Here is a 114284-nt window from a genome sequence, read left to right as displayed (position 1 = left end):
CGGCCGACGCCACCCGTTCGGCATCTGCCGTCAGTTCGATTTCGGCATTGATGCCGCTTTCACGGGCGGCACGCTCAAAGGCCTTGGTGGCCGAGCGAAGATTGCCGGAGCCGTAGTCAATTATCGCAACACGCATTTTCAGCTTTCTCCGCGATGACCCACGAAGCCGATCGTGGAGCCAGTAGAGGAATAAGTGGGACGCGGTGACGCCTTGTCCCATCGATTGGCCGTGACCGGATCCAATGCAGGGGCAGGCTTTTCCGCGATAGTGGTTTCAGACGTCGAGCGTCCGAAGAAATAACGGATTTCCGCCTCGTCGAGATCGCTGGCGTCGATTGCCGCCCGTTCGATATAGCCCTGACGCTTCAGTTTCGCGATTTTCCAGTTCGGGCCTTCAAAGGCCACGAACAGCGAAACGATCAGTGTCAGCAGGGGAACCGCATCGGCAATGCCGAAGTAACTCCCGGCAAAGCCGAGCAGAGCCGTGACACCCAGAACGGCGAAAGCCTCGAACCAGAGGCGCTGCGTCGCTAGCCAGACAAAGGGCAGAACCAGCGCCATGACATGGAATCCGTCGCGTACGAACACGGAATGTTCAACGCTCGACCCGCCGCGCTTCTTTTTGGAAGACGCTTCGGTTGGTTCCAGAACGACGAACTGGGCCATGAATTATCCCTTCAGCGACCCCTTGGTGGAGGGGATTGCATCCTTCTGGCGCGGATCGGTTTCCAGCGCCGTGCGCAGAACCCGAGCCACCGCCTTGAAGATCGACTCGGCGATATGGTGATTATTGGCGCCATAATGGTTGTTGATATGCAGCGTAATGCCTGCATTCATCGCAAAGGCCTGAAAGAACTCACGCACCAGCTCGGTATCGAAAGTGCCGATCTTAGCCGTCGTGAAATTCACGTTCCACACCAGAAAAGCACGGCCGGACACGTCAACCGCAGCACCGGTCAGCGTATCGTCCATGGCGAGATCGAGCGAGGCATAGCGCACGATGCCGCGGCGTTCACCCAAGGCCTTGGCGACAGCCTGACCGAGCGCAATGCCAGTATCTTCAACCGTGTGGTGATCGTCGATATGCAGGTCGCCCTTGGCCATGACGCGCATATCGATGAGCGAATGTCGCGAAAGCTGCTCGAGCATATGATCGAAGAAGCCGACACCGGTTGTGATGTCGAACTTGCCGACGCCATCCAGATCGACAGAAACGGCAATGCTCGTCTCTTTCGTGGAGCGTTCGATACTTGCCTTGCGGGTGCTTTCAGCAGTCATAAGCGATCCTCATTGGGGTACTGGAGGCGTTCTAGAACAGCTTGCCCGCTTTGCCAATTGCTTTTGGCAATCCGGCAAGCAGCAAATCGGCATTTGCAATTCAGTATTTGCAATTCAGGGGGCTGTTCTTAAATATCCACATTGAAACGCGATTCATCCGGCAAGATGACCGGCTGGAGCGGTTCACCCTCAGATGAAGGGGCTTGTGGGATCGCCGTCCGGGATTACATGAGCCGCCAAAGGAGCATCCATGATCGAACACAATCCCACAACGATTTACGGCACGACCATCGTGACCGTCCGCAAGAACGGCAAGGTCGTTATCGCCGGCGACGGGCAGGTCTCGCTCGGCAATACTGTCATGAAGGGAAATGCGCGCAAGGTTCGCCGCATCGGCAAGGGCAATGTCATTGCCGGTTTCGCCGGCGCAACCGCCGACGCCTTCACCCTTCTGGAGCGCCTCGAAGCCAAGCTGGAGCAATATCCCGACCAGCTCATGCGCGCCTCTGTCGAACTCGCCAAGGACTGGCGTACGGACCGCTATCTGCGCAAGCTTGAAGCCATGATGCTTGTCGCCGACAGCAAGGTGACGCTGGCGCTTACCGGCACCGGCGACGTGCTTGAACCGGAACATGGCGTTATGGCCATCGGTTCGGGCGGCAATTATGCGCTGGCTGCGGCCCGTGCGCTGATCGATACCGACAAATCGGCAGAAGAGATCGCCCGCAAGGCGATGGAGATCGCGGCCGATATCTGCATCTACACCAACCACAATATCCTCGTGGAAAGCCTGGACGCAGAATGAGTTCGCTCGCGCAGGTCACCAAACCGAGTGGACAACGCTGGGGCCTGGGCGTCCTGATCGTGATTGCCATCATCGCGGTGCAAGCCACCTGGCTGCACCTCGACGGGCGGATCGCCATGTGCGAATGCGGCACCATAAAACTATGGTCGGGTTCTCTGAAATCGGAGAACTCGCAGCATATAGCCGACTGGTACACGCTGTCGCATATCATCCATGGCTTTCTGTTCTACTGGCTGTTCACGGTCATCGCGCCCAAAGCCCCGCTCGGCTTGAGACTTGCGGCTGCAGTCGGCATCGAAGCGGTCTGGGAGCTGGTCGAAAACTCGAATTTCATCATCGAGCGCTATCGCGCCAATACGTCCTCGGTGGACTATTTCGGCGACAGCATCGTGAATTCGGTTTCCGATACGCTCGCCGCCGCGCTCGGCTTCCTGATCGCAGCAAAGCTGCCAACAAAAATCACCGTCACCATCGCGCTTTTCTTTGAAATTCTGGCGCTGATCGTCATTCGCGACAATCTTACGCTCAACGTGATCATGCTGCTGCATCCGTTCGAGTTCATCAAGCAGTGGCAAAGTGGGTTGTAAAATGAGTAACTTCTCTCCCCGTGAAATCGTTTCGGAACTTGACCGTTTCATCATCGGCCAGAACGACGCCAAGCGCGCCGTGGCCATCGCCTTGCGCAATCGCTGGCGTCGCCAGCAGCTCGAAGGGCAGATGCGCGAAGAGGTCATGCCGAAGAACATCCTGATGATCGGACCGACCGGCGTCGGCAAGACGGAAATCTCGCGCCGCCTCGCCAAGCTTGCAGGCGCGCCTTTCGTCAAGGTCGAAGCCACCAAGTTCACCGAAGTGGGCTATGTCGGTCGCGACGTTGAACAGATCATCCGTGACCTCGTTGAAGTCGCCATTGCGCTCGTGCGTGAAAAGCGTCGAGACGACGTGAAGGCCAAGGCGCATCTCAATGCCGAGGAACGCGTTCTCGAAGCCTTGGTCGGTAAAACGGCAAGCCCTGCCACCCGCGACAGTTTCCGCAAGAAACTGCGCAACGGTGAGCTGGACGACAAGGAAATCGAGGTCGAGGTCGCCGATACCGGATCGAACTCGAATTTCGAGATCCCGGGCATGCCGGGCGCCAATATCGGCGTGCTTAACCTGTCGGACATGCTGGGCAAGGCCATGGGCGGGCGCACCAAGACGCGCAAGACCACGGTGAAGGATTCCTATGCAATCCTCGTCAACGATGAATCCGACAAGCTGCTCGATCAGGACCAGATCGTGCAGGAAGCGCTGCGTGTTACCGAAGACGAAGGCATCGTTTTCATCGACGAGATCGACAAGATCGCCTCCCGCGAAGGCGGCGGTGGGGCTGGCGTTTCACGCGAAGGCGTGCAGCGCGATCTGCTGCCGCTCGTCGAAGGCACCACGGTTGCGACCAAATATGGACCGGTGAAGACGGATCATATCCTTTTCATCACCTCCGGTGCGTTCCATGTGTCGAAGCCGTCCGATCTTCTGCCGGAATTGCAGGGCCGTTTGCCGATCCGCGTGGAGCTTTCCGCTCTGACGCGCGAAGACTTCCGCCGTATCCTCACGGAAACGGAGGCAAGCCTGATCAAGCAGTATATTTCGCTGATGCAGACGGAAGAGGTGACGCTGTCCTTCACCGATGACGCCATCGATGCTCTTGCCGATATTGCAGTCGATCTGAATGCGACCGTCGAAAACATCGGCGCTCGTCGCTTGCAGACGGTTATGGAAAAGGTTCTGGACGAGATTTCGTTCACCGCTCCGGATAAAACCGGCGCGACCTTCACCGTCGACGCGAACTATGTGAAGGAAAAGGTGGGCGCTCTGTCCAAGAACACCGACCTGTCGCGCTTCATTCTGTAACCGCGCCGAGAGGCTTTTATGAAAAAGGCAGAGGGTGAAACCTCTGCCTTTTTCATTCGGAATGCACGGCGAGCTTATTTTGCCGACCGCAAGGCTGCACTCAACTCATTCGCATTGGTGGTGAGCGCTTCGATGCCAGCCCCCACCTGATACCAGAGCTTGGGGTTGAGAAAGACGACATGCTTCTGTTGCCAGGCGCGGGTCTTCGTCACCTCCGGCATTGCCCCCAAACGCTCCGCGAGAGTACTCGGCTCGCTACCAACCGCAGCACTACGGTCGAGAATAAACAACCAGTCTGGATCGGCAGCGAGCGCATCTTGCAGCAGCTTTTCCTGTGCTACACGGCGCGCCTCAGCTTCAGGTGAGCCGGGTTTCGGACGCGGCCCGCCTTCCGACGCATCGGATTGCGGCATTACGGATTTGATCCCGACAAAATCATAAACCACGCCAAAGCGCGAGCCGGGCGGTTGCGCCGAAACATTTCGACCTGCCGAAAACAGCACAAGCCCGGTGCCCGCAGCTTTGCCCTCAGTCCTCAAATCTGTGAGGGCCGCTTTCAGAGCTTCGATGCGCTTTGCCGCCATATCTTCCGTGCCAAAGACCTTTGCCAGCTTCTCCGTATTGTCGATGGCGATCTGCGCAATATCGGTTCCGCTCTCGGTGATATCGATGGACGGCGCGATTGTGGCAACAGCATCGAATTTTGTACGGGAACGTCCCCCGACGATAATCAGGTCCGGCTTCAATGCTTGCAGCTCAACCTCGTCAGGTTCAAACAGGGTGCCAACCGCTGCGTAAGACGATCCTGCATATTCACCAAGGTAAGCAGGAAAATTTGCGGGCTTATCCTTGGTTTTCGGAACACCGGCTACAGCCTTCACGCCAAGCGAATGCAGAATATCCAATGCCGCGAGATCGAAGACGGCAACTTTCTGCGGCGTGGTCGAAAATTTGGTTTCTCCGTGCGCATGATGAATGACGGTCTCCTGTGCGGCGACATAAGTCGGCGTCATCACAAGACTCAACAACGGCAGCACGAGCAGATTTCGGATGAATTTCTTTTGATACATGAGGTTTCAATTCCTCCGGCACATTCCGAAACCTTTCACAGGTTGCGGAATGTGCGTTGGTTCTGGTCAGAATTTCGAGGTCAGCGAAACGAAATAGCTTCTGCCGTTTTCAGAATAACTGGACTCGGCTTCGGGCTGCTCGTCAAAGATGTTGTTCACGCCAGCACGCAGCGTGAAATTCTCGCTCGGATCATATTTGAACGACGCATTGACCATATTGTAGGCTGATACGTTCTGAGCGGTTACGGAGGTTGCGTCCATTACGTAGTCCACCTGCTTGCCGTAGAAATCCATTGAACCGATGACGCTGAAATTCTCGCGTACGCGCCAGGCAAGTTCCGTATGGATGGAATATTCCGGATCGGCGGCAAGCGGTTCGCCGGTCTCCAGATTGACGGATTCGATCAGGTAGGTGAAGGAGTTGCTCCAGGTCACATCAGGATGCAGCTGAACCTTGAGATTGCCTTCAAAACCTTGCGTGCGCGCGCGGTCGACATTGATCTGCTGAACATATTTCGTACCATTGTCCAGAATCAGCGAGGCCTCACGCGCCGAGGTGATCTTGTCTTTGATATCATTATAGAAATAGGACAGTCCCGCTTCCCAGATATCCTGCGTATAGGCCGCGCCGATTTCGAAACTGTTGCTGGTTTCCGGCTGCAAATCCGGATTGCCAACCATTTCGCAGGGGCCGCCCACCGCGCCGCAACCGTTACCGCGCGAGGTCTGGACCCAGTTCGGGTTCAACTGGCGCAGATTTGGCGCCTTGAAGGCCTGCGCCCAGCCCGCCTTGAACGATAGACTGTCGTTCAAATCATAATTCAGGTAGAGGCGCGGGCTGGCATGGGTGCCGAATTCCTCATGCTGGTCGATACGCAGCCCGGCAGTCAGCTTCAGATCGTCCCGGAGCCTGATCTGGTCTTCCATGAAGACGGCAGCCGACCACATGCTCGTTTGGGTGGAGCCGGTCGTTCCGGTGACGGAATTGGCGATACCGAGATTTTCCGGATCGTTCATGTCCTCATAACGGAACTCGCTACCCACCGTCAGATTCTGCTCGAACCAGAAATCCAGCGGCATGGAAACCTTGCCGTCGAGCGTATAGGTGTCGACGGTGATCGACGTACCGTCATCGGGCAAACCATTGGCGTCTGCGGATGTGTGAAAATTCTCCGCATGTTCGATCATTCCAGTGATCGTGGATGTGCCGAACTCCCATTCGCCGACATGGCGCAGCGATCCGGTCGTTCTGGTAATCTCGGTGTTGCTGGTATCGATTTCGCCATCCGCCAGATAAGGGTGATATTTTTCGCGTCCGGTGCCGCCTTCAAGCTCGAAAAGCTGACCCTTGACCGGCGTCCAGGAGAGTTTTGCATTGATATCGTAATCATCGATGCCGGTCGGCACTGTGATATCGCCGAGCTTTGCCGAATTGCCGGGGTCCTTGCTGCCTATGCTGCCATACATGGTCATGGTCAGTTCATCCGGCACAATCGGGCCGCTGACATAGGCGCTGACCTTCTTGGAAACGCCAGTCGCATCGCTTTCAGGCTGGATCCACTCGGTCGTCAGCGAGCCGGACCACTTATCACTCGACTTCTTGGTGATAATGTTGACCACACCGCCAAGCGCATCGGAACCGTAAAGCGTGGACATCGGGCCGCGCACCACTTCGATACGCTCGATGGCGTCGACAGGAATCCAGCTGAGGTCGCCATTATAGTCGCGCAGCGTGGTCAGACCCGCATTGATCCGCTTTCCGTCCACCATAAGGAGGGTATAAGCACTGCCCAAACCGCGAATGCTGATGCCGCGTGTGCCGCTGCTGTCGAATCCAACATTGACCCCCGGCACGGTACGCAGAGCTTCGGTAATGTCCGGCGCACCGCGCTGCTGAAGCTGATCCTGATCGACTACCGAGATGCTCGCCGGCGCTTCTTTCAAAGTCGTAGCAATCGACGACGCCGTCAGGACGATCTGGTCAAGAACAATCGTATCGGCTGCTGCCTCTTGTTCTTGATCAGATGCGGTTTGTGCCACCGAAGATGCACCGCTCACAATAAGCGCAGTTGAAAAGCAAGTACTGGCAAGAAGTGATCTTGAAGTCGATATCCAGCTTTTCTCTTGCCGATGCTTTCGCATAACGCGCTGCGATGAATAGATGACCATCATCATTTCCACATAAAGTTGACATTAAAAGTCTTCTTTAAATGGCAACAATAAGACGTCAATAATGATCTTTTATAACAATTCTAATTTGCGTATTCTGAAACTGCCTACAATATTTATTATCATTTTACTGTCTAAATAATTGAATTGCTATTCTCTTATATTTCTTTATTAATACCGAAATTCCATTTTTTATATGAAAAACTAGGAATACAGCTATTTCTATGATTTTATTCCCGCTTGTTTATTCTTAGTTGGCGGAAATGCGCTTTTCCACCACCTGCAAGGACATCTTTGCCGCGTCGATCACAAAAATAGGACGACACATCCTGCTTTGTGGCAAAAAGCCGTTCGCAACAAGTGACCGGAAAGCCACGGCCCCCGTTGCTTTCATGCTTCGACAAAGAAACCCCTCGACTTGCGCGAGGGGGTTTTCTATTTTCCCCACAATTTCACGATCCATTTACCATATCAGGGCCACTTCCGCACAATGATGAGCAACAGTACACTGAACCGCATTGCTGGCTTTTGTTTCCGCGCCATTTCCAATGCAAAGCCGGTTTCCACTGTTGCTGGCGTCACCCTGGCCCTCATGCTCGCAAGCCAAAGCGCCTATGCCGTGACGGTCGTGCCGCCCGGCAACCGCAATGCGGAACAGCCGCCTATTCCGGGCGCGTCCGCCAAGCGGACACGGGAACTGAGCACCACCTATGAAAAGAAATACCAGAAGATCTATAATCTTCTGAAGAAGGACGCCTCGCTGCGTTCGAAGATTCGTTCGACCGCCGCCGCCTATGGCATTGATCCCATTCATATTGTTGGCGCGATTGTGGGTGAGCACACCTATAATGTCGACGTCTATGACCGGCTTCAGACCTATTACGTGAAAGCCATGTCCTATGTGAATCAGGGTGTGAGCTTCGGCTATAATGGCGAAAGCATCGGGCAGTTTATCAAGCGTCCCGAATTCGCCGACTGCCTGAAGTTCAAGGACAGCTATTCGCTGTGGTCATGCCGTGAAACGGTCTGGAACAAGACGTTCCGCGGCAAGTCGGTTGGCGGCAATTCCTATCCAAACAACCGCTTCAGCGCTGTTTTCTTCCAGCCTTTCTATGGCGGACAGACTTTTGGTCTCGGCCAGATCAATCCGCTGACCGCATTGCAGATGACCGACATGGTGAACCGTGTTTCCGGTTTGCCGAAGCTTGACGCGGAGGACGGCAGCGCGGTCTACAAGACCATTATGGACCCGGATCTGACGCTGCCATACATCGCAGCGACGTTGAAACAGTCGATCAATTCCTATCGCCAGATTGCCGGTTTCGACATTTCCAAAAATCCGGGCCTCACCGCCACGCTTTATAATACCGGCGGCGCCGATGCCCGCGCCCGTGCGCTGGCAAATGAGAATGCAGGGCGTTCCGACCCGCAACTGCCGCAGGAAAATTACTATGGCTGGCTGGTCAACACCAAGCTGGACGAGCTGAAGGCTTTGTTCTAGCCCTTCGGGATGATGCCCCGGCGGCGCTTACGCGCCGTCTCGATATCATCGCTCAGGCGCTTGATGGTTTCCTTGTCGATGATGCGGATATTGCGCGCCAGAAGATTGGCGAGCTCCGTTGCCTGCGGTGACAGGCCGGACGTGTCGATCACCACGCGCGGATGCGAAACGGCCGCAAGGCTTTGCAACTCTTCCGCCTCATCCCAGATAATATTGAAATAAGTGATGATCCGCTGAAGCAGATCCCAGGTCGGCTGTCCGCGCCGGCCATGTTCCAGCGCCGACAGATAAGCGGGCGAAACGCGCAGCGCCGCCGCCATTTCCTTCTGCGTCACGCCGCGCTCTTCACGCAGTTCCCGCAAGCGCTTTCCAAACGGGGTCATCGCTGCTGCCTGCCTCCGCCAAGGCCCCCGCCGAGCAAATTCTGCTGGGTCTGGCGGCGCAGCCGGACATAAAGCGCGCCGTGACCGCCATGATGGCGTGCGGCATCTTCAAAAGCGCTGACCAGAAGCCGGAACAGCGGCGTGGAAAACCAGTGCGGCACCGCCTGGCGCAAGATGCCTTCGCTGCCGAAAGAGCGCCCCTTACCGGTGATCACCATCACATGCCGCAAACCGCGTGCATGGGCGCTGACCAGAAAACTATAGAGTAGGCCATGCGCTTCATTCTGCGTGAGACCGTGAAGATCGATCCGCGCTTCAATATCAACCCTGCCTTTGGCAATCTTGCGATGAGTCGGCTTATCCAGCGACTTGATCTGCATTTCACTGAGCGACGATAGGCCCTTTTTCGGCTTAGCGCCTTCATCACTGGAAGCCTGCGGCACTTTCAAAGCGGGACGCTTTTCTTCTTCCGCCATCAGTGTCTTGAAGTCAGGCAGCTCTTCCGCGACAGGCTTCTGTCGCGTCAAGGGCTTTGCGGTCTTGGCGACCGTTTCCCAGAGAATGCGGTCTTCCGGTTGCAGATAATCCTTGCCGGTTTTATCTGTGTCGCGCGCCATGGTCACGCCCCCACCAGATTGCGCGGCACGAGCGCGTAGAAATCCGCTGCACTCTTGATACCGCCCGCAATCTCGCCAGCCGCATCGCCAGATCCGGCAAACAGATCGCCGCGCGCCGGGCCGACAATGGCTGTGCCGGTATCCTGTGCGATCATCAGCCGCGCGAAAGGTGCGCCGTCGAAAACAGTGACCGTCGGTGCATCGACGTAAAACGGCGTGCCGAAAGTGTGCAGCAGCCGGTCAACGGCAAGCGACCGGCCCGCGGTGAGCGGAACCTTGGCAGCGGCAATCGGACCCGCATCAACATTATCCACCGGGGCTTCCCGGAAGAAGATATAGGACCGGTTCTGCCAGATCAGCGCATCCGCCTTGTCGGGATGATCCTTCAGCCAGCGCCGGATCGTCTGCATGGAAATATCCGCCGCCGGAATTTCTCCATTCGCGACGAGAATACGTCCAATGCCCGTGAAGGGATGGCCCGCCTTGGCAGCATAGGTAATGCGCATCATGCCGCCATCGGTGAGTTTCAGTCTGGCTGCACCCTGAACATGAGCAAAAAACGCATCCACACGATCAGCGACGAAGGCAATCTCCAGCCCGCGCCCGGAAAGGCTGCCCCGTTCGATCTGGCGGCGGTCGTCATATTCGACAAGCCCGGCTTCCGTCTGACGGGCAAACGCATAGGACAGATCAAAACCGGCGGGGCGGTTCTCATCGGTCACTTTGACGAGATCGTCCGGCTTTCTGAGAAACGGCACGGTAAATCTGTCATCCGCTATACGGGATGCCACGATCTCCGGCTCGTAAAACCCGGTGACAAAGCCCTGTTCCTGTTCGGGATCGATGCGGCATGGCACGAAATGCTGTTCGAAAAAGGCGCGAGCAGTGATCGTATCGGGATTATCGAGAAGCCGCGCTGCCGTAAAAACAGGTTCCAGCGCCTCGAAGCTGATACCAAGGCTGCCGCTGTTATAGGTCTGATGCGCCGCATAATCGGCGGAACGGCGAAAAGCGGCAAATGCGGGAGCCTGATCGTCCCGGTCCCAGCCGGGGCAATCGGAAAAACCCACCGGGCGGAAAATCCTCGCCAAGTTGCTCACAGCCGCATCCGTCTAGAGCATTTCCAGCAAAAGTGTGAAACGGTTTTGCAAAGGAAATGCGGTGAAAACAAATTGATAGAGCCGTTCCGACGTTTCCGCTTTTAAAAAGGTACGGCTCTATCAAGTACAAACAAAAAGGCCGCTGAAATCAGCGGCCCGATTCTTAAGCCTTCTCTTAATCTTCCGCTTCGGTCGCGACAAGCTTCCAGTTGGGATCACGCGAGCGCGTATCGCGGGCGAAAGTCCACAAATCCTTGATCTCGACCACATTTTCGAGGTCGCCGTCGATCAGCTTGCCTTCCTTGTCGAGCGTCGCCGAAATCATCTGGCTGACAATGTTCAGCGTCACATGCGCTTCCGACCCCTTCATTTCGGCAGCCGCGATTTCCGCCTTCTCGATACCCACGAAGGAAGAGCGCACGCTCTCGCCGCGCAGCTCGCGTTCCTCAATGGCCGAAACGAAGCCTTCATAGACTTCCTTCGACAAAAGATTCTTCAAAACTTTGCGATCGCCATCGGCAAAGGACATCACAATCATTTCATAGGCGATCTTCACGCCGTCCACGAAACGGGCCGGTTCGAAGGTAGGATCAGCGGCATAGATCGCCCGCAGACCGTCGTTGATCGGCGTTCCAGTCGCAGCAATCTTGTCGATTGCCGTGAAGTCTTTTTCACCGGCGCGCTGCGGCAAAGCCACGACGTTGTCGCCATCCGAACCGGCAGGCGCGGCATTGTCGGCGCTTTTGGCCGATGTATAGGGATCGAAGGGCGGCTTTTCATTTCCAGTACGGCGACCAAGAACATTCCTCAGCTGGAGAAAAATGATCACCGCTGCGATGAAGAAGAAGATCGTGCCGAAGTCGAAAAATTCCATGCCGCCTGCCATTGATTGAAGGAGAGGGCGTCAAATCCCTTCCAATCGTGAATTTCTGTTTCATACATATAGATCGGCGGGCGCAATCATTCAAATCCCGATCACGCGTACCTATTTGATATTTCATGATAGACAGTTTCAATTTCGTTCCGAACCTGAAAAAGCTACATTTGTCGTTATGTTCGGAACATCAACCACAGATTAAAAAGGTCGTGACTCACGTGTCGTCTTCTTTCGCCCCTCTCATCATGCTGGCAATGCCGTTCATCGAGATCGCCGGTTTTGTGATCGTCGGCAGCCATATCGGCGTCTTCGCGACACTGGGTCTGGTGATCCTGAGCGCCATGCTTGGCTTTTTCCTTTTACGTGTGCAGGGCATTGGCCTTCTCCAGCGCATCCGCACGGAAACGGCCGCGGGCCGCGTTCCGGATCGTGAAATGGTGCATGGCGCCATGCTGGTTCTGGCTGCGATCATGCTGATCGTGCCCGGCTTTGTGACCAGCACCGTTGGCATTCTGCTCTTCATCCCGTTCATTCGCGATATCGTCTGGGAAAAATTCGTACGCGGCCGCATGGTTGTCGCCACATCGGCGCGGTATTCGGATGGCTATGGCCAGTATCAGCAACCCAATCCAAACCGGGGCGAGGATCGCGTTATCGATCTCAACCCGGAAGACTATACAACAAAGCCGAATGACAATTCGCCGTGGAAAGGCGAGCGCAAAGACGGCTAACAGCAGCAATAGCTAACGTTGAAAGCCTTTCTTGCCTCATGCTCGCTCGCATGCTAGCCAAGCATTCCAGCCTTTTGGGGCAACGAGTTTAATTACCGAAAAGAAGGCATACCGATAATGAGCGATAAGGCTGCGGGCGAAGTAAAGAATGGCAACGGCGCGACCGCCGAGCCGTCCCTCAACATTCTGGCGCAATATGTGAAGGATCTGTCCTTTGAAAGCCCGGGTGCGCCGCTCTCGCTGCGCCCGCGCGATAAGGCCCCTTCGATCAACATCAATGTGAATGTGAACGCCAATCCGCTTTCCGAAACGGATTTTGACGTTGTGCTGACGCTGGAAGCCAAGGCTGTGGACGGCAAGGACGTTCTGTTCAACACGGAACTGGTCTATGGCGGCGTTTTCCGCATTTCGGGCATCCCGCAGGAGCACATGCTGCCGCTGCTGTTCATCGAATGCCCGCGCCTGCTGTTCCCGTTCGCACGCCAGATCATTGCTGACGCAACGCGCAATGGCGGCTACCCGCCGCTGATGATCGACCCGATCGATTTCGCACAGATGTTCCAGCAGCGCATGGCCGAAGAACAGGCCAAGGCTGCCGTCAAGAGCTAAGCTTTATAGCTTTCCAATACGAAAAGCCCGGCTGCAAAGCCGGGCTTTTTCATTTCGTACTGATGGTCAGCTTCTCAGGCCGAGTATTTTTTCCAGATCGCCTTGTCGCCCATGCCATCGACGAGCGCCGTATGGGCTGCGCGTTCCGTTTCGCTGACCCGAGGTGCAAGCGGGGCAGGGCGCGCCGCCAGTACAATGGCTGCACCCCCATCGGATGTGTTATTGCCGTTCGGCCCACCATCCATGCTTAGACCAAGCGCCGTCTGCTTGCCGCCGATCAGCTCGATATAGACTTCCGCCAGAATTTCAGAGTCGAGCAACGCGCCGTGTAGCGTCCGGTGTGAATTTTCGATGCCGTAGCGCTTGCACAGCGCATCCAGCGAGTTCGGTCCCATCGGATGTTTACGGCGCGCCAGCGCCAGCGTATCCACGATGCGCTCCACAGCGATTTCCGGCTTTCCAAGCCGTTCAAGCTCGGCATTCATGAAGCCAAGGTCGAACATGGCGTTGTGCGCCACCAGTTTTGCGCCGTCGAAAAATTCGAGAAACTCATCCAGAATTTCTGCAAAAGTCGGTTTGTCCAGCAATTGCTCGTTGCTGATGCCGTGCACGGCCAGCGCTTCGGGATGCACCTGGCGTCCCTGCGGATTGATGAATTTATGGAACGTGCGGCCTGTGGGAAACTTGTTGATCAGTTCCACGCCGCCAATTTCGATCACGCGATCCTCCAGTCTTTCCAGACCGGTGGTTTCGGTATCGAAAACGATCTCGCGCATTGAAGAACCTCTCAGAAAATTTTCTAAAACCATATAGCACGACCAATACGGCTATTCGGTCGCGACAGCTGGCTTTCCACTCAATTTCTGGATAACTGTCGTTATCTGCTGACGCAAATTGTCAAAACTGCCGCTGGTATCGAGCACGAAATCGGCGCGAGCGCGCTTTTCCGCATCCGGTGTCTGCCGGGCGAGAATGGCGTCGAGCTTTTCTTCTGTCATGCCGGGTCGCGCCAAAACGCGGGCGCGCTGAATATCGGCGGGAGCCGATACCACAACGATCCTGTCCACGCGCTTTTCACCACCCGTTTCGAACAGCAGCGGAATATCGACCAGAGCGATGGCTGAGCCTTGCGCTTCCGCCTCGCGGAGAAACGCTTCTTCTTCCTCGCGCACCAGCGGATGCACGATGCTCTCGAGCTTCTTCAGGGCATCCGGCTTGCCGATGACCTCAGCCGAGAGCTTTTCACGGTCCACAATGCCATTTGCCACCGTGCCCGGAAAAGCCGCCTCGATCAGTGGCGCGGCTCGGCCTGAATAGAGCTGATGGACAGCATCGTCAGCGCTGTAAACAGGGACACCCGCCTCGGCGAACATGTTGGACGCCGTGGTTTTTCCCATGCCGATGGAGCCTGTCAGTCCGAGAACGATCATAGAGCGCCAGCCTTTGCCATATCCGCCAGAATATGCTCGCGAAGCGCTGCCGTCACCTCTGGCTTTTGGCCAAACCAGCGTTCAAAACCCGGAACCGCCTGATGCAGCAACATACCAAGCCCGTCCACGGTCCTGAGACCAGCTTCTTCTGCACCTTTCAGAAAAGGCGTTTTCAGCGGAACATAGACAATATCTGTCGCGATGGCGCCTTTTGAAGCGACACGCAGATCGAGCGGAAAACCGCCATCGTCGTCATGTCCGCTCATTCCGAGCGACGTGGTGTTGATGATCAACCCGGCGTCGGCAACGCGCTCCTGCGCGCCGTCCCAGCCGGAAGCTGAAACGGCAGCGCCAAAATGTGTCGCCAGTTCTTCCGCCCGGCTGACCGTGCGGTTGATAACCGAAACTTTTGAAAAGCCGCGCGATAAAAGCGCGTGGATGACGGCTCGGCTGGCGCCGCCTGCACCCAGCACAAGCGCCGTATCCGCATTGTCCCAGCCCGGTGCATAATCATCAAGATTAGCTGCGAAACCGTAGGCATCCGTATTGCCGCCGCGAAGCTTGCCGTCCTCAAACCACAGCGTGTTGACCGCGCCGATGGCCGTTGCAGCCGCATCCAGACTGTCGGCTGCCGCGTGGGCTGCTTCCTTATGCGGGATCGTCACATTGCCGCCCGCAAAGCCATTGTCGGCCAAAGATGCGGCAAAAGCGGCAAAATCTTCCGGTTTCACCGCAATCGGCTCGTAAGAGCCGTCAATTCCAAGCGCCTTCAGCCAGAATCCATGGATCAGCGGCGAACGCGAATGTTTGATCGGAAAGCCGGTGACGAAAGCCTTCGGCCCCGTCACGGATGTCGTGTCAGCCATCGATGAGGTTTTCCTTGCGCAGTTCGGCAAGCAGCGGCAGCAGCGGCAGACCGACAATCGTGAAATAATCGCCTTCGATTTTCTCGAAAAGCTGGATGCCCGGACCTTCCACCTGATAAGCGCCGACGCTGGAAAGCGCGCTATCGCCAACCCGGCCGAGATAGCGCCCGACAAATGCCGGATCGAGCTTGCGCATGGTCATGCGCGCAACCGAAACATGACGCCACAGGGTCTCGCCGTCTTTCACCAGAACCACCGCGCTATTGAGCTGGTGCGTCTTGCCTGAAAACTGCAAAAGCTGACGCCCCGCTGCTTCCATATTGGCGGGCTTGTGGAAAATCTCGTCACCAAGCGACAAGGTCTGGTCGCAGCCGATCACCACAGCGCCCGGATTTTTTTCCGCAACATCGAGCGCCTTGGCTTCAGCCAGAACCTGCGCCACTTCTTCCGGCGTTGCGCCCGTTTCATAAAGCGGCGCTTCGACGGCGCGCTCATCGATATCAGCGCTTTCGCCCGAAAAATCGATCCCGGCATTTTTCAACAGCGCCGAGCGGAAAGGGCTCTTGGAAGCAAGAATGAGCCTGGTCGTCATGATTGAAATCCTTCGTTCTTTCCAGTTCGCAAAAGCGCCAATATAGCGGCAGCCGTTTCCTCGATGGACCGCCGCGATACATCGATAATCGGCCAGCCATGCCTGTTGCAGATGTTGCGCGCAAAGGCCAGTTCTTCGGAAATTGACACCCGGTCCGTGTAAAGTCCCGTATCAAGCGACGGCACACTGCCGAGCGGCCGGTTCTGGCGAATTTGAGAGATCCGCTCCGCCGTCGCGACCAGCCCGACAATCAGCGGTCGCTTGGCTGTAAACAGAACTTCTGGAACCGGAATGCCCAATACGATTGGAACATTGGTCGCCTTCACGCCGCGATTGGCGAGATAAATGCTGGTTGGCGTCTTGGACGTACGCGAAATGCCGACCAGAATGACGTCGGCCTCCTCGATATCGAGCGGCAATTGTCCGTCATCATGCTCCATCGTGAAATTCAGCGCGTCGATCCGGCGAAAATAATCGGCATTGAGCACATGCTGCGCGCTGGCGCGGCGATGCGCCGGCGCACCAAGATAGGACTGGAACGTGTTCAGCACCGGTTCCAGCACAGAAACGCTGGGAACGCCCATTTCCGCACAGGCCTCATCGATGATTGCGGCCAGTTTCTGATCGACAATCGTATAGAGAACGATACCCGGTTCGGCATCGATCCCTTCCAGAACCTTGCGCAGCTGCTTCTCGGTACGGATCAGTGGATAAATATGCTCGATGGCCCGCGCATTGGCATATTGCGCCGCAGCCGCGCGTCCGGCTGCGAGGAGAGTCTCTCCGGTCGCATCAGAAATCAGATGGAGATGAAAGTAGGAAAGCGTTCTGGTCACAGTTTTGTTGCCCTCCTGTTGACGGCTGTGCGTAAGGCCGAGGCTTCGTCCACAAGCCATGGCAGGCCGTGGAAAAATTGGCAAGTCATCCACAGCGGGCGAACATGTGCGGAGCCGCCATCAACATGTGTGGACAAGACTCGCAATTTCGGGAAACCTCTCAATTATTCCCAGCTTTTCCACAAAAGCTCATGAACTGCGTCAATTGGTAACCCTTTATATTAAAAGAGGGAATTGAGTTTTTTACGTTTTCGGTCAGACTGGCGGCGAAAAATTGCACAGGATGAGTTGGCAATTTTGGAACTGTGGGGAAAACCGGGACAGACCTTAATCCCCGATTCCAACAGACTCTAAGAATCAAAAGATTCCTGAATCATCCTTTCTTTATGAGAACCGGACTGGATAACTTCAGACCAAAACCGGATCAGGCAACCAACAGGGCGGATAAAAATCAGATGAAGCGCAAAGTCTTGAGAGTGATCGACGGTGAAACGGTCTTTCCACCTCCCATCTGGATGATGCGTCAGGCCGGTCGCTACCTTCCGGAATATCGCGAGACACGGAAGAAGGCAGGGAGCTTTCTCGATCTGTGTTATTCGCCCGATCTGGCTGTCGAAGTGACGCTTCAGCCAATACGCCGTTATGGCTTTGATGCAGCCATTCTCTTTTCCGACATTCTGGTCATCCCTCACGCCCTTGGGCGCGACCTTCGCTTTGAAGAAGGCAAGGGACCTTTGATGACCCCAATCGACGCTGACGAGATTTTCTGGCTTGAGACGGAAGGTGTCGCCAAACGGCTGGAGCCGGTCTACGAGACGGTTCGGCTGCTGCGCGAGCAGTTGCCCGACGAAACGACGCTGCTCGGCTTCTGTGGCGCTCCCTGGACTGTTGCGACCTATATGATCGCCGGTCATGGTACCCCGGATCAGGCGCCTGCCCGTCTTTTCGCCTATCGCTTCCCTGAAGCCTTCGAAAAGCTTTTGAATGATCTGGCGGATGTATCGGCCGAATATCTCATCGAACAGCTGGATGCAGGCGCAGACGCCGTACAGATTTTCGATTCATGGTCTGGCGTTCTGGATGAAGACTGCTTTGAGCGGTTCTGCATCCAGCCGGTGGCGCGGATCGTTCAAAAAGTTCGCGCCGTCTATCCCGAAGCGCGCATCATCGGTTTCCCGAAAGGGGCAGGGATGCTTTATGCGGGATACCGCGAAAAGACCGGCGTTGATGTGCTCGGCCTCGATTGGTCGGTTCCGCTCAATTTTGCCGCCGCCTTGCAGGAAGACGGCGCTATTCAGGGCAATCTCGACCCGCTGCGCGTTGTTGCGGGCGGTTCAGCACTCGATGAAGGCGTGGATGCGATCCTCGAACGTCTGGGGAAAGGCCCACTGATCTTCAATCTCGGACATGGAATTACGCCTCAAGCGCCGGTCGAAAATGTCCAGCGCATGATTGATCGCATTCGTGGAGAAAAATCGTGAGCCAGCCGACATCGAAGAGCAGCACCAAGGCTGCCTATATCCGCATGATCGCAGCGCTTGTGATTGTGGTGCTCGGCGTCTGGGCATTGTTTCACGTGAATCCAACCGATGCCTATCTCTGGGTAAAAGCGGTTCACGTGATCGCCGTCATCGCCTGGATGGCTGGCATGCTCTACCTGCCACGGCTTTTCGTCTATCATTGTGCGACAAAGCCGGGCTCTGAAGCTTCCGAGACTTTCAAGGTGATGGAAAAGCGGTTGCTGCACTTCATCATCAATCCGGCAATGGCTGTAACCTGGATTGCCGGTCTGTGGATGGCCTGGGAAATCTTCCGCTTTCAGGGCGGCTGGCTGCACGCCAAGCTGCTGCTGGTCGTGCTGATGTCCGGTATGCATGGATATCTTTCGAAGGCGACACGCCTTTTCGCGGAAGACAAGAACATGAAACCGGCAAGGCATTGGCGAATCGTTAACGAAGTGCCAACAGTCCTGATGGTCCTGATCGTTATTCTGGTGATCGTAAAACCATTTTAATTGCTGAAATAACCTAAAAGAAACCCGATAGGTCGGGTTTCTGCCATTTTCCCGTTGCAGAATTTCTGCGCAGTCACTACATGTGACTTGCTCTTCATATCGCAAATCGGTATGAAGGAAGCCTCTTCCCTTCCTGATCGCAGGCCTTCGATGCCGGTCCAGCCCGCAGCTGACCAACTTTCCGAACAACTGCATTTTCTCCTTATATTTCAAAAGAGTTCCTCATCCATGCAGGAAATGAAACTACAAGAACTAAAAAATAAAACACCGGTTGAGCTGCTTGCTTTTGCCGAAACCCTTGAAGTCGAAAATGCGAGCGCGATGCGCAAGCAAGAACTGATGTTCGCGATTCTCAAGAAGCTGGCTTCGCAGGATGTTGAGATCATCGGTGAAGGCGTTGTCGAAGTGCTGCAGGACGGATTTGGCTTCCTGCGCTCTGCCGATGCCAATTATCTGCCAGGCCCCGACGATATTTATATTTCTCCTTCGCAGCTGCGCCGCTTCTCGCTGAAGACCGGTGATACAGTTGAAGGTCCGATCCGCGGCCCCAAAGAAGGCGAGCGCTATTTTGCGCTTCTCAAGGTCAACACGATCAATTTTGAAGACCCGGAAAAGATTCGTCACAAGGTTCACTTCGACAATCTGACGCCGCTCTATCCGAATGAGCGCTTCAAGATGGAGCTGGAAGTTCCGACCTCCAAGGATCTGTCGCCGCGCGTCATCGATCTGGTTGCGCCGCTCGGCAAGGGCCAGCGCGGTCTGATCGTCGCCCCGCCGCGTACCGGTAAGACCGTGCTGCTGCAGAACATCGCGCACTCGATCACCGCCAATCACCCGGAATGCTATCTGATCGTTCTTCTGATCGACGAGCGTCCGGAAGAAGTGACCGATATGCAGCGTTCCGTGAAGGGCGAAGTTATTTCGTCAACCTTCGACGAACCGGCAGCTCGCCACGTGCAGGTCGCTGAAATGGTCATCGAAAAGGCCAAGCGTCTGGTTGAACATGGACGCGATGTCGTGATCCTGCTCGACTCGATCACCCGTCTTGGCCGCGCCTACAACACGGTTGTTCCGTCGTCCGGTAAGGTTTTGACCGGTGGTGTGGATGCCAATGCACTCCAGCGTCCGAAACGTTTCTTCGGTGCTGCGCGTAACATCGAAGAAGGTGGTTCGCTCACCATCATCGCGACCGCGCTGATCGATACCGGCAGCCGTATGGACGAAGTGATCTTTGAAGAATTCAAGGGCACAGGTAACTCGGAAATCGTTCTCGACCGCAAGGTTGCAGACAAGCGCATCTTCCCGGCCATGGACATTCTCAAGTCCGGCACCCGTAAGGAAGATCTGCTCGTTCCGCGCGCCGATCTCCAGAAGATTTTCGTTCTGCGCCGCATCCTCGCGCCGATGGGCACGACCGATGCGATCGAGTTCCTTATCGACAAGCTCAAGCAGACCAAGAGCAATGGTGAGTTCTTCGATTCGATGAACACCTAAGCTCCTTGCAGCTTTTTGTTTTCGCGCATTATCCTACGCAAAACCGCTTCGCACTTTTGCTGGAAATGCTCTAATCAAAAGCCACGCCGGAACACCGGCGTGGCTTTTTTGTCTGTCACGTTCCGCTTGTCAGAAGAATGCGCAATGCATCGCCGCTTTCCACGGGCGGGAGGCAGACTTGTCCTTTGCAGAACCATGCGGAAGGCTTTTCAGCCCGGGTCGTACCACCTGTCGGCAGTTCGATCACTCCATTCGGCGTAAAACTAACAATCTTGTCGAGACGTCGCGGATCTGGGTTTCGATTCGCTATCGAAACAAGCTCATCCTGATGATGAGACTGCGCGGCGATAACAAGCGATAGTGGTTCAGCTGCCATGCAGGCGGCATTCAATATGCCGATCTGGCCATATTGCTGCGCCAATGCACGCCCAAGAGCTTCCTCGATCAATGTCTCATTGCTTCGATAAAGCGTCATGTCACCGGTTGCGAGGAAAAGCCGTGTTAGCGCTTCAATGATCTGGCTGGTCGCGCTGGGGATAGCCTCGTCATAATCGCCATAGGCGTGAAGAATGACATCGTCGGCATCCAGCGCGGATAGACGGTAATTACCGGAAGCATCCCGGTGGTGGTCATCCAGCGCTTGTTTCAGCTTCTCCGCATCATCCACATAGGTCCGGTCGGAACTTGCTTCATAGAGTGCCAGTGCAGCATTGATCATACCGGCATAGTCCGTCGAAAGGGCAGGGTAGACCAGCCGATCCTCCATACGGCAATGTGCCATCTGTCCGGCGCGAAATGGCTGCATGATCGCCTGATAGGCTTCTACGGCCAGTGTCACCCATTCCGGTTTGGAGAAGCTTCGTCCGGCTTCGGCGAGCGCACGGATAGCCAATGCATTCCAATCTGTCAGCGCTTTGTCGTCGCGTCCCGGGCGAATGCGCGTTTCGCGCTGTGCAAAGAGTTTCGTTTTGGCATCCCGTATAGATGGCGTTACGGGCCCATCAGAATCGACATTGTGCAAGCGATTCAGAATATTATGACTTTCCCAGTTTCCTCCCGGGGAAACGCCATAGAACGCCTTGAAGGCTTGGCTATCTTCTCCCAAAACACTGTCTATCTCCGCCTCGCTCCAGACGTAGAATTTCCCTTCTTCGCCTTCGCTATCGGCATCCAGACTGGATGTGAAACTTCCATCCGGCAGACGCATTTCGCGAACCAACCAACCAATGCTTTCTTCGATTCGTATGCAGAACAAATCATCCTTCGTTTCTGCAAAGGCATAATTGGCGTGTCGGATCAGCTGGGCATTGTCATAGAGCATCTTTTCAAAATGCGGCGCGAGCCAGTCAGCATCCGTGCTGTAGCGGCAAAGACCGCCCCCGAGGTGATCATAGATGCCGCCTTGCAACATGGTCTTCAATGAACGGATAAACTTGTCCCTGTTATCGCTGTCGTGATTATAAAGCCAGGATAGCCACAGAGCGTCCATGAATGGAGCATTGGGAAACTTAGGGGCGCCTTCGATACCGCCGCGCACGGGATCGATCAGACCGCTGATCCGTTGTGTCACATCATCGAAGCGCGCGATCTCATTCGGGCTGGCGGCATTCTGCGCGGCGAGCCGACCTTCCAGATGATCGAACACAGCCTCTGCATTATGGTTAATTTTTTCTTTATCTCCTTGCCAGAGATTATTCACGGCCTTCAATACATCGACAAAACCCGGCATGTTGTGACGTGCGTGGGGCGGAAAGTACGTGCCGCCCCAGAAGGGCTTTCCGTCAGGTCGCAGGAACATGGTCAAGGGCCATCCGCCTTGCTGCCCCATCGCGCCAAGCGCGGCCATATAGATCTGGTCTATGTCTGGTCGTTCCTCGCGATCGACCTTCACATTCACGAACAGGTCGTTCATCACTGCAGCGACATCAGCATCTTCGAACGATTCATGCGCCATGACATGGCACCAGTGACAGGCGGCATAGCCTATCGAAAGCAGGATAGGGCGGTTTAACTCACGTGCTGAGTCGAGTGCTTCTTTTCCCCAAGGCTGCCAATGAACAGGGTTATCCGCATGTTGGCGCAGATAGGCACTGGGTTCCGCAGACAGCCTGTTTCTGCTGATATCCGTCATGAGGCTTCCCTTTCAGCGTTTGAATGAATATGCACTGAGCTTAATTTCAATCCTCTTGGCAAGATTGATATAGGTCAGGAAACGCAATGAACGACACCGCTGTGCATCACGATACGATTTTTGCCCTGTCCAGTGGGCGGCTTCCGTCTGGTGTTGCTGTCGTGCGCGCATCTGGCCCGAAAGTTCGATTCATCATCGAAACGATTCTTGGCTCCGGCATTGAACCTAGATATGCAGCCTATAAGACATTCCGTTCCCGAAATGGAGACGCGATTGATCGCGGATTAGCGCTCTTCTTCCCCGGACCGCATAGTTTTACAGGCGAAGACTGTGTCGAATTTCATCTGCACGGCGGAATAGCCGTCGTTGAAAAACTGCTGCAGGAACTGGGCGAAATAGTGGGCTGCCGTATTGCCGAGGCTGGTGAATTCACCCGACGTGCTTTCACCAATGGCAAAATGGATCTGACAATTGCAGAAGGTCTGGCAGATCTCATTGCTGCCGAGACTGAAGGTCAGCGGCGTCTTGCGTTGCAGGTGGCTTCGGGTGCGCAACGGCAACTCTACACCGAATGGAGACAGAAGCTTGTTCGTGCGCGCGCTTTCATTGAAGCCGAACTCGATTTTGCAGACGAAAGTGATGTGCCGGGCTCCGTCTCAGATCAGGTATGGCGATCACTACACGCACTTCAGAAGGAAATAGAACAGCATATTGCCAGCGGCAAACGTGCTGCCATGCTTCGCGACGGTTTGCATGTGGTGATTGCTGGTGCGCCGAATGCTGGCAAATCCAGCTTGCTGAATTTTCTCGCTGGACGCGAAGTGGCAATCATTTCTGATGAAGCCGGGACCACGCGAGATCTTCTCGAAGTTAAACTCGATCTGAATGGTATCCCCGTTTACGTCACCGACACAGCCGGATTGCGTGAGACTGAAAGTGCTGTCGAGAAGATCGGGATTGAAAGAGCCCGCGAAAGGGCATCGGAAGCCGATCTCATTCTTCTGTTGGAAGACATGAATGATCCGATGGATGTGACACTGGATGAAGCCGACGTCGAGATTTGGCGTATTGGCACCAAAGCTGATCTAACGAAGAAACAAGACGCGCGCTGGACTTTTTACATATCGATCAAGAATGGTTCCGGATTGGATGAGCTTCTAGCCTCACTCCAGTCTTTTGCTGAAACACGTATTGGCCAGATCAATGACGCGGTTCCCACAAGGCAGCGCCACATCAATCTGCTTCGTTCGACTCTCACTGAGATCGAAATTGCCGCGGGGCGCGATGATCTTCCGTTGGAACTGAGAGCGGAAAACATGCGCAGAGCATCGCAATATCTTGGCCGTATCACCGGTGATGTTGACGTTGAGGAAATCCTTGATGTCATTTTCTCTCAGTTTTGCATTGGCAAGTGAGTGATTCACGTGAAACATCGGCCGATCTGGTAGACGAATCGTCGTGGAATGTTTCACGTGAAACATCTGTGGAATCCGGTCAGGCCAGTTGACTCTACCCGTTCTTCATGAGTCAGAGGTGCTGTGTGCTTTTAATTGATCGCCTGTCACGCTTTTATCCTTCCGTTTCAAACGCATTCATGGCAAAAGCTGTCTCCTAATCCAAGGATGCGAGAAATGAGTTCGGCTGGGTCTACAGTCTTCGATGTTATTGTTGTCGGTGGCGGTCATGCTGGCTGCGAAGCCGCGTCGGCAGCTGCGCGCGCTGGCGCACGCACTGCATTGGTCACTCATCGCTTCGATACGATCGGCGTCATGTCTTGTAATCCGGCCATTGGTGGTCTCGGGAAGGGCCATCTTGTTCGGGAAATCGACGCACTGGACGGTTTGATGGGCCGCGTTGCCGATAAGGCAGGCATCCAGTTTCGTCTGCTCAATCGCCGTAAAGGACCGGCTGTTCGCGGTCCGCGCACTCAGGCTGATCGGAAACTGTATCGACTTGCGATGCAGGAATTGATAGGTGCGCAAGAGAACCTGGCGGTCGTCGAGGGTGGTGCGTTCGATATCAAGACCGATGATGGCAATGTCAAGGGCGTGGTCCTATCGGACGGTCGGCTGTTGAGCTGTGGCGCTATCGTGCTGACGACAGGTACATTCCTGAACGGTCTCATTCATATTGGTGAGAAGAAGATACCGGCAGGACGCATGGGTGAGAACCCGGCGCTCGGCCTGTCGGATACCTTGAAGACTCTTGGCTTCGCATTGGGACGTCTCAAAACCGGCACACCGCCGCGTCTTGATGGCCGTACTATCGATTGGGCAAGTCTTGAAACCCAGTCCGCCGATGAGAACCCTGTAGCATTTTCCCTGATGACGGATCGTATTACGACGCCGCAGATTGATTGCGGTATTACGCGTACGACACCGGAAACCCATGCTATTATCCGCGCCAACCTGCATCGGTCGGCCATGTATTCCGGCTCGATTGAAGGTATTGGCCCGCGTTACTGTCCATCTGTGGAAGACAAGATCGTCAAGTTCGGCGACCGAGATGGCCACCAGATATTCCTGGAACCGGAAGGTCTTGACGACGATACGGTTTATCCGAACGGCATCTCGACTTCTTTGCCGGAAGACGTTCAGCTCGAAATTCTCAAGACCATCCCAGGTCTAGAGAAAGCAATCATGCTGCAGCCGGGCTATGCCATTGAGTATGATTTTATTGACCCGCGCGAATTGAAGCGCAGCCTTGAGACGCGGCGGGTGAGTGGTCTGTTCCTGGCAGGCCAGATCAACGGCACCACCGGATATGAGGAAGCCGGCGCGCAGGGTCTTCTTGCTGGCTTGAATGCCGCAAGGCGGGCCGGGGGCGATGAGCCTATCATCATCCAGCGTACTGAAGCCTACATCGGCGTAATGGTGGATGATCTGACATCACGCGGCGTGAGCGAACCTTATCGCATGTTCACATCACGCGCGGAATTCCGTCTTTCTTTGCGCGCGGATAATGCCGATCAACGCCTTACACCGCTGGCGGATCGTCTTGGCATACTGGGAGCTGAGCGTAAGAATCGCTTCGCTGAACGAGAGAACGCGCTGTCTGCTGCACGGGAACTGACCCAGTCGCTGTCTATCACGCCGAATCTTGCGAGCCGTTATGATCTGCATCTCAATCATGATGGGGTTCGTCGTTCAGCTTATGACCTGCTATCTTATCCGGATATCGATCTGACGCACTTGAGCCCGATCTGGCCTGAACTGGACGCAATAGACTCTATCACTCGCGAAACGCTCGAAATAGAGGCGCAATATGCGGTCTATATGGAGCGTCAGCAGACGGATATCGCTGTAATGGAGCGCGAAGAACGCCTGTTGATCCCCACTGGACTGGACATTGATGCCATTTCAGGACTGTCCAACGAACTGAAGCATAAGCTGAAGCAGCGGAAGCCGGAGACGATTGCTGAAGCACAACGTGTTGACGGGATGACCCCCGCGGCTTTGGCGCTGCTGATAGCGCAGATCAAGAAGCACGGTTCTCGCCGTCAAGCCGCTACTGAATTGGCGGAAGGGAAGGGCGCCGCGTGAGTGCTGGTAAGAGTGCGGATCGCCGTTTCGAAAGTCTTCTTCAGATCAATCCGGCTGTTTCACGTGAAACAACGGATCGTCTGATCGCATTTGAAGAACTGTTCCAGAAGTGGTCGAAAGCGATCAATCTGGCATCTCCATCGACTTTGGCAGACCTTTGGAGCCGTCATATTCTGGATAGCGCGCAGATTTTTCCGCTGGCTCCAGACGCGAAACGCTGGCTGGATATCGGTTCCGGTGGCGGATTTCCGGGCATCGTGACGGCCTGTTATCTGGCAGATAAGCCGGGTAGTCGTATCGATCTGGTGGAAAGTGCCGGCAAAAAGGCCGCTTTTCTACGCACTTCTGCCGGACATTTGAATGTTCCTGCCCATATTCATGCGGCTCGTATCGAGTCCATGTGGGAAAAAATCGAGACTCCGGAGGTTGTTACCGCCCGAGCGCTCGCCTCATTGAATGATCTTTTCGGTTTGACGGAGCCTTGGCTCGTTGATGGCGCTAAAGCGCTTTTCCAAAAAGGTCGGGATTACCAGAGAGAAATTGATGAAAGCCGTGTCGGTTGGGATTTCGATCTGGTAAAACATCAAAGTGCTATCGATCAGACTTCGGTCATCCTCGAAATCAGCAACTTGCGACGCAAAGCAAATTGAATCCGAGAATTTCGCAGATCTGGAAAGCGGCAGGGCGACGGTAATGAACAAAATGTCCAGGATCATAACCATTGCAAATCAGAAGGGTGGCGTCGGCAAAACAACGACGGCGATCAATCTGGCTACAGCATTGGCAGCAATAGGCGAAACAGTTCTCATCGTTGATCTCGATCCGCAGGGCAATGCCAGCACGGGGTTGGGGATCGACCGTCGCAATCGTCCGTTGTCGTCCTATGATGTGTTGACGCAAGAGGCTTCGGTGCCGGAAGCTGCTATGCAGACCGATGTGCCCAATCTTTTTATCGTGCCATCGACACTTGATCTGCTGGGTATCGAGATGGAAATAGCCCAATCCGCAGACCGTACGCGCCGTTTGCGCGACTCTCTGCGTTTCGATTCGAGCGTTTCTGATCGGTTCTCCTATGTTCTGGTGGATTGTCCTCCATCTTTGAACCTGTTGACGCTGAATGCGATGGCAGCTGCAGACTCCGTGCTCGTGCCGCTGCAATGTGAATTCTTTGCACTGGAAGGCCTAAGCCAGCTGCTGCAGACCGTCGATCAGGTTCGGTCGACGATCAATGCCGAGCTTTCCATCCAGGGCATTGTGCTGACGATGTTCGACAGCCGCAACAATCTCGCCTCTCAGGTGGTGGATGATGTTCGCGCTTTCATGGGTGAAAAGGTCTACCGGACTGTCATCCCGCGCAATGTGCGGGTATCGGAAGCGCCCTCGCATGGCAAGCCAGCCATTCTCTATGATCTGAAATGTGCGGGAAGTCAGGCCTATTTGCAGCTTGCGTCGGAAGTTATCCAGCGCGAGCGGCAATTGAAAGCCGCATAATCACCAGCCTATCGATTCGACTACGTAACAATTGCAGGAATTTGCCGAACGATGAACGACGATCCTTCAAAAAAGCGCCTTGGCCGCGGATTGGCTGCCCTGATTGGTGAGATCGACCGTCCGGTCGAGGAGCGTAAAGCGCCGGTTCCAATCGAACGCAATGTGCCTATCGAATTTGTCACGCGCAATCCGCGCAATCCGCGACGCATGTTTGCGGAAGCTGAGCTCGAAGATCTGGCGCAGTCGATCAAAGAACACGGCGTCGTCCAGCCAATCGTGGTGCGTCCGGCACCGGGCCAGCCCGATCATTTTGAACTTATCGCTGGTGAACGCCGCTGGCGCGCATCACAGCGCGCGGGCGTCGATACAATCCCTGTTATCGTTCGCGATGTGGATGATCGTGTTGCCCTTGAGATAGCGATTATCGAAAACGTTCAGCGCGCAGACCTGAACGCGGTCGAAGAAGCACTGGGATATCAACAGCTTATCGATAATCACGAATATACGCAGAACGATCTGGCGCAGGTGATCGGCAAGAGCCGCAGCCATGTTGCCAACACGCTGCGCCTTCTCAAGCTGCCGCAGCCGGTACAGGATTTCATTGTTGATGGCGCGTTGTCTGCGGGTCATGCGCGCAGCCTGATCACGATGGAAAATCCGACGGGGCTGGCCGAGCGGATCGTCAAGGAAGGCCTGTCGGTGCGTCAGGTGGAAGCGCTGGCTCAGGCCGAAGCGCGTGGCGGCGCGGAACCGAAGCCGGGTAAGGCTGCTCCGGTGGAAAAGGATGCTGACACCAAGGCGCTCGAAAAGCTGCTTTCCGATGTGACAGGCATGAAGGTCGAGATCAACCATCGGGATCGCGGCGGCGAAGTGAAGATCCGCTATAGCTCCCTGGAACAGCTGGACGAAATCTGCCGTCGCCTTCAGAGCTGATGTGTTTCCTATGATGCAAAGAAAAACCCCGGTATCTTATTACCGGGGTTTTGTTTATAGGACTGTTTCACGTTTGACAGTAGTCAGCGCCGTGCATTGCGCATGGCTTCTACACCGATAGCCATCAGGCATTGGCGAATGATTGGTACGGCAAGGGCTGAGTTCTGGCGGCTTTCGAGAACGGCGCGTTGGAGACGCTCCAGGACACGTGAAAGGCTTTCGCCACCCCATCGCCCGATGGCCGTTTCTATAAGCCTTTTGCGGTTGAAGAAGATGGGGGGCCTTGCTCCGGCCACAACAACAGACGCGCTCTTGCGCTCAGTATCCATGATATAGCGCAGAGCCTGTATCTGCTGGAACTGCCGCATGGCCGTGTTCAGCACCAGAAACGGCGCTGTGCCTGATTTCACGACGCGGTCGAATGTGATTTCAAACCGCTGCAAATCACCAGCAATGACTGCATCCACCACCTCGTCGGTCGACAGGCCTGCAACGTCACCCACAGCTTCGCGAACGTCATCAATGTCGATGCGTTCCTTGCCGCGTGCATAGAGGCAGAGTTTCTCCAGCTCGCCACGGGTGGCAAGGCGGTCGCCGCCAAGACTGGCGCGAAGAAGCTGTCGTCCATCAAGGGTGATTTGCAGCTTCCACTCCGCGAGCACATCATCGATAACGCCATCAATGCCGCGCGCATCGTCCGTATAGCAAGGAAGCGCCATGCCCGCAGAAGCATTCTCGATAGCACTACGCAACCCCACGCCCTTTTTCAGGTCGCCAGCTTCGACGAGAATGAAGGTTTCATGCGGCGGTTCAGTAGCCAGAAGCTTGATTGCATCGGCCAGTTTCTTCTGTCCAGCCGCGTTCTTGATCCAGATCAGGCGGCTGCCGCCAAACATGGAAATGGTGCGCGCTTCATCGGCCAGTTTTGATGGATCGGCATCGATCTCGTCGGCTTCCATACGGATGACAGCAAAAGGATCATCGAGCGGAAGTTTAGTTGCCTCGGCATAGCGGCGCGCACGCTCGCTCACCAGACCCTTGTCTGGGCCGTAAAGAAGCACGACCGGAAACGAGCTGCTCGGTCTGCTCAGGAAACCATCGACTTCATTTGCTTTCTTCTGCGCCATATCTGGTTATTAGAGCATTTCGGCCAGAAACAAAACAGCCGCCGATCACGGGATGAACGGCGGCTGTGAAAAGCGTATATGTGGACTGCTATTCGATTAGCAATGCGTCGTCATCAAGCGTCTGGCCGCGCACTTTGCGGAACATCTCGATCAGGTCTTCGACGCCGAGCGTCTTGCGCTTGTCGCCGGTGACATCGAGCAGAATCTTGCCGCCGTGCAGCATGATGGTGCGGTCGCCATAATCGAGCGCCTGACGCATGGAATGGGTCACCATCAGCGCCGTCAGCTTGTTTTCGGTGATGAGCGTGCGGGTCAGTTCCATGACGAATTCCGCCATACCCGGATCAAGTGCTGCGGTATGTTCATCAAGAAGCAGAACCTCAGAACCGGCAAGCGTTGCCATGATGAGCGAAAGCGCCTGACGCTGACCGCCGGAGAGCAGTTCCATGCGGTCCTGCATCCGGTTTTCAAGGCCGAGATTGAGGCTCGCCACGCGCTCGCGAAACCATTCACGGCGGTTGGAATTCAGCGCATGAGTAAAGCCGCGCTTTTTGCCGCGCGAGGCGGCAAGCGCAAGGTTTTCTTCGATGGTCAGCGTGCCGCAGCTGCCAGCCAGTGGATCCTGGAAGACACGCGCAACGAGACCGGCGCGGTCGGCAGTGGATTTGCGGGTCACGTCCTTGCCGCTGATCACGACCTTGCCGCCGGTGGGGATAACATCGCCTGCAAGCACGCCGAGCAAGGTGGACTTGCCAGCGCCATTCGAGCCGATGACGGTCACGAAGGAACCACGGTCCATGGTCAGGTTGATCTTGTTCAGAACCTGCTTTTCCAGCGGTGTGCCGCGACCGAAGACGACATCGAGATTGGATACTTCGATCATGCGGATGCTCCCCCGCGGCGCAGGCGCGGCAATATCAGGGCGAATGTAACGAGAAGCGCTGTGGCGATGTTCAGGTCAGAAGCCTGAAGGCCGAATGTGTCGCCGTTGGACAATGCGAGCTGGATGGCGATGCGGTAGATGACCGAGCCGAGCACGCAGCCGATCAGGATCACCAGCAGGTTGCGGGTTCGCAGAATGGTCTCGCCAATAATGACGGCCGCGAGGCCGACGACGATGGTGCCAACGCCGGAGGTGACATCGGCAAAACCGTTTGTCTGCGCGAAAAGCGACCCGCCAAGCGCGACGAGCGCGTTGGAGAGTGCCATGCCGATATAGATCTGGCGGTCAGTCTGCACACCTTGTGCGCGTGCCATTTTGGGGTTGGCGCCGGTCGCGCGCATGGCGAGGCCCATGTCGCTTTCCAGAAAGCGCCAGACGATGATGACAGCGATGACGACAAGTACAAACAGGAAGGCCGGACGCACATAATATTCCGGAATACCGTGGCCGAAGAGGGGGCTCAGCATCGTGTCCTGATTGATGAGTGCGATATTCGGTCGGCCCATCACGCGCAGGTTCACCGAGAACAGCGCGATCATCGTCAGAATGGAAGCGAGCAGGTTGAGGATCTTGAAGCGCACATTGAGCGTTGCGGTCACAAGACCAGCTATCGCACCGGCAACCATGGCGATTGCGGCGGCGAGCCATGCATTGAGCCCAGCAAGGATAAGTACGCCGGTCACAGCTGCACCGAGCGGGAACGAACCGTCCACCGTCAGGTCGGGAAAGTCGAGAACGCGAAACGCCAGATAGACGCCGATGGCGACAAACGCGAAAACGAGGCCTAATTCGACCGCACCCCAGAAGGCGATCTGACTCACAACGACATTCCTTGTACTTTGCCGCAATCGACAAGGATGAAACCGGTTCCTCCGGCATAAGACCATCCACAAGCCTGCGGACATCAAGGCGTTGCGCCTTGGATTGTCCAAAAGGCTTTCACCAATCGCGACCGGTTTTGGTTTGAGTTTATCCGGCAGGCGAAGGCCCGAGCGGATCGTTTCCCGGCTAGATCATTTGTTCCCGTTATTATTCTTTTCGGATTACAACTCTCGCATTCCCCAGCGCAAGTGCTAACCGCGCTGAACATCCGCAAATGCCGATTTATGTGCGGCTAACGCAACATTCGTGCGATATCGCAGCAGATCATGTGTCTTTTCGAACCTGACCCCGCTTCAGGGCTTCTGCTTGTGCTCAAAGAAAAAGGGCGGGGAGTTTTCACTCCCGCCCCCGATTTTCTTCATTTCGTACAGGATCAATCGATCTTGCTGGTGGCGCGGTCGATTACAGCCTTCGGGAACTCAACGCCCATCTTCTTGGCTGCGCCGAGATTGATGACGAGGTCGGTACCCTTGGCGATTTCAACTGAAATGTCGCCCGGCTTTTCACCCTTCAGGATGCGTGCGACGACAGCGCCGGTCTGCTTGCCGACGTCGTAATAGTTGAAACCGAGTGCAGCCATCGCGCCGCGCTTGACGGAATCTGTATCAGCAGTGAAGAGCGGCAGCTTGCTTTCCTCGGCAACGCCGACTGCGCTTTCGAGAGCCGAAACGATGGTGTTGTCGGTCGGCACATACATGGCATCGGCGCGGCCGACGAGAGCCTGTGCGGCGCCCTTGACTTCAGCCGACTTGGTGGCGGCGGATTCAACAATCTCGATGCCGTCAGCAGCAGCAGCTTCCTTCAGCGCAGCCAGAAGCGAGACCGAGTTGGTTTCGCCGGAATTGTAGAGATAGCCGAGCTTCTTGATGTTCGGCATCACTTCCTTGATGAGCTTGATGTGCTCGGCGACTGGCGACATATCGGAGAGGCCAGTTACGTTAGCGCCCGGCTTTTCCATGTTCTTGACGAGCTGCGCGCCGACCGGATCGGATACGGCGGTGAATACGATCGGAATGTCGCGCGTGGCGGAAACAACAGCCTGAGCCGACGGGGTGGAAATCGGAACGATCACGTCCGGGCCATCGCCAACGAACTGGCGTGCGATCTGTGCGGCGGTTGCCGGATTGCCCTGTGCGGACTGATAGACGAATTTGAGATTTTCGCCTTCCTTGAAACCGGCTTCGGCCAGCGCATCCTTGACGCCGTCACGGGCGGCGTCAAGTGCCGGATGTTCGACAATGGCGGTCACGGCGACGGTTACGTCTTTTGCCTGGGCCGAGGTGGCGATGGCCGTTGCGGCCAGCAATGCCAGAAGTACAGAACGCATGAAAATCTCCCCTATTGGTTTCTATGCTGTTGATTGCTTAATCAAGTTGATAGCCGAAATCAATCAGTACAGGAACCGGACAAACTTGCGTGGGAGGATGTATAGCGTCCGATAAAGTGGCTGTCAGGCCTGCTCCACTCCATGGGTTTCCAAAAGCGCTTTCATGCGCTTCATGGCAAGCTCCGGTTGGTCGAGTACATTGGCCTTGTCGGTCAGCTGGAAAATGTCGGCATAATGGACAATGCCGCGCGCCGATTGCATCCCGGCAGGCATGGTGAAATGCGTCTGATGACCGTTGAGCCAGGCAAGGAAAACGACCCCGGCCTTGTAATATTGTGTCGGCGTTTCAAAGATCTTGCGCGATAGCGGTACGGTCGGCTCGATGATGGACCGAAACCGAGCGCTGTCACCCTTGGCGAGGGCGGCTAGCGCATTGGAGGCCTGTGGCGCGACTGCATCGAAAATGCCGAGCAGGGCATGGCTATGCTTGTGTCCATCGCCTTCGATCAGCGGTGCATAGTTGAAATCGTCGCCTGTGAAACAGAGCACCCCTTCCGGTAACCGGTCACGCAGGGCAAGTTCGTAGCGCTCTTCCAGCAGCGAAATCTTGATGCCTTCGACCTTGTCGCGATTGGCCTCGATAATATCGATGACGGTGTTCAGCGCGTCGTCGAACCCAGAGCTTCCCCAGTAGCCCTTGAGCTGCGGATCGAACATGTCGCCCAGCCAGTGCAGCACGACTTTGTCGCGAGCATTGGAGAGGATGTGCCCATAAACCTTAGCATAATCGTCGGTGGATCGCGCAATACGGGCAAGGGCACGGCTTGCCATCAGAATGAAGCGTCCACCATGCATTTCTATGAAACTGGCCTGTGTTTCGTAGGCCCTGATGACATCATCAAGGCTCTTCGCATCAGCCGGATCGAGATGATCCGTGCCGGCACCACAGGCCAGATCGGCGCCCGCTACGGTTTTGCTTTCGGCCAGTGAGCGACGGATCAATTCCTGCGCGCCCGCCCAGTTGAGGCCCATGCCGCGCTGCGAGGTGTCCATTGCTTCGGCGATCTTGAAGCCGAGGCTCCAGAGGTGATGACGAAACGCCATGGTCGCATCCCAGTCGAGCACCGGATTACTCCAGGGCATCGTATCGTTTTGTGGGTCGGAGACGATATGCGCCGCCGCATAGGCGATGCGATTGAACTGCGGGGGAGCCGAAGGTCTTTCGGTGGGCGTTCCGGTAAGCCTGTATGCATGCAGAGTGCCGTCCGCCTTTGGCAAGGTCAGCATAGTGTCGAATGCAACGCTCATGATTATCCTCCCACAGAACGTTGTCATTCATAATTTAGAACGTTCCAAATGGCAAGAAGTGTCATATTAGACCCGCAAACGGAGTTTCGTGCAGGAAGGAAGCATTTCTTCATCCAGTGAGTTCATAAATATCGCGGAATTGAGAAAACGCATTGCGAAAAATGGCGACAATGCTGCAATGTTCGGGCAAAATTTCTGCCGTTGACTTTTTTGGAACGTTCCAATTAAGTTGTTAGCGAAAGCCGAGGAAAGTCATGAACAAGAGCAGCGTTACGGTCATCGATATTGCACGCGAGGCAGGCGTGTCGAAATCGACCGTGTCGCTTGTGCTGCGCGATAGTCCGCTGGTTCATGCCGAAACGCGGGTGAAGGTGCAGGCGGCAATCGAAAAGCTCGGTTACGTCTATAACCGCAGTGCCGCCAATCTGCGTCAGTCCAAGTCAAAGATCATCGGGCTGGTCGTCAACGATCTGACCAACAGTTTCTTTGCCGAACTGGCGGTCGGTGTGGACCGCGTTATGCAGTCGGCGGGCTATGTGCAGTTTCTGGCCAATACGGGCGAGAGCATTGACCGGCAGCGCGAAGTGATCGCCTCCATGCGCGAACATGGCATTGCCGGGCTGATCGTTTCACCGGCGCGCGGTACGGAATCCGGCGATCTGAAGCCGCTGGCAAAAAGCGGCCTGCCGGTGGTGCAGATGGTGCGCGATGTGCCGGGTTCCGGCGTTTCGTCAATTCTGTCCGACAATCGCGGTGGCGTCGCAAAGGCCGTCGAGCATCTGGTCGGTCTTGGTCACAGCAACATCGCGTTCATGGGCGGCTATGTGGATACGGCGGTGTTTGCCGAGCGTGTCTCCGGCTATCGCGCTGGTCTGGAACAGGCCGGTCTTGTCTTTGACGATGCGCTGGTCTTCACATCGGCTCCGTCGCGGGCGGGCGGTGTGGAAGCGGTGGAGCGCATGTTGCTTCTGGGTGCAAAGCCGACGGCTACGGTGTGTTTCAACGATGCGGTGGCATTTGGCGTTTGCGACGGTTTGCGCGCTGCGCATCTGGAACCGGGACGTGATTTCGGCGTGGTCGGCTTCGACGATGTGATCGAAGCAAAGACCGCCGTGCCCGCATTAACAACAGTGTCGGTCGATCCGCAGGGGATGGGCGAACGGGCGGCACAGCTTCTTTTGAAGCAGATCAATTCGGAACGGGTGGAGGCGGAGGCGCAGCGTTTGGCGGTGCGTCTGGCGGTGCGTGCCAGTTGCGGCATGCCTTTTAAAGCGGAGGAGAAACGCGAATGGCAAAGTGGGGCCTAATAGGCGCAAGCACGATTGCGAAAGAGTGGGTGATCGGTGCCATTCGCGCGACGGGCGGCGAAGTCGTTTCCGTTTACAGCACCAATGTCGCGCGCGGTGAAACCTATGCTCGCGACAACGGAATTGCGCGGGCTGTGACGAGCCTCGACACTCTGCTGGCCGATCCGGACGTCGAAGCGGTCTATATCTCAACCACCAATGAATTGCATCGCGATCAGGCGATTGCCGCCGCCAAAGCTGGTAAGCATATGCTGTGCGAAAAGCCGCTGGCGCTCACGATTGGCGACGCTCATGCCATGTTGAAGGCCGTACGTGAAGCGGGCGTTGTGGCAGGCACCAACCATCATTTGCGTAACGCTGCCAGTCACCGCGCCATGCGCGATGCAATCGCCCAAGGCAAGATCGGCAAGGTGCTTGGCGCGCGGGTTTTCCACGCGGTTTATCTGCCGCCGCATTTGCAGGGCTGGCGTATCGAGCGGCCCGATGCTGGTGGCGGTGTCATTCTCGATATCACGGTGCACGACGCCGATACGCTGCGTTTTGTGCTGGGTGAAAATCCGGTCGAAGCCTTGGCTTTCAGCCAGCAGGGGGGCTTAAGCGACGCTGGGCTGGAAGACGGTGTGATGGGTGTGCTGCGTTTTCCATCCGGCGCGATTGCCCAGTTCCACGACGCTTTCACGACCAGATATGCGGAAACAGGCTTTGAAGTGCACGGCAGTGAAGGCTCGCTGGTGGCCCGCAATGTGATGACGCAAAAGCCGGTTGGTTCGGTGCTGCTGCGTGACAAGGACGGCGAGCATGAATTGCCGCTCGATCAGAAAAATCTCTATGAAACCGCCTTGCAGGCTTTCCATGATGCGATGGCAGGCAAGGGTCAGCCTTCCGCAACATTGGAGGACGGCATCTGGTCGCTCGCCACGGGGCTTGCCGTGCTTGAGGCCGCAAAGACCGGCAAGGCAACCGCCATTCAATCTGGAATCTGAACATGAACAAGCATATTTCGGCAGCGGAAGCGGCTGCGCTCATCCCCGACAACGCTGTCGTTTCCGTCTCCTCTTCGAGCGGTCTTGGCTGTCCCGATTTGACGCTGAAAGCCATCGGCGAGCGGTTTGACGAAACTGGCCATCCGAAAAATATCACCACGCTGCACCCGATTGCGGCAGGCGATATGAGCGGCATCAAGGGCGTCGATTACATCGCCAAGCCAGGATTGCTGAAGAAGATCATTGGCGGTTCCTATCCGTCGGGCCCGTCCAGTGCCGAGCCGCCGCTGATCTGGCAGATGATCACCAATAATGAGATCCCGGCCTATAATATCCCGTCGGGCATTCTGTTCGACATGCACCGCGAAGCAGCAGCCAAACGCCCCGGCGTGCTGACCAAGGTGGGTCTTGATACGTTTGTCGACCCAAAGCGTCAGGGCACGGCGATGAATGACAAGGCCGCGCAAGAGCCGGTTGTGAAACATGTCAGCTTCGAAGGCGAAGACTGGCTCTATTTCCCTTCCATCATCCCGCAAGTGGCGATCATTCGCGCCACGACAGCGGATGAACGCGGCAACCTCACCTATGAGCATGAGGGCGCTTATCTTGGTGGGCTGGATCAGGCGCTGGCCGCGCGCAACAATGGCGGCATCGTCATTGCGCAGGTGAAGCGCATCGCCAAGGAAGGCACGCTGAAGCCGCATGATGTGCGGGTGCCGGGCGTTCTGGTTGATTATATCGTGGTCGATCCCGACCAGAAACAGACGACGCAGACGCTGTATGATCCGGCGATTTCGGGCGAGATTTTCCGCCCGATCGATACGTTCCGTCTGGCCGAATTTAATATCCAGAAGGCGATTGCGCGCCGTGTCTCACAGGAATTGCAGGCGGGCAGCGCGGTCAATCTCGGCTTTGGTATTTCCGCCAATGTGCCGCGCATTCTGCTGGAGGAAGGCCTGCATGGCGCCGTGACATGGGTGATCGAGCAGGGCGCTGTCGGCGGGGTGCCATTGCTGGATTTTGCCTTTGGCTGCGCAGCAAATGCCGACGCCTATATGCCATCGCCCTATCAGTTCACCTATTTTCAGGGTGCAGGCTTCGATGCGTCGCTCCTGTCCTTCCTTGAGATCGGGCGTGACGGCTCGGTCAATGTGTCGAAGCTGTCATTCCGTCCGCATGTCACGGCAGGGGCAGGCGGCTTTGTAGACATTACCGCAAGGGCCAAAAAGATTGTCTTTTCGGGCATGTTCAATGCAGGGGCTAAATTGTCGGTCGCTGACGGCAAGCTGGTGATCGAGAAGGAAGGCAAGCTCAAAAAACTCGTCAATGAAGTCGAGCATGTCACCTTCTCCGGTCCGCGCAGTGTCGCGCAGGGGCAGGACATTACCTATGTCACGGAGCGCGCTGTGATGAAACTGACGCCGGAAGGTATCGTGCTCACTGAGATTGCGCCGGGTGTGGACTTGCAGGCGCATATTCTTGATCAATCCGAGTTTCCGCTGATCGTTTCCGACCAGCTCAAGATCATGGATGAAGCGCTGTTCCGCGAAGAGCCGATTGGACTTGAATTGCCGCAAAAGCCTGCGCGAAAGCTGGAGGCGTGAAATGGCTGATCGGATAGAAATTGCGACCGAGAACCACATCGCGATCATGACGATCAAGCGTCCCGAAAAGCTCAATGCATTCGATATTGAGCTTTTGCAGGAATTGTCCGCGGCCTGTGATCGGGTGGAGGCGGATAGCACCGTGCGGGTTGCAATCCTGACCGGTGAGGGCAAAGCCTTTTCTGCCGGCGGTGACATCAAGGCTTGGGGCGGCATGGAACCGCAAGAATTCGGCCATGCCTGGGTGCGCTACGGTCATCGTGTGTTCGAGCGTCTGGCGACTTTGCGTGTGCCATTGATCGCAGCGATGAATGGTCACGCTCTGGGCGGTGGTCTGGAACTGGCAGGCGCTGCTGATATCCGCATTGTTGAGCGACAGGCGAAGATCGGCCTGCCGGAAACCTCGCTTGGCATGATCCCTGGCTGGTCGGGCACGCAGCGTCTTGTGCGCCGTTTCGGTGCGCAGATCGTGCGCCGCATGGTGCTGGGCGGCGAAATGTTCACAGCGGAGGAAGCGCTTTCGCATGGGCTTGTCGATGCCGTTGTGGAGACGGGTGCAGCTTTGCAGGCAGCACAAGACTATGCAGCACGGGTAGCAAAGCGCGGACCCGCGGCACTGGAAATTTCCAAACTGATGCTTTCCGTCGCCAATGGCGAGGACAATGGAACCGCCGTCGAGGCATTGGGTTCCATCCTTGTCGCCAAGACCGGCGATCTGAAGGAAGGCGTGCGCTCGTTCAGCGAAAAGCGCGAAGCGAATTTTAAGGGAGAATGGTAATGAGTACGATCGTAAAACCGCAGCCGCTGGCAGGACTGGCCGTTCGCGAATTCTCCATGCTGATCGATGGCAAATGGGTGCAGAGCCAAAGCGGCGGCAGCATTGAGCGTGTGGCTCCCGGTCATGGCGTGACGGTGAGCCGTTATCCCGCTGGCAACAAGGCGGATGTGGAACGCGCCGTCGCAGCTGCGCGCAAGGCTTTCGATGACGGGCGCTGGTCTTCCAAAACGGCATCGCAGCGCTCGCTGGTGCTGTTGAAAGCCGCTGATCTCATTGAAGCGAGGGCGGAAGAGCTTGCCTATCTCGATGCGATTGAAGCAGGAAAGCCGATCAGTCAGGTGCGCGGTGAGATTGCCGGTTCCGTCGATATCTGGCGTTATGCGGCAGCGCTTGCGCGTGATCTGCATGGCGAGAGCTACAATACGCTGGGCGATGGCACTTTGGGCGTTGTGCTGCGCGAGGCAATTGGCGTTGTTTCCATCATTACGCCTTGGAATTTCCCGTTCCTGATCGTCGGCCAAAAGCTGCCTTTCGCCTTGGCGGCGGGATGCACGGCGGTCGTAAAGCCTTCGGAACTTACCTCTGGTTCGACACTGGTGCTTGGTGAAATTCTGGCCGAGGCAGGCGTGCCGGACGGTGTGGTCAACATCGTCACCGGAACGGGTGCTGATGTCGGCCAGCATATGAGCACGCATCCGGATGTGGACATGGTGTCGTTCACCGGTTCCACTGGCGTCGGTAAGCTGACCATGGTCAATGCGGCGCAGACGCTGAAGAAAGTGTCGCTGGAACTTGGCGGCAAGAACCCGCAAATCCTGTTCCCGGATGCGGATATGGACGCTTTCATCGACGCTGCGGTGTTCGGCGCATGGTTCAATGCGGGCGAATGCTGCAATGCCGGGTCGCGGCTGATCGTACATCGTTCGATTGTGGATGAGATTGTCGGTCGGGTCGCTGATCTGTCGAAAAAGGTGATCGTCGGCGATCCGCTCGATGTCAGTACGCAAGTGGGCGCGATCATCACGCCGCAGCATCTGAGCAAGGTTGGCGCTTATGTCGATCAGGCCAAGAAGGCGGGCGCTGCAATTGCCCATGGCGGCGATGTGCTGGATCTCGGCCTTGGTCAATATATGGGGCCGACCATTATTGCGGGCGTGAAAGCCGACATGGCCGTGGCGCGTGAGGAAGTGTTCGGGCCGGTTCTGTCGGTGCTTTCCTTCGATACGGTGGATGAGGCGATCTCCATTGCCAATGCGGTTGATTACGGCCTTTCCGCAGGCGTGTGGAGCCGCGATTTCGATACCTGCATGAACATTGGTCGCAAGGTGCGGGCTGGTACGGTCTGGATGAACACCTTCATGGACGGCACGCCGGAACTGCCCTTCGGCGGTTATCGCCAGTCAGGTCTGGGTCGCGAGTTGGGTCGTCATGCCGTGGAGGATTATACCGAGACCAAGACGCTCAACATGCATATCGGCGCGCGTACGGGCTGGTGGATGCCGCAAGGTAAGTAAGGAGTGACGGCTTTGGGAGGACAGCCGGATATCGTCATCATCGGATCGGGTATCGGCGGCGCGACAATGGCCGCCGGTCTTGCCGCGTCTGGTGCAGACATTCTCATTCTTGAGGCGGGGGAGTATTTGCCGGACAGGCCGGAAAACCGCGACCCGCGCGCCATTTTTCAACAAGGCTTCTTTCGCCCGAAGGAGTTCTGGTACGAGACCAACGGTACGCCGTTCAATCCCGGCAACTATTACAATGTCGGCGGCAATTCCAAATTCTTTGGCGCGGTGCTGATCCGCTATCGCCGCGAGGATTTTGCGGAAATGGCGCATCTGGAAGGCGTTTCGCCCGCATGGCCATTCGCATATGAGGAGCTGGAGCCTTGGTATAGCCGTGCCGAACAGCTGTTTCAGGTGCGGGGTGAACTGGGGGATGATCCGACCGAGCCGGATCATTCAAAACCCTATCCTTATCCGGCAATCCGTGACGAACCGGCCATTGCCGATATACGGGCGCGATTGAAGAAGAATGGTCTTCATGCCGCATCGCTGCCGCTGGGAGTCGATATTGACCGTTGGCTTGCCAAGGCAAAAACGCCTTGGGATGCGTTTCCGAACAGCAATGACGGCAAGATGGATGCGGAAACCTGTCCGCTTGCCAGCGCCTTGCGCTATTCCAATGTCAGGCTGGAAACCGCGGCGCGGGTAACGCGACTGGAAGCTGGTCCGGATGGAAAAACCATCGTTGCGGTGCATTATCTGAAGAACGGCGAGGCACTGGTCCTGCGCCCAAAGCTCGTCATTCTTTCGGCGGGCGCGGTGCAGTCGGCAGCGCTCTTGTTGCGCTCAGGATTGGCGAACCGTTCCGATCAGGTCGGTCGCAATTTCATGAACCATAATTCTAGCGCCGTGATCGCTTTCGATCCGCGCTATCGCAATGACAGCGTCTACCAGAAGACCTTTGGCTTCAATGATTACTATCTGTCGGACGGGGCAGGCGGGCCGCCGCTCGGTAATGTGCAATTGCTTGGCCGCGTGTCGGGCGCGATCCTGAAATCCAATATGCCACGTGTGCCGGAATGGCTGTTGAACCGGATTGCCGGGCACACAATCGACTTCTACGCGATGAGCGAAGACCTGCCGTCGCCGGAAAGCCGCGTGACGGTGGATGGCGAACGCATTGTCCTGCATTGGGTGCGCAGCAACTGGAAGGCGCATCTGATGCTGGTCGACAAGCTCAAATCCGCACTGCGGTCGGCTGGATTTCCGGTGGTTTTGTCGCGGGCCTTCGACCGGCGTACGCCCTCGCATCAATGCGGTACGGTGCGCATTGGTAACGACCCGACGACAGCGCCGCTCGATACATGGTGCCGCGCTTACGACCATCCCAGTCTTCATGTGGTGGATGCGTCGTTCCTGCCGACATCGGCTGCGGTCAATCCCGCGCTGACCATCGCCGCGCAGGCGTTGCGCGTGGCGGACCATTTGAATCGGGAGGTGCTGGCATGAACCGTCAAAGACCTGTGGCGCTGGTGACCGGCGGCCGACGCGGCATCGGCCTTGGCATAGCCCGCGCTCTCGCGGCGAAGGGCTTCGATCTGGCGATTACCGATGTTGAAAACGACGAGGCCGTCATCCACGAACTGCGCGGAATGGGTGGCAAGGTGGCTTTCTTCAAGGGCGATCTTGCTGCCGTCGAAACCCATGCGGCGACGGTTGCCGCTGTGCTGAAGGAGTTTGGCAGCATTGATTGTCTCGTCAACAATGCGGGCATGGGCTCGGTCGAGCGTGGCGATTTTCTCGGGCTGAAGCCGGAGAATTTCGACACCATCATGGGGGTCAATCTGCGCGGCACCGTGTTTTTCACACAGGCGATAGTGAAAGCCATGCTGGCGGTAACCGATGTGCGTTTTCCACGCAGCATCGTGACGATCAGTTCGGTTTCATCGGTGATGAGTTCGCCGGAAAGGCTGGATTACTGCATCAGCAAGGCGGGCCTGACCGCCTTTGTGCAGGGGCTGGCATTGCGGCTCGCCGAGGCGCGGATTGGTGTGTTCGAGGTTCGACCGGGTATCATTCGCACCGATATGACGGCAAAGGTTGCCGAGCGCTACGACACGCTGATTGACGGCGGGCTGGTGCCGATGAAGCGCTGGGGCGAAGTGGGCGATGTTGGCGCCATCGTGGCCGGGCTTGCGGGCGGCAATTTCATCTTCGCCACCGGGTCGGTGATCAATGCCGATGGCGGCTTGTCGATAGCCAAACTTTAGTTTCTCGGGAGGAGAAACGAATGAATTACGACTATATCATCGTTGGCGGCGGGCCTGCCGGCTGTGTTCTCGCCAATCGTTTGAGCGAAGATGCTTCGGTGAAAGTGTTGCTGCTGGAGGCAGGCGGCAGCGACTGGAACCCGCTGTTTCATATGCCTGCGGGCTTTGCCAAAATGACCAAGGGTGTCGCCAGCTGGGGCTGGGAGACCGTTCCGCAAAAGCATATGAAAAATCGTGTTCTGCGCTATACGCAAGCCAAGGTGATTGGCGGCGGTTCCAGCATCAACGCGCAGATTTATACGCGCGGCAATGCGGCTGATTACGATCTTTGGGCCAATGAAGATGGCTGTACCGGTTGGGATTACCGCAGCGTGCTGCCCTATTTCAAACGCGCCGAGGACAATCAGCGTTTCAACGATGACTATCATTCCTATGGCGGGCCGCTTGGCGTTTCCATGCCGTCCGCTCCACTGCCGATCTGTGATGCCTATATCCGCGCCGGGCAGGAGCTTGGGCTTCCCTATAATCCGGATTTCAACGGGCGCGAACAGGCCGGTGTCGGCTTCTATCAGCTCACCCAGCGCAACCGCCGCCGTTCTTCCGCCTCGCTTGCTTATCTCGCATCGATCAAGGACCGCCGAAACCTGACGGTCAGAATCAATGCGCCGGTACGCAATATCGTGCTGGAGAAGACGCGGGCCACCGGTGTGGCGCTGATGAGTGGAGAAGTGCTGCGTGCATCGCGCGAGGTGATCCTGTCATCGGGCGCAATCGGCTCACCGAAGCTTCTGCTGCAATCGGGGATCGGACCGGCCGATCATCTCAAGCAGGCAGGCGTGGCCGTGAAACTCGATTTGCCGGGCGTCGGCTCAAACATGCAGGACCATCTCGATCTTTTCGTTATCAGCGAATGCACTGGCGATCACACCTATGACGGCGTGGCAAAGCTGCACCGCACACTTGGTGCGGGCCTGCAATATATCCTGCTGCGTTCCGGTCCGGTGGCGTCGAGCCTGTTTGAGACCGGCGGCTTCTGGTATGCCGATCCAGAGGCCCGGTCGCCGGATATCCAGTTCCATCTGGGGCTTGGTTCGGGGATTGAAGCCGGCGTCGAGAAGCTGAAGAATGCTGGTGTGACGCTCAATTCCGCCTATCTGCATCCGCGTTCGCGTGGCACGGTGCGTCTGGCGTCCAGCGATCCGGCAGCGGCCCCGCTGATCGACCCCAATTACTGGAACGATCCACACGATCTGAAGATGTCATTGGAAGGGTTGAAGATCGCCCGCGAAATCCTGCAACAAGAAGCCTTGAAGCCCTTTGTCATGGCCGAACGGTTGCCGGGACCGAAAGTGGTCACGGACGACGATTTGTTCGACTATGCCTGCGCCAATGCCAAGACCGATCACCATCCGGTCGGCACCTGCAAGATGGGCACCGATGCTTCCGCCGTGGTCGATCTGGAACTGAGGGTTCGCGGTCTGGAGGGCTTGCGTGTCTGCGACAGCTCGATCATGCCACGCGTGCCGTCCTGCAACACCAATGCGCCGACAATCATGGTTGGCGAAAAGGGATCGGACATTATTCGCGGGCGCGATCCGCTGCCGCCAACCGTTTTCTCTTGGGAGAAAAACGAACAGAAGCCGCGTGCAAGGGTTTAATCTGCTCCGTCCGCCGGTTCAAAGCGCAGATAGCCCACGACATCTGAACCCTTGTGGTTCGGATTGTCGGAGGGGTGATTGACGCCGTCATTGACCGGGATAACCTTGAAATCGAAAGGCGAAACGCCTTCCAGACAAGCCGCATTCACGCCAAACTGGCGTGGATTGGAGCGGCGCTGGTGGTGCGTATAGATCCCGCATCTGGAGCAGAAGAAATGCTTCGCGACGCCGGTATTGAATGTGTAGAGGGTGAGCGCGTCTTCCCCTTGCAGGATTTCCAGCCCGCCGAGTTCCGCTGACACGACGACTGCTCCACGCATCCGGCAATAGGAGCAGTCGCAGCGGCGCGCGCTATGCAGGCCGTCGGACAGTTTTACGCGAAAACGCACCGTTCCGCAGTGGCATGCGCCGTTGGCTTCCTTGATGTCCGGATTCATTTTTCACTCCATTCTGCTTCCGTGGACGATATTTTCTTTTCTGCCAGTTTACCACCGGCGAAAACCGATTAAGTTCGTTTCCGAAAATGCTTCAGGGAGGGAACGGCATGAGCGAATTCGCAGTCATCACAGGCGGCAGCACGGGGATCGGCAGGCATCTGGTTACGGCCTTTGCCGAGGCGGGTTATGCGGTTGCTTTCAGCTACAAGGACGAGGACGACGCGGCCCAATCGCTGGTCGAGGCGATTGAAGCGGGCGGCGGTCAGGCGCTTGGGCTTGCCTGTGATGTTGGCGTTGGGGCGGAGGTCGATGCTTTCTTCGATGAAGCATGCAGCTGGTTCGGCGATGCGCCCGATGTGCTCGTCAACAATGCCGGTATCCAGACATGGCGTTCGCTGCTGGAGCTTGGCGAAGACGAGTGGGACGATGTCATCCGCACCAATCTGAAAGGGTGCTTCCTCAATACGCAGGCAGCAGCCAAGCGGATGGTGGATGCCGACAAGAGCGGTGCGATCATCAATATCGGTTCGGGCTGCAACAAGCTGGCTTTTCCGAAACTCGTTTCCTACACGGCCTCCAAGGGCGGCATCGAACAGTTCACCAAGGTTTCGGCGGTGGAGCTTGGACCGCACGGCATTCGTGTGAATTGTGTGGCCCCCGGCGCAATCCTCAATGATCGCACGGCGCTGGAACAGCCTGACTATGCAGGCACCTGGGCCAAGGTCACGCCATTGCGGCGTGTCGGTAGCGTCGAGGATCTGGCGGGTCCGGTGCTGTTTTTTGCGTCCGAGGCCGCGCGCTTCGTGACAGGTCAGACCCTTTGGGTCGACGGCGGCGTGTTCTCGCAGGCCAACTGGCCTTATGACAGATGATTTTTAAGTGGTGATCCCGACTGGATTCGAACCAGTGGCCTACAGATTAGGAATTTTCAGCGTCCAGAAAATCACGCTATCGCCACCTTTGTCAACATACTTGTTTATGACGCAAATTCAATTAGATAAGTCTATTTCATTGGCTTGATTAGCCAAGAAGTGGACTGCGATAGGTCGGGCTTCAAATTCCTGACTTGGTCCTATGTTGGTCCCGTGCTAAGTGAAGGCAACGGAAAAGCGGGAGCTACAGATAATGGTTTGGATAAGGGACAAACTGACGGGCACGCACCTTGATGAAGCAAGGAAACTGGTTGCGAGCAAGACGGGCGACGGGACCATTTTTGCGGACGACAAGACCGATGGGCTTGTGCTACGGGTGCGGAAAACGGCGGCAACGTTCTCGCTAAAGTATGCAGGTAAAACCCGCGTTCTCGGAACGTTGTCTGAAAGCGCCAAGGGTAAAATCAACCCCGGCGAAATCCAGACCATACAAGCCGCTCGCGATCTGGCTGAGCAAGTGCGGGCGCTCCTAAAAGATGGGACAGACCCGACGCTTTTTCTGTCCGGTAAAGCGGCGGGAAAATCGGACGATTCAGCGAAAAATGCGGCTGAGAGACAGGTGCTTATTGACGCTGGTTTTTGGACTTGGGAAAGATTGATTTCCGAATATACGGACGGCTATCTGTCACAGCCGCGACTGGTCAAAAAACGCATGCGCCCGCCTTCATTGCGAAGTGCGGATACTGCCCGCAAAAGTCTGATAATTGCAGAAGCGAACGGCCTGAAAGGGCGTTTGATTTCTGAACTGTCGCTGGGCGATCTGGAAGAGGTACGGGACGCATGCGCCAAGGCTGGCAGAAAGACCGCTTCGCGGGCTTTTGTTGCGAACGCAAAGGCAGCGCTGTCCTTTGCCCGTAAGATGCATGCGCGCAAATCGGGGCTAGAGGGAAGCCCGAAATGGTGGCTGGAACTTGCGCCTTTGCATTCTACGCAAGTTGCCCCACGTATGCGCCGTCCGAAAATCGAAGATTTGGCGCGGACTCTCTACGCAGTGGAGAAACATCGTGTCATTGAAGGCCGCAAGATCGAGCGGGCAACCTCCGAAATCACCATTTGCGCGGTCTGGTGGCTTGCTCTCGTCGCGCAACGATCTAATGCGGCGCTATCACTGGAAACGGCTCAAATCTTGCCGTGGCCTGCTGACCAAGGCCCCGCCAATGGCTGGAAAGTGGTGCTTTGGTCAGAAGAGGTGATGAAGTCACGGCAATTCCATTCTCTCCCGATCCCGCCACGGGTAGCACTCTTGCTGGAACGGGCGGCTATGGTGGCCCGCAAAGGCTCAAAATACGCGTTTCCTGCTACGGCGCTTCGCAAGGGTGTAGATGATGCGCACCTCGACAAGAACACCTTTAAAAACTTGATGGAGAGGCTACGCGGCAAGCGCAAGAATCCGAAGGGCGGCAAAGCTAGCGAAGAGACGGGCGTTGATCTGCTGGCGGGGATTGAACATTTCTCGCCACACGACATTCGTCGCTTGTTCGGTACAACATGTAGCGACTTGAAAGTGCGAGGCGATGCAATTTCCGCAGTTCTCGATCATGCGGGAATAGAGGATGAAATTGGGCAAAAGGTTATACGAAGCGCGGAAGTCACACGCCTTGCTTATGACCATTCGCAACGGCTGCCGCTCAAGCGTGATGCTATGGAAGTCTGGGCAGACGTAGTTTTTGAGGCATGTGACAAGGTTTGGCGCAATGAAAATCCGATGCGGATGGACATAAGAAGAGAACAAACGCGCAAAGCTGATTTAGCAAAAATGGAGAATGTAGACCCGCGCCGAGGCATTGCGTTTTCTCCATGGCTGCCATGGTATCAAGTGATGGAAATGCGGATGGAGAAACAGCGAAAACCGCTGATATTGCCCGCAAGTGCGCAACGCGCCGATGAAATGAGCGGAGACGTTCAATAAAATTGATCGGTAACCGGATTAATAATTTGGTGTACTTGACCAATGTGCCGCCGACGGCGACCATTATATCCAAGGCGTGTGAATAGGCTCGCGTCAGGCAGTTTCGGTTACGGATAAATATGGTTTCAGCGACAACAGCGTCACACTATCGAAAGCGCACCGCTAATTGAGCGGGCGGCTGGCATATTCGCCAGCCCAGTCGCCATCCGAGCCAACCCTAAGCTGTCAACAAAATTTGCCGCCACGAAGCTCAGGCGGCATTATTCTTTCCGGCTCTGATCGCTATCACGCGTTTGGGCCCGCCCAGCAATTAAAGGTACTGCATCCTGAAAACAGTCGTTCCAGTGGACAGAGATACGGTGTGATTTCTTTCGCTCAGCGTGATTTCCAACATGAAAAATTCTGGCGTGAGTGGAAGGCCGATCTTTCTGAAGCAGCTCAACAAGCGGAGGAAATGATCGGCCGGGCCGAAACATCGGACTTCTATGTGAGCCAACAGTCATTTCTGAACTGGCGTTCGATTTCGCAATTGCGTGCCCTTGGTTGCCTCTATGTAGATGTTGATTATCGCACCCGCGTGCGCTGGAAAAATCAAACCCCACGCGATGTTCTGATTGCGATCCATGCGGTTCTGGAAGAAGCAGGCACTCCTACGCCGTCCTATGTGCTCGACACTGGGCGCGGTTTAAATTTAGTATGGCTACATGATCTTCTGCCGCGTGCGGCCCTATCTCGCTGGACTGCCGTCCAAAAGCAGTTTGCCGATATTCTGAAACCATTCGGTGCCGATCTTAAGGCGCTTGACGCCGCACGTGTGTTTCGCGTTGTCGGTTCTGTCAATAGTCGCGCGGATTGGGATCGGCGGATTGTTGGGATGATCTGGTGCCAGGGTGACCCCGCTTCTCCATATAGACACGACTTCAATAGTCTTGCCGACGAAGTGCTACCACTAAAGCGGAGCGAATTGGTTGCCTTACGCGCGGAACGCGCAAAGCGTCGGGCAGGTGGTCAAAACATGACGCCGCCAAAGCTAGCATTAACATCTGCCAATTGGGGCGAAGCCTGCTTAACGGATCTTCAGCGTCTCCGAGCACACCGGTTTTCGGAAGGCGCACTGCCGGAAGGGCAACGCGACATATGGTTGTTCTGCGCAGCCGCTGCCATCTCGTGGATGTGTCCGCCGCAGGTCATGCAGCGCGAAATTGAGGTGCTGGCACTGGAAGCAGCTGGCTGGACGGATAAGGAAACCGCTAGTCGAATGTCCAGTGTTATCAAAAGGGCGATTGTAGCGGCGGCGGGCGGCACGATCTCGTTTAGCGGTCGTGACATTGATCCGCGTTACAGAATGAAATCGAGCACCATCATAGATTGGCTGGAAATTGAACCAGGTGAAATGCGCGATGCCAATTTGCGGATGCTTGTGGATCAGGATCGGCGGCGCGAATTGAATACTGAACGCACACGTCAATCTCGCCACAAGCGTGGTGCCTCATCACGGCTACAGGCACAGGCTGACCGCTTGGCGCTCGGTCATAAGGCAATCTATCTGGCAGTTTCGAGGGGCATGAACCGCGAGGAACTTGCGGACCATTTGGGTGCCAGTACGGGACAAATATCAAAAGCCATGGCGGAAGCGCGCAAGGCTTCGGGAGCGGTCTAATAATGGAGCAATCTCGCCCGTCACACTTCGTCGCGGTATATGGTGGTGTAACCCGTCCATCGGAGGATTGGGTGCCTGCAACCCGTGTGATTGTTTTGAAATCTCTCATCAGTAGCCGTTTGTTGTGGCGCGGCGATTGGGACCAACACAACCAGGTCGAACGGGCGTTGGTCTGCTCCCGGCAGAGTCTCCATGACATGGCCCTCGGAGAGCCGATGTCTATGAGCAGCCGAAGGCCTAAAGCGAATAGACGTAGTCGGTCACTACATCTTTGTTCTTGTTTCATTCACGCCGATGAGTGACCATTATGATCTAAGCAATTTTAAACAGGAACTTTGACCATGAATGTGCTTGAAATCCCAACTAAAGAATTTCCCCTCAATCATGCCCGTTACACGTACATGATGGATGAACTGCGTTCGGCTGCGCGCGGCTTTGAACAATTGTATTGGCTTGGTTGGCCGAACGGGAAAGAACTGGATTCCCGTCTCATGAAAATCCATGCTGATCTTCATCAGGTCTGGCATCTGATTCAGGAAACCGAACGCCAGCTTGCCGCTAGCGTTGCATTAAAGCAGTAAACGCAATGGGGTTTCAATTTGCTCACATTGAAACCTATTCTCGATCTGGTGGCCGTAGCGGAAAGCTAAATATAACGGAAATTATCTCCGAAGCACGACGGTCACCGGACGCCTGTCTTCACGTCGAAAATCCCAAAAGTCCCGTCCCTGTATATGGCTGCGATTTCGATGAACTGATGAGCCGTCACGATACGTTGATTGAACAGGCACATGAGACGCTGGCGAATGGCAAGACGCGGGCCGTGCGCAAAGACACTTGCTCACTGTTCACTTGCGTGTTGTCGCATCCGGCAACACCGGATGAATGTCGCAACGATCAAGACGTCAAGGCAAGCGTGGAAGCGTGGGCGAGGGATTCGGTGAAATGGCTTCGCCGTGATCTCGAAGCCCGGGGCGGTACATTAGAATCAGTCATCATGCATATAGATGAGGCGCATGTTCACCTTCATGCCTATGGTTTGCATCCTTCGGGCCACGCTGATCGCCTGCACCCCGGCAAAGTAGCTAAAAAACAAGCCGTGGAATTTGCCATTGAGAGCGGTCAAGAAAAGAAAGCTGCTAATGCCGTCGGAGACAAAGTTTATGTCGAAGCAATGCGCGACTGGCAGAATTCATATTCTACCGACGTTGGTTTGTCGCACGGTCTGACTCGCCTTGGTCCGGCGCGACGTCGTCTTTCTCGCGCAGAATGGATGGCAGAAAAGGCTGCTGCGAAAAGCGTACAGCAAGCAAAAACAATGGTGGCTACAGCGATGCATGCCGCGCAAGTAGCCGACGATAATCGTAAGCAGTTCGAAAAGGTAGCTCAAAAAACCGTTGCCAACGCCGAGCAGCAGGCAAAAACCATTGTGCAGGATGCTCTGATTGAATCCGATAGACTTGTTGCAAGTGCCGACGCCGACGTGCGGAAAGTCCGTTCTATTGCCAGTAAGCTAAGGAGTTTTTGGGACGCGCTACGCATATCAGCACTTCGCAAGGTCCTTTGGAAAGAAGTGCAGCCACTTATTAATCGCGAGCGCGAACTCGTAGCACATATCCAGGGAAGTTTGCAGAAGGAAATTCGCCGCCGCATGGCTGCGGAAACAAAGCTTTCCAACGCTAACCAGTCAATGCAGGCCGCGATCAGTGAACGTGATCAATTACGACGTCAACGTGATCGGCTACTCAATCCTGATGGGGAGCGCTTTGAGCCAAATGGCCCGAAAATTCGATGACCTGAATATCACGCGGCATTAATCTTGGCGTTCTTTGCCCTGTTTCTGTGCGTTAGGATGTTGACGGACTGCAAAAATCGCCCAAAAATCTGCCGCCGGTGACTTTCAGGCGCATAATTCTCCCGATTGCTGAAACTTGGGAGATAGCTATGGAAAGCAGAAAACGACGTCAAAAGAATTGTGCTGAAATTGCTCTGGCTCGGGCGCGCCAAGCGCGACACCTGAAAATGCATCCTATTTGGGTCGGTTGGGTGTTTCTCATGGCGCTGCTTTCAATCCGTTCGCCCATCACATTGCCAGCCGTACCACGCCGTGAGATTGCTGGTGATGATTGGCCGATATCAGATTATGAGCGTGGGTTTTCCACGTCTCCGAAACCTCGTCATGGGCGCTATAGCAAGCAGCCGACGTTGAAACGGCTTATGAGGGACCTTAGACGACCCGCTGCTCGCGAAGATGCAATGCAATTCTTGCTGTCGCGTATTGATGCGGTCGCGTTGCGCGGTTGGGTCATTGAACAAATCCGAGAAGACCACATTAATCGCCTTGCAGTTCATGTCCGTCCTGGTTTACAGGACGCTGACGTGCTCAAGTCTTGGCAAGCCGAACTGGAAGCGGAAAATGCCGAGGCCGATGAAGCTATGAGCGAAGCAGCCACACAAGCTGAACTGATGCGAAAATTAACGGGGCTTGTCACATCAATCCCGCCCGCCAAATCACGGACTAAGGTTTAGTCCCGTTCGGCTTAAAGGCATTATCGTATCTTCGCCTGCATCTGCTGCCGAACATCCTTTCCGTCGATCTGTTTCTCCGCCATGAGAAACAGCCCTTTGCCGTCACTGGCCTTTTCCCACAGCGCGCCAATGGCTCGCTTCTCGTCGGTATTAGCGGCATCGGTAAGATGGGCACCCTTATATTCCACCATCAGAATACGACCATCATTCAATTCGGCCACGAAGTCGGGATAGAATTTTCCCGATGCGACCGGTAGCCAGAAAGCATTCGGGTGGCGCGCCACGTTGCGAAGCCAGTGCTTCACGTCGGGCAGACTATCGAGCATCTTGGCGCAAGCCAGCTCTTCACCGTCTTCAGCACCATCAAAGGCTGCCACCTGATCCCATCCAGTGAAGTGCTTGGAAAAACGATAAGAACCGCGATAGGTCCGCACGTCTGCAAACATACCTTCCTTGAAAACAAATCCGTTATCGAATGAGATTTCCGGCTTCGCTTCAGGAGCGAATAATGAGTGCTGATAAACACCTTCACGTTCCTTGGCGCGAATCTCGGCAATTCGTTCCTTGACCTTGCGGGCCAGCGGATATTTGCATTGCATAAGAGCCGACAATGCAATGTTGCGCGGCCCAACCAGATAATTCACCAGGTCGGTCAACCAGCGGACCAGTTCACCTTGGCCGATAAATTTGTCACGAACCTGCCGATCAAGGAAAAGCACCAGCGTCTGCTCGCGCCAGCCTTCATCTGGGATGTTAAGCAGCAATTGTGAACTCTGGTCGGCGTGTTTTACAAACAAGCGTTGCTGATCAATGTCGATTTCGAACGTGTCGGCTGTTTCCTGAACGGAAAAATCATTTGCCTCTAGCTTTGCTGAATGATTGGCGAGCGACCAATCATGATATTCCATAAGAATATCTGTATCAGCGAATTCAATTTCCCCTTGAACCCACACCATCAGGGCAGGAACGGTGAAGATTTCGCCGCGCTCTGCTGGCGAAGCGAGATGCTTATGCTCCGCTTCATAGCTTTCAACCTGCTCGCGGAAACCGCCTGCCTCGGCGACGGGGAGGGCGGCAATCAGCTTGTCCTTTTCCGCGACACTTAAAAAGCCTGTAATCTTGACCTGTGCCTTACCGTCTGCGCCGGACGTCACGCGGATCTTGGTAGGGGCGACTGCTTCCAGTTCTTTCACCGAATTGGCTGCGGCTTCCAACGAAATAGTGTGGCTCGGTTTTGGTCTCGCTACATGGCCGAACAGTCCTTCATTCAGGTCAAGCTGTTCAGGCAATATATTGTCTTCGGCTTCGCTTTCCTCAAAGCCCATGGAAACGAGCCGATCCCGTAATGCATAAGCTGCTTCGGAAAAGGATTTAGACGTTAGATTTGCATAAGCCCGATTGAGTGAGAGGATTGAACGCTTCTTCGCATAGGGCATCCGTAAAACGCGCCCCAGAAGCTGCTCGGCATCGGTTGCGCTATGAATATTGGCGACGGAGCAAAACACATAAGCAAAAGAGCAATCCCAGCCTTCTTTCAAGGCTTCAACGGTGATGACGAAATCAACTTCACATGCGGGGTCGAACAGATTTATCCCATCAAGATCGCGCTGATCGCCCGTGGCAACAGCGATGCGCTGCGGGTCAATCCCTTCGACATCAATGAGGTGCTGCTTAAGAACGCTGACATTGACCTCCTCATCCTTGTTCTGCGCCTGAAAAAGAACGATAGGACGGATATAGTCGCGTTCACGGCTTGCATCTTCGGCCAATTCGGCCCGTTTGGAAATTGCACCCGTTACGGCAGCCTGCCAGGTTTGGTGTTCGGACAGCACGACGGGTAGCTTTATCATTTCCTCGTCTTTCAGCTCCTGCGCTGTAACTGAATAGAGGATATTCGATTTCGGCTGCGGAGTTGCCGTGAATTCGATGATTGCCGTGGGATTGACGCGGCTCTGCATCTCGCGTGAAAGCCCGGTGACAGCTTTGTGCGCTTCGTCCACAATCATCAGCGGATTGTGCAAGTGTAGCAGATTGGCGAATGAAAATTTGATTGTTCCGGCACCCGGACGGCCTTCTTCAATCGTCTCAAGCCCCGGCATTTTTTCGGGGATGCCTGTGAAATGCGGTTCCAGCATTTCATGGTGCGCATAGACCTTGCGGCCTTCCGTGTCTTTGACCCGTAGCGTCTGAATGGTCGCGACAACAACGCAACAATTGGAACGAAGGTCATGCGGTGGGACTTGTGTAAAATCACCAATATCAAAAACGCGGACCCGACCTGCAAAAGCCTCATCCAGCGTAGCACGATAAGGATGGCGTGGATTCTTCAGTGCATCCACTGTCTGCTTGCGAATAGTGGTTGTTGGAACCAGCCATAAAACCAGCGGAAAATCGCGCTCGATCCATGCTTTTTTGGCAATATTCACAGCATGAGCCGCGAGCACCGTTTTTCCTCCGCCCGTGGGCAGGCGTAGACAGACATAGGGCGTGTCATCCAACCCGTTCAGCGCCTTGTAAGAACTTGCAAAGCCTTTGAGGCGTTTGGCCATTGCTGGTTCAGCAACGATTTCTTCATAAGCGGCACGCGGTCCTTTTATGCGAGCCTGTTCGAGAAAAGAGCGTAGCGTGCCAAGCGTTTCTTTCTGGTATGTTTTAAGTTCCATTACGCCTGCACCTTCACATCATAAGGTGTCTGTTTGAAGGTGATCTGTTCCCGCAACAACGAGGATTCGGACAAAGCCGAGCGCTCTCCATAAATTGTGAGGGGATCAGAAAAGCCGTCTGGCAAGGCGTCGCGAATGACGCTCAACGTCGTGCGTGTGAGCACATTGCCACCACTGGCGGATTTATCACCAAGGATGCCATTATAAAGTAGCGCATAAGCACGACCGTCGTGTATGCCAAGTACGGGAGATAAATTGGCGGGCTTCGACCATGGCGTGCGTGTTTCCGAAAACCACACATGCGTTGCCAATACCGGAAACTTGATGTCGGGTCTGATTTGACCCGTTTCATCGAATACGGTTTCTCCAAGACGATAGAAACGGAAGCCGCCACCACCTTGCCAGTTGACCGATTGCGATATGCCACCTTGCTCGCCGTCTACAACTTTCTTGAGGCGAGGCTGGCAATGGGTTTCTGCATGCTCGCCCATTTCAATGCCAATATAACGCCGCCCCATCTTATGTGCGACAGCAGCAGTAGTGCCAGAACCAAGGAAGCTATCTAAAACAAGATCGTCGGGATTAGTGGCGATGTGCAGAATGCGTTCGATTAGGCGTTCCGGTTTAGGCGTTCCGAAAGCATCGTCAGCGCCAAAGAGAACATAGTTTTCTTTTTTGCCTTCTTGTGAATGCCCCGCATCGGTGTGCTGCCACCAAGTCCAAGGAACCATGCCGGGCATTTCTTCTAAGAAACGTTTTACCGATGGCAAACCGTCTCCATCCGGCCCATAATACATTTGGTTATTTTCCGTAAATCGTTCAAAACCCTCTCTCGTTACACGCCAACAACGACCTCCAGGTGGAGTAACTACACGTCCAGAAGGTAGTGTGATTTCGTACATCTGATTGGGACGATACCCTGGCGCTGTGAAGTTGTCTGCTTTCCAAGGACCGCGCGGGTCCTTGTCGGGATTACGAAACTGCTTTGTTTGCGCTAACCCAAGAGGTATCAAGTTTCTTTTATTTTTAAAGTCTTTTGGATTTCTCGAATAACAGAAGATGTATTCGTGTGCATCGCTAATTGCGACTCGTGCATCAGGTGCATATCGCTTTTGCCAAATGTTCGTAGCAATAAAGGATGAACGCCCAAAAATCTCATCAAGCATCACCTTCATGTAGTGTGCTTCATCGTCGTCAATGCTAATCCAAACTGAGCCGTCTTCCGACAGCAATTCGCGCAACAATTCCAGTCTTGGCCACATCATTGCCAGCCATTTGGAATGCTCTAAATTATCGTCATAATGCTCAAATGCAGAACCCGTATTATACGGAGGGTCGATATAGATGCATTTCACCTGCCCGGCATAGAATGGGAGCAACGCTTTCAAGGCATCGAGATTGTCGCCGTGAATGAGCATATTTCCAGCATCGCGGTCGCCATACCCCAGTGCAGGCACCTCTTCCAAAAGACGATATGGAACCCTGTCCACCGCATTCACGTCATCGTCTCGTGTCAACCATCGCAATGTCGGCATTTAATGTATAGCGCCCCTAAAACTCAAATTTGAGCCATTGATAACTGATTTGGCGCGTGGGGCAAAGATTACCACAGTGCGAAATGGTAGGTTAAATTATGGATGAGGAAAGGTTATGGTCACGCTGGATCGAAGGGGTATGTCTCTACTCTCGGTAAGTTTCTGATCCCGTTTTCACGTCACTGAACTTTCTGTCAGCGAGTTCAGAGTAGCCCGCTTGCCACTGTAGCTGGCTCCGTCTCAATCTCTGAACGTAAATCGCATAAAGCTAGGTTGACCAGAATTCATTTCAAATCTAGAAACGATATGCTCGCGGATAGATTTTTCTGTCGTGTTTCGCGACGGTTGAATGGACTATTAGGTTCAATGCTACTCCACAGTGTGAACCGTTATGTGAATATCCGATACTACACTACAACCGCCAACGAGTATCCGCGAGCCGTGACATCAATTCTCACTCAATCAGCATCGGCATTACGAAATATAAAAACACTCGGACAACTAGCCGTTCTTCTTAAAGAGCAGCCTAAAGTATTGAGTTACTGGCTCTACAAAGCCCCGCCGTCCGTCAAATACATTACATACACGTTACCAAAGAGAAATGGTGGTTTCCGAAGAATAACAGCGCCCCAAGATGGGCTAAAGAGAATTCAAGGAAAACTCGCTAATCTATTGTCCCAAATCTATAACGACCTAGAGCAGAAACGAATTGATAAAGATTTTAATGGTAGAGATCTTTCCGAATGTGTACTAGCGCATGGTTTTAAAAACAAGTACAATGTTTTCACCAATGCCAAAGTTCATGTGGGTAAACGGTTTGTTTTCAATACTGATCTCGAAGAATTCTTTCCTTCGATTACATTTGGCCGTGTCCGTGGGTTCTTCATCACAGATAATAATTTTAAGCTTGAGCCGGTAATCGCCACCATCATTGCGCAGTTGGCATGTCACAAAAATGAGCTTCCACAAGGTGCTCCGTGCTCTCCAATTATATCAAATTTTATAGCGCATATGTTGGACATCAAGCTCAACAAAATGGCGAAAAAGGGGAACTGTAGCTATACCAGGTACGCGGACGACATAACGTTTTCGACTAATGAAAGGGAGTTTCCGCACGCAATAGCAAGACTTGTGGCTGGCACAAGAGATCGCTGGGTGACGGGAGACGGGTTACTGGCCCGTGTATATGCGAGTGGCTTTCGCATAAACCATGACAAGAGTCGGATGCAACTACCCTATTCTCGCCAAGAAACGACGGGCCTAACAGTAAATCAAAAGGTAAACGTATCGATCAAGTATTACAAAACTGCACGTAGCCAGTGTCAGCACTTGTTTAGCAATGGTTATTGCTTCGAGTTGGTCAAAGGACAATGGATGGATTTATCGCCCCGTACGCTGCAGGGACGCATGGATTTCATTCACTATATCCGCCGTGCCAGATTAGGGGTAAGTCTAGATCGGGTATCCAAGAAGAAACTACCACTAGCCTTTAGAGAGCGCGAGCAAAAATTTTGTGAGCAACAGAAGTCTTTCAGTAACGTTTATAGAAACTTACTGAACTACAATAGTTTCCATGGAATGAAAAATCCGACCATAGTATGTGAAGGCATTACAGACGGCCTTTATATAAATGCTGCAATCAAGACGATTGGATCTACCTTTCCCAGCCTTTATGATCCAGGGGAAGATTGCGCGCTTTTGAGTTTTTACAAGCACACAGATAAACGGAAGTTCTATCAAATTGGGGAAGGGGCGACACAACTCATACCATTTATAAGAGATTATACTGAAATAATGAGTCCCTTTACGACGACACCAAGAAATCCCGTTATAATAATTTTGGATCAAGATGAAGAAGGACTTAAGGTGTTTAATACGGCATGTGCTCGCTGGAAAAAGGATAAGAATAACACATCTGGCTTCACTCATCTCGTCTCAAATTTGTACATAATGCTAATTCCTCTGAAAGAAGGGAAGGCTGATACGTGTATTGAGGATCTGTTTGATCAAAATTGGCTTGCAAGTGAAACGTTAAATGGAAAGACTTTTTCCAAGAACAACAACTATAATCCAGCAACAAACTTTGGTAAGTTTGAGTTGGCAGGTAAGGTTATTAGGCCAAAAAGAACCGAAATCGACTGGTCTGGCTTTGTTCCTATACTGGACAATATTTCGAGCGCGATTGATCATTTTAACGTACATAAGTCTACTTAATGAAACAATTGGCTCGCTGGATGATGGCTATTGGAGCAGTTGCCCAATCCGCCTGAACCATCCTTCTACTTCTTGATGTGGGTCGCGCTCTCGGATTCTGGCTGCAGTCATTTTAGTATAGGCCTTCACAAGATAGGCTTTTGCAGTAGTGTCCTTCATAATACCGTCGAACCCCCGATGCGCGGAGTAAACATTGGCGAAGGCCTTCGGCACGGCTGGACGGCCCTCCTCGGGATGATCCACCACGTCTACGACGACACCGAACTCTTCAAAAATGGCATCTGGATGCAAATAGCATTCGATCTCGTGCTTCAACGTTAAGCCTGCCCATGACCCCAAAGCGTCCTCACGGGCATTTATCTGCTCGACCGCCTCACCATATTTTGGAACATCACTGTCGTAGATATGGATTTCAGGGCAACGAAGATCCTTCAAATAATGCTCCGCAACCCAATGTTTTAAAGTTGAACCGCCTGACACGATAAATGCGCACCTGAAATCGTTCAAAAGGCTGGGGATACTCTCGTCTTCCTCGTGCAGCGCATGACTGAGGTAACGTAAAGCTTCTACATCCGTTGGACCTTCCACACATATGAGAACCTTCACTCTACTATCGGGTGTAAGCCCAAGCACCTCCGCAACTCGCCCGAAAACATCTACTCCTTTCTCGATGGTCGGCATGTTCGGTGGACCCTCGCTAGAGATAAATCGAATACTTTCAATTGGAAGTTCCGAGGCTAATCCCGGACTATGAGTGGTCATGATTATCTGACAGTTGGGCGTATTTGCGATGTCCTTAAAGGCTTGAATTAAGATTCGTTGGTTCGCAGGGTGTTGCGATGTTTCCGGCTCTTCAATCGCATATATGATGTTGGCTTTGTTGGATTTGGTCAATTTTCGTTCGGCCTCAGCTTTGAAAAAGCTGACAAGTATTAGCCGTCGCACTCCGCTACCGCGCTTATTGAGCGGAATGGCGTCATCCGTATCCATCCCCAATGAAAACAATCCTGTCCATTTGGCTACCGTAGGTGGCGTAAATTTCGGGGCCAAGCTCTTTGCCAATCGGGAATCAATCGTCTTTAGAGCTTCATGGGTGAGGCGGGCGATTTCCTCCGATTTTTCTCTTACCTTTGCCTGAATACTCTCAATTTCGTCTTGCACCTCCGCAATTGCAGTAGCTATTGCGCCTTTCAACGGGTTCTGGACTTCTCCATCCGAATCCTTGCTCGCTCGATCACTCTGAAACAATGCAAACATGGGGAGATGCAATTCGATTTGCTCCCAAATCTGTTTGCTATCCTCTTTGGGCTTGGACACAGGGATCGCCACTTCAGCACATGCGAGTTCTCCGGCGTGATCCCAGAGTGCTTTTCTCATGCCCGGATTGCCCTTAAGCTTGACGTCAATTCCATGCTCTTTAACGAGGCCTTGAAGTTCTTTCTCTTTCAATTCGAGTAGGTTTTCGACACCCTTTGCCGTAGGGTGCTTTGCTAAAATAAATGTTTCGACAGAGGGCGCTTTCTTGCTGCAGTCATACACACGTTGAATCAACAGTGTTTTATCCTCTGAGAGAAGATATTCATCGGCCAATGTTGTAGGTGCGCCGGAGTCTAGAACTATTTGAATCGGAAGGTCAGAAAACTCCGCCGTTATTTTCACAGCGGTCTCCTTTGAAAATACATTGCAATCCGACTGCTCTATTTTTACCAATTCGTTATTAAAAAATATCTCCAATGCTTCCAGTACGGTAGATTTACCAACGTCATTTCTACCAATGATGGTAGTTATATTGCCAAAATCTATCCGTGTCGGTTCTTTGTACGCCCGAAAATTTTCTATAGTGACTGCCAATAACTTCATTTTTTGCCCCCCATGTGTACCCGCTTGAAGCTCAGCTGATTCTCAAGCCGATGGCAATGTATTGGATCTAGAGAACGGTGTTTGTTCGCGATTTTGATCGGATTTGCGCTTCGGTATTTTGGTAACTGGCTCCGGTGGATCGGGCAAACGGGAAAGCTGTCGGCGGTTGTGGAAATTTGATTTTCGGACGTCGCGAGCGAATAGTTTTGTCATAGACTTATCTATGACAAAGAAAGTGGGGAAGTGTGCGAGTAATTGATTTATTTTGTGGTGCGGGCGGGATGTCCCTCGGTCTTAAAAATGCGGGATTCGAGATAATGCAGGCGTATGATTTTTGGGTGCCTGCGGTTTCGACGTATCGGGAAAATATCGGTCACCACGTCTGGAAGCACGATCTCAAGGACATTCTCGGCGTTGGAGCTATGATCTCACAACTGAAGCCGGACATGATCGCCGGAGGGCCACCCTGTCAAGACTACAGTATCGCGGGTGAAATGCGTGAAGGAGAAAACGCAGGCATGACGAAAGCTTTTGCCATGCTCGTCGCCGTTGCTAGGCCCACATGGTTTTTGATGGAAAATGTCGAGCAAGCCCGCAAATCCAAAGCTTGGGCTGAAGCACGAGAAATACTAGTGCGGGCGGGCTACGGCCTGACGATACGCAAGCTTGATGCGTCATATTACGGTGTCGCACAGTCTCGCAAGCGCCTCTTTGTCATTGGCAGGCTTGGCGAGCGCGACGGATTTTTGAATTCGGCGCTTATGTCTGCTCGATCTGACAAGCAAACGGTGCTTGGTGACGTTTGGGGAGAGGATTGCCCGCCGATATTTTTGTATCCGAGATTTAGGCTGAACAAGGCCGTCTGGAGTTCCCATGAGGCCGCGCCAACGATAATTGCTTCCTCGCTACGGCCGATTCCTGATGGCCGCGAGGTGCCGGAAGGCACTATTGTCCCGACAATCCAGCAAATGGGCCAATTACAGGGATTTCCTGCGGATTGGTCTTGGATGGGGCGGTCGAAACACGAGCGTATGAAACTTATTGCAAATGCTGTGCCTGTATCGCTTGCGGAAGCGATTGGTAAGGCTATCCTCGACCGAGAAACTGGCGAGAGCATTCCAGCAATACAGGGCAATTTTGTTGGTTGGCTTATGCGGCGTGGCCAGTCAAATGCGGTTGCTCGGAATGCCAAGGCTCATTTTGTGAAAGCGCGGAAGTTGTTGGGGGGACGAACTTTTCGGGATGTGCGGCTAGAAATTCTGGCGCTGGAAGAACTGCCGGAATTTGATGTGCTAGACCGGAAAGTGAAGTCCAATATCCGGGCTGCCGTACGCCTCTATGCCGAATATCTAGAAATCGGTATATTACGAGTGAAGGCCGAAAAGCTAAAAATGGCGGCTTAATTCGAATTTTTCGGGCGATCTAGCGAAAATTGGAGGCTCTAGAAGTATTTGAGTTCGCGAAGTTTTCATGCCTGTTTTAAGTGTTTCAGCTTTATGCCGAAGGCACGCTTGCGCCAGTCCATTAGCGAGAAAGACGACTAAACTACAAGGCAAAAGAACGGTGCTTCTAGGTGTAGCGTCTAATTCTTTGAGGGTTTAATGCCTCGTTTCTCGCGTAAATTCAGCGGCTTTTCACCTGAATCAGATGCTCTAAGTTGGTCCTGAAGTGGTCCTGCGTGACATGATGGGAGTATCATCTAAATCCGAAGATCTAAAAAACTGTTTGTTTTCAAGCATTTCGGTGGTGATCCCGACTGGATTCGAACCAGTGGCCTACAGATTAGGAATCTGTCGCTCTATCCTACTGAGCTACGGGACCGACCGTTAAACCATCCGCTTTTGCCAGCGATGCCAGCATGTTCGGATGTTTCCGACACATACTGGGTTTCATGGCGGTAGCCAACCCCGCAAAAAGCGGGGTAGGCGGATTTTCTTGGGTGCCGGTGGAGATCAGGCGGCGAGCGCTGTTTCGGCTACGGCTACGAAATAGCTGACACCATAGGGAATGGCGTCGTCGTTGAAATCATAGGCCGGATGATGCAGGCCCGGCGTATCGCCATTGCCGATGAAGATATAGGCGCCGGGGCGGGCCTCCAGCATGTAGGAAAAATCCTCCGCCGCCATCATCGGCTCGACATTGCCATTGACCTTGCCTTCGCCTGCAACGCCGGTGGCGATGCGCTCTGCGAATTCCGTCTGCGCATCATGGTTGAAGGTCACCGGATAGTTGTTCTTGTAGCGCACGGTAATCTCTGCGCCGGTGACGGTGGCGATGCCCGCTGCCACTTCGCGAATGCGGCGTTCAGCGAAAGCGCGCGTTTCCTTTTGCAGCGTGCGGACGGTGCCCGATAGCGTGGCCTTTTCCGGGATCACATTATAAGCTTCGCCTGCGATGAACTTCGTGACCGAGATGACGAGCGAATCCAGTGGATCGGTATTGCGCGAGACGATGCCCTGCAAAGCCACCATCAACTGCGAACCGGCCAGAATTGGATCGATGGTGCGGTGCGGCTGCGCTGCATGACCGCCCCGTCCGCTGACGAAGAGATCGAATTCGTCCGTCGCAGCCATGATCGGTCCCTTGCACATGGCAAACTGGCCGACCGGCAGACCCGGCATATTATGCACGCCATAGACTTCCGAAATGCCGAAGCGATCCATGACACCGTCCTCGACCATGGCAAGGCCGCCAGCGCCGCCTTCTTCGGCGGGCTGGAAGAGCAGCGCGACCGAACCGCGGAAATTGCGGGTTTCGCTCAGATATTGCGCAGCGCCCAGCAGCATGGAGGTGTGCCCGTCATGGCCGCAGGAATGCGCCTTGCCGGGGTTGCGCGACGCCCATTCGACACCGCTTGTTTCGGTGATTGGTAGTGCGTCCATGTCGGCGCGCAGGCCGATTGCCGGGCCGTCGCCGTGGCGGCCCTTGATGATGCCGACCACGCCGGAGCGTCCGACACCGGTTTCAACATGGTCGCAGCCGAAGGCTTTCAGCTTTTCCGCGACGAATTTCGCGGTGTCGTGCACATCGTAGAGCAGTTCAGGATTCTGGTGTAGCTGACGTCGCCAGGCGGCGATTTCCGCCTGCGTTTCTACGGCACGATTAAGCACTGGCATTTCGGAGAGGCTCCCGTATTGGGTCTATATGGGCTTGGGCCAACATGGCCCAATGTGGCATGGTTGGGTGTGATTTGAAGGAAACAGGATATGACGTTTCGGTGAAATCCGGCAATCCCTGTTTGCCTTTTCCTCGCCACATGGCATAGATAAGAGCAACGCAAATCCTCCTTATATGACCGAAAGTGTCGTGTGTCGTCCTGATGGCGATTTGGAACCATGGAATTGGACCGTGCAAACGGAGACCCGCAGAAATTGCGGGCCATTATTGATTGGAACTGCGCAATGTTGTCGAAGTCGTTGAAAATCCTGTTTGCTGCCGCAGCAATGACTGGCACGGCGATGGGAGCGGCACTGGCCAATCCGTCAATCGCTGTCGATGTGGCAACCGGCAAGGTTTATGCCCAGCAGGACGCGTTCCAGCGCTGGTATCCGGCTTCGCTCACCAAGCTGATGACAACCTATGTCACGTTTCGCGCGCTTCAGTCCGGTCGTATGACACTTGAATCTCCGGTACCGATGACGGTTCGCGCCGCCAAGGAGCCACCGAGCAAGATGGGCTATAAGCCGGGCTCCGTGATGACGCTCGATACTGCGCTCAAGATCATGCTCGTCAAATCCGCCAATGACGTCGCCGTCGCCGTGGGCGAAGCTGTCGGCGGCAGCGAGGCGGGTTTCGTACAGCTCATGAACGCGGAAGCGCAGCGTCTCGGTATGGTCGGATCGCATTTCGCCAACCCGAACGGCCTTCACGATCCGAACAATTATACGACCGCGCGCGATCTGGCGGTTCTCGCCGTGCAGCTGCGTCGCGAATTCCCGCAATATGCGCATTATTTCTCGACCGAGGCCATCGATCCGGGCGCGGGCAAAAAAGTTCAGGCCAATTACAACATTCTGCTGGGCCGCTACGACGGCGCTGATGGCATGAAAACCGGTTTCGTCTGCGCTTCGGGCTTCAATCTGGCCGGTTCTGCCACCCGTAACGGTCGCACGGTTCTCGCCATCGTTCTCGGCGCGGATCGTCAGGAAGCACGCGCGGTGCAGGCTGCGCAAATGATGACCGACGCTTTCCGTGACAACACATCCGGCGGTGCAACGCTTGCAACGCTGCGGCCAACCGCAGGCGGCAATCTCAATGAGGCTGTCGATATGCGCAAGGCGATCTGCAGCCAGCAGGCCATGGCTGACCGTTGGGACGGTCGCGATGTCGAAGGCAAGCTGAAGATCAATTCGCCCTATATTCACGCCATGGATCACGATCCGGTCGCCGTGCAGGTCGGGCTTGTTTCCGAACCGGGCCCGGTCACCAAGCCGAGCCAGCTCCACATCTCGCAGGTGCCTGTGCCGATGCCGCGCCCGCAGCGTGCAGCGGGTGTGAAAACAACCGCGATCAACTGATCCATCACGATACTGGGCTGGTATAGTCAGCCCAACCCGTCGTGTCCTTAAAGTGTCGCGCCCTCAAAGTGTGAAGTGTTTGCCATGCCAAATCCTATTCCCGTCTCCGTGTTGACCGGCTTTTTGGGCTCGGGAAAGACCACGCTGCTCAACCGGCTTCTGAAGGATCCGGCCTTGAGCGACACCGCCGTGATCATCAATGAATTCGGTGAGGTGGGCATTGATCATCTGCTGGTCGAACAAGCCAGTGAGGGTGTTATCGAGCTGTCCGACGGTTGCCTTTGCTGCACGGTGCGCGGTGAACTGGTGGATACGCTGGCCGATCTGATCGACCGCCTGCAGACCGGGCGCATCAAGGCGCTGAAGCGGGTCATCATCGAAACGACCGGCCTTGCCGATCCAGCACCGGTCCTGCATTCGATCATGGGGCATCCCGTGCTAATGCAGGCTTTCCGTCTCGATGGCGTGCTGACAACCGTCGATGCCGTCAACGGTATGTCGACGCTCGACAATCATGAGGAAGCGGTCAAGCAGGCGGCGATGGCCGACAGGATCATCCTGACCAAGTCGGATTTGCCCGAAGCGCAAGCGGGCTTGGCGGCGCTGAAAGCACGTCTCAGAACGCTCAATCCGGGTGCCGAAATTCTGACGGCAGGCGATGAGCGCACCGGCTTTGCCGCTTTGTTTGAGTGCGGATTATATAATCCAGAGACCAAAACGGCGGATGTACAGCGCTGGCTCAAGGCGGAAGCCTATGAGGATGATGACCACCATCATCACGATCACGATCATGGCCATCATCACGGGCATGACCATGTGTGCGGGCCGGATTGCGATCATGATCATGGCCACAGCCATGGACACCGCCACCATCATCATGCGCATCATCACCACCATGACGATGCCATCCGCTCGTTTTCGTTGCGGCACGATGCGCCTATTCCGCTTTCGACTTTCGATATGTTCCTCGATCTCTTGCGTTCAACGCATGGCGAGAAGCTGTTGCGCGTCAAGGGCATTGTGCAGATCGCTGAAGACCCGGAACGTCCTGTCGTGATCCATGGCGTGCAGAAGATTTTCCACCCGCCAGCGCGTCTGCCGAAATGGCCACAGAACGAAAAACAGACGCTTCTGGTCATGATCGTGAAGGACCTGCCGGAAAGCTATGTGCGGGAACTCTTCGACGCATTTCTGGGTCGTCCGAGCCTTGACCGGCCAGACCGGGCGGCGCTGATGGAAAATCCATTGGCAATCCCCGGATTCTCACCAAAGCATTGAGTTTTATTTTTTCCGGATCAGGAAACGCTGCACGGTTTCACTGCGCTCATGTTCAATGAGCGCATGGCCTTCTTGCGTGCAAAAATGCGGCAGGTCGATACCGGAAAGCGGGTCGGTCGCCTCCACCCAAAGCTGCGCGCCGCTCGCCATTTTTTCAAGGCGATGACGGGTCTTCAAAACCGGAAGGGGGCATTTCAGCCCCCTCAGGTCATAAACGGGAATCTGCGCCTCGGCTGAGGTCAGTTGCCGACGATCTTCCACCATGGCTTTTTCGCTTCCGGTGCAGCCACAGGTGCTGGCTGATCGATATTCTGGGCAACCGTGCTTCCGGTGGTGACCGGCGAAACGTCGGCAGGTATTGCCGCGTTCTGGGTCGGATTCTGCTGCGGCGTAGGCACCGAAGCGGTCCGGGTTGATTGCGCCGGAATGGCTGGAGCAGCAGTAGGAGCCGCGACTGGAGCAGTTGCGGTCGGTGCTGGCGTTGCCGCAATTGCAGTAGCCGTCGGCTGGGATAGAGCCGGCGTGACAGGACGAATATCCGGTGCGCCAGCCTTTTCAGCCGAAGTCGGCGTGAGCGAAGGCGGTTCACGCGTTACCTTTTCGCCGCGTGCGCGTGCAGCGCTCCAGGCCGAGACGAGCTTGGCTTCGGTCAAGCCCTGGATCGACGGAGCAGGGGCCTTCTGCGACGCGCTGAAGGCGCTTTGGAAGGTCTTTTCATACGACGTATAGGCCGTCGACATCGCATCGGTGTTGGCCGATGGCGGGCAGGCATCCGCTGCCGAAAGAGGCTGGCCGTCCGGCGACGCGACGTTGAAAACGTAGCGCTTTTCACAAACGTCTACCTTCGGCGGAACCTTGGTCACTTCGAAAGCGTCGTAACCCTGCTTCAGCATTTTCCAGAAGCCGTAATTCGGGTCGCTCTTGTAGCGGGCCATGTTGGCCGCAGTCATGCGGAAGGGAAAAGCTTGAATCTGGAAGTCGCGCTGACCGCCCTTGAAGGCGTCGCGTCCGAAAGCGTAGATTTCAGAAACACTCTCATCGGTCATCGAATAGCAGCCCGATGATGAGCAAGCGCCATGCACCATCAGGTTCTGGCCCGTGCGCCCGTTGGCGCGGTCATAGGCGTTGGGGAAACCGATGTTGAAGGCGAGATAATAATTGGATTTCGGGTTCATCTGCCCGGGATGGACGGTGTAGAAACCTTCCGGAGCCTGACGGTCACCCTCGATATATTTCGGTCCGAGCTTGCCCGACCATTTGCAGATCTCATAAGAAGCGATCTGGTCGTACTTGCCGTTATTCTTCTGTTTCCAGACTTCGAGAACGCCTTCTTCCTTGAAGATGCGCACGGTGATTGGCGAGGTGCGGGTCATGCCCTTCGCCTTCATCTTGGTCACGATCTTTTCGGGAAGCGGCTTTTCAGCGCGCAAGCTCAGGTCGGATACGGACGAGCCCTGACATCCCGCGAGAAGCGCGGTTGCCATGACGGTTCCAAGTATTGCGGTTCTGATCTTCATATCGCATCGATTTTGTTAGAACGGTGCAAGAGACGATTTCCTGCTCGGATGATTTTGACAACCAAACCTTACGGTATCGTTTACAAATCCTTGCTTGGATATCTAAAAATTAACGCGACGGCAATATGGCGGAAATGACGTGGAGATGCAAATCCGGGACGCCTAGTGGTCTGATTCCAACATTTGCATCCCTCGGTTCAAGCGCTGAGCAAATGTTGGAATCAAAAAGACCACTAGCACGCTTATTTATCTAGTGGATTTCTTCGAATTTGACGTTTGAAACAGCATATGTGTCAGCCGGGATTCAAACGTCAAATTCAATCCACTAGAACATCCCGGATGAAAAATGGCAAAACAGACAGGGGTTTTATTAGAGGTTACGACCGATCTGGAGGAATTTCTGACGGCGTTCCTGCTTCAGGGTCTCGCCGTCGATATCTTTCATCGAGCGTAACGATGCCGTGATCATGTCGCCCGCCGCATCGATGACGGCTTCCTTGCCGCGATGCGCGCCGCCGAGCGGCTCAGGGATGATGCCGTCGATGACCTTGAGATCGAACAGATCCTGCGCGGTGATGCGCATGTTGGAGGCGGCATCCTTCGCACGGGTGGAATCGTGCCACAGGATCGAGGCAGCGCCTTCTGGCGAGATGACTGAATAAATAGAATGCTCGAGCATATAGACGCGATTGGCGACGGCAATCGCGATTGCGCCGCCCGAACCACCTTCGCCGATGATGATCGACACCACCGGCACGCGCAGACGCAGGCATTCGGCAGTGGAACGGGCAATGGCTTCCGCCTGGCCGCGTTCTTCGGCGCTGACGCCCGGATAGGCGCCTGCCGTGTCAACCAGCGTGATCAGCGGCAGCTGGAAACGGTCGGCCATTTCCATGATGCGGACAGCCTTGCGGTAGCCTTCCGGACGGGCCGAGCCGAAATTGTGCTTCAGGCGCGTCTTGGTGTCCGAGCCCTTTTCCTGACCGAGAATGGCAACTGGCTGTCCGTTGAAACGGGCAAAGCCTGCCTGCAACGCCTCGTCATTGGCGAACTGGCGATCGCCGGCCAAAGGCGTGAATTCCGTAAACAGCCGGTCGATATATTCGAGGCAATGCGGACGATCCGGGTGACGGGCGATCTGCGCCTTCTGCCAAGGGGTCAGCTTGCGATAGATATCTTTCAGCGCATCAGCCGAACGCTTCTCGAGGCGGCGAATCTCGTCGCTCATCTCAACGCTGCCTTGTTCCTGCGCGAGCTTCTTCAGCTCAAGAATCTGGCCTTCGAGATCGGCGACGGGTTTTTCAAAATCGAGATAGTTGTACATCGGGCCTGACTGTTCGTGCGTTTCTAATGAGCTCGCCGCAATTGCGTGCCTGAAGAAGGCTGTTTTACGGCGCTTTACATATTCACTGCGGGCTCAACTTGCAAATTTTGACTTTCTCATAACCGGAGCAGGCTCAATCGGCAAGCGGATGATGCTCACTGACCAGTTTATGCAGCCTTTCCTCAAGCACATGCGTATAAATCTGCGTGGTCGAGATATCTGCGTGGCCGAGTAATTGCTGCACTGTGCGCAAATCAGCGCCATTTTGCAAAAGATGGCTGGCAAAGGCATGGCGCAAAACATGGGGCGAAATGGCTGCGGCGGAAAGATTGACGCGAGCTGCCAATCCCTTCAATTCGCGGGCAAAAACCTGTCGCGCCAGATGTCCGCTTTCAGAAAAGGCCGGAAACAGCCACGGGTTCTCATCGCAGGCGGGCAGGGAATCGCGCAAGGTCAGGAACGCCTGCAACGCATCCCGCGCCTTGGGCGAGAGAGGCACCATGCGGTCCTTCGAACCTTTGCCGCGCACCAACAAAAAACGGTGATCGGTGCGCGCAACGCGTACCGGCAGACCCACCAGCTCCGAAACACGCAAGCCGGTCGCGTAGAGCGTTTCGATCAGCGCATGAAGCCGCAGCGCCTTGATACGCTCGCCTTGCTCGGTCGCTTCGCTTGCTTCCAGCGCAGCACGATCGAGAAGGCGCGTGACCTGATCGACGCTCATGATTTTTGGCAGCGGCTTCTGCTTCTTCGGCGCGTCAATGACGCCGGTGGGGTCGTCCTGACGATAGCCTTCCGAATAGAGAAACCGAAAGAACTGGCGCAACGCGGACAGGCGGCGCGCCTGCGATGTCGCGGCAAAGCCTTCCGTCGCCATGCCGTCCAGAACCGAGCGGATATGATCGGCCTGCGCCTCTGCGAGATTGATGCCGCGCTCGCCCAGTGCTTCCGCGGTCATGGTAAGGTCGCGGGCATAGGATTCGAGCGTATTGCCTGCCGCGCCGCGTTCGGCGCTCATCATTTCAAGGAAATTTTCAATCGCCAGCGATGCGCGCATCGTTATTCCTGTGAAGGCGTGGTGGTTTCAACTGCTGGCACATCGGTCGAGGCCGTTCCGCCAGCGGAAGGCGCTGGCGCAATTGGCACAGGCTTCAGTTTGGAAGCTGGAATTTCCACCCTCATTTCCTGGGTCTGTGGCTGCACAAAATTCGCAAGCGCATACATCGCAGCATAGGCAATGGCTGCGATCACGACGACGAAAGCGATGAGGCGCGTCAGCGTAGGCATATGTCGTTTATGATGCGCCATTGCGGTGAAAGCAAGAATGTCGATGGCATCGCTGCAAAAAGCCGCCATTCCTGCTTTCAGATTCCATGAAAGCAATTGACGTCGCCCGGTTTTTCATGTGGAACCATCCCAAATGGATGAGGTTGATGAGCAGCATAGAAAAACAAGCCAATACGCATGAGAAGGCGGGGCTCCATGGGCGGGCCGACGCTATCCGTGGTCTGCTCGGTACGAAGGTTCTGGTGCTGGTCGGCCTGATGGGCGCTGGCAAGTCTACCATCGGCCGCAAGATGGCTTCGATGCTCGGGCTGCCTTTTCGCGATGCCGATACAGAGATCGAAGCCGTCTCGCGCATGACGATCCCTGAACTGTTCGAAGCCTATGGCGAGGTTGAATTCCGCGACCTCGAACGCCGGGTTATCCTGCGTCTTCTCGATGACGGCCCAATGGTGCTCGCCACTGGCGGCGGCGCTTACATGAATGCCGAAACGCGTGCCGCTGTCTCCACCGCCGGCATCTCCATCTGGCTCAATGCTGATATCGATGTGCTGATGGACAGGGTTTCACGCCGTCAGAACCGGCCGCTTCTTCGCAACAGCGATCCACGCGCCGTCATGCAGAAACTGATGAACGAGCGCTATCCCGTTTATGCGCTTGCCGATCTGCAAATGATGACGCGCGAAGAGAAGAAAGAAATCATCGCCGACGAACTGATCGAGGTTCTCGCGCAGCATCTGGAAAAACGGCAGTTCGCGGACTGATTGTCTCCTGCGGGGCCTGTCTCGCAGTCATCGGACCACCGGAAAATCGACTGGAGAATAAGCATGAACGCGCCTTCGTCCGCACATGACAGTGTCACCGTTCCGGTTTCGCTGGGAGAGCGCTCTTACGATATCCTGATCGGCAAGGGCCTTGTTGACCGTGCGGGGGCGGAAGTTGCCAAGCGGCTGAAGGGCGCGCGCGTTGCCATCGTGACCGATGAGAATGTCGCCAAGGCGCATCTCGAACGGCTGACGGCGAGTTTCAATCAGGCGGGCATAGAAGCGACGCCGGTTGTTGTCGCACCCGGCGAAAAGTCCAAATCCTTTGCGACGCTTGAAACCGTCACCAACGCCATTCTGGCCGCAAGGCTGGAGCGCGGCGATGCGCTGGTGGCTTTTGGCGGCGGTGTGGTGGGCGACCTGTCCGGCTTTGTGGCGGGGATCGTGCGACGCGGCATGAACTTCGTGCAGATGCCGACCTCGCTTCTGGCGCAGGTGGATTCGTCGGTTGGCGGCAAGACGGGCATCAACACCGCTTATGGCAAGAACCTCGTTGGCGTCTTCTACCAGCCGCAGCTGGTGCTTGCCGATACGGATGTGCTGGATACGCTGAGCCCGCGCGAATTCCGGGCCGGTTATGCGGAAGTTGCCAAATATGGTCTCATCGACCGTCCGGATTTCTTCGCATGGTTGGAGAAAAATTGGCAGGATGTTTTTGCCGGTGGTGCGGCGCGAACCGAAGCCATTGCCGAATCCTGTCGTTCGAAGGCTGCCGTGGTGGCGCGCGACGAACGCGAAACCGGCGACCGTGCGCTTCTCAATCTCGGCCATACATTCGGCCATGCGCTGGAAACAGCCACGGGTTATGATTCCAGCCGTCTGGTGCATGGCGAGGGCGTGGCCATTGGCATGGCACTGGCGCATCGTTTTTCTGTGAAGATGAATCTGGCCGGTGTAGAAGCGGTGGAGCGGGTTGAGGCGCATCTGAAGGCCGTAGGCCTCCCGACCGCGCTGTCCGACGTTCCGGGCGGCTTGCCGCCTGCGGAAAAGCTGATGGACTACATCGCGCAGGACAAGAAAGTGGCGCGTGGCGCGCTCACCTTCATTCTCACGCATGGTATCGGCCAGTCCTTCATCGCCAAGGATGTGCCACCTGCTGCCGTGCTGGAGTTTCTGAAGGAACGTCTGGCCACCGCATAATTCTCATAGCGCAACCGGTCGGCGCGGACGGAAAAGGAGATCGATGGAATGGTTTTCGAACTCTGGATCATGTGCGGGATCATCCTGCTTTGTGTCATTCTGTCCGCCTTTTTCTCCGGTTCCGAAACGGCGCTGACCGCCGCATCCCGTGCGCGGATGCATTCGCTGGAAAACCAGGGCGACGAGCGCGCCGAAGTGGTGCAGCAATTGATCGGCAGGCGCGACCGGCTGATCGGCGCGCTGCTGATCGGCAATAATCTCGCCAATATTCTCGCATCCTCGATCGCCACCAGCATTTTCCTGACCTTCTTCGGTGATGCCGGTGTGGCCTATGCCACCATCGCCATGACGGTCATTCTGGTGATCTTCGCGGAAGTGCTGCCAAAATCCTGGGCCATTTCCGCGCCAGATCGCTTTTCGCTGGCGGTGGCGCGCAGCGTATCCTTTGTGGTGACGATCATCGGTCCGATCTCGACGGCGATCAACTGGATCGTGCGCATGCTGCTGCGCTTGTTCGGTATCAATCTCGCGACTGGTCGCTCAATGCTTTCAGCGCATGATGAATTGCGCGGCGCGGTGGAAGTGCTGCATCGGGACGGTTCGGTGATCAAGGAAGACCGCGACCAGCTGGGTGGCCTTCTTGATCTCAAGGAGCTGGAAGTCAGCGACGTCATGGTGCATCGCACGGCAATGGGAACCATTAATGCCGATGCGCCAGCCGAGCAGATCGTCGGTGATATTCTGGCGAGCCCGCACACGCGCATGCCGGTCTGGCGCAACGATATCGATAATATCGTCGGCATCATTCACACCAAGGATCTGGTGCGCGCGCTTTATGATGTCGATAATGACTTTAGCCGCATCGACATCATGAAAGTGGCCAGCAAGCCGTGGTTCGTGCCGGACACAACGACCTTGCAGGACCAGCTGAACGCCTTTTTGCGCCGCAAGGCGCATATCGCCATCGTCGTGGACGAATATGGGGACGTGCAGGGTCTGGTGACGCTGGAAGACATTCTGGAAGAAATCGTCGGCGATATTGCCGATGAGCACGATATCGACATGCAGGGCGTCCGCCTGCAACCGGACGGTTCGTTCATTGTCGACGGATCACTGCCGATTCGCGATCTCAACCGGGCGCTCGACTGGTCGTTGCCCGATGAGGAAGCGACGACGATTGCCGGGCTGGTCATTCACGAAACCCAGTCGATCCCCGAAGTGAAGCAGGCCTTCACCTTTCACGGCAAGCGGTTCTCCGTATTGAAAAAGGAAAAGAACCGCCTGACGCGTCTGCGTATCGTAACGCTCGATGCTGATGGAAAGCCAATTGTCGCCGTTGGTATTCTGCCGCCGCGTACCTAAATAGCACCACAGTTGCATTCTTCGTGATGCCGGTCTGCAACGAGCAATTTCCTGTGCTCCGGTGCTCACGTACGTTGAAGTACGCTCCGCTCCGGTGCTCGAAAATCACTCGTTTCGCTACGGCCTGACGAATTTGCCACTGTAGTGATAGGCAGGATCAGCGGCGCGTCGGTTCGCCGGGCGCGGACGGTTCCAGCGCCAGTGCATGAACGCCGTTATTCAGCTCGTCCTTGAGGACTTCGTTGATGGCGCGATGGCGCTGAACGCGACTCAGGCCCGTGAAGGCATCAGAGACGATACGAACGCGAAAATGCGTCTCGCCCGAGCCGTCGAAAGCGGCATGATGATCGCTGTCGTGATGATGATGGCCAGCGTGAAGATGGCTTTCATTAATGATTTCAAGCCGTTCTGGCGCAAAAGCTGCTGTAAGCTTTGTTTGCATCACGTCTTGTTTGCTATTGTGAATGGACATTTGGGCTGGTTCTCCCCATATACACGCTGTGCTTCATATAGACTCAAGCCCCGACGGCCCAAGGTGGGGCAAATCCGCACAGGAAACTAATCCGCTTCAAAATTTCGCCCTGTTGAAATGGCTAAAAGCCCAACCGGACGAAATGTCAATTCTTGTTTAGCAACCCCTTAATCCGCATAATTGATTCGATGACCACGAACTCCAAACTTTTCGACAGTATCCGCATCCGCCCGAAGAAGACGCAGCAGGCCAAGTCCAGTGGCCCCTGCTGTCAATGGGACGGTTGTGACAAGCCCGGCACGCATCGCGCGCCGGTCGGACGCATGCGCGAAGGGGAATATTTCCACTTCTGCATCGATCACGTGCGGGAATATAATAAGAATTTCAACTATTTCTCCGGCCTCGCCGATGGAGATATTGCCAAGTTCCAGAAGGACGCGGTCACTGGCCATCGTCCAACCTGGTCCACCACGGCGAATTCGACCGCGAAGGCGCGCACCTCGCCGGACGTGGCCAAGATGCGTTCCGGATCGGCCTCCTATCACAACCGTATCCGCGATCCGTTCAATTTCGTGAAGGAAGCCAAGGGGCAGGAACCGGGGGCAACAGCCAAGCGCAAGCCGCGCACGCTGGAAATCAAAGCGCTCGCTACACTCGGACTTGAACCAAATTCGACTAGCGATAAGATTAAGGCGCGCTATAAAGAGCTGGTAAAACAGCACCATCCCGATGCGAATGGTGGTGACCGCGGTTCTGAAGAGAGATTCCGCGATGTCATTCAGGCTTACCAATTGCTCAAGCAGGCAGGTTTTTGCTAGAGCATGAGGAATTGGCCAGTCTTGAACTGGCCGGTTTTGATTGATTAAGTCGAGCTGTGGCTCAAGCCGCATTTATGCGACGCCAGATGTTGTCATTTGGCTGCAAAATGCTCTGACGGACATTCTCCTGCCGTGCTGCCAAGCGCGGATTCAAGCATGGATGCCCGCAACGAACGACGGAAGGGGCATACCACCGGCTTGCCGGACATCATGCCCCGGATGATACTTGGATGTCGCGGCCGGACAGTCCTGCCGCCCTGGAGGCATGATGAACAAGGTTGAGCGGGATATAGCCAATTTGCCGGATACGACGGTTTCGGTGCGTGAAGTGTTCGGAATTGATTCCGACATGAAAGTACCAGCCTATGCGGCGGGCGACTCCTATGTGCCGGAGCGTGATCCGGATTATCTTTTCGACCGTCAGACGACGCTCGCGATTCTGGCTGGTTTTGCCTATAACCGCCGCGTGATGGTTTCGGGCTATCACGGCACGGGTAAATCGACCCATATTGAACAGGTCGCATCGCGCCTGAACTGGCCTTGCGTCCGCGTCAATCTCGACAGCCATGTCAGCCGTATCGACCTCGTCGGCAAGGACGCCATCGTCGTCAAGGACGGTGTGCAGGTCACGGAATTCAAGGAAGGCATTCTGCCCTGGGCTTACCAGCACAATGTCGCGCTTGTATTCGACGAATATGATGCAGGTCGTCCGGACGTGATGTTCGTGATCCAGCGCGTGCTGGAAACCTCTGGCCGCCTCACGCTGCTTGATCAGAGCCGCGTTATTCATCCGCACCCGGCTTTCCGTCTGTTCGCGACCGCCAATACGGTGGGCCTCGGCGATACGACCGGCCTTTATCATGGCACGCAGCAGATCAATCAGGCGCAGATGGACCGTTGGTCCATCGTGACGACGCTGAACTATCTGCCGCACGACAACGAAGTGAACATCGTTCTCGCCAAGGCCAAGCAGTTCCAGAATGCGGAAGGCCGCGAGATCGTCAACAAGATGGTTCGCGTTGCCGACATGACCCGTCAGGCTTTCATCAACGGCGATCTTTCGACCGTGATGAGCCCGCGTACGGTCATCACCTGGGCTGAAAATGCGGCGATCTTCGGCAACGATGTCGGTTTTGCCTTCCGCCTGACCTTCCTCAACAAGTGCGATGAACTGGAACGTGCGACGGTGGCTGAGTTCTATCAGCGCGCCTTCGGTACCGAACTGCCGGAATCGGCAGCCAATATCGTTCTGGCCTGATGCTGTTCTCCTGAAAGCGGAGACCGCTTTCAGGGCAAAGACAAGCATGAGGAAAATTGACGATACCTGTCGCCGATATGGCGGCAGGGCCTTGATTTGATGGGAAGCAGGATAGGCATATGTCAGGCCAGATGTCAGGAATGGGCGACAATTCGCGTGAGCGCAAGCCGGGGCCAGTGGACTCCGAGCCGTTCAAGCGCGCGGTAACGGCTTGCATGCGCGCCATTTCCGGCGAAAACGAGCTGGAAGTGGCGTTCAGTAATGATCGTCCCGCTCTGACGGCCAATCGCGCCCGACTGCCCGATCTGCCGAAGCGCCCGACCGCGCATGATATTGCGGTTACGCGTGGCCTCGGCGATTCGATGGCGCTGCGTCAGGCGCGCCATAATCCCCGTATTCATGCGCAGCTTGCACCGGAAGGCAAACAGGCGCGCGCCATTTACGACGCCGTTGAACAGGCCCGTGTCGAGGCTATTGGCGCGCGCGCCATGGCAGGCGTTGCCGACAATCTGTCGACCATGCTCGCCGACAAATATGCCAAGGCGAATTTCTCCGCCGTCACGGACAAGGAAGATGCGCCGCTTGAAGAAGCGGTGTCGCTTCTCCTGCGTGAAAAGCTGACCGGGCGGGCGGCACCTGCCGAAGCCGGTCAGGTGCTGGAGCTGTGGCGCGACTGGATCGAGCAGAAGGCTGGCGGCGATCTGGCGCGTCTCGGTGAAAATCTCGACGATCAGCAGGCTTTTGCACGCACTGTGCGCGACATGCTGGCTTCCATGGACATGGCTGAAGAGCTGTCGCAGGAAGAGCCGAGCGACGATCAGGAACAGAACGAAGAACAGACGCCGGATTCCGACGAGAACGAGGAAGGCGGCGACGAGAGCCAGGAAGGCTCCGATTCCGCTGAAAGCGAAGAATCAGACAGTTCGAGCGAAGAAGGCGAGCAGGGCGAGATGGATGCCGCCGATGCATCCGCCGATGATATGGATGACAGCGAGGATATCGACGCGGAAACGCCGGGCGATACGCGCCGTCCCAACCAGCCTTTCGGCAATTTTGCCGAGCAGATCGACTACAAGGTTTTCACACGCGAATTCGACGAAGAGGTCGAAGCGACGGACCTGTGCGACGAGGCCGAGCTGGACCGTCTGCGCGGCTTCCTCGACAAGCAGCTTGCCAATTTGCAGGGCGTGGTGGGTCGTCTGGCCAACCGTCTCCAGCGCCGCCTGATGGCGCAGCAGAGCCGCTCCTGGGATTTCGATCTGGAAGAGGGTTATCTCGATTCGGCGCGCCTCGTGCGTATTGTTATCGATCCGACCCAGCCTCTGTCCTACAAGATGGAACGCGACACGGATTTCCGCGATACGGTCGTGACGCTGGTTCTGGACAATTCCGGTTCCATGCGCGGCCGCCCGATCACGGTTGCGGCCACCTGTGCCGATATTCTGGCCCGTACGCTCGAACGTTGCGGCGTGAAGGTGGAAATCCTCGGTTTCACGACCAAGGCCTGGAAGGGCGGTCAGTCGCGCGAAGCGTGGCTGTCGCGTGGCAAGCCAGCCAATCCGGGTCGTCTCAATGATCTGCGCCACATCGTCTATAAGAGCGCTGACGCGCCATGGCGTCGTGCACGGCGCAATCTGGGCCTGATGATGCGTGAAGGCCTCCTCAAGGAGAATATCGACGGTGAGGCGCTGATCTGGGCGCATCAGCGCCTGTTGGGCCGCCCCGAGCAGCGCAAGATCCTGATGATGATCTCGGATGGTGCGCCGGTCGACGATTCGACGCTGTCGGTCAATCCGGGCAACTATCTGGAACGCCATCTGCGGGCGGTGATCGAAGAGATCGAAACGCGTTCGCCGGTCGAGCTGATCGCTATCGGTATCGGCCACGATGTGACGCGCTATTACCGTCGCGCCGTGACGATTGTCGATGCGGAAGAGCTGGCAGGCGCCATGACCGAGCAGCTTGCATCCCTGTTCGAAGAGCAGGGCGCGGCGGCAGCCGGTAACGGCAAACGTCGGGCTGGCGGAAGACGCTAGAGCGGTTCCGGTTAAAACGGAATCGTGGAACCGCTCTATCTATTTGTTTCGACGCATTATCCGACGCAAAACCGCTTCGCACTTTTGCTGGAAATGCTCTAAAATAAAAGGGGCTCATGAGCCCCTTTTTTATGCCTTCTCTACAGTCGCTCGACCCGATGAATAAAGCGAGGGGGCGAATATGGCGAGGATCGCGCCATAGGGAATCAGCATCAGCGTTCCCATGATGACCTTCACGAAGAAATCACCGAAGGCGAGCGACGCCCAAAGCGGCACGCCAAGGCCGAGGAACGAGGCCGGTTCTGTCAGTGACGAATCAGGCATTTCGGTCAGCACATCGATCCATGCGAATTGCGCGGCAAAAGCGATCGAGAAGAACAGGATCGTGTCCAGCACCGAGCCGAACATGGCGGCGGCAAAGGGCGCCTTCCACCAGGTCTTGCGACGCAGACGGTCGAAGACGGTGATGTCCATCAGCTGTGCCAGCAGAAAGGCCGAGCCCGAAGCGATGGCGATACGCGGCGTTGCAAGCCAGATCGACATCACGACACCGAGTACGAAACCGGCATAGACGACCTTGCGCGCGGCGGCAGGGCCAAAGCGACGATTCGTCAGGTCATTGACCAGAAAGGCGACCGGATAGGTGAAGGCGCCGTAGGTTAGCACTTCGCCAAGGCCGAAATGCTGGAAAGGATACTGAACCAGAATATTCGATGCGGCGACCGCAACGCACATGGCCAGTACAGCCGGCAAAAGCCGGGAAAATGCAGGATTCTCAATAGGCATTTTTTTATCCTGGGTGATGGAACCAGCAAAAAAGGCCGACAAAATGTCAGCCTTTTTTGTCAAATCTTCAAGACTGTCTTTATTCAGCGCATATTTCCGAAAACCATCGGGATGTGCGCTGTGCTCTGTCTGGAGCATAATCCAATTTGAAAGGCTAAAGGGCCCTTCAGGATTATTGCTTAGGCAGCAACAGCTTCAGCCTGCTTCTTCGCGATCTGGCGCTTCAGAAGACGAGCGCGCTGCGACAGTTCCTTGTCGTCAGACTTGGCAAGGAAAGCGTCGAGGCCGCCGCGATGTTCAACCGAACGCAGAGCGTTGGCAGATACGCGCAGACGATAGCTCTGGCCGAGTGCTTCGGAGATCAGCGTAACGTTGCAGAGGTTCGGCAGAAAGCGGCGACGCGTCTTGTTGTTCGCGTGGCTGACATTGTTGCCGTACTGGACCGACTTGCCGGTCAATTCACAAGCGCGGGACATTTTGGTCTCACCTTCAATTTTGTTTCCGGCCCTTTTCGTTTTCTTCGAAAAGCGAAAAGGTCCCTCGTTTTCTGTTCCTCGCAATCCCTTAGCAAAATGCTTCGCACTTTTGCTGGAATTGCTCAGGCCCCGACCCGAATGTCCGAATTCAAGCATTCAAAGCAACTTAATGCTGCTGGCGCGCGATTTCGGACAGGCGGCCTATTGGGAAAGTCGCGTTTCTATAGTGACAGGAGCGCTTGCAGTCAAGTGAGATTCCGCCGCGATGCCGTAACAGCGCGGTTTTACGGCATTCGCATCGCCTTCACGAAACGTTGCGATCATAACTTCGCCGGTTTTGCCTGTTGCACAGATACTGTATCGAAGAATCTCTCGCAACTTTTTGACAGCTCAATGTGGTTGAAAACCATAGGCCGCCACTTCCGGGCCGGGACGCAGAAAGGAACGCCGAATATGATCGAGCCGCCATTTTTATCGAAACCTGTACGGAATCGGCTGAAAGGGCTTGTTCTGTTGTCATGCGCGGGTTTCGCGCTGAACGCAGGGGCAGCACAGGCGGACGATCTCTACAGAACCGATTACGAAATATCGATTTTCGGCCTTTCTATCGCGCGCGCCGCCACCGAGACAACGGTTAGCGGCTCCCGATACAATCTGAACGGCAATTTCAAGACTTCCGGTCTCGCGCGCGTTTTCGATGACACCGCCGGAACAGTACATGTCAACGGCAATGCGGTGAAAGGGAAGGTCATCCCGAGCACTTTCGATCTCAATTACAAGCACGGGCGCAAAAACAAGCGTACGACCATTCGTTTTGCCAATGGCAATGTCGTGGCTGCTGAAAACCAGCCCCCGGTGAAAAAGCGCGATCCATGGGTGGAAACGTCACCGCAGGATCTGCTGAATGTCAGCGATGCGCTAAGCGCACTGATGATTCCCGCCACTGATCCAAGTTCGGTCTGCAATCGCACGCTGAGCGTGTTTGACGGGCAGACGCGGGCCGATATCAAGCTTTCCTTCAACGGTACCGAATCGTTCACCGCCGATGGCTTTACCGGCGAGTCGGTCATCTGCTCGGCCAAGTTCATTCCGATTTCCGGCTATCAGAAGGGCAAGAAGTCGATCGACTATCTGGCCAATAAGAGCCGGATCAGTGTTTCTTTCGCCTCACTGGGCGATTCGGGCATCTACGCGCCGGTCGTTGCGCGAATCGGTACGCAGATTGGAACGCTCAAGATTTCCGCCTCGCGCTTTGAGAAGGTGAACTAGAGCCTTAGTGCGCCGGGTGCAGGCACTCATCATGATTGCCCAGAATCTCGATCACCCTGCATTGGTCGATGCGGCCATGGGCGGTGCATTCCAGCATTCGCTGCAGTTCCGTCTTCAGGGACAGAAGCTTGGCGATACGATGCTCGACCTCAATCAGCCGGGCGCGAGCGATAGCATCGGCCGTGGCGCATGACTGATCCGGATTATCCTGCAAGTCGAGCAATGTGCGGATTGAATCCACTTCAAAGCCCAGATCGCGCGCGTGGCGGATGAACAAAAGACGCTCAACATCGCTCTTGTCATAAAGGCGGCGATTTCCATCCGTGCGCGGGGGCACCGGCAGCAGCCCGATCTGCTCATAATAGCGGATGGTTGGCACTTTGACGCCGCTGGCCTTTGAGGCTTCGCCAATGGGTAAACTGCTCATCATTTTTCTCTTGCTCCTCTAGTCACTAGAGGATGTAGACCTTGTTCAGGACAATTCAAGAGTGCTCCGAAAGGGCAGGTCATGAATAAGGCAATAAACCAGATTCGCTTTCGCGTGGACGGCATGGACTGTGCGTCCTGCGCGACCAAGATTGATACCGCTATCCGCCGCGTGCCGGGCGTGGAGGACGTCTCCGTTTCGGTGACCGCAGGCACGATGACCGTGCAACATGATGGCAGCAGCGATCCGGACAGCATGGAAAAGAAGGTGCGCAGTCTCGGCTATGGTGTCGAACGGCTGGCCGGTGAAAAGCGGGCCGAAGCACACACGCATGCGCATGACCATGACCATGGAAGCTGCAGCGGTCATGATCACGATCACGGCGATGACCATGCCGGGCATGACCACGACCACGGCCATGAGCATGACACAGCGCAAGAACCGATCACAGCGGCATCGGCCAACAGCTACCGTTTTCAGGTGGCAGGCATGGATTGCGCTTCCTGTGCTGCAAAGATCGACACGGCGGTACGGCGTGTTGCAGGCGTCAACGATGTGTCGGTGTCCGTGACCAATGGGACCATGATTGTCAATCACGATGGCTCCGCAAATAGTGACGAGATCGCCGGAAAGGTGACGGGGCTTGGGTATAAAACCGCGCTTGCTGACACACCGTCTGTAAACGTGCCCAAAGCCAGCACACCGACAAAGCCCCTGCCGTGGTGGCGGACGGATAAGGGCCGCACAATGCTCATCTGTGGCGGCGGTTTGGTGGCGGCTTATGTGATCGGTCATATTTATCCGCCGGTCGCTCTGTGGGCCTTTACAGCGGCAATGCTGATTGGTCTCGTGCCGATTGCCTGGCGCGCCTATATGGCCGCAATTAACGGCACGCCGTTTTCCATCGAAATGCTGATGACGATTGCCGCCATTGGCGCGGTCTTCATCGGTGCAACCGAGGAAGCGGCGGCGGTTGTGTTCCTCTTCCTCGTTGGCGAATTGCTGGAAGGCGTGGCGGCGGGCAAGGCCCGGGCCAGCATCCAGTCGCTGACGACCCTTGTCCCGAAGACGGCCTTTCTGGAGCGCAACGGCGCGACCACCGAAGTTGCTGCCGACAGCCTTGCGGTAGGCGATATCATTTCCGTGCGTCCCGGTGACCGTATGCCGGCGGATGGTGAAATCCTGTCTGGTGAAAGCGCCATCGATGAAGCGCCGGTTACCGGCGAAAGCACCCCGGTTGGCAAGGCCGCAGGCGACACCGTCTTTGCGGGCACGATCAATGGCGACGGTTTGCTGCGCGTGAAAGTCACGGCGGCAGCGCAGGACAATACCATCGCGCGTGTTGTGCGGCTGGTGGAGGAAGCGCAGGAGGCCAAGGCCCCGACCGAGCGATTCATCAACCGCTTCTCGACCTATTATACGCCCGGCGTGGTGGTGGTTGCCGCACTGGTGGCTGTTCTACCGCCTCTGGTGGGTGGTGCCGAGTGGGGCGAGTGGATCTATAAGGGCCTTGCGATCCTGCTGATCGGCTGCCCTTGCGCGCTGGTCATTTCCACACCGGCTGCAATCGCTGCGGCCCTGTCGTCAGGCGCCCGGCGCGGCCTTCTCATGAAGGGCGGTGCGGTGCTTGAAACCATCGGCAAGATCACCGCCGCCTGTTTCGACAAGACCGGCACGCTGACAGAAGGCAAGCCGAAGGTTACGGATGTCCTTGCCGGTGCTCTGCCCGAGGATGAAGTGTTGCGCCTTGCGGCATCGCTCGATGCTGGCTCAAGCCATCCGCTTGCGCTGGCCATTGTGTCGGCAGCGGAAGAGCGCGGGTTGAAGCTTTCTGCCGTCGCGCAGGGCAAAGCCCATGGCGGCAAGGGCGTTTCCGGCGTTGCGGATGGGACCGAGCTTTTTCTCGGGTCGCGAAAGGCTGCAAATGATGTGGCGGCTGTTCCTGATGAACTGGCCGCACGCATCGCCACCTGCAACGATGAAGGCAAGACGGTTTCGGTGCTGGTTGCCGGTGGCAAGGTTGCCGGTGCTATCGCCATGCGTGACGAACCGCGGGCTGACGCCATTGCCGGGCTCAAGGCGCTGAAAGATGCCGGTATTCGCACAGTCATGCTGACGGGCGACAATCGCCGCACAGCAGAAGCCATCGGGCGCGATCTCGGCATCGATGTGCGTGCCGAATTGCTGCCCGAAGACAAGCAGCGCATTGTCGGCGAATTGCGGGGTGAGGGGCAGATCGTTGCCAAGGTTGGCGACGGTATCAACGATGCGCCCGCTCTCGCAGCCGCCGATGTTGGCATTGCCATGGGCGGCGGCACGGACGTGGCTCTCGAAACTGCCGATGCAGCGGTGCTGCATGGCCGGGTCGGCGATGTGGTGGCGATGGTCGATCTGTCGAAGCGCACCATGCGCAATATTCATCAGAATATCACCATTGCGCTCGGCCTGAAGGCTGTCTTCCTGGTTACGACCGTGCTGGGCATTACCGGGTTGTGGCCCGCCATTCTGGCCGATACCGGCGCAACAGTGCTGGTGACGATCAATGCGCTGCGACTATTGAGGCAGAAAGCCTGACTGGCTCCAGCCCCCTCCTCAGGATGAGGGGAGGAAGCACCGGTCAGGATGAGGGCGCGCGCTGGGTGCGGGGAGAGACCTACTCGCCGATCAGATCGCGGATGCGGTCGCCATATTGCTTGCCGAAGGCGACGTGTTCGGGATTGATCCCTTTCACTTCATCGACAAGCTGGTCTTCTTCTTCCGCGTCGACTGCGGCAAGGGCGCTCATCATGGCGAAATAGGCGAGCAGATAATCGCGCGGCGCAATGTTCTGCGCTTTCATCAGTTCAACGACCTGTGGGCGCGATTCGATGCTTTTCACCATGGAATCCATCGAAGGTTGTGCATCCTGCCCCTCTTCCGAGGTGGGGGAAAGCTGCATGCGTTCCAGTTCGCCGTGGATCTTTTCCATGCGTGTTAACAGGTCTTCCGTCAGCTTGAAATTGTTGATTTCGGCTGGCGTTTCCGGCGGCGTGGCGATCGACAGAATGTCTTCCGCATAAGCCACTCCGGTGGAAGCAGGCAGAACAACAAGCGACAGGCCGAGCAGGGCGGCGCGGTTCAGGCTCTTGAAGCGGGAAAAGGTCATCGTCGTCTTATCCTAAAACATGTCTTTGCGCTTGCGAATCTCTGCAAACACGGCTTCGTCGGACGCATCCTGCATGCCAAGGCGGGCACGAATACGGCTATCATGCCAGCGCAGGAAAGGATTGGTGGCCATTTCGAGGCTGATGCTCGACGGCAAGGTCATTTTGTCGGCAGCGCGAAGCCGTCCGATTTCCAGCGCCCGTTCTTTCAGTGCGGAATTATCCGGGTCGATGGTCAGCGCAAAACGCGCATTGCTTTCGGTATATTCATGGCCGCAATAGACGGCAGTTTCGCCGGGCAGGGCGACCAGCTTTTGCAGCGACTGAAACATCGTCGCGGGCGTTCCCTCGAAAAGCCGTCCGCAGCCGAGCGCAAACAACGTATCGCCGGTAAAAACCGCCTTGGCGTCCGGGATGTAATAGGAAATCTCGCCCGCCGTATGGCCCGGCGTCGCGATAACCCTGACTTTGAAAAGCCCGAAGGTGAATTCGTCGCCGTCGCGAACTGTTCGGTCGATGCCGGGGATTTTGCTATCTTCGGCTGCCGGGCCGATGATGCTGAGGCCAAACTTCTTTTTCAGCGCGGCATTGCCCTCGACATGGTCGAGGTGATGATGCGTGGTAAAGATGAAATCCAGCGTCCAGCCGCGCCGTTCAAGGGCTGCTTCAATGGCATGGGCCTCGGGCGCATCGATGGTCGCAGTTAGCGCGCTGACCGGGTCGTGGATCAGGACGCCATAATTGTCGCTGCGGCAGATGAATTGTTCGATATCAAGCTGTTGTGCGATTTCGACCATGCCGCGATTCCTTCAATTCCCACTGTTCATATGACTATGATGCGGGCTTATTGTCCTCTGTCAATGAATGCTTCTGGATAAGCGGCATTTGTAAAAGCGTGAAGACAACGGTGATGGGCATGATACCCCAGACCTTGAACGAAACCCACGCATCGGTGGAGAAATTGCGCCAGACAACTTCGTTGGCGACCGCCAGAAAGATGAAGAACAGGCCCCAGCGGAAGGTAAGCTTCTTCCAGCCTTCGGCATCGAGCCGGAAGGCCGAATCAAACACATAGCCCAGAAGCGATTTGCCGAAGAACAATCCGCCGAGGAGAATCGCCCCGAACAACGTGTTGACTATGGTGGGCTTCATCTTGATGAAGGTGTCATTGTGCAGCCAGAGCGTCAGCGCGCCGAACACCAGAACCACAATGCCGGAAATGAGCGGCATGATGGGCAGCGTGCGCGTCAATGCCCATGAGATGCCAAGCGCAATCACAGTCGCGACCATGAAAAGGGCGGTAGCCAGAAAGATCGGCTCGCCAATGGAAGCCAGCACCGGAAAATGCTCGATCAGCGTTTCGCCGCGCGCATTGGCGAAGAAGAACACCAGAAGCGGCCCCAGCTCCAGCACCAGTTTGAGCAGCGGCTGCACTTCCTTGCGCTCGACTTCGCTCTTCTGCGACGGATCGCGTTCGAAGACGGGGTGCTCCATCAGGCAACTCCTGCAATGGCGCGGGCAAATTCATTGGCCGCAAATGGTTCGAGGTCATCGACACCTTCGCCGACACCGATGAAATAGACCGGCAGCTTGTGCTTGGCCGAGATGGCGACAAGAATGCCGCCCCGTGCCGTGCCGTCAAGCTTGGTCATGACCAACCCGTTCACACCGGCGATATTCTTGAAGATTTCGACCTGATTGAGCGCGTTCTGGCCCGTCGTGGCGTCGAGCGTCTGCAGCACCGTGTGCGGTGCTTCCGGGTCGTGCTTGCCGAGCACGCGCACGATCTTGGCAAGCTCATCCATCAGTTCGGCCTTGTTCTGCAAGCGTCCGGCTGTATCGATGATGAGCACGTCGCTGCCTGCGTCGCGTGCTTTTTCCCAGGCGTCATAGGCAAGACCGGCCGCATCAGCACCGAGTTTGGACGAGACAACGGGCGCACCCGTACGTTCACCCCAGATATGGAGCTGTTCGATGGCTGCTGCGCGGAAAGTATCGCCTGCCGCCAGCATGACCTTGAGGCCGCCCGCCGTCAGCTTTGCAGCGAGTTTGCCGATGGTCGTGGTCTTGCCGGTACCGTTGACGCCGACAACCAGAATGACATGCGGCTTATGCGAAAGGTCGAGTTCCAGCGGCTTGGCGACAGGGCCGAGCACTTTTTCGATTTCCGTGCTCATGATCGAGCGCACTTCATCGCTCGAAACATCCTTGCCATAGCGCCCGGAGGCCAGCGCATCGGTAACGCGCATCGCGGTTTCAAGGCCGAGATCGGCCTGGATCAGCACATCTTCCAGATCCTGAAGCGTGTCTTCGTCCAGCTTGCGCTTGGTGAAAATGCCGCCGATGGATTCGCTGAGCGAAGAGGACGAGCGCGACAGGCCACGCCGCAAACGCTCGAACCACGACAGTTTCGGCTCGGTCACAGGGGCGGCGGGAGCTTCTTCCGCCTGTTCCTCGACCGCCTTTGAAACCTTGACCTTTTTCGGCTTGGCGGGCGCAGGTTCTGGTATGGCTTCCGCTACCGGCTCGTCTGCAACGGGTGCAGGAATTTCGACAGGCTCAGGCTCTTCAGGCTTTTCCGGTTCGGGTGCAAGCGCTGGAGCCGGTTCTGGCTCCGGCTCCGCTTCGGGTTCCGGCGCGGGCTCGGGCTGGGGTTCCGGCTCAATAAATGGCGGTTCGATTACAGCCGGTTCCATAACCGGTGGCTGCTCGATTGGAATTTCGATTTCCGCGACAGGATGTTCCGGCTCGGGCTGCGCTCCGACAACGTCCTCGACCGCGGGCTCCGGCGCCTTTTCGGCAGGCGTTTCGACAGGTTCAACAACTGGTTCCGGCGCGGCGCGGGCCGCCGGTTCTTCGGCAACCGGAGCTTCCGGCTCTGATGGTGCCTCTACGGCTGCTTCTTCCGGTACTTCAGCCGGTTTCGGCGCTTCCGGTTCTGGCGCTGGTATGGCTTCGGTGACTGCGTCGGGGGCCGGTTGATCCACCGGTCTTTCCTCGACCTCCTTCTTGCCGAAGGAGAACATTCTCTTGATGAAACCGATTGCCATGGATTCCGATGCCTTGTTTATGCAGCTGATGGTCAGGCGGCGCGGGTGAGAAGTTTCTCACCGTCGTGGCCCGTCACCACACGTTCGATGATTTGACCCGGAGCGGCTGCTTCCGCGCCGCCTTCGACGGCTGCGAGCGTAAAGCCTTCCGTGCGGGCGATGCCTTCCTTCTCGATCAGCAGACGCTGGGTCGTGCCGGTGAGCGAGGCAAGATGTTTTTCATAGGCGTTGTCGCCTTCGGCACGCAGCCGCGCGGCGCGCTCCTTGACGATTTCGCGCCGCACCTGCGGCATGCGTGCGGCAGGCGTGCCTTCGCGTGCGCTGTATGGGAAGACGTGCAGATGGGTCAGCCCGCATTCCCCGACGATCTTCATCGAGTTCTGGAACATGTCCTCGGTTTCGGTTGGAAAGCCGGTGATAATATCTGCGCCGAACACGATATCGGGGCGCAGCGAACGCACCGTTTCACAGAAACGAATGGAATCGTCGCGCAGATGGCGGCGTTTCATGCGCTTCAGGATCATGTCGTCACCCGCCTGCAAGGACAGGTGCAGATGCGGCATCAGCCGCTTTTCATTGGCAATGGCGTCCATCAGATCGTCATCCGCCTCGATGGAATCGATGGATGAGAGACGCAGGCGCTGAAGGTCCGGCACCTGATTGAGAACAGTCTTCACGAGCTTGCCGAGACGCAGGCTTCCCGGAAGGTCGGGACCGTAGGAAGTCATGTCCACGCCGGTCAGCACCACTTCGGCATAGCCATTGCCGACAAGGCGCTTCACCTGTTCCACGACCGCGCCCATCGGCACTGAGCGGGAGTTGCCGCGACCATAGGGGATGATGCAGAACGTGCAGCGATGGTCACAGCCATTCTGAACCTGCACGAAGGCGCGTGCGCGACCTTCGATGGCGTCGACCATGTGGCTTGCGGTTTCGCGCACTTCCATAATGTCGTTGACGCGCACCTTCTCAAACTGGTTCACGCCAAAATCGGGCAGCATGCGATAGGAGTTGGATTTCAGCTTTTCCTCATTGCCAAGCACGAGGTCCACTTCATCCATGGATGCGAAATTGTCTGCTTCGGTCTGTGCAGCGCAGCCGGTGACGATGATGCGGGCTTCCGGATTTTCGCGTCGCGCCTTGCGGATGGCCTGACGGGCCTGCCGCACGGCTTCCGACGTCACGGCGCAGGTGTTGAAGATGATCGCGCCATCCTTCAACTGTCCAAGACCGGCAGCGTCGGCTTCGCGCTTCATCACCTCGGATTCATAGGTGTTGAGGCGGCATCCGAATGTTACGACTTCCACACTCATCAGGCAGCACCCTTGTCCGCAGACGTGCCCGCCGATGGGCCGCCTTCAAGGTCGCGGCTCCAGTCGCCGCTTGCAGGGTCGAATGAGCCGGAAAATTCCCACTCAGCCGGGCCGGTCATCATGACATGATCGTCGTCACGCCACTCAATCAGCAGAGGGCCGCCCGGAACATTGACCGTGACCTTGCGGCCGGTGCGGCGCGTGCGTGCGCCGGAGACGGCCGCGGCGCAGGCGGCAGAACCGCAGGCGCGGGTCAGCCCGGCGCCGCGTTCCCAGGTGCGCAGGTCCATCGTTTCCGGTGATGTGACGCGGGCAATCGAAATATTTGCGCGTTCCGGGAAAATCGGATGATTTTCCAGAAGAGGGCCGAACTTTTCCAATTCGTAGGACCACACATCGCGGTCTACCCAGAAGATCGCATGCGGATTGCCCATCGAGGCGACCGAAGGCGAATGCAGCACCGGCGCATCGATAGGGCCAACCTGAAGCTCGATCATGCGCGTGTCGTGGAATTCTTCGGCGAGCGGAATTTCCTGCCAGCCGAAACGCGGCTTTCCCATATCGACGGAAATCAGCCCGTCATCATGTTCTTTGGCCGTCAGAATTCCCGCGCGTGTCTCGAAGGTGAAGGCGCGCTTGCCGGTCTCAGTGGCCAGCGCCTGCACCACGCAGCGCGTGCCGTTGCCGCAAGCTTGCGCTTCCGTGCCGTCGCAATTGATGATCGAAATATAATTGTCTGTGCCCGGCGTGCGCGGATCATGAATGGCCATGATCTGGTCGAAGGCCGTTTCGCTCGCACCGGCCAGATGAATGGCGGCATCAGGCGTGATGCGATCTGCGCGGCCGCGCATATCGGCAACGATGATCTGATTGCCGAGCCCGTTCATCTTGGCGAAGGCTGCCCTGGTGGCCATAGCTGTCGTGGTTCCGTTTTGCCTGCGGCTGCATTGATGCAGCCGAAAGGTTCGTTCAATAGGTTTCTGGCGTCTATATGGCGGAAAACCCCGCAAATTGCCAGTGCCAGCAATATATCTAACATTGCTATTGGCTCATATGGCCGGGTGAGCGGTTCCATTTCGAACCGTGCACCCAAAAAACTGTGGCCTTCCTGTCCCAGTCCCAAAATTTATGAGCAATTTCAAACCCGGATTGATCACTCCTGCGCAAATTGCCGGGAGATGGTGTTGATTTTTTAACCATATAGCCATTTTATCGCGCCAATATTGGTGTGATAGCTGGGTTTCGCGTGAGCGTGGTTTGCGCCGCTACCCCAAGACCTCGACCGAAATGGAGAACCTGATGGGAATTTCGAAAGCAAGTTTGCTGAGCCTGGCAGCGGCTGGCATCGTATTGGCCGGCTGTCAGAGCTCCCGGATGGGCAACGACCTTGGCCCTGTTTCCCCGCCGCCTCCGCCTGCACCCTTGCAGGCCGCGCCGCAGGGTTCCGTGCAGAAGGGCAATCTCAATTCGCCGGATGGATCGCAGTTCCCGACCGCTCCAACCACCAATCCCGGCATGCAGCCGGGCGGCACGCAGGTTGCAAGCCTGCCGCCGGCATCAGCGCCTGATCTAACTCCGGGCACCGTCGCAGGCGTCTGGAACGCCTCGCTCGGCGGCCAGAGCTGTAAGGTTGCTACGCCGCAGACCAAATATGGTCAGGGTTACCGCGCAGGTCCGCTGCGTTGCCCGGGCGAACTGGCGAACCTCGCTTCCTGGGCCGTCAATGGCAAGCAGCTTGTGCTTTACGATGGATCGGGCGGCACGGTCGCCTCGCTCTATTCGTCCGGTCAGGGCCGTTTCGACGGTCAGACCACCGGAGGCCAGGCCCTGTCACTTTCGCGTTAATCTGAAATCGGCGCACTGATTTAAAAGTGGCGCGCTGATATAAAGCCGAAACAATCGATCGCGGCGGGGCGTCTCTGGACTGCTCCGCCGAATTTTAAGTAGAGGGTTCACGGAACCTGTCATGTCCTTTGATGGTAATCTGAAAGCATTCCCCTCCGTCCGCGAGCATTACGATGCGCTGGTCGCATCGGGCGAAGTGGAGGCAGATCCCGCGCAGCTCGACCTGACCAGCCGTTATGACCGGCTGATCGAGGAAATCTGCACCAAGCGGCTTTCGCGCAAGTCCAGCGCGCTTGGCTGGCTTTTCGGCAAGCGCAAGCAGGCGCAGGAGATCGTCAAGGGGCTTTATGTTCATGGCGAAGTCGGCCGCGGCAAGACCATGCTGATGGACATGTTCTTTTCGCTCCTTCCCGTCGAGCGCAAACGCCGCGCCCATTTCAACGATTTCATGGCCGATGTGCATGATCGTATCAATGCGCATCGTCAGGCCCTGAAGCGCGGCGAGACCAAGCAGGACGACCCGATCCCGCCGGTTGCTGACGCGCTAAGTGCGCAGGCATGGGTGCTGTGCTTCGATGAATTCACGGTGACGGATATCGCCGATGCGATGATCCTGTCGCGCCTGTTCAGCGCGCTGTTCGCGCGTGGCGTGGTGCTGATCGCCACGTCGAATGTCGCGCCGGACAATCTCTATCGTGACGGCCTGAACCGTCAGCTGTTCCTGCCCTTTGTCGATATTCTCAAGAAGCATGTCGACGTGATCAATCTCGATTCGCGCACCGATTACCGGCTGGAAAAGCTGGACCGGCAACCGGTCTATCTCTCGCCGCTGGGGGGCGAGACGGAAAAGCGGATGGATGCCGCCTGGACTGCGCAGAAGGATGGCGTGGAAGAAAAGCCGGACACTATTCGCATCAAGGGACGCGATATCGAGGTGCCGCGTTCCATTCCGGGCGCTGCGCGTTTCAGTTTCGAAGAACTGTGCAGCCGTCCGCTCGGGGCTGCGGACTATCTGGCCATTGTGGGTCGTTATTCGACCCTCTTCATCGACAATGTGCCGATGCTCGATCTTTCGCGGCGCAACGAAGCCAAGCGCTTTATCCTGCTGGTGGACGTTCTTTACGACCATCATGCCCGCGTGTTCATTACGGCGGAAGCGCAGCCGGAAAAGCTCTATGTTGCGAAAAGCGGCACCGAGGCATTCGAATTCGACCGCACAGCGTCGCGTCTCTTCGAGATGCAGAGCGCCGAATATCTGTCGCAGATACCGGAGAGGGCCGACTGAGTTCGGCCCTGTTTTCCGATCGGTTTGCGCATCGGTTTGCCGATCAGTTTGCCGATCAGTTTGCGCATCGGTTTGATTGCGAAGGTGGACTGCCGATTCTGCGAGCTGACTCTGGCTACCAAACTTCTGGTCTTATCATCTGATTGCCACAGACTGGACTTATATCCTCAATCGGCTATCGTGCCCGCGCAAATTCAGCGCATTTGTTCCGAAACGCGTAAGCGAGTTTTTGGAAGGCAGAGCGTGCAGGTTCAGATAGTTGGAGCAAGCGTAGTGCATCCGGACGGATGTGTCGGCTCCAAGCTTGTCGCACCCGGTATCTTTATGCGGGCTGCGACAAGGGCCGATCGGATTGGCGGCTTGCCTATCGCATCACCGGCAGGGTGATGACGGGCGAGACAGAGGGGAATTGCCATTATTCCGCCCAATTATCTTACGTTTACGTAAGAACATATAATTCTAACCGATTGAAAACATTGGTCGCAAAATAATGAGTTGTGTTTTTTCGCAAAGAGTCATATCGAACCCTCGCAGCGCTTAAGCGTTTCCGGGAGGACACCGGATGGCTTCATGCGTTTCTGGATCAAACTTGAGGAAAGAAACAATCATGGCACGCAACAAGATTGCCCTCATCGGCTCCGGTATGATTGGCGGCACGCTCGCTCATCTGGCCGGTCTGAAGGAACTGGGCGACGTCGTCCTTTTTGATATCGCGGAAGGTACTCCGCAGGGCAAAGGACTGGATATCGCCGAATCTTCTCCGGTTGACGGTTTTGATGCGAAGTTTACGGGCGCCAACGATTACGCAGCCATCGAAGGCGCGGACGTTGTCATCGTTACCGCCGGTGTGCCGCGCAAGCCTGGCATGAGCCGCGACGACCTTCTGGGCATCAACCTGAAGGTGATGGAACAGGTTGGCGCAGGCATCAAGAAATACGCGCCTGAAGCCTTCGTCATCTGCATCACCAACCCGCTCGACGCGATGGTCTGGGCTTTGCAGAAGTTCTCGGGTCTTCCGGCTCACAAGGTTGTCGGTATGGCTGGCGTTCTTGACAGCGCCCGTTTCCGCTATTTCCTCGCGGAAGAATTCAACGTTTCGGTTGAAGACGTCACGGCATTCGTGCTCGGCGGTCACGGCGACAGCATGGTTCCGCTGGCTCGCTACTCGACCGTTGCGGGCATTCCGCTGCCGGATCTCGTCAAGATGGGCTGGACCAGCCAGGAAAAGCTCGACAAGATCATCCAGCGCACCCGTGACGGCGGCGCGGAAATCGTCGGTCTGCTCAAGACCGGTTCGGCTTTCTACGCTCCGGCTTCGTCGGCCATTCAGATGGCTGAATCCTACCTCAAGGACAAGAAGCGCGTTCTGCCCGTCGCTGCCCAGCTGACCGGTCAGTATGGCGTGAAGGACATGTATGTCGGCGTGCCGACCGTGATCGGCGCCAATGGCGTTGAACGCATCATCGAAATCGATCTCGACAAGGACGAAAAGGCCGAGTTCGAAAAGTCGGTGGCTTCGGTTGCCGGTCTTTGCGAAGCCTGCATCGGTATCGCTCCGTCGCTCAAGTAATATCCAGACAAGGCCGGATGCTCCGTTTTTGACGGGGCTCCGGCCTTTTCCGGCTGTCAATCCGTACCGGTTCGCCAAACGAACCGGGAATCCGTAGAGGACAACCAGATGAATATTCACGAATATCAGGCCAAGCGCCTGCTTCACACCTACGGCGCGCCGATCGCCAACGGTGTGGCTGTCTATTCCGTCGAACAGGCGGAAGAGTGGGCAAAGACGCTTCCCGGACCGCTTTATGTCGTCAAGAGCCAGATCCACGCTGGTGGACGCGGCAAGGGCAAGTTCAAGGAACTCGGCCCGGACGCCAAGGGCGGCGTGCGCCTCGCCAAGTCGGTTGAGGAAGTGGTTGCCAATGCGAAGGAAATGCTCGGCAACACGCTCGTTACCAAGCAGACCGGCCCTGCCGGCAAGCAGGTCAACCGTCTTTACATCGAAGATGGCGCCGACATTGATCGCGAACTCTATCTCTCGATCCTGATCGACCGCACCGTCGGCCGTCCGGCTTTCGTCGTTTCGACCGAAGGCGGTATGGACATCGAAGCCGTTGCCGAAGAAACCCCTGAAAAGATCGTGACTGTCGCCATCGATCCGGCCAAGGGCGTAACGGACGAAGACGCCAACAAGCTCGCCGACGCGCTGAAGCTTGAAGGTCAGGCTCGTGAAGACGGCGTCAAGCTGTTCCCGATCCTCTACAAGGCCTTCACCGAAAAGGACATGAGCCTTCTCGAGATCAACCCGCTGATCGTCATGACCGATGGCCGCGTGCGCGTTCTCGACGCCAAGGTATCGTTCGACGGCAATGCGCTGTTCCGCCATCCTGACATTCAGGAACTGCGCGATCTGTCGGAAGAAGACGAAAAAGAAATCGAAGCTTCCAAGTACGACCTCGCTTATGTCGCTCTTGAAGGCAATATCGGCTGCATGGTCAACGGCGCAGGTCTTGCCATGGCAACGATGGACATCATCAAGCTCTACGGTGCAGAACCTGCCAACTTCCTCGACGTTGGCGGCGGCGCTTCCAAGGAGAAGGTGACGGCTGCGTTCAAGATCATCACCGCTGATCCGGCTGTCCAGGGCATTCTGGTCAACATCTTCGGTGGCATCATGAAGTGCGACGTGATCGCTGAAGGCGTGATCGCTGCGGTCAAGGAAGTCGGCCTGAAGGTTCCGCTGGTTGTCCGTCTTGAAGGCACCAATGTGGAACTCGGCAAGAAGATCATCAACGAGAGCGGCCTGAACGTTATTTCGGCTGACGATCTCGACGATGCGGCGCAGAAGATCGTCGCTGCTGTGAAGGGGAATTAAGGCATGTCCATTCTCGTCAACAAGGACACCAAGGTTCTCGTACAGGGCCTGACCGGCAAGACCGGTACTTTCCACACCGAACAGGCGCTCGCTTACTACGGCACGCAGATGGTCGGCGGTATCCATCCGAAGAAGGGTGGCGAAACCTGGGAAGGTTCGAAGGGCGAAAAGCTCCCGATCTTCGCAACCGTTGCCGAAGCCAAGGAACGCACGGGCGCTGACGCATCCGTGATCTACGTTCCGCCAGCAGGCGCAGCTGACGCGATCATCGAAGCCATTGAAGCTGAAGTGCCGTTCATCGTCTGCATCACCGAAGGCATTCCGGTTCTGGACATGGTTCGCGTCAAGGAGCGTCTGGAACGCTCGAAGTCGCGCCTGCTCGGACCGAACTGCCCGGGCATCCTGACCCCTGAAGAATGCAAGATCGGCATCATGCCGGGCAATATCTTCAAGAAGGGTTCGGTGGGTGTTGTATCGCGCTCCGGCACGCTTACCTATGAAGCTGTGTTCCAGACCTCGAACGAAGGCCTTGGCCAGACCACTGCTGTCGGTATCGGCGGCGACCCGGTCAAGGGTACCGAGTTCATCGACGTGCTGGAAATGTTCCTGGCCGACGACGAAACCAAGTCGATCGTCATGATCGGTGAAATCGGCGGCTCGGCTGAAGAAGATGCGGCTCAGTTCCTCAAGGACGAAGCCAAGCGCGGTCGCAAGAAGCCGATGGTTGGCTTCATCGCTGGCCGTACGGCTCCTGCCGGACGCACCATGGGCCATGCCGGCGCCGTGATCTCCGGCGGCAAGGGCGGAGCGGAAGACAAGATTGCAGCCATGGAATCGGCTGGCATCCGCGTCTCCCCGTCGCCTGCGCAGCTCGGCAAGACGCTGGTCGAAGTCCTCAAGGGCTAAGATCGGTTCGAGTTTGAATATCCCGGCGGCGGCGAAAGCCGCTGCCGGGTTTGGCATAACAAAAACATACTGGAGCCAGACGCCGGGCTTTTAAGGGAATGACAGCTATTCAGGGTCATTCTTCGGTGTAGAACAAACAGACCGGGTGGTTTTGACAATTGCGTCGGAACAGATCGCTCGGGTCGCGTAGAAATGAGTTTTGCCGGGGTCTGTTGTGGTTCCTCCCCGGCGGCGTGAGGGATGAAGGTTTCGGCAACGAACTTCCGGAAACTTCCGGCCCGCGCAGATGAGCTACTGACAAGGAGACGGAGCAAAGCTCCGGATTAGGTTATGGCAAGGCAAGAACAGGCCAACGACGTTTTCGCCCTTACCTCGTTCCTCTATGGCGGCAACGCCGACTATATCGAGGAGCTGTACGCCAAGTATGAGGATGATCCGAATTCGGTTGATCCGCAGTGGCGCGATTTCTTCGCGAAGCTGGGCGATAGTGCCGAAGATGTGAAGAAGAATGCGCAGGGCGCAAGCTGGACCAGAAAAAACTGGCCGATTGCCGCTAATGGCGAACTCGTCTCCGCTCTCGACGGCAATTGGGCCGAAGTCGAAAAGCATGTGACCGACAAGCTGAAGGGCAAAGCTGCCAAAGGTGACGGCAAGGCCGCTGCCGGCGCTGCACTGTCCGCTGAAGAGATTGCACAGGCTGCACGCGACAGCGTTCGCGCCATCATGATGATCCGCGCCTATCGCATGCGCGGCCATCTGCATGCCAATCTCGATCCGCTCGGTCTGGCCGAAAAGCCGAACGACTATAACGAGCTGGAGCCGGAAGCTTACGGTTTCACGCCTGCCGACTACAATCGCAAGATTTTCATCGATAATGTGCTCGGTCTCGAATACGCGACCGTGCCGGAAATGCTCGACATTCTGAAGCGCACCTATTGCGGAACGATCGGCGTCGAGTTCATGCATATTTCCGATCCGGCTGAAAAGGCCTGGATTCAGGAACGCATCGAAGGCCCGGATAAAAAGGTCGCTTTCACGCCGGAAGGCAAGAAGGCCATCCTGTCGAAGCTTATCGAAGCGGAAGGTTTCGAGCAGTTCATCGACGTCAAGTACAAGGGCACCAAGCGTTTCGGCCTCGATGGCGGTGAATCGCTGATCCCGGCACTGGAACAGATCGTCAAGCGCGGCGGTCAGATGGGCCTCAAGGAAGTCGTGCTCGGCATGGCGCACCGTGGCCGTCTGAACGTGCTTTCTCAGGTCATGGGCAAGCCGCACCGCGCCATCTTCCACGAGTTCAAGGGCGGCTCCTACACGCCGGACGATGTGGAAGGTTCGGGCGACGTGAAGTACCATCTTGGCGCTTCGTCGGACCGCGAGTTCGATGGCAACAAGGTTCATCTGTCGCTGACCGCCAACCCGTCGCATCTTGAAATCGTCAACCCGGTTGTCATGGGCAAGGCTCGCGCCAAGCAGGATCTGCTTGTTGGCCGCACCCGCGACGACATGGTTCCGCTGACCGAACGCGCCAAGGTTCTGCCGCTGCTGCTGCACGGCGATGCCGCTTTCGCTGGTCAGGGTGTTGTTGCCGAGTGCCTTGGTCTTTCCGGCCTCAAGGGTCACCGCGTCGGTGGCACGCTGCATTTCATCATCAACAACCAGATCGGTTTCACCACCAATCCGGCTTTCTCGCGTTCTTCGCCTTATCCGTCCGACGTGGCGAAGATGGTTGAAGCGCCGGTCTTCCACGTCAATGGCGACGATCCGGAAGCAGTGGTGTTCGCGGCCAAGGTTGCGATGGAATTCCGCATGACCTTCCACAAGCCGGTGGTCGTGGACATGTTCTGCTACCGTCGCTTCGGCCACAATGAAGGCGACGAACCGTCCTTCACCCAGCCGTTGATGTACAAGGAAATCCGCGCGCACAAGACGACGGTTCAGCTCTATAGCGACAAGCTGATTGCTGAAGGTCTGCTCACCCAGGCCGACGTCGACAAGATGCGCGCCGACTGGCGCGAAAAGCTCGAAATCGAGTTCGAAGCCGGACAGAGCTACAAGCCGAACAAGGCCGACTGGCTTGACGGCGCCTGGGCTGGTCTGCGCACGGCTGACAATGCCGACGAACAGCGTCGCGGCAAGACCGGTGTTCCAATCAAGTCGCTCAAGGAAATCGGCAAGAAGCTGGTTGAAGTGCCGCAGGACTTCCACGTCCATCGCACCATCCAGCGCTTCCTCGATAACCGCGCCAAGATGATGGAAACCGGCGAAGGCATCGATTGGGCAACCGCTGAATCGCTGGCATTCGCCACGCTCGTTGCGGAAGGCCATCCGATCCGTCTGTCTGGTCAGGACGTGGAACGCGGCACCTTCTCGCAGCGTCACACGGTTCTCTATGATCAGGAAAACCAGAACCGCTACATCCCGCTGAACAATATTCAGAAGGGTCAGGCGATCTACGAAGCCATCAACTCGATGCTTTCGGAAGAAGCGGTGCTCGGCTACGAATATGGTTATTCGCTGTCCGATCCGCGTGCGCTGGTTCTCTGGGAAGCCCAGTTCGGTGATTTCGCCAACGGTGCGCAGGTCGTCTTCGACCAGTTCATCTCGTCGGGTGAGCGCAAGTGGCTGCGTATGTCCGGTCTCGTCTGCCTTCTGCCGCACGGCTATGAAGGTCAGGGTCCGGAACATTCGTCGGCCCGTCTGGAACGTTATCTTCAGCTTTGCGCTGAAGACAACATGCAGGTTGCCAACGTTACGACGCCGGCTAACTACTACCATATCCTGCGCCGCCAGATGAAGCGCGACTTCCGCAAGCCGCTCATCATGATGACGCCGAAGTCCCTGCTGCGCCACAAGCGTGCCGTGTCGAGCCTCAGCGAACTGTCGGGCGATTCCTCGTTCCACCGTCTGCTCTGGGACGATGCGCAGTACAACAAGGGCGAAGAAGGCATCAAGCTTCAGAAGGACGCCAAGATCCGTCGCGTCGTGCTCTGCTCGGGCAAGGTCTATTACGACCTGTACGAAGAGCGTGAAAAGCGCGGCATCGACGATGTCTACCTGCTGCGTGTTGAACAGCTCTACCCGTTCCCGGCCAAGGCGCTCATCAACGAGCTGTCGCGTTTCCGTCATGCGGAAATCGTCTGGTGTCAGGAAGAGCCGAAGAACATGGGTGCGTGGTCGTTCATCGATCCGTATCTGGAATGGGTGCTGGCGCATATCGATGCCAAGCATCAGCGCGTCCGGTACACGGGCCGTCCGGCTGCCGCTTCTCCGGCAACCGGCCTGATGTCGAAGCATCTTGCGCAGCTTGAAGCTTTCCTTGAGGATGCGCTCGGTAACTGATCCGGGTTAAGCTTTGGAGCAGTTTTTCGAAACTGCTCCAGCCTGAATTGAACATTAAATCTAAAGTTTGAAGATCAACGGAAGAAGAAACCATGGCCACCGAAATTCGCGTTCCCACGCTTGGGGAGTCCGTTACTGAGGCAACCATCGGAAAATGGTTCAAGAAGGTTGGCGATGCTATCGCCATCGACGAACCGCTGGTGGAACTGGAAACTGACAAGGTGACAGTGGAAGTTCCGGCTGCTGCTGCTGGTGTGCTGGTTGAAATCGTGGCCAAGGAAGGCGACACGGTTGAGGTCAACGCTCTGCTCGGCCAGATTTCCGGTGAGAGCGCTGCTGCTGCGCCTGCTCCGAAGAAGGAAGAAGCCAAGCCAGCCGCCGCTCCGGCAGCCGCTGCACCGGTCGCTTCCGCATCGTCGGGCCCGGCTATGCAGCCTGCACCTGCTGCTTCGAAGCTTCTTGCTGAAAGCGGTCTGTCCGCTGATCAGGTCGAAGGCTCGGGCAAGCGCGGTCAGGTTCTCAAGGGCGACGTTCTCGACGCTATCGCCAAGGGCGTTTCTGGGGGCGTTTCGGCTGCTCCGGCTCCGGTTGCTGCCGCAGCTGCCCGTCCGGCTTCCTCGGCTGACGATGCACCGCGCGAAGAACGCGTGAAGATGACCCGTCTGCGCCAGACCATCGCCAAGCGTCTGAAGGATGCGCAGAACACTGCCGCCATGCTGACGACCTATAACGAAGTCGACATGTCCGCAGTCATGGAACTGCGCACCAAGTACAAAGACGTCTTCGAAAAGAAGCACGGCGTGAAGCTCGGCTTCATGGGCTTCTTCACGAAGGCAGTCACCCACGCGCTGAAGGAAATCCCGGCTGTTAACGCCGAGATCGACGGCACCGACATCATCTACAAGAACTTTGCGCATGTCGGCATGGCTGTCGGCACCGACAAGGGTCTTGTTGTTCCGGTCATCCGCGACGCCGATCAGCTTTCGATCGCTGGCGTGGAAAAGGAACTGGGTCGTCTGGCCAAGGCAGCGCGCGATGGCGCGCTTTCGATGGCTGACATGCAGGGCGGCACCTTCACCATCACCAATGGTGGTGTTTACGGCTCGCTGATGTCTTCGCCGATCCTCAATTCGCCGCAGTCGGGCATTCTCGGCATGCACAAGATCCAGGACCGTCCGGTTGTTGTCGGCGGCCAGATCGTGATCCGCCCGATGATGTACCTGGCCCTGTCCTACGATCACCGCATCGTGGACGGCAAGGAAGCCGTGACCTTCCTGGTCCGCGTCAAGGAAAGCCTGGAAGATCCGGAACGTCTGGTTCTCGATCTCTAAGCTGGAATTCAGGAAAGCCGCCCGGGTACAATCGGGCGGCTTTTCGGTCGGGGTTGCGAGCAACGGGATTTGAATGATGGAGCCGGGTCTTTTCTCCTCTTCGCCTTATCTGTCGCCTTATCTGCCGCTTGTCGGCTGGAGCGTGGTGTTGCTGGTGGCTCATGTGCTGCTTCAGGCCATGACGGCGACGCGAGAACTCGGCACAGACTGGAATGCCGGTCCCCGCGATGAAGGGCTGAAACCTTCCGGCGCCATTGCCGGGCGTGCTGAGCGGGCATCCACGAATTTCCGCGAAACCTATCCGGCTTTTATTGCGCTGGCGCTGGCTCTGACCCTGAAGGGCGATGCAAGCGTCTGGGGCATTTACGGAGCCTGGCTCTGGTTTGCATGTCGTATTGTTTACATTCCGCTCTATCTGGCGGGCATTCCCTATATCCGGTCGCTGATCTGGGTTGGCTCGATGGTCGGACTGGGTGTTATGTTTCTGGCTTTGATTTTTTGATGGCTGCCTGCGCGCCAATTCGCTCATAGTGCAGCAAAGGAAAAGCGATGCATCCCTATCTCTTCGAACTGGCTTCCCTGATGGCGATCTTCTTCTTTGCGATTGTTTCGCCGGGAGCGGATCTGGCCATGGTCATACGGCAGTCACTGATGCATGGCCGTCGTGAGGCGATCATCACCAGCTTCGGGATCGGAGCGGCGCTGATGATGCATGTCACCTATACGGTGCTGGGACTCGGTCTCATCATTTCCCAGTCGATCTATCTGTTCAATATCGTCAAATGGTGCGGTGTGGCCTATCTGGTCTATATCGGCATCAAGGCGTTGCGTGCTGGCACGACAAAGATCGAGGTCGATACGGATGAGAAAGAACCGCGCAAGCAGCAGAGCTTTGCCAAGGCCTTCGGTCTCGGCTTTGCTGCCAATGCGCTCAATCCGAAAGCCGTCTTCTTCTTCCTGTCGATTTTTTCGACGGTCGTTCACGCGCACACGCCGACAGAAGTGAAGCTGGGCTACGGTGTTGTGATGGCAACAGCGCTGATCAGCTGGTTTATTGGCGTCAGCATTTTCATGACCACGCCGAAGATGCGCGCGGCTTTTTCGCGGGCCTCGAAATGGATCGATCGCACAAGCGGTGTTGTCTTCATCGCTCTTGGGCTTAAACTTGCCACCGAAAAGGCTATGTAAGAAGCAATTGATTTGCTGCCGGAAAAACTCAAGGAGAACCGACAGATGCATGTTGCAAGGAAGCTTCTCAAAATAACGGCCGCTTCGGTGGTCGCCGCATCGGTGTTCTCGACTGCTGTGCAGGCGGCATGCACCCAGAATCGCGGCATCTATCAGGACCGTGACGGCACCTACACTTTGACGTTCCGCCCCATGCAGACGAACGATCTCAAGATGACGCCTGCGCCGACCAATGAGTTTACGATCACCGCCAATGACAAGCCGGAATTCAAGCTGAACGGCATGGTGATCTGGCCGGAAGAGGGTGTGGCGCGGCCTTATGCGCTCATCACCTATAACTGCAAGGGTGACGGCTCCAATCCGGAAGACCTCGATGATTGCAGCATCTGGCAGAGCGTCATCTACGCGCTGAAGGAAGGTGCGGAAGCGGAAGTTCTGCCCAAGGCGGATGAACCGGCCGCGCAGGCGGTGCTGTTCCCCGATCTGGTGACGGCGCTTGACGGCTATGATTTTGGGGCGGCCAAACCCGAAAAGCCGCTTCAGTGGGAAGTGTTCCGCTTTCAAGGATGCACTCCGGATGAAAACTGATCGGCAGCTTTAACAAAGGCCGGTTATTTCAAGCATTGTGCAGCCGAAACATTTGGCGTCGCATAAATGCGGTACTCTAACGAAAAACGTTCAGGAAAGACTGAAAAGGGTAATTCAATGTCTTATGATGTGGTTGTCATCGGTACGGGCCCCGGCGGTTATGTCGCCGCAATCAAGGCCGCGCAGCTGGGTCTCTCGGTCGCTGTGGTGGAAAAGCGCAAGACCTTCGGCGGCACCTGCCTCAATGTCGGCTGCATTCCGTCCAAGGCGCTTCTGCATGCATCGGAAGTCTTTGCCGAAGCTGGCCACTCCTTCGATACGCTGGGCGTGGAAGTGTCGCCTAAGCTTAACCTCGGAAAGATGCTGGCCCACAAGGACGCGACCGTGAAGGCCAATGTGACGGGCGTGGAATTCCTGTTCAAGAAGAACAAGATCACGCCTTACATCGGCACCGGCAAGGTCGTCGCCAAGGGTAAGGTTTCCGTGACCGCCGAAGACGGCAAGGTTGAGGAAATCGAAGCCAAGAACATCATCATCGCCACAGGTTCGGACGTTGCCGGTATTCCGGGCGTCAAGGTCGACATTGATGAGAAGACCATCGTTTCCTCGACCGGCGCTCTGTCCTTCGACAAGGTTCCGGGTCATCTCGTCGTCGTCGGCGGCGGTGTGATCGGTCTGGAACTGGGTTCGGTCTGGGCGCGTCTCGGTGCGAAGGTTACGGTTGTCGAATATCTCGACAAGGTGCTGGGAGCAATGGACGGCGAAGTCTCCAAGCAGTTCCAGCGTCTGCTCGAAAAGCAGGGCATTGCCTTCAAGCTCAGCGCGAAAGTGACGGGCGTCGAAAAGTCCGGCAAGGGTGCAAAGGTCACGTTCGAGCCTGTAAAGGGCGGCGATGCCGAAACACTCGAAGCCGATGCCGTTCTGATCTCCACGGGCCGTCGTCCTTACACGGACGGTCTTGGCCTTCAGGAAGCAGGCGTCAATGTTGATGATCGCGGCCGCGTTGCGATTGACGATCACTGGCGCACCAATGTTGAAGGCATTTACGCCATCGGCGACGTGGTGCAGGGCCCGATGCTGGCGCACAAGGCTGAAGATGAAGGCATTGCTGTTGCCGAAATCATCGCTGGTCAGGCCGGTCATGTGAATTTCGACGTCATTCCAAGTGTTGTCTACACCCAGCCGGAAGTAGCTTCTGTCGGCAAGACCGAAGAAGAACTGAAGGCCGCCGGTATTGAATACAAGGTCGGCAAGTTCCCGTTCACGGCCAATGGTCGCGCACGCGCCATGCTGCACACGGACGGCTTCGTGAAAATCCTCGCCGACAAGGCGACGGATCGCGTGCTGGGCGCGCATATCCTCGGCTACAATGCTGGCGAAATGATCCACGAACTGGCCGTTCTGATGGAATTTGGCGGTTCTTCGGAAGATCTGGCCCGCACCTGCCATGCGCATCCGACCATGTCGGAAGCCGTGCGCGAATCCGCTCTGGCGACCTTCGCCAAGCCGATCCATATGTAATCTCTTCGAGCATTTCCAGCAAAAGTGCGAAGCGGTTTTGCGTAGGATAATGCTTAAAAATAGATAGAGCGATTCCACGATTCCGTTTTAACCGGAACCGCTCTAGAGAGAATGCAGAAAGGCCCGCGCAAGCGGGCCTTTCTTGTCTTTATGGTAATTAATTCTGGGCTGGCGGATTGGCAGGCGTTGCCGGGGCCGGTGTTGCGGGCTCGCTCTGAGTTGCGGGTGCAGGTGGCGGTGTCGCCGTCTCGGTTCTCGTGCCATTCTTGTAGAAGAAATAGCCGAGAATGATGATTGCCACGAGCAGAACGGCACCCAGAAGATAGCCGCTTCCGCCGCGTTGCGGCGGTGGCATGCCGGAAGGGTCCGACAGTCTCGGATCAGTATTGACGGGGTTCGTTCTGGGGTCGTTTCGCGGATCGAGGGGATCAACCATTGCGCGCTCCTCCAGTTGTCGCATCGGGTTTGCGCGGCCTTCAGCCGTCACAAACCTGCTTCAGCAGAGTGAACGCAGTCAAAAGCTGATTGTTCCGCGTGCAGGCAGGGGGCTAAAGTGCCGTGAGGCGATAACCCTTGGCCCGCAGCAGTTCCACCACGCCTTCTTCGCCCGGCAGGTGCAAAGCACCGACAGCGATGAAGACATTGCCTTTTTCAAGCAGCGGAACGGCCCGGTCCGCCATGGTGTGGTTGCGGTCGGTGATCAGATATTTCAGGAACAGGTCGTAATCCTGATCGGACAATGCATCCGGCACGATTCTTCTCAGCGCCGGCATGATCATGCCAAGTTCGCCCTTCAGATAAAGCGCGGTGGTCGTTTCCATGGCGTCTTCGGTTCTGTCACCGTAATCGACTGTGGCGATGAGATTGCGAATGTGAAAATCGAGCGGAAGCTTTTCGGTGGCTTCGAACTGTTCTGCAGCCGTTTCCAGCCCCTCGATGTTGCGCCCTTCCGACTGGGCATGGATTGCCAGAAACTCGTCGAGCGATTTCACGCCTTCGCCTTTACGCTCGCGCTCGCATTTGGGCAGGGCCAGCAGCGTGGTCAGAATCCACGGCTTCATCTTGGCGACCGCATCGAGAATAATGCCGCGCTCCGCAAGCTTCTTTTCAATATCGTCACGCCTGTCGGATGGCAGATGCGATTTGAGCGTGCTGCCATCGGTGAAAAGCAGCAGTTCGGGACGTTCCAGCTTCAAACGCAGAAAGTTTTTCTGGTCGAGAACATCAGTGGTTTCGATCACGACGGTATTCGCCGATTGATAGGCGTCCTGCACCACCTTCGGCAATTCCAGCACACGAGGATCGCTGAGATGGATGGTGCCGAACAGATAGGACGGCGCTACCCCGTCCTTTTCGATCTTCCAGATGCGGCCCTGATGGTTGGGGATTGATTCTGCTTCCGCACGCAGCTCTTTCCAGAGAGCGGGGTCGCTTTTCTCCACGCCATCGACGAGGTTTGCACCCCGAATGGAGCAGGCGGTGGACTTTTCGTCAGCGCGGGCGGTGACGGAACCGGCGAAGACGGCGCATAGAAGAACGAGAAGCAGCTTTTTCATACAGGGGAATATAAGCAATCTTCCGCGATGTGAAAGGTGCCCGGTTCAGGCTCTTGGATGCGCCTTGTCATAGACTTCCAGCAACCGTTCCGTATCCACGCCGGTATAGATCTGCGTGGTCGACAGGCTGGCATGGCCAAGCAGTTCCTGAATCGTGCGCAAATCGCCGCCGCGACCCAACAGATGGGTGGCGAAGGAATGGCGCAGCGCATGCGGCGTGGCGCTGTCCGGTAGACCGAGCCCAGCGCGCAGCTTTTGCATTTCGCGCTGGATGATGGCGGCATGAAGCTCGCCGCCTTTCGCACCGCGAAACAGCGGCTTTTCGGCAGAGAGATCATAGGGGCATAGCGCGCGATATTGCGCGACGGCGCGATGGATAATCGGCAGCAGGGGCACAAGCCGGGACTTGTTGCCCTTGCCGGTTATGGTGATCGAAAGGGCTGAACTGTCGGACAGCGCATCGCCTTTGAGGCCAAGCGCCTCGGAAATGCGCAGGCCGCAACCATAGAGCAAGGTCAGCACGGCGGCGTTGCGCGCCGCGATCCACGGTTCCTCGGCCATCTGGCCATCGGCAGCGACCACACGACGAGCGTCATCGGCAGTCAGAGGCTTCGGCAAGGATTTTGGCTGGCGGGGTGCGCGCATGGCGCTCGCGCCTGCGGCATTGGCCAGCCCGCGCTTTTCCAGATGGCGCAGCAGGGAGCGTATACCGGCCAGACCACGCCCAAGGGTGCGCGCGCCTGCGCCATCATTGCGGCGGCTGGCAAGGAACGAGCGCAGATCGGCAACGCGGAGGCTACTGACATCTTTCAGTGAGGGCGGTTCGCCCAGATGTCCGGTGAGGAAATTGAGAAATTGCCGCGAGTCGCGCTCATAGGCTTCGACGGTATTTTCAGAAAGGCGGCGGGTATCCTTCAATGTCTTCAGCCATTCCTCACGCGCAGCCGCAAGGTCTGCACGGGCGGGAATCAGGAATTCGCCATTCATCGCCATCTTGAAATCTACCGGTTGAAGTTTCGGCTGACAGTTTGTCAGGGAGAGGTTACCGGCTGGTTGCCTTTGCGGCTTCCATGGGCGACTTTGCTGAAACAGTGCATTTTTCTTGGCGTTTCGGTGTTAATTCGCTAAGCGATAAAGCTAATCAGCAGCGCATATCGGTCTCACTGTCGGGGCGATGTGCCCGAATCCAGATCAGGGGCAACCATGCCACGTCCAGAAAATCCGATTCAGCTCGCCGTCGTCGGTGCCGCCCATGGCATCCGTGGCGAAGTCAGAATCAAGACATTCACCGAAGACCCGCTTTCAATTGGCGATTATGGCCTGCTCTATGACGAGCAGGGCAAGGGCTATGAAGTTCTTGAAGCGCGAGCTGCCAAGACGGTTGTGATTGTACGCTTCAAGGGCGTCAACGACCGCAACGCCGCCGAGGCGCTGAATGGTACAGCGCTCTACATCGACCGTGCGCAATTGTCGGATGACGATCTGGACGATGACGAGTTCTTCCAGACCGACCTGATCGGGCTTGCGGCAATCGATGCCGAGGGCAAGAGCTATGGCGTTGTCAGCGCGGTGTTCGATTTCGGCGGCGGCGATATCATCGAGCTGAGCGAAAAGGGCAAGCGCCCGATGCTCATTCCCTTCACCGAAGCAGCTGTGCCGGAAATCGATTTCGAAAAAGGCACCCTGCTGGTGGAGCCGTTCGCGGCAGGCCTGATCCCCGATGAAAACGACAATCCGCTGAAGGGTGGTCATCAACAGAAGAAGCGACCGAAGAAGTCATGACGGACGAATCTTCGGAACAGGGCCCGGCAGATCACGAAGCAGGTTTTTTCCATGCTTCGGTGCTGACGCTCTATCCGGAAATGTTTCCGGGACCGCTTGGTGTTTCACTGGCTGGCAAGGCGCTTGCCGAGGCGAAATGGCAGCTCGACACGGTGCAGATTCGCGATTTTGCCGAAGGCAGGCATCGCATGGTCGATGACACGCCGTCGGGCGGTGGCGCGGGCATGGTGATGAAGCCCGATGTGATTGCGCGGGCGCTCGATTCTGTTGCCGATGATCGCCCGATGTTGCTGATGACCCCGCGTGGCGCGCCGCTGACGCAAAAGCGCGTGCGCGAGCTTGCCGCCGGGCCGGGCGCGATCATTTTGTGCGGTCGCTTCGAAGGCGTGGACGAGCGCGTGATTGAAGCGCGCCAACTCGAAGAAGTCTCGATCGGCGATTACATACTTTCCGGTGGCGAGACGGCGGCCATCGTGCTGCTGGATGCTGTGGTGCGTCTGTTGCCGGGTGTGATGGGCAATCAGCAATCGGGCGAAACGGAGAGTTTCGAGACCGGGCTGCTCGAACATCCGCATTATACGCGCCCGCAGGTTTGGGAAGACAGGTCTATCCCCGATGTTCTGACATCCGGCAATCATGGCGCCATCGACAAGTGGCGGCATGCGCAGGCCGAGCGGATCACCCGGGAACGCCGCCCCGATCTCTGGGATTCCTATCAGGAGACAAAACGCAAATGAATCTGATCCAGCGTCTGGAAAGCCTGTCCCTCGCGCTTCTGGCGCTCGGAGCCTACTGGGTGAACGGAGCAAGCTGGTGGCTCTTTGCCATACTGGTGCTAGCGCCGGATCTGTCGTTCTTTGCCTATATGAAGGGACCGCGTACCGGTGCGGTGGTCTACAATATCGCCCATAGCTGGATTGGCGTGGTTCTGCTGGCCGTGTTTGGCTGGGCGATGAACTGGCAAATCTGCATCGCCATGGCGCTGATCTGGGCGGTGCATATCGGTGTGGACCGGGCGCTGGGCTTTGGTCTCAAATATGGATCAGGCTTTCAGGATACGCATCTTGGCCGTATCGGCAAGTAGATGAAAATGCCCGGTTTTCACCGGGCATTTTTGTTTCAGGCATGTTGTTTTGCGGATGCGTGAGCCTGCGCTTCCGGCCTGCGGAGTATGAAATAGACGCCGCCGCCAATGCCGACCCCGAAGAACCAGCCATAGGTTCCCCACCAGTCCGGCAGAAGATTGGTGGCCATCGGCAGGACAGACGAGAACAGAGCACCAATCGCAAAGGCGATGAAAGCCTTGACGTGCCAGCCGTTCTGGAAGCGGAACTCACCATTCTCCTGATAAAGATCGGCGACATTCAGCTGTCCGCGACGCAGCAGATAATAGTCGACCATCATGATCCCGAAGATCGGTCCCATGGTGGAGCCCAGGAAATTGACGAAATGCGCGGCTCCGGTTTCCCATGGTGCGAACGGATAGAGGATCAGTGCGATCAGCGCCGCAACGACGCCGCCCCGCTTGAAGGAAACCTTTTGCGGAAATGTATTCGAGAAATCGAAGGCGGCGGAAACGAAGTTTGCGACCACATTGATGCCGAGCGTTGCGACGGTAAATGTCAGCGCGGCCAGAAGCGCCAGAAACCAGCTGTCGAATTTTGCCGAGATCTGGTCGGGGTGCAGCAGCACTTCGCCATAAACGGTGAAGGCGGCTGTGGTTGTGACACCGGCAACGAGACAGAAGGCCAGAAGATTGACCGGCAGGCCCCATAGATTGCCGCGCCGAAGTGCCGCTTCATCCTTAGCATAGCGGGAAAAGTCGCAGAAATTGAGATAAAGCGCTGCGAAATAGGTGATCCAGGTAGCGGCGACGGCTGCCAGCGCGGCGACGGAGCCCGGCTCGCCGGATACGCCAGCGTCCCTTGTCTTCTCCAGCAGGATATCGCGCGGGATTTCGCTGCCGAAAGAGAATGTACCGGCCTTGATGACCAGATAGACGGCCAGAATGAGCATCATGATCCAGACAGCCGGACCAGCCCAATCCTGAAAGCGGCGCACCGTTTCCATGCCGCGCTGGATGATCAGCAGCTGCGCCGCCCAGACCAGCACGTAGCAGATGACTTCCAAGGTCGAATGGCCGAGCAGATGGCTGTTCTGGTGGAAGGCCAGCATGCTGTCATTGCGGATCAGCAGCGCAACGAGAGCGCCTGAAGCTGCTGCCGTCTGCGCGCCATACCAGAAACAGGCGACGACGCCGCGGACGAGGGCTGGGAAATTCGCGCCGAATGTGCCGAAGGATGCGCGCGCCAACACCGGAAACGGCACGCCTGTCCGTACGCCCGCATTGCCGACAAGGCTCATCAGGAAGAAGATGACCAGTGAGCCGAGACCGATGGCGATGACGAAGTTCAGAAAGCTGCCGCAAAGCAGAAACAGACTCGCGGCAAGATAATAGCCCCAAAGACTATGAACGTCTGACGTCCAGACGTTGAAAATACTGAAAGCGCCCCATTTGCGTTCGACTGCAGGCGCCAGATCCTCATTATACAATGAGGGCGACGGTTGTTTGATAGTCATATTGTCCCCATTTTAGCTTTATGCTTTATTAGACTTATTGAATGCTAAGCCCTTATTTTTTGCAATATTTCTGACATAGTCGGTTGCGGCTGGCTATTAAAAATTCTGACAGGGCGTGACAAATCCCTCGCAATGCTGTATTGGCGCGTCTGTTCGGGAAAACCCGACATTGCAGTACCTCGTTCGGGCCAAGCCCGAGACGTCCGTAAACCAATAAATGGTGTACCGCTCCTGCCTGATTTTGAAGGCATAGCCGCAAGGCCAAGGATTGCTTGGCGGCAAGTGCAGAGCGCTCTGACTGTTTGAAAAGAACATAGAAGGAGTCAGACGATGACCGACATCATTCGTCAGCTTGAAGCCGAACAGGCAGCAAAGATCGAAGAAAAGCGCAAGCTTCCAGAATTCCAGCCGGGTGACACGGTTCGCGTTCAGGTTCGCGTTACCGAAGGTACGCGTACCCGCGTGCAGGCCTATGAAGGCGTTTGCATCGCTCGTTCGGGCGCTGGCCTCAACGAAAACTTCACCGTTCGCAAGATTTCGTACGGCGAAGGCGTAGAGCGCGTATTCCCGGTTTACTCGCCGATCGTTGAAGGCGTTGAGCTGGTTCGCCGCGGTAAGGTCCGTCGCGCCAAGCTTTACTACCTGCGCGGCCTCACCGGTAAGGCTGCCCGTATTTCTGAAAAGAAAGACAACCGCACCAAGGCTGAGCGCGAAGCTGACAAGGCTGCCGCTGCCAAGGCCGAAGCTGCCAAGACCGCTGCTGAATAAGTTTCAGCCAGAGATCTTTGAAAAAGGCGGCCATTGGCCGCCTTTTTTATTTGCCAAATGCACCGCGACACATAATATCAGGCATAATTCTGCCCGCTTTGCGCAAGATTGTTACTGCGACACCCTGTTGCGGTTTCAGTTTCTTGACGAAACGCGACGGCAGGTGCATATGACAGGCCAAATTAAGAACCGTTCAAAGGAACTCTCGCAATGAGCGCGCCGCGTACACTTTATGACAAGATCTGGGACGACCATGTAGTGGATCAGCAGGAAGATGGTACCTGCCTCCTTTATATTGATCGCCATCTTGTGCACGAAGTGACGAGCCCGCAGGCTTTCGAAGGCCTGCGCATGGCTGGCCGTCAGGTGCGCCATCCCGAGAAGACGCTGGCTGTGGTCGATCACAACGTGCCGACTTCGAAAGATCGCGTCAACGGCATCAAGAACGAAGAAAGCCGCATCCAGGTTGAGGCTCTCGCCAAGAATGCCGCTGATTTCAACGTTGAATATTATTCCGAGCGTGATCGTCGTCAGGGCGTTGTGCACATCGTCGGACCGGAACAGGGCTTCACCCTGCCGGGCATGACGATTGTCTGCGGCGACAGCCACACTTCGACCCATGGCGCTTTCGGTTCGCTGGCGCATGGTATCGGTACGTCGGAAGTCGAGCATGTGCTCGCAACCCAGACGCTGATCCAGAAGAAAGCCAAGAACATGCTGGTGCGTGTTGAGGGCGAACTGGCTCCCGGCGTCACCGCCAAGGACATCACACTCGCCATCATCGGTGAAATCGGCACCGCAGGCGGCACCGGCTACGTGATCGAATATGCAGGCAGCGCCATTCGCTCGCTGTCGATGGAAGGTCGCATGACCGTCTGCAACATGTCGATTGAAGGCGGCGCACGCGCTGGTCTGATCGCTCCGGACGAAACGACCTTCGCCTATGTGCAGGACAAGCCGCGCGCGCCGAAGGGCGAAGCGCTGGAACAGGCTATAGGCTACTGGAAGACGCTGCATTCGGATGAAGGTGCGCATTTCGACAAGATCGTCGAGCTGGACGCCGCCAAGATTTCGCCGGTCGTCTCCTGGGGCTCGTCGCCGGAAGACGTTGTTTTCGTCACCGACATCGTGCCAAACCCGGACGAGATCAAGGACGAAACCAAGCGTGCATCCAAGTGGCGTGCGCTCGACTATATGGGTCTGAAGCCGGGCACCAGGATGACCGACATCAAGATCGACCGCGTCTTCATCGGTTCCTGCACCAATGGTCGTATCGAAGACCTGCGCGATGCCGCGCGTATGGCCGCTGGCAAGAAGGTTGCCGATGGCGTCAACGCCATGATCGTGCCGGGCTCGGGTCTCGTGAAGGAACAGGCGGAAGCCGAAGGCCTCGACAAGATCTTCATCGAAGCCGGTTTTGACTGGCGCGAGCCGGGCTGCTCCATGTGCCTTGCCATGAATGACGACCGCCTGAAGCCGGGTGAACGTTGCGCTTCGACCTCGAACCGTAACTTCGAAGGCCGTCAGGGCTTCAAGGGCCGCACCCATCTCGTATCGCCAGCCATGGCTGCTGCTGCTGCGATTGCCGGTCACTTCGTCGACATTCGCGACTGGAACTAACTTTCCAGACGAACTGAATTGGAAAAGCCGCCGGAGCGATCCGGCGGCTTTTTCTTTTATGCTCTGTTTAGAATAGAGATATCGAAAACGAATGCCTTAAACAGCAATGCTCTTATGAGCTTCTTCATGGTTTCCTCGCATATTCCATGTATATGCGAGTGCTGTTAGATTAGTGTTTTCTTATTTGACTGCGCTTCGAACGGAAAAGGCATTCATGGGCGGAGCCGATTTCATTCTCATCATCAACATGACCGTATCCGGTCTGTTTGCCTTCGCATTTTTCGGCATTGCCGTTTATGCGCAAGGCAATGCGGCCGCGCGCGTCTTCGCGATGGGCTTCGTATTTGCAATGCTCTACTTCCTGACCGAGCTGGCGATGCCGTCCATGCCAAGCCCGCGTCTCGGTTATATGCTCGCTTTCGCGACCTATCTGATGACGCTGGTTTGCCTCGTCATCGGTCTGGCGCGCATGTATGCCGCTCCGGTTCCGTGGAAGACGCTCGGCCTGCTCGTGTTTCTTTCGCTGGTGATGATCTACGCCATTTACGGTATTGCACGCAGCAGCTGGGCGGGCCTGTTTCTCTACCAGACGCCTTATTTTCTGGCGTTGGCGCTTGCCGTCTGGGTCATCCTGCGTTCCAGCGGGCGCGGCGCGGTCGATATGATGATGGCCGCGCTCTTCGCCTTGAGTGCGTTGCATTTTCTCCTGAAGCCGGTGCTTGCCAATATATCTGGTGGTGCGGGTGCCAATCCGAACGATTATGTAAATACGGCCTATGCGCTTTTTGCCCAGTCAATTGGGGCAGGTCTTTCTGTCGCTGCGGGGCTCATGTTGCTGTTGAGCCTGATGCGTGAACTGCTTTCCGACATGACAATTCGGTCCGAAACGGATGAGTTGTCGGCACTGCTCAATCGCCGTGGTTTTGCGTTGCGGGCGGAAGCGGCGATCGACAAATCGAAGCGGTCACGGCAGGCCCTGTCGCTCGTGGTTTGCGATATCGACTATTTCAAATTGATAAATGACAATTACGGCCATGCGCTGGGCGACCGTGTCATTGCGGCCTTTGCGGCTGAACTGCGCAAGACGGCAGTTGCCAGAGGCGGCTTCGCGGCACGTATGGGCGGAGAGGAGTTTGCAGTCCTGCTGCCGGGAAACACCATTCAGTCGGCGTCGCGCTGTGCCGATGGTATGCGTCTGGCATGCGGCACGATCCAGATTCCAACCAATAGCGGGGATATCGATTTTACCGCCAGCTTCGGCGTTGCCGAGATGGAGTTCGACGACATGTTTTCCGATCTCTACAAGCGGGCTGACGGCGCGCTGTATGAGGCGAAAAAGGGCGGCCGCAATTGCGTGCGCGCAGCGTCGCCGATCATCTCCGATGAAAATGTCGTGGAGTTTCGGCCGTCAGGCTCGACCCGCACGCGCGGATAATCCGGCTCAGCAGCCCGGATGATCCAGAACCGGCGTTTCACCCTTATCCAGCCCATACATGAATGAGCGTCCATGCAGAACGACGGCGCTTTCGCAGCTGCTGTTCGGAGGCCCGACGATATAAGCCACAGCCTTGTCTTGCGGAGCGGTGATGGTTGCCGTGCCCTGTATCCGGCGCGGCGTCTGCAATGTCGGGTCATTATGCGCTGCACCGACACGGATGATCTTGGGGCCGCCATCCGCCTTCTGCATGATCAGATTTCCCGATGCGTCGGCATAGCGCAATGTGGTGTCGGCGGATGCCGTCGCGACAAAACCCGCAAGCGCAAGTACACAGGAAGCTATCAAGACTGTTCTGTTTCGGTTTGCCATGGTGCGGGTTCACCTTCGCCGTCTGACGCAAAAAGAGTTTCCGTATCATCTTAACTCTTTCTTTACCTTTGTCATCCGTGCTGGCTACAATCGGATAAGCCTTTGGGCGCAACTGCTTCGCAGCGTTATGACCAAAGGCGACTTGAACCGCCCCGAAGGCCAAGGAATGTTCAATGACCAAAGATCACGCCGTCGATATCGCGCATCTTCATCTTCGTGATGCTCACGAATTTGCGCCGCTGCTCGCCAGCTACGCGCAGGCACTGAAGCGCGGCGCACCGCGCCGTCCCGATGATTATTATGCCGAGCATCTGTTGCAGGACCGCGCCACCGAAATTCTCGGCGCACGTCTCGACGGTAATCTCGTCGGCTTTGTGATTTTCTACGATCTGCCGGAGCCGGTTTCGGGCCTGCGCGCAGGGCAGGTGGATCACATCTATGTCCATCACGATCATCGCGGAAAAGGCATCGCCAAGGCGCTGATCGACCTGCTGGCCGACAAGGCGGAAGAACGCAGCTGGTCCAAGCTTGTGCTCAATGCGCCACGCGTGCCTGAAGACGGACGCAAGCTCTATGAGCAGATCGCGACCGCGGCCGACTGGTCGAGCTATGTGATTCGATTCGGCGCTTGATGCGCCTTCGCTAAAGTTGATGAATTTACACATGTTTTTCGAAATTGCGGCCTTCAAACGATTGAAGGCCGCAATCACGTGAATGTGTCGCAAAGGTGCGACCAATTGTTAGTCTTTTCGTGAAAAAGCTTCTTTGACGTGATGGTAAAAGAGCAGTAGAAAGCGGCACATAAGGCCGTATTCCACGGTCTCGCCATATTTCTTAGAGCGCGTTTCGATCCGATTTAAATCGGATCGGCGCTCGAAGCTGTTGTTAAGCCGCATTTATGCGACGCCAAATGTTTTCATTTGGCTGCAAAATGCTCCGGGTCGTGCCGACGCGGGATCGAAAGTTCCGGTACCTTGCGTGAAGGGCGACTTCAAATACTGGGTTTTTAGAATAGCCCGCCATCCGGTGCGCCAGACCGATCGTCTTCGGTGGGTATTGCCGGGGAGAAACGTCAGGGAAGCCCCACGAGAGGCCAACGAGAACCATGACACAACCGACCGTAACGCGTCAGCGTCCTTTGTCGCCGCACCTGTCCGTCTATAAGCCGGTCATCACGATGACGATGTCCATCGTGCATCGTATCACGGG

Annotated in this window: 105 protein-coding genes and 1 tRNA gene (2 of these 106 only partly in view); 59 read left to right on the top strand and 47 right to left on the bottom strand. The window is 56.2% G+C overall.

All coding sequences use genetic code 11. The annotated features are described in order from the left end of the window. The 3 genes in view from hisH to hisB are tightly spaced (at most 3 nt apart) and all read right to left on the bottom strand, a layout consistent with a single transcriptional unit that may run on beyond the window. Positions 1-136 carry the start of an imidazole glycerol phosphate synthase subunit HisH gene (hisH, locus tag QBD01_RS01035; RefSeq protein ID WP_280991271.1) on the bottom strand. The gene continues 524 nt to the left of window position 1, outside the view, so the window shows 136 of its 660 coding nt (coding positions 1-136); it begins with the start codon at positions 134-136; the stop codon falls past the left edge of the window. Between the two features lie 2 nt (positions 137-138). Continuing rightward, complete coding sequence (locus QBD01_RS01030; protein WP_280991270.1) at positions 139-666, bottom strand: DUF2628 domain-containing protein; 528 nt, start codon at positions 664-666, stop codon at positions 139-141. Between the two features lie 3 nt (positions 667-669). After that, the gene (hisB, locus tag QBD01_RS01025; RefSeq protein ID WP_121536896.1) at positions 670-1278 is read right to left on the bottom strand and encodes an imidazoleglycerol-phosphate dehydratase HisB; all 609 of its coding nucleotides are present in this window, start codon (positions 1276-1278) and stop codon (positions 670-672) included. A gap of 250 nt (positions 1279-1528) precedes the next feature. On the opposite strand from hisB, the gene hslV reads away from it, so the two are divergent. The 3 genes from hslV to hslU are packed head-to-tail and all read left to right on the top strand — an operon-like array spanning position 1529 to position 3976. After that, positions 1529-2083, top strand: coding sequence for an ATP-dependent protease subunit HslV (gene hslV, locus QBD01_RS01020; RefSeq protein WP_078337637.1), 555 nt, complete (start codon positions 1529-1531; stop codon positions 2081-2083). After that, entirely contained in the window at positions 2080-2670 is a 591-nt protein-coding gene (locus tag QBD01_RS01015; protein WP_280991269.1) for a DUF2585 domain-containing protein, read from the top strand. Before hslV ends, QBD01_RS01015 begins: the two co-directional genes overlap by 4 nt. A gap of 1 nt (position 2671) precedes the next feature. Next, on the top strand, positions 2672-3976 hold the full coding sequence (gene hslU, locus QBD01_RS01010) for an ATP-dependent protease ATPase subunit HslU (protein ID WP_078337635.1): 1305 nt from the start codon (positions 2672-2674) through the stop codon (positions 3974-3976). Positions 3977-4050: 74 nt separating this feature from the next. Here the strand turns inward: hslU and QBD01_RS01005 are convergent, their stop codons facing one another. The 3 genes from QBD01_RS01005 to QBD01_RS00995 all read right to left on the bottom strand — a co-directional run bounded on the left by QBD01_RS01005 (position 4051) and on the right by QBD01_RS00995 (position 7678). Continuing rightward, positions 4051-5046, bottom strand: coding sequence for an ABC transporter substrate-binding protein (locus QBD01_RS01005; RefSeq protein WP_280991268.1), 996 nt, complete (start codon positions 5044-5046; stop codon positions 4051-4053). A gap of 66 nt (positions 5047-5112) precedes the next feature. Beyond that, positions 5113-7086 (bottom strand): TonB-dependent receptor domain-containing protein, encoded by a 1974-nt coding sequence (locus tag QBD01_RS01000; protein WP_280991267.1) that lies wholly within the window; start codon positions 7084-7086, stop codon positions 5113-5115. A gap of 379 nt (positions 7087-7465) precedes the next feature. Then, complete coding sequence (locus QBD01_RS00995) at positions 7466-7678, bottom strand: hypothetical protein (protein WP_280991266.1); 213 nt, start codon at positions 7676-7678, stop codon at positions 7466-7468. A gap of 30 nt (positions 7679-7708) precedes the next feature. On the opposite strand from QBD01_RS00995, the gene QBD01_RS00990 reads away from it, so the two are divergent. Next, on the top strand, positions 7709-8716 hold the full coding sequence (locus tag QBD01_RS00990) for a DUF1402 family protein (RefSeq protein ID WP_280992079.1): 1008 nt from the start codon (positions 7709-7711) through the stop codon (positions 8714-8716). Here the strand turns inward: QBD01_RS00990 and QBD01_RS00985 are convergent. From QBD01_RS00985 to QBD01_RS00970, 4 genes are all read right to left on the bottom strand, one after another. Then, complete coding sequence (locus QBD01_RS00985) at positions 8713-9099, bottom strand: helix-turn-helix transcriptional regulator (RefSeq protein WP_280991265.1); 387 nt, start codon at positions 9097-9099, stop codon at positions 8713-8715. The two genes, QBD01_RS00990 and QBD01_RS00985, sit on opposite strands and share 4 nt — an antisense overlap. Continuing rightward, complete coding sequence (locus QBD01_RS00980; protein ID WP_280991264.1) at positions 9096-9716, bottom strand: Smr/MutS family protein; 621 nt, start codon at positions 9714-9716, stop codon at positions 9096-9098. The genes QBD01_RS00985 and QBD01_RS00980 overlap by 4 nt, the downstream gene beginning before the upstream one ends. 2 nt (positions 9717-9718) lie before the next feature. Beyond that, on the bottom strand, positions 9719-10816 hold the full coding sequence (locus QBD01_RS00975; protein WP_280991263.1) for a murein transglycosylase A: 1098 nt from the start codon (positions 10814-10816) through the stop codon (positions 9719-9721). Between the two features lie 175 nt (positions 10817-10991). Continuing rightward, positions 10992-11690, bottom strand: coding sequence for a Tim44/TimA family putative adaptor protein (locus tag QBD01_RS00970; protein ID WP_280991262.1), 699 nt, complete (start codon positions 11688-11690; stop codon positions 10992-10994). A 221-nt stretch (positions 11691-11911) separates the two neighbouring features. Between QBD01_RS00970 and QBD01_RS00965 the strand changes: the two genes are divergently transcribed. Both QBD01_RS00965 and secB read left to right on the top strand, forming a co-directional pair. Continuing rightward, positions 11912-12424 (top strand): FxsA family protein, encoded by a 513-nt coding sequence (locus QBD01_RS00965; RefSeq protein ID WP_280991261.1) that lies wholly within the window; start codon positions 11912-11914, stop codon positions 12422-12424. A gap of 117 nt (positions 12425-12541) precedes the next feature. Then, the gene (gene secB / locus QBD01_RS00960) at positions 12542-13033 is read left to right on the top strand and encodes a protein-export chaperone SecB (RefSeq protein WP_280991260.1); all 492 of its coding nucleotides are present in this window, start codon (positions 12542-12544) and stop codon (positions 13031-13033) included. A gap of 74 nt (positions 13034-13107) precedes the next feature. Here the strand turns inward: secB and dnaQ are convergent, their stop codons facing one another. Genes dnaQ through QBD01_RS00935 form a run of 5 tightly spaced genes read right to left on the bottom strand, consistent with a single transcriptional unit; the run spans position 13108 to position 16757 of the window. Then, positions 13108-13809, bottom strand: a complete 702-nt coding sequence (gene dnaQ, locus QBD01_RS00955; protein WP_280991259.1) for a DNA polymerase III subunit epsilon — start codon at positions 13807-13809, stop codon at positions 13108-13110. Between the two features lie 51 nt (positions 13810-13860). Beyond that, positions 13861-14463, bottom strand: a complete 603-nt coding sequence (gene coaE / locus QBD01_RS00950; protein ID WP_280991258.1) for a dephospho-CoA kinase — start codon at positions 14461-14463, stop codon at positions 13861-13863. Beyond that, positions 14460-15329, bottom strand: a complete 870-nt coding sequence (locus QBD01_RS00945) for a shikimate dehydrogenase (protein WP_280991257.1) — start codon at positions 15327-15329, stop codon at positions 14460-14462. The genes coaE and QBD01_RS00945 overlap by 4 nt, the downstream gene beginning before the upstream one ends. After that, positions 15322-15921 (bottom strand): Maf-like protein, encoded by a 600-nt coding sequence (locus QBD01_RS00940; RefSeq protein WP_280991256.1) that lies wholly within the window; start codon positions 15919-15921, stop codon positions 15322-15324. Before QBD01_RS00940 ends, QBD01_RS00945 begins: the two co-directional genes overlap by 8 nt. Continuing rightward, on the bottom strand, positions 15918-16757 hold the full coding sequence (locus QBD01_RS00935) for a pyruvate, water dikinase regulatory protein (RefSeq protein ID WP_138784113.1): 840 nt from the start codon (positions 16755-16757) through the stop codon (positions 15918-15920). The genes QBD01_RS00940 and QBD01_RS00935 overlap by 4 nt, the downstream gene beginning before the upstream one ends. Before the next feature lie 455 nt (positions 16758-17212). On the opposite strand from QBD01_RS00935, the gene hemE reads away from it, so the two are divergent. From hemE to rho, 3 genes are all read left to right on the top strand, one after another. Beyond that, positions 17213-18238, top strand: coding sequence for a uroporphyrinogen decarboxylase (hemE, locus tag QBD01_RS00930; protein ID WP_280991255.1), 1026 nt, complete (start codon positions 17213-17215; stop codon positions 18236-18238). A gap of 44 nt (positions 18239-18282) precedes the next feature. Then, the gene (gene hemJ / locus QBD01_RS00925; RefSeq protein ID WP_280992078.1) at positions 18283-18771 is read left to right on the top strand and encodes a protoporphyrinogen oxidase HemJ; all 489 of its coding nucleotides are present in this window, start codon (positions 18283-18285) and stop codon (positions 18769-18771) included. Positions 18772-18999: 228 nt separating this feature from the next. Continuing rightward, the gene (rho, locus tag QBD01_RS00920) at positions 19000-20265 is read left to right on the top strand and encodes a transcription termination factor Rho (RefSeq protein ID WP_280991254.1); all 1266 of its coding nucleotides are present in this window, start codon (positions 19000-19002) and stop codon (positions 20263-20265) included. 115 nt (positions 20266-20380) lie between these two features. On the opposite strand, the gene QBD01_RS00915 is transcribed toward rho, so the two are convergent. Continuing rightward, a complete protein-coding gene (locus QBD01_RS00915) occupies positions 20381-22396 on the bottom strand; it encodes a thioredoxin domain-containing protein (RefSeq protein ID WP_280991253.1) in 2016 nt (671 codons plus the stop codon). Between the two features lie 86 nt (positions 22397-22482). On the opposite strand from QBD01_RS00915, the gene mnmE reads away from it, so the two are divergent. The 5 genes from mnmE to QBD01_RS00890 all read left to right on the top strand — a co-directional run bounded on the left by mnmE (position 22483) and on the right by QBD01_RS00890 (position 28362). Beyond that, the gene (gene mnmE / locus QBD01_RS00910) at positions 22483-23811 is read left to right on the top strand and encodes a tRNA uridine-5-carboxymethylaminomethyl(34) synthesis GTPase MnmE (RefSeq protein WP_280991252.1); all 1329 of its coding nucleotides are present in this window, start codon (positions 22483-22485) and stop codon (positions 23809-23811) included. A gap of 216 nt (positions 23812-24027) precedes the next feature. Continuing rightward, positions 24028-25938, top strand: coding sequence for a tRNA uridine-5-carboxymethylaminomethyl(34) synthesis enzyme MnmG (gene mnmG / locus QBD01_RS00905; protein WP_280991251.1), 1911 nt, complete (start codon positions 24028-24030; stop codon positions 25936-25938). Further along, on the top strand, positions 25935-26588 hold the full coding sequence (gene rsmG, locus QBD01_RS00900; protein WP_280991250.1) for a 16S rRNA (guanine(527)-N(7))-methyltransferase RsmG: 654 nt from the start codon (positions 25935-25937) through the stop codon (positions 26586-26588). The genes mnmG and rsmG overlap by 4 nt, the downstream gene beginning before the upstream one ends. 43 nt (positions 26589-26631) lie before the next feature. Continuing rightward, complete coding sequence (locus QBD01_RS00895) at positions 26632-27429, top strand: ParA family protein (protein WP_078337617.1); 798 nt, start codon at positions 26632-26634, stop codon at positions 27427-27429. Between the two features lie 51 nt (positions 27430-27480). Next, positions 27481-28362 carry a ParB/RepB/Spo0J family partition protein gene (locus QBD01_RS00890; protein ID WP_280991249.1) on the top strand — a complete coding sequence of 294 codons (882 nt, stop codon included), beginning with the start codon at positions 27481-27483 and terminating at the stop codon, positions 28360-28362. An 83-nt stretch (positions 28363-28445) separates the two neighbouring features. Here the strand turns inward: QBD01_RS00890 and holA are convergent, their stop codons facing one another. The 5 genes from holA to QBD01_RS00865 all read right to left on the bottom strand — a co-directional run bounded on the left by holA (position 28446) and on the right by QBD01_RS00865 (position 33949). After that, positions 28446-29489 (bottom strand): DNA polymerase III subunit delta, encoded by a 1044-nt coding sequence (holA, locus tag QBD01_RS00885; RefSeq protein WP_280991248.1) that lies wholly within the window; start codon positions 29487-29489, stop codon positions 28446-28448. Positions 29490-29577: 88 nt separating this feature from the next. Further along, on the bottom strand, positions 29578-30372 hold the full coding sequence (locus QBD01_RS00880; protein ID WP_280991247.1) for an ABC transporter ATP-binding protein: 795 nt from the start codon (positions 30370-30372) through the stop codon (positions 29578-29580). After that, positions 30369-31253 carry an ABC transporter permease gene (locus QBD01_RS00875; protein ID WP_280991246.1) on the bottom strand — a complete coding sequence of 295 codons (885 nt, stop codon included), beginning with the start codon at positions 31251-31253 and terminating at the stop codon, positions 30369-30371. Before QBD01_RS00875 ends, QBD01_RS00880 begins: the two co-directional genes overlap by 4 nt. Positions 31254-31687: 434 nt before the next feature. Further along, on the bottom strand, positions 31688-32641 hold the full coding sequence (locus tag QBD01_RS00870) for an ABC transporter substrate-binding protein (protein ID WP_280991245.1): 954 nt from the start codon (positions 32639-32641) through the stop codon (positions 31688-31690). Between the two features lie 123 nt (positions 32642-32764). Then, the gene (locus QBD01_RS00865; protein ID WP_280991244.1) at positions 32765-33949 is read right to left on the bottom strand and encodes a dihydrodipicolinate synthase family protein; all 1185 of its coding nucleotides are present in this window, start codon (positions 33947-33949) and stop codon (positions 32765-32767) included. Positions 33950-34203: 254 nt separating this feature from the next. Between QBD01_RS00865 and QBD01_RS00860 the strand changes: the two genes are divergently transcribed. From QBD01_RS00860 to QBD01_RS00825, 8 genes are read left to right on the top strand one after another with little or no spacing between them, the layout of a single operon-like run. After that, positions 34204-35256 (top strand): LacI family DNA-binding transcriptional regulator, encoded by a 1053-nt coding sequence (locus QBD01_RS00860; protein ID WP_280991243.1) that lies wholly within the window; start codon positions 34204-34206, stop codon positions 35254-35256. After that, positions 35238-36239: a Gfo/Idh/MocA family oxidoreductase gene (locus QBD01_RS00855; RefSeq protein WP_280991242.1), complete on the top strand. Its 1002-nt coding sequence runs from the start codon at positions 35238-35240 to the stop codon at positions 36237-36239. The genes QBD01_RS00860 and QBD01_RS00855 overlap by 19 nt, the downstream gene beginning before the upstream one ends. Before the next feature lie 2 nt (positions 36240-36241). Then, entirely contained in the window at positions 36242-37843 is a 1602-nt protein-coding gene (locus QBD01_RS00850; RefSeq protein WP_280991241.1) for an acyl CoA:acetate/3-ketoacid CoA transferase, read from the top strand. Position 37844: 1 nt separating this feature from the next. Beyond that, positions 37845-38621 (top strand): enoyl-CoA hydratase/isomerase family protein, encoded by a 777-nt coding sequence (locus tag QBD01_RS00845; RefSeq protein WP_280991240.1) that lies wholly within the window; start codon positions 37845-37847, stop codon positions 38619-38621. Further along, complete coding sequence (locus tag QBD01_RS00840; RefSeq protein WP_280991239.1) at positions 38615-40135, top strand: aldehyde dehydrogenase family protein; 1521 nt, start codon at positions 38615-38617, stop codon at positions 40133-40135. Before QBD01_RS00845 ends, QBD01_RS00840 begins: the two co-directional genes overlap by 7 nt. A gap of 12 nt (positions 40136-40147) precedes the next feature. Continuing rightward, entirely contained in the window at positions 40148-41632 is a 1485-nt protein-coding gene (locus QBD01_RS00835; protein ID WP_280992077.1) for a GMC family oxidoreductase, read from the top strand. Further along, positions 41629-42393 (top strand): 3-ketoacyl-ACP reductase, encoded by a 765-nt coding sequence (locus QBD01_RS00830; protein ID WP_151588478.1) that lies wholly within the window; start codon positions 41629-41631, stop codon positions 42391-42393. Before QBD01_RS00835 ends, QBD01_RS00830 begins: the two co-directional genes overlap by 4 nt. A gap of 20 nt (positions 42394-42413) precedes the next feature. Continuing rightward, complete coding sequence (locus QBD01_RS00825) at positions 42414-44051, top strand: GMC family oxidoreductase N-terminal domain-containing protein (RefSeq protein ID WP_280991238.1); 1638 nt, start codon at positions 42414-42416, stop codon at positions 44049-44051. Here QBD01_RS00825 and QBD01_RS00820 read toward each other — a convergent pair. Further along, the gene (locus QBD01_RS00820; protein WP_182518926.1) at positions 44048-44488 is read right to left on the bottom strand and encodes a GFA family protein; all 441 of its coding nucleotides are present in this window, start codon (positions 44486-44488) and stop codon (positions 44048-44050) included. The two genes, QBD01_RS00825 and QBD01_RS00820, sit on opposite strands and share 4 nt — an antisense overlap. Before the next feature lie 107 nt (positions 44489-44595). Between QBD01_RS00820 and QBD01_RS00815 the strand changes: the two genes are divergently transcribed. The 6 genes from QBD01_RS00815 to QBD01_RS00790 all read left to right on the top strand — a co-directional run bounded on the left by QBD01_RS00815 (position 44596) and on the right by QBD01_RS00790 (position 51518). After that, entirely contained in the window at positions 44596-45360 is a 765-nt protein-coding gene (locus QBD01_RS00815) for an SDR family oxidoreductase (RefSeq protein ID WP_280991237.1), read from the top strand. A 253-nt stretch (positions 45361-45613) separates the two neighbouring features. Next, positions 45614-47329: an integrase arm-type DNA-binding domain-containing protein gene (locus tag QBD01_RS00810; RefSeq protein ID WP_280991236.1), complete on the top strand. Its 1716-nt coding sequence runs from the start codon at positions 45614-45616 to the stop codon at positions 47327-47329. A 361-nt stretch (positions 47330-47690) separates the two neighbouring features. Next, positions 47691-48989: a hypothetical protein gene (locus tag QBD01_RS00805; protein WP_280991235.1), complete on the top strand. Its 1299-nt coding sequence runs from the start codon at positions 47691-47693 to the stop codon at positions 48987-48989. Positions 48990-49330: 341 nt separating this feature from the next. Further along, positions 49331-49570, top strand: coding sequence for a hypothetical protein (locus QBD01_RS00800; RefSeq protein ID WP_280991234.1), 240 nt, complete (start codon positions 49331-49333; stop codon positions 49568-49570). A 5-nt stretch (positions 49571-49575) separates the two neighbouring features. Continuing rightward, positions 49576-50784, top strand: a complete 1209-nt coding sequence (locus tag QBD01_RS00795) for a hypothetical protein (RefSeq protein ID WP_280991233.1) — start codon at positions 49576-49578, stop codon at positions 50782-50784. A 149-nt stretch (positions 50785-50933) separates the two neighbouring features. Further along, complete coding sequence (locus QBD01_RS00790) at positions 50934-51518, top strand: hypothetical protein (RefSeq protein WP_280991232.1); 585 nt, start codon at positions 50934-50936, stop codon at positions 51516-51518. 20 nt (positions 51519-51538) lie between these two features. On the opposite strand, the gene QBD01_RS00785 is transcribed toward QBD01_RS00790, so the two are convergent. Both QBD01_RS00785 and QBD01_RS00780 read right to left on the bottom strand, forming a co-directional pair. After that, entirely contained in the window at positions 51539-54181 is a 2643-nt protein-coding gene (locus QBD01_RS00785; RefSeq protein ID WP_280991231.1) for a DEAD/DEAH box helicase family protein, read from the bottom strand. Then, the gene (locus QBD01_RS00780) at positions 54181-55680 is read right to left on the bottom strand and encodes a site-specific DNA-methyltransferase (protein ID WP_280991230.1); all 1500 of its coding nucleotides are present in this window, start codon (positions 55678-55680) and stop codon (positions 54181-54183) included. Before QBD01_RS00780 ends, QBD01_RS00785 begins: the two co-directional genes overlap by 1 nt. Before the next feature lie 477 nt (positions 55681-56157). Here QBD01_RS00780 and QBD01_RS00775 point away from each other — a divergent pair, with 477 nt between their 5' ends. Further along, positions 56158-57930 carry a retron Ec67 family RNA-directed DNA polymerase/endonuclease gene (locus tag QBD01_RS00775; protein WP_280991229.1) on the top strand — a complete coding sequence of 591 codons (1773 nt, stop codon included), beginning with the start codon at positions 56158-56160 and terminating at the stop codon, positions 57928-57930. Positions 57931-57957: 27 nt separating this feature from the next. Here the strand turns inward: QBD01_RS00775 and QBD01_RS00770 are convergent, their stop codons facing one another. Then, positions 57958-59790: an ATP-binding protein gene (locus QBD01_RS00770; RefSeq protein WP_280991228.1), complete on the bottom strand. Its 1833-nt coding sequence runs from the start codon at positions 59788-59790 to the stop codon at positions 57958-57960. A 245-nt stretch (positions 59791-60035) separates the two neighbouring features. On the opposite strand from QBD01_RS00770, the gene QBD01_RS00765 reads away from it, so the two are divergent. Then, the gene (locus QBD01_RS00765) at positions 60036-61193 is read left to right on the top strand and encodes a DNA (cytosine-5-)-methyltransferase (protein ID WP_280991227.1); all 1158 of its coding nucleotides are present in this window, start codon (positions 60036-60038) and stop codon (positions 61191-61193) included. A gap of 341 nt (positions 61194-61534) precedes the next feature. Here QBD01_RS00765 and QBD01_RS00760 read toward each other — a convergent pair. Then, positions 61535-61611 (bottom strand) — tRNA-Arg (locus QBD01_RS00760). Between the two features lie 131 nt (positions 61612-61742). Continuing rightward, positions 61743-62906 carry a M20 aminoacylase family protein gene (locus QBD01_RS00755; protein ID WP_280991226.1) on the bottom strand — a complete coding sequence of 388 codons (1164 nt, stop codon included), beginning with the start codon at positions 62904-62906 and terminating at the stop codon, positions 61743-61745. A 285-nt stretch (positions 62907-63191) separates the two neighbouring features. On the opposite strand from QBD01_RS00755, the gene QBD01_RS00750 reads away from it, so the two are divergent. Together QBD01_RS00750 and QBD01_RS00745 are read left to right on the top strand one after the other, a co-directional pair. Then, complete coding sequence (locus tag QBD01_RS00750) at positions 63192-64307, top strand: D-alanyl-D-alanine carboxypeptidase family protein (protein WP_280991225.1); 1116 nt, start codon at positions 63192-63194, stop codon at positions 64305-64307. 84 nt (positions 64308-64391) lie between these two features. Beyond that, positions 64392-65585 carry a GTP-binding protein gene (locus tag QBD01_RS00745; RefSeq protein WP_280991224.1) on the top strand — a complete coding sequence of 398 codons (1194 nt, stop codon included), beginning with the start codon at positions 64392-64394 and terminating at the stop codon, positions 65583-65585. 3 nt (positions 65586-65588) lie between these two features. On the opposite strand, the gene QBD01_RS00740 is transcribed toward QBD01_RS00745, so the two are convergent. The 5 genes from QBD01_RS00740 to QBD01_RS00720 form a co-directional block, all read right to left on the bottom strand. Then, a complete protein-coding gene (locus QBD01_RS00740) occupies positions 65589-65846 on the bottom strand; it encodes a sulfurtransferase TusA family protein (protein ID WP_280992076.1) in 258 nt (85 codons plus the stop codon). Continuing rightward, positions 65825-67102, bottom strand: coding sequence for a murein L,D-transpeptidase family protein (locus tag QBD01_RS00735; RefSeq protein WP_280991223.1), 1278 nt, complete (start codon positions 67100-67102; stop codon positions 65825-65827). Before QBD01_RS00735 ends, QBD01_RS00740 begins: the two co-directional genes overlap by 22 nt. A gap of 370 nt (positions 67103-67472) precedes the next feature. After that, on the bottom strand, positions 67473-68426 hold the full coding sequence (locus QBD01_RS00730) for an acetyl-CoA carboxylase carboxyltransferase subunit alpha (protein ID WP_078337594.1): 954 nt from the start codon (positions 68424-68426) through the stop codon (positions 67473-67475). 133 nt (positions 68427-68559) lie between these two features. Beyond that, a complete protein-coding gene (xerD, locus tag QBD01_RS00725; RefSeq protein ID WP_280991222.1) occupies positions 68560-69483 on the bottom strand; it encodes a site-specific tyrosine recombinase XerD in 924 nt (307 codons plus the stop codon). Between the two features lie 2 nt (positions 69484-69485). Continuing rightward, positions 69486-69713 (bottom strand): hypothetical protein, encoded by a 228-nt coding sequence (locus QBD01_RS00720; protein ID WP_280992075.1) that lies wholly within the window; start codon positions 69711-69713, stop codon positions 69486-69488. A gap of 146 nt (positions 69714-69859) precedes the next feature. Here QBD01_RS00720 and QBD01_RS00715 point away from each other — a divergent pair, with 146 nt between their 5' ends. From QBD01_RS00715 to QBD01_RS00705, 3 genes are all read left to right on the top strand, one after another. Then, positions 69860-70474, top strand: coding sequence for a shikimate kinase (locus QBD01_RS00715; protein WP_280991221.1), 615 nt, complete (start codon positions 69860-69862; stop codon positions 70472-70474). A gap of 63 nt (positions 70475-70537) precedes the next feature. Then, the gene (gene aroB / locus QBD01_RS00710; protein WP_280991220.1) at positions 70538-71674 is read left to right on the top strand and encodes a 3-dehydroquinate synthase; all 1137 of its coding nucleotides are present in this window, start codon (positions 70538-70540) and stop codon (positions 71672-71674) included. Positions 71675-71722: 48 nt separating this feature from the next. Further along, positions 71723-73036, top strand: coding sequence for an HlyC/CorC family transporter (locus QBD01_RS00705; RefSeq protein ID WP_280991219.1), 1314 nt, complete (start codon positions 71723-71725; stop codon positions 73034-73036). A 157-nt stretch (positions 73037-73193) separates the two neighbouring features. On the opposite strand, the gene QBD01_RS00700 is transcribed toward QBD01_RS00705, so the two are convergent. Then, positions 73194-73508, bottom strand: a complete 315-nt coding sequence (locus QBD01_RS00700) for a BolA family transcriptional regulator (protein ID WP_078337588.1) — start codon at positions 73506-73508, stop codon at positions 73194-73196. A gap of 188 nt (positions 73509-73696) precedes the next feature. Here QBD01_RS00700 and QBD01_RS00695 point away from each other — a divergent pair, with 188 nt between their 5' ends. The 3 genes from QBD01_RS00695 (at position 73697) to cobT (ending at position 77620) form a co-directional block, all read left to right on the top strand. After that, positions 73697-74326 carry a J domain-containing protein gene (locus QBD01_RS00695; protein ID WP_078337587.1) on the top strand — a complete coding sequence of 210 codons (630 nt, stop codon included), beginning with the start codon at positions 73697-73699 and terminating at the stop codon, positions 74324-74326. Positions 74327-74594: 268 nt separating this feature from the next. Further along, positions 74595-75584 carry a cobaltochelatase subunit CobS gene (cobS, locus tag QBD01_RS00690; RefSeq protein ID WP_280992074.1) on the top strand — a complete coding sequence of 330 codons (990 nt, stop codon included), beginning with the start codon at positions 74595-74597 and terminating at the stop codon, positions 75582-75584. A 119-nt stretch (positions 75585-75703) separates the two neighbouring features. Further along, positions 75704-77620, top strand: a complete 1917-nt coding sequence (gene cobT / locus QBD01_RS00685) for a cobaltochelatase subunit CobT (protein ID WP_182518915.1) — start codon at positions 75704-75706, stop codon at positions 77618-77620. Between the two features lie 129 nt (positions 77621-77749). Here cobT and QBD01_RS00680 read toward each other — a convergent pair whose 3' ends face one another. Both QBD01_RS00680 and rpmB read right to left on the bottom strand, forming a co-directional pair. Then, positions 77750-78406 carry a VUT family protein gene (locus QBD01_RS00680; protein ID WP_280991218.1) on the bottom strand — a complete coding sequence of 219 codons (657 nt, stop codon included), beginning with the start codon at positions 78404-78406 and terminating at the stop codon, positions 77750-77752. A 179-nt stretch (positions 78407-78585) separates the two neighbouring features. Then, entirely contained in the window at positions 78586-78882 is a 297-nt protein-coding gene (rpmB, locus tag QBD01_RS00675) for a 50S ribosomal protein L28 (RefSeq protein ID WP_182518913.1), read from the bottom strand. Positions 78883-79335: 453 nt separating this feature from the next. Here rpmB and QBD01_RS00670 point away from each other — a divergent pair, with 453 nt between their 5' ends. Beyond that, a complete protein-coding gene (locus QBD01_RS00670) occupies positions 79336-80151 on the top strand; it encodes a DUF3108 domain-containing protein (RefSeq protein ID WP_280991217.1) in 816 nt (271 codons plus the stop codon). Between the two features lie 4 nt (positions 80152-80155). On the opposite strand, the gene QBD01_RS00665 is transcribed toward QBD01_RS00670, so the two are convergent. Next, a complete protein-coding gene (locus QBD01_RS00665; protein ID WP_280992073.1) occupies positions 80156-80578 on the bottom strand; it encodes a helix-turn-helix domain-containing protein in 423 nt (140 codons plus the stop codon). Positions 80579-80659: 81 nt separating this feature from the next. On the opposite strand from QBD01_RS00665, the gene QBD01_RS00660 reads away from it, so the two are divergent. Continuing rightward, complete coding sequence (locus QBD01_RS00660; protein ID WP_280991216.1) at positions 80660-83152, top strand: heavy metal translocating P-type ATPase; 2493 nt, start codon at positions 80660-80662, stop codon at positions 83150-83152. Positions 83153-83231: 79 nt separating this feature from the next. Here the strand turns inward: QBD01_RS00660 and QBD01_RS00655 are convergent, their stop codons facing one another. From QBD01_RS00655 to dapF, 6 genes are read right to left on the bottom strand one after another with little or no spacing between them, the layout of a single operon-like run. Continuing rightward, the gene (locus QBD01_RS00655; protein ID WP_280991215.1) at positions 83232-83723 is read right to left on the bottom strand and encodes a hypothetical protein; all 492 of its coding nucleotides are present in this window, start codon (positions 83721-83723) and stop codon (positions 83232-83234) included. 12 nt (positions 83724-83735) lie between these two features. Then, positions 83736-84518 carry a hydroxyacylglutathione hydrolase gene (gene gloB / locus QBD01_RS00650; protein ID WP_280991214.1) on the bottom strand — a complete coding sequence of 261 codons (783 nt, stop codon included), beginning with the start codon at positions 84516-84518 and terminating at the stop codon, positions 83736-83738. A 34-nt stretch (positions 84519-84552) separates the two neighbouring features. Further along, positions 84553-85215: a septation protein A gene (locus QBD01_RS00645; RefSeq protein ID WP_078337579.1), complete on the bottom strand. Its 663-nt coding sequence runs from the start codon at positions 85213-85215 to the stop codon at positions 84553-84555. After that, positions 85215-86771 carry a signal recognition particle-docking protein FtsY gene (gene ftsY, locus QBD01_RS00640; protein WP_280991213.1) on the bottom strand — a complete coding sequence of 519 codons (1557 nt, stop codon included), beginning with the start codon at positions 86769-86771 and terminating at the stop codon, positions 85215-85217. Before ftsY ends, QBD01_RS00645 begins: the two co-directional genes overlap by 1 nt. 32 nt (positions 86772-86803) lie before the next feature. Further along, a complete protein-coding gene (gene mtaB / locus QBD01_RS00635) occupies positions 86804-88084 on the bottom strand; it encodes a tRNA (N(6)-L-threonylcarbamoyladenosine(37)-C(2))-methylthiotransferase MtaB (protein ID WP_280991212.1) in 1281 nt (426 codons plus the stop codon). Further along, positions 88084-88998: a diaminopimelate epimerase gene (gene dapF, locus QBD01_RS00630; RefSeq protein WP_280991211.1), complete on the bottom strand. Its 915-nt coding sequence runs from the start codon at positions 88996-88998 to the stop codon at positions 88084-88086. The genes mtaB and dapF overlap by 1 nt, the downstream gene beginning before the upstream one ends. Before the next feature lie 385 nt (positions 88999-89383). Between dapF and QBD01_RS00625 the strand changes: the two genes are divergently transcribed. The 11 genes from QBD01_RS00625 (at position 89384) to lpdA (ending at position 102962) form a co-directional block, all read left to right on the top strand. After that, positions 89384-89929: a protease inhibitor Inh/omp19 family protein gene (locus tag QBD01_RS00625; RefSeq protein WP_182518904.1), complete on the top strand. Its 546-nt coding sequence runs from the start codon at positions 89384-89386 to the stop codon at positions 89927-89929. 121 nt (positions 89930-90050) lie between these two features. Further along, entirely contained in the window at positions 90051-91214 is a 1164-nt protein-coding gene (gene zapE / locus QBD01_RS00620) for a cell division protein ZapE (protein WP_280991210.1), read from the top strand. Between the two features lie 607 nt (positions 91215-91821). Further along, positions 91822-92784, top strand: coding sequence for a malate dehydrogenase (mdh, locus tag QBD01_RS00615; protein ID WP_182518902.1), 963 nt, complete (start codon positions 91822-91824; stop codon positions 92782-92784). Between the two features lie 108 nt (positions 92785-92892). Beyond that, positions 92893-94089 (top strand): ADP-forming succinate--CoA ligase subunit beta, encoded by a 1197-nt coding sequence (sucC, locus tag QBD01_RS00610; RefSeq protein WP_182518901.1) that lies wholly within the window; start codon positions 92893-92895, stop codon positions 94087-94089. Positions 94090-94092: 3 nt separating this feature from the next. Further along, positions 94093-94995 carry a succinate--CoA ligase subunit alpha gene (gene sucD, locus QBD01_RS00605; protein WP_078337571.1) on the top strand — a complete coding sequence of 301 codons (903 nt, stop codon included), beginning with the start codon at positions 94093-94095 and terminating at the stop codon, positions 94993-94995. Between the two features lie 330 nt (positions 94996-95325). Then, positions 95326-98334: a 2-oxoglutarate dehydrogenase E1 component gene (locus QBD01_RS00600; protein ID WP_280991209.1), complete on the top strand. Its 3009-nt coding sequence runs from the start codon at positions 95326-95328 to the stop codon at positions 98332-98334. 92 nt (positions 98335-98426) lie between these two features. Beyond that, positions 98427-99665, top strand: a complete 1239-nt coding sequence (gene odhB / locus QBD01_RS00595; RefSeq protein WP_280991208.1) for a 2-oxoglutarate dehydrogenase complex dihydrolipoyllysine-residue succinyltransferase — start codon at positions 98427-98429, stop codon at positions 99663-99665. A gap of 76 nt (positions 99666-99741) precedes the next feature. Beyond that, the gene (locus QBD01_RS00590) at positions 99742-100167 is read left to right on the top strand and encodes an MAPEG family protein (RefSeq protein ID WP_280992072.1); all 426 of its coding nucleotides are present in this window, start codon (positions 99742-99744) and stop codon (positions 100165-100167) included. A 47-nt stretch (positions 100168-100214) separates the two neighbouring features. Then, the gene (locus QBD01_RS00585) at positions 100215-100853 is read left to right on the top strand and encodes a LysE family translocator (protein ID WP_182518898.1); all 639 of its coding nucleotides are present in this window, start codon (positions 100215-100217) and stop codon (positions 100851-100853) included. A gap of 45 nt (positions 100854-100898) precedes the next feature. Then, a complete protein-coding gene (locus QBD01_RS00580) occupies positions 100899-101441 on the top strand; it encodes a hypothetical protein (RefSeq protein ID WP_280991207.1) in 543 nt (180 codons plus the stop codon). A gap of 117 nt (positions 101442-101558) precedes the next feature. Beyond that, positions 101559-102962 (top strand): dihydrolipoyl dehydrogenase, encoded by a 1404-nt coding sequence (gene lpdA / locus QBD01_RS00575; RefSeq protein ID WP_138784162.1) that lies wholly within the window; start codon positions 101559-101561, stop codon positions 102960-102962. A gap of 157 nt (positions 102963-103119) precedes the next feature. Here lpdA and QBD01_RS00570 read toward each other — a convergent pair whose 3' ends face one another. The 3 genes from QBD01_RS00570 to QBD01_RS00560 form a co-directional block, all read right to left on the bottom strand. Next, positions 103120-103398, bottom strand: coding sequence for a hypothetical protein (locus tag QBD01_RS00570; protein ID WP_280991206.1), 279 nt, complete (start codon positions 103396-103398; stop codon positions 103120-103122). Positions 103399-103510: 112 nt separating this feature from the next. After that, entirely contained in the window at positions 103511-104518 is a 1008-nt protein-coding gene (locus QBD01_RS00565; protein WP_280991205.1) for a TraB/GumN family protein, read from the bottom strand. Positions 104519-104563: 45 nt separating this feature from the next. Next, the gene (locus QBD01_RS00560) at positions 104564-105511 is read right to left on the bottom strand and encodes a tyrosine recombinase XerC (protein WP_280991204.1); all 948 of its coding nucleotides are present in this window, start codon (positions 105509-105511) and stop codon (positions 104564-104566) included. 210 nt (positions 105512-105721) lie between these two features. On the opposite strand from QBD01_RS00560, the gene rimM reads away from it, so the two are divergent. The 3 genes from rimM to QBD01_RS00545 are packed head-to-tail and all read left to right on the top strand — an operon-like array spanning position 105722 to position 107384. Then, positions 105722-106300: a ribosome maturation factor RimM gene (gene rimM, locus QBD01_RS00555; RefSeq protein ID WP_280991203.1), complete on the top strand. Its 579-nt coding sequence runs from the start codon at positions 105722-105724 to the stop codon at positions 106298-106300. Continuing rightward, positions 106297-107037 carry a tRNA (guanosine(37)-N1)-methyltransferase TrmD gene (trmD, locus tag QBD01_RS00550; protein WP_182518892.1) on the top strand — a complete coding sequence of 247 codons (741 nt, stop codon included), beginning with the start codon at positions 106297-106299 and terminating at the stop codon, positions 107035-107037. The genes rimM and trmD overlap by 4 nt, the downstream gene beginning before the upstream one ends. After that, entirely contained in the window at positions 107034-107384 is a 351-nt protein-coding gene (locus QBD01_RS00545) for a DUF4260 domain-containing protein (protein WP_280991202.1), read from the top strand. The genes trmD and QBD01_RS00545 overlap by 4 nt, the downstream gene beginning before the upstream one ends. Positions 107385-107419: 35 nt before the next feature. Here QBD01_RS00545 and QBD01_RS00540 read toward each other — a convergent pair whose 3' ends face one another. Next, entirely contained in the window at positions 107420-108880 is a 1461-nt protein-coding gene (locus tag QBD01_RS00540) for an NCS1 family nucleobase:cation symporter-1 (protein WP_280991201.1), read from the bottom strand. 330 nt (positions 108881-109210) lie between these two features. Here QBD01_RS00540 and rplS point away from each other — a divergent pair, with 330 nt between their 5' ends. The 3 genes from rplS (at position 109211) to QBD01_RS00525 (ending at position 112703) form a co-directional block, all read left to right on the top strand. Continuing rightward, the gene (gene rplS / locus QBD01_RS00535) at positions 109211-109648 is read left to right on the top strand and encodes a 50S ribosomal protein L19 (protein ID WP_182518889.1); all 438 of its coding nucleotides are present in this window, start codon (positions 109211-109213) and stop codon (positions 109646-109648) included. Between the two features lie 210 nt (positions 109649-109858). Beyond that, on the top strand, positions 109859-111268 hold the full coding sequence (gene leuC / locus QBD01_RS00530; protein ID WP_280991200.1) for a 3-isopropylmalate dehydratase large subunit: 1410 nt from the start codon (positions 109859-109861) through the stop codon (positions 111266-111268). A 214-nt stretch (positions 111269-111482) separates the two neighbouring features. After that, positions 111483-112703, top strand: a complete 1221-nt coding sequence (locus tag QBD01_RS00525) for a GGDEF domain-containing protein (protein WP_280991199.1) — start codon at positions 111483-111485, stop codon at positions 112701-112703. A 6-nt stretch (positions 112704-112709) separates the two neighbouring features. On the opposite strand, the gene QBD01_RS00520 is transcribed toward QBD01_RS00525, so the two are convergent. After that, positions 112710-113075 carry a hypothetical protein gene (locus tag QBD01_RS00520; protein ID WP_280991198.1) on the bottom strand — a complete coding sequence of 122 codons (366 nt, stop codon included), beginning with the start codon at positions 113073-113075 and terminating at the stop codon, positions 112710-112712. Positions 113076-113248: 173 nt separating this feature from the next. Between QBD01_RS00520 and QBD01_RS00515 the strand changes: the two genes are divergently transcribed. Beyond that, the gene (locus QBD01_RS00515) at positions 113249-113707 is read left to right on the top strand and encodes a GNAT family N-acetyltransferase (protein ID WP_182518886.1); all 459 of its coding nucleotides are present in this window, start codon (positions 113249-113251) and stop codon (positions 113705-113707) included. Positions 113708-114180: 473 nt separating this feature from the next. Beyond that, positions 114181-114284, top strand: the 5' end (the start) of a protein-coding gene (gene sdhC / locus QBD01_RS00510) for a succinate dehydrogenase, cytochrome b556 subunit (protein WP_182518885.1). 295 nt of this gene lie beyond the right edge of the window; 104 of the gene's 399 nt are visible here — the first part of the coding sequence; the start codon lies at positions 114181-114183; its stop codon lies beyond the right edge, outside the window.

It is taken from the genome of Ochrobactrum sp. 19YEA23 (assembly GCF_029909865.1).
In the GTDB taxonomy this organism is placed as follows: domain Bacteria; phylum Pseudomonadota; class Alphaproteobacteria; order Rhizobiales; family Rhizobiaceae; genus Brucella; species Brucella gambitense.
This window is presented reverse-complemented; position numbering and strand designations above follow the sequence as displayed.

Coding starts and splice junctions, on each gene's coding strand:
- QBD01_RS01030 (WP_280991270.1), bottom strand. CDS start 666: ATGGCCCAGTTCGTCGTTCTGGAACCAACCGAAGCGTCTTCCAAAAAG.
- hisB (WP_121536896.1), bottom strand. CDS start 1,278: ATGACTGCTGAAAGCACCCGCAAGGCAAGTATCGAACGCTCCACGAAA.
- hslV (WP_078337637.1), top strand. CDS start 1,529: ATGATCGAACACAATCCCACAACGATTTACGGCACGACCATCGTGACC.
- QBD01_RS01015 (WP_280991269.1), top strand. CDS start 2,080: ATGAGTTCGCTCGCGCAGGTCACCAAACCGAGTGGACAACGCTGGGGC.
- hslU (WP_078337635.1), top strand. CDS start 2,672: ATGAGTAACTTCTCTCCCCGTGAAATCGTTTCGGAACTTGACCGTTTC.
- QBD01_RS01005 (WP_280991268.1), bottom strand. CDS start 5,046: ATGTATCAAAAGAAATTCATCCGAAATCTGCTCGTGCTGCCGTTGTTG.
- QBD01_RS00995 (WP_280991266.1), bottom strand. CDS start 7,678: ATGGATCGTGAAATTGTGGGGAAAATAGAAAACCCCCTCGCGCAAGTC.
- QBD01_RS00990 (WP_280992079.1), top strand. CDS start 7,709: ATGAGCAACAGTACACTGAACCGCATTGCTGGCTTTTGTTTCCGCGCC.
- QBD01_RS00985 (WP_280991265.1), bottom strand. CDS start 9,099: ATGACCCCGTTTGGAAAGCGCTTGCGGGAACTGCGTGAAGAGCGCGGC.
- QBD01_RS00980 (WP_280991264.1), bottom strand. CDS start 9,716: ATGGCGCGCGACACAGATAAAACCGGCAAGGATTATCTGCAACCGGAA.
- QBD01_RS00970 (WP_280991262.1), bottom strand. CDS start 11,690: ATGGAATTTTTCGACTTCGGCACGATCTTCTTCTTCATCGCAGCGGTG.
- secB (WP_280991260.1), top strand. CDS start 12,542: ATGAGCGATAAGGCTGCGGGCGAAGTAAAGAATGGCAACGGCGCGACC.
- dnaQ (WP_280991259.1), bottom strand. CDS start 13,809: ATGCGCGAGATCGTTTTCGATACCGAAACCACCGGTCTGGAAAGACTG.
- coaE (WP_280991258.1), bottom strand. CDS start 14,463: ATGATCGTTCTCGGACTGACAGGCTCCATCGGCATGGGAAAAACCACG.
- QBD01_RS00945 (WP_280991257.1), bottom strand. CDS start 15,329: ATGGCTGACACGACATCCGTGACGGGGCCGAAGGCTTTCGTCACCGGC.
- QBD01_RS00940 (WP_280991256.1), bottom strand. CDS start 15,921: ATGACGACCAGGCTCATTCTTGCTTCCAAGAGCCCTTTCCGCTCGGCG.
- hemE (WP_280991255.1), top strand. CDS start 17,213: ATGAAGCGCAAAGTCTTGAGAGTGATCGACGGTGAAACGGTCTTTCCA.
- hemJ (WP_280992078.1), top strand. CDS start 18,283: ATGATCGCAGCGCTTGTGATTGTGGTGCTCGGCGTCTGGGCATTGTTT.
- rho (WP_280991254.1), top strand. CDS start 19,000: ATGCAGGAAATGAAACTACAAGAACTAAAAAATAAAACACCGGTTGAG.
- QBD01_RS00915 (WP_280991253.1), bottom strand. CDS start 22,396: ATGACGGATATCAGCAGAAACAGGCTGTCTGCGGAACCCAGTGCCTAT.
- mnmE (WP_280991252.1), top strand. CDS start 22,483: ATGAACGACACCGCTGTGCATCACGATACGATTTTTGCCCTGTCCAGT.
- mnmG (WP_280991251.1), top strand. CDS start 24,028: ATGAGTTCGGCTGGGTCTACAGTCTTCGATGTTATTGTTGTCGGTGGC.
- QBD01_RS00895 (WP_078337617.1), top strand. CDS start 26,632: ATGAACAAAATGTCCAGGATCATAACCATTGCAAATCAGAAGGGTGGC.
- QBD01_RS00890 (WP_280991249.1), top strand. CDS start 27,481: ATGAACGACGATCCTTCAAAAAAGCGCCTTGGCCGCGGATTGGCTGCC.
- holA (WP_280991248.1), bottom strand. CDS start 29,489: ATGGCGCAGAAGAAAGCAAATGAAGTCGATGGTTTCCTGAGCAGACCG.
- QBD01_RS00880 (WP_280991247.1), bottom strand. CDS start 30,372: ATGATCGAAGTATCCAATCTCGATGTCGTCTTCGGTCGCGGCACACCG.
- QBD01_RS00870 (WP_280991245.1), bottom strand. CDS start 32,641: ATGCGTTCTGTACTTCTGGCATTGCTGGCCGCAACGGCCATCGCCACC.
- QBD01_RS00865 (WP_280991244.1), bottom strand. CDS start 33,949: ATGAGCGTTGCATTCGACACTATGCTGACCTTGCCAAAGGCGGACGGC.
- QBD01_RS00860 (WP_280991243.1), top strand. CDS start 34,204: ATGAACAAGAGCAGCGTTACGGTCATCGATATTGCACGCGAGGCAGGC.
- QBD01_RS00855 (WP_280991242.1), top strand. CDS start 35,238: ATGGCAAAGTGGGGCCTAATAGGCGCAAGCACGATTGCGAAAGAGTGG.
- QBD01_RS00850 (WP_280991241.1), top strand. CDS start 36,242: ATGAACAAGCATATTTCGGCAGCGGAAGCGGCTGCGCTCATCCCCGAC.
- QBD01_RS00845 (WP_280991240.1), top strand. CDS start 37,845: ATGGCTGATCGGATAGAAATTGCGACCGAGAACCACATCGCGATCATG.
- QBD01_RS00840 (WP_280991239.1), top strand. CDS start 38,615: ATGGTAATGAGTACGATCGTAAAACCGCAGCCGCTGGCAGGACTGGCC.
- QBD01_RS00830 (WP_151588478.1), top strand. CDS start 41,629: ATGAACCGTCAAAGACCTGTGGCGCTGGTGACCGGCGGCCGACGCGGC.
- QBD01_RS00825 (WP_280991238.1), top strand. CDS start 42,414: ATGAATTACGACTATATCATCGTTGGCGGCGGGCCTGCCGGCTGTGTT.
- QBD01_RS00820 (WP_182518926.1), bottom strand. CDS start 44,488: ATGAATCCGGACATCAAGGAAGCCAACGGCGCATGCCACTGCGGAACG.
- QBD01_RS00815 (WP_280991237.1), top strand. CDS start 44,596: ATGAGCGAATTCGCAGTCATCACAGGCGGCAGCACGGGGATCGGCAGG.
- QBD01_RS00810 (WP_280991236.1), top strand. CDS start 45,614: ATGGTTTGGATAAGGGACAAACTGACGGGCACGCACCTTGATGAAGCA.
- QBD01_RS00800 (WP_280991234.1), top strand. CDS start 49,331: ATGAATGTGCTTGAAATCCCAACTAAAGAATTTCCCCTCAATCATGCC.
- QBD01_RS00795 (WP_280991233.1), top strand. CDS start 49,576: ATGGGGTTTCAATTTGCTCACATTGAAACCTATTCTCGATCTGGTGGC.
- QBD01_RS00790 (WP_280991232.1), top strand. CDS start 50,934: ATGGAAAGCAGAAAACGACGTCAAAAGAATTGTGCTGAAATTGCTCTG.
- QBD01_RS00785 (WP_280991231.1), bottom strand. CDS start 54,181: ATGGAACTTAAAACATACCAGAAAGAAACGCTTGGCACGCTACGCTCT.
- QBD01_RS00770 (WP_280991228.1), bottom strand. CDS start 59,790: ATGAAGTTATTGGCAGTCACTATAGAAAATTTTCGGGCGTACAAAGAA.
- QBD01_RS00755 (WP_280991226.1), bottom strand. CDS start 62,906: ATGCCAGTGCTTAATCGTGCCGTAGAAACGCAGGCGGAAATCGCCGCC.
- QBD01_RS00750 (WP_280991225.1), top strand. CDS start 63,192: ATGTTGTCGAAGTCGTTGAAAATCCTGTTTGCTGCCGCAGCAATGACT.
- QBD01_RS00745 (WP_280991224.1), top strand. CDS start 64,392: ATGCCAAATCCTATTCCCGTCTCCGTGTTGACCGGCTTTTTGGGCTCG.
- QBD01_RS00735 (WP_280991223.1), bottom strand. CDS start 67,102: ATGAAGATCAGAACCGCAATACTTGGAACCGTCATGGCAACCGCGCTT.
- QBD01_RS00730 (WP_078337594.1), bottom strand. CDS start 68,426: ATGTACAACTATCTCGATTTTGAAAAACCCGTCGCCGATCTCGAAGGC.
- xerD (WP_280991222.1), bottom strand. CDS start 69,483: ATGCGCGCATCGCTGGCGATTGAAAATTTCCTTGAAATGATGAGCGCC.
- QBD01_RS00720 (WP_280992075.1), bottom strand. CDS start 69,713: ATGCCTACGCTGACGCGCCTCATCGCTTTCGTCGTCGTGATCGCAGCC.
- QBD01_RS00715 (WP_280991221.1), top strand. CDS start 69,860: ATGAGCAGCATAGAAAAACAAGCCAATACGCATGAGAAGGCGGGGCTC.
- aroB (WP_280991220.1), top strand. CDS start 70,538: ATGAACGCGCCTTCGTCCGCACATGACAGTGTCACCGTTCCGGTTTCG.
- QBD01_RS00705 (WP_280991219.1), top strand. CDS start 71,723: ATGGTTTTCGAACTCTGGATCATGTGCGGGATCATCCTGCTTTGTGTC.
- QBD01_RS00700 (WP_078337588.1), bottom strand. CDS start 73,508: ATGTCCATTCACAATAGCAAACAAGACGTGATGCAAACAAAGCTTACA.
- QBD01_RS00695 (WP_078337587.1), top strand. CDS start 73,697: ATGACCACGAACTCCAAACTTTTCGACAGTATCCGCATCCGCCCGAAG.
- cobS (WP_280992074.1), top strand. CDS start 74,595: ATGAACAAGGTTGAGCGGGATATAGCCAATTTGCCGGATACGACGGTT.
- cobT (WP_182518915.1), top strand. CDS start 75,704: ATGTCAGGCCAGATGTCAGGAATGGGCGACAATTCGCGTGAGCGCAAG.
- QBD01_RS00680 (WP_280991218.1), bottom strand. CDS start 78,406: ATGCCTATTGAGAATCCTGCATTTTCCCGGCTTTTGCCGGCTGTACTG.
- rpmB (WP_182518913.1), bottom strand. CDS start 78,882: ATGTCCCGCGCTTGTGAATTGACCGGCAAGTCGGTCCAGTACGGCAAC.
- QBD01_RS00670 (WP_280991217.1), top strand. CDS start 79,336: ATGATCGAGCCGCCATTTTTATCGAAACCTGTACGGAATCGGCTGAAA.
- QBD01_RS00665 (WP_280992073.1), bottom strand. CDS start 80,578: ATGAGCAGTTTACCCATTGGCGAAGCCTCAAAGGCCAGCGGCGTCAAA.
- QBD01_RS00660 (WP_280991216.1), top strand. CDS start 80,660: ATGAATAAGGCAATAAACCAGATTCGCTTTCGCGTGGACGGCATGGAC.
- QBD01_RS00655 (WP_280991215.1), bottom strand. CDS start 83,723: ATGACCTTTTCCCGCTTCAAGAGCCTGAACCGCGCCGCCCTGCTCGGC.
- gloB (WP_280991214.1), bottom strand. CDS start 84,518: ATGGTCGAAATCGCACAACAGCTTGATATCGAACAATTCATCTGCCGC.
- QBD01_RS00645 (WP_078337579.1), bottom strand. CDS start 85,215: ATGGAGCACCCCGTCTTCGAACGCGATCCGTCGCAGAAGAGCGAAGTC.
- ftsY (WP_280991213.1), bottom strand. CDS start 86,771: ATGGCAATCGGTTTCATCAAGAGAATGTTCTCCTTCGGCAAGAAGGAG.
- mtaB (WP_280991212.1), bottom strand. CDS start 88,084: ATGAGTGTGGAAGTCGTAACATTCGGATGCCGCCTCAACACCTATGAA.
- dapF (WP_280991211.1), bottom strand. CDS start 88,998: ATGGCCACCAGGGCAGCCTTCGCCAAGATGAACGGGCTCGGCAATCAG.
- QBD01_RS00625 (WP_182518904.1), top strand. CDS start 89,384: ATGGGAATTTCGAAAGCAAGTTTGCTGAGCCTGGCAGCGGCTGGCATC.
- zapE (WP_280991210.1), top strand. CDS start 90,051: ATGTCCTTTGATGGTAATCTGAAAGCATTCCCCTCCGTCCGCGAGCAT.
- mdh (WP_182518902.1), top strand. CDS start 91,822: ATGGCACGCAACAAGATTGCCCTCATCGGCTCCGGTATGATTGGCGGC.
- sucC (WP_182518901.1), top strand. CDS start 92,893: ATGAATATTCACGAATATCAGGCCAAGCGCCTGCTTCACACCTACGGC.
- sucD (WP_078337571.1), top strand. CDS start 94,093: ATGTCCATTCTCGTCAACAAGGACACCAAGGTTCTCGTACAGGGCCTG.
- QBD01_RS00600 (WP_280991209.1), top strand. CDS start 95,326: ATGGCAAGGCAAGAACAGGCCAACGACGTTTTCGCCCTTACCTCGTTC.
- odhB (WP_280991208.1), top strand. CDS start 98,427: ATGGCCACCGAAATTCGCGTTCCCACGCTTGGGGAGTCCGTTACTGAG.
- QBD01_RS00590 (WP_280992072.1), top strand. CDS start 99,742: ATGGAGCCGGGTCTTTTCTCCTCTTCGCCTTATCTGTCGCCTTATCTG.
- QBD01_RS00585 (WP_182518898.1), top strand. CDS start 100,215: ATGCATCCCTATCTCTTCGAACTGGCTTCCCTGATGGCGATCTTCTTC.
- QBD01_RS00580 (WP_280991207.1), top strand. CDS start 100,899: ATGCATGTTGCAAGGAAGCTTCTCAAAATAACGGCCGCTTCGGTGGTC.
- lpdA (WP_138784162.1), top strand. CDS start 101,559: ATGTCTTATGATGTGGTTGTCATCGGTACGGGCCCCGGCGGTTATGTC.
- QBD01_RS00570 (WP_280991206.1), bottom strand. CDS start 103,398: ATGGTTGATCCCCTCGATCCGCGAAACGACCCCAGAACGAACCCCGTC.
- QBD01_RS00565 (WP_280991205.1), bottom strand. CDS start 104,518: ATGAAAAAGCTGCTTCTCGTTCTTCTATGCGCCGTCTTCGCCGGTTCC.
- QBD01_RS00560 (WP_280991204.1), bottom strand. CDS start 105,511: ATGGCGATGAATGGCGAATTCCTGATTCCCGCCCGTGCAGACCTTGCG.
- rimM (WP_280991203.1), top strand. CDS start 105,722: ATGCCACGTCCAGAAAATCCGATTCAGCTCGCCGTCGTCGGTGCCGCC.
- trmD (WP_182518892.1), top strand. CDS start 106,297: ATGACGGACGAATCTTCGGAACAGGGCCCGGCAGATCACGAAGCAGGT.
- QBD01_RS00545 (WP_280991202.1), top strand. CDS start 107,034: ATGAATCTGATCCAGCGTCTGGAAAGCCTGTCCCTCGCGCTTCTGGCG.
- QBD01_RS00540 (WP_280991201.1), bottom strand. CDS start 108,880: ATGACTATCAAACAACCGTCGCCCTCATTGTATAATGAGGATCTGGCG.
- rplS (WP_182518889.1), top strand. CDS start 109,211: ATGACCGACATCATTCGTCAGCTTGAAGCCGAACAGGCAGCAAAGATC.
- leuC (WP_280991200.1), top strand. CDS start 109,859: ATGAGCGCGCCGCGTACACTTTATGACAAGATCTGGGACGACCATGTA.
- QBD01_RS00525 (WP_280991199.1), top strand. CDS start 111,483: ATGGGCGGAGCCGATTTCATTCTCATCATCAACATGACCGTATCCGGT.
- QBD01_RS00520 (WP_280991198.1), bottom strand. CDS start 113,075: ATGGCAAACCGAAACAGAACAGTCTTGATAGCTTCCTGTGTACTTGCG.
- QBD01_RS00515 (WP_182518886.1), top strand. CDS start 113,249: ATGACCAAAGATCACGCCGTCGATATCGCGCATCTTCATCTTCGTGAT.